Genomic DNA, 115343 nt, shown 5'->3' on the forward strand with positions numbered 1-115343 from the left:
CGACCGGTCGAACCCGACGTGAAGATCACGTAGGCGGCATTGCCCGGCCGCAGCGGCGCACGGCGATCCGCATCCGACAGGGATGTATCCGCGTACCCGGACAGATCGACCTCGTCGACCACCACCACCGGACGGTGCGCCGTGTCGAACGCATCCGCGCTGCTCGTCAGGACACACAGCGGCGCGGCGGTATCGAGCACATAGTCGATCCGCTCGGCCGGATGATCCAGATCCAGCGGCACATACGCCCCACCCGCGGTGACGACCGCGTGGATGGCCACCACCAACTCGGCCGACCGGCGCATGGCGATCGCCACCGGCGTCTCCGGGCGCACCCCGGCTTCGATCAGATGGCGCGCGAGCCGATTGACCCGGCCCGCGAATTCGGCATAGGTGAGCGTCCGGTCCCCGGCGACGACGGCGATCGCGTCGGGCGTACGCGCCACCTGTCCGGCGAGCAGGTCGGGCAGGGTGACGTTCGGCACCGCCCGCGCCGAATTGTTCCACTCCACCAGGGTTCGACTGCGTTCGGCCGAGGTGGGCAGGTCCAGCTCCCACACCGCCGTATCGGTTCCGGCGGCGATGAAGCGGTCGAAGAAGTCCAGGAAACGCGTGTGGTGCCGGTCTGCCTCGGCGGTGGTGTAGAGATTGGGATTGAACTCGAAGTCGAGATTCAATCGGGTGCCGCGCATCGACTGATAGAGGTTGACGCTGAGATCGTTGATGATGCCGGTGGTCAGCACCTGCAGGGTGCCGACCGTCTCGCCCAGGACGATCTGGTCGTCGAACAGCATGATGTTGACCAGCGGGCCGAAGGAGGTCGTGGTCGCGCCCGCGTCGCGGCGGATGTCCTCGCTCCGATAGCGCTGGTGGCGCAGGGCCCCGGCCACTTCCAACTGGACCTGCCGCAGCAGGTCCGCGACCGTCGTGTCGTATCCGACGCGCAACCGCAGCGGCACGATATTCGACATCACGCCGGCCGAGCGGCGCATGGCCGCCGTGACCCGCGCGGTGACGGGCAGACTCAGGATCACTTCCTCGGTGCCGTTGCACTGGGCCAGGTAGGCGGCGAACGCGGCCAGCAGTTCCTGGGCCGAGGTGGAATCACGCCGGGCCAGGGCCGCGTCCAGCGATGCCTGCCGGTCATCGGTGAACGCCGCGCGCCGCACTCCCTTGCGTGCGGCCGGCGGAGCTGTCCGGCCGGTGAGGCCGTTGCCCGCTTCGAGTCCGGCGACGCGTTCGGCCCAGTATTCCCTGTCCGCTTCGAAGCGAGCGCTGCCGCGATAGGCGATTTCCTGCTCGTACAGCGTGCCCAGCGTCGCCGCCTTGGCCGGCGCCGGCTCGGTCCCGTTGCGGTAGGCCGTGTAGAGCTCGGCGACCCGGTTCACTGCGGTCATCGCGCCGAGCCCGTCGATCGCGATGTGATGGACGCGCGAGTACCAGTACCAGTGTTCGTCGCCCAGCTGCAGGGCGTAGAAGACGGCCAGCCGATCCCGGGTCAGGTCCAGGGGTCGGCTGTACTCGGTGTGCATCCACTCCTGGGCGGCGGCGGCCGGATCGTCGGCCCCGCGCAGATCGACATAGCCGACCCGCTCGTGGTCGGCGATCGAATAGTCGACCCACTGCAACGGCTCACCGTCACGTTCGACGATCCGCAGGAAGGAGGAGCGCATCTCGAAGGAGGCGGCGACGACGGCCCGGCTCAGGGTGTCGACATCGAGCTCACCGCGCAACTCGGCGTACTGCGCGATATTGATCGGAACCTGCGGGTCCAGGTACTGCGCATACCAGATGCCCAGCTGCGCGGGCGACAGAGGGAACAGGTTCCCGTCCGTGGCTGCTGCGCCACTGTCCGTACCGTTCCCGCCGTTGTCCAGCCGGTCCAACCGTAACCTCGCTTCCGGAACGCACGCGTGCGCTTCCCGTCAACACCCGGATTGCGACGCGCACCGCCGACAGCGCGGCAACCGCGGTTCCAGGCCCACTTCTCATTTGCTCAGGCAGAAATGTCCATCGGAGTTATCCGTTTGTGAAGTCGGAGCCGTTACATCGGGTGCCCCGTACCACCCGGCACACCCGGTGCCCCATGCCACCGTGCTATCGCACCCGGGCGTCGACTCCTGACCACCGACCCAATCTACCGAAGCACGGCCGTGGCACCAACCGCGTTCGGTGACGGTCCCGCCGGTCGAGGGCCAGTTCCCGGCCGCGTCGGCAGAGTCCGGCAGGCGCGCCGCTATCCGCTCAGGTGGCTGCGGTCGCGCGCCGGGTCGTAGAGGTGCGATTGCGCACAATCGATTTCCGGCTCCAGCGCACGCCCGACCAGGATCACCGCCGCCCGGGACAGTCCCACCGCCTCGACCCGGTCCGCGATATCGGCCAGTGTGCCGCGCAACACGATCTGATCCGGCTGGCTCGCACGATAGACCACAGCGACCGGGCAACCCGGCCCGTAGTCTTCGACGAGTTCTCGCGCGAGCTGCCGGATACGGGTGATCGCCAGATGCAGCACCAGCGTGGCCCGCGTGCGCGCGAACCCCGCCAGGGCCTCGGTCTCCGGCATCGCGGTCGACCGGGCCCGCATACGGGTGAGCACCACCGACTGCGCGACCTCGGGGACGGTCAGCTCTGTTCCCAGCAGCGCCGCCGCGGCGGCGTAGGCGGGCACACCCGGGGTGATATCCCACGGCACGCCGGCGGCATCGAGCCGGCGTGTCTGTTCGGTGAGGGCGGAGTAGAGAGACGGATCACCCGAGCACAACCGCGCCACCTCGTGACCCGCCGCTGTGGCGCGCACCATATGCGCCGTGATCTCGTCCAGGTCGAGCCGCTGGGTATCGATGAGTTCGGTGGCCGGCGCGCAGTGACCGAGCACCTCCGGATCCAGATATGTGCCCGGGAACAGGCATACCGGACACTGCCGCAGCAACTCCACCGCGCGCACCGTCAGCAGGTCCGCGGCGCCGGGCCCGGCTCCGATGAAGTGCACCGTCATGCGTGGAGTGTAGGCACCGGCCGGGGCCCGCACTGCCCGGGCCCGCCCGGCGGATGTGATCGCGTCCCACCTGTGCGCCGGCCACCTCCACCGACTCGTCGCCGCCGATCATCCCCGCGCCGTCCACCGGTTCCGCGCACCGCGGCCCCACCGCGTAACCGTCGGAACCCGGGCGGGCCGCGGCCGGTACGACCGCCGCGATCAGCTCCCTACAGCGTCGAAGAACGCGATGACCTTGGTCGGCTGTACCCGGACGAGCAGTTCGCCGGGGACACCGTTGCGACGCCCGAACTCGTCGGCGCGGGCCGTACCCATATAGCGCCCGCCGATCGCGGTCGCCGACCGCAGCAGCTCGGCCGGATCCTCGGACAGGGTGGCCGTGCCCTGGATCTGTACTGCCGCGTAGGGCGGCTCCTCGAGGTCCACCACCATCGCGATCCGGGGATCGCGCTGCAGTGCCTTCCCCTTGGCGGTCTCCTTGCCGGTGTTGAAAACGATCTCGTCGCCGTCGAGCAGGAACCACACCGGCGTCACCAGCGGACGCCCGTCGCTCGCGGTGAACGCCACTTTGGCGGTTCGGGTTCCGTAACTGAGAAATTCACGCACCTTGGGGTCGGAAAGTGAGGCCATACGGCTAAGCCTAGGGCCGCCGGGGCTGTTTACCTCGCCTACAGCCCCGCGGGTCGGGGCCTGGTGCTCCCGGCCGATGTCACACCCGGCCGGCCTGTGTCGTCGACGCAGTGTTCGCCGGGAGTGCACCGGCCGGAGAGAAGAGGTTCGCCATGGACATCGCCTATTACATCGTCGCCACCCTGACCGCCCTGTGGGTCGGGTTCTCGGGCTACTCGCTGTTCGCGAAGAAGCAGTTCGTCGTCGAATCGCTCGAACAGTACGGTGTGCCGCGCTCGTGGTGGAACTGGCTGGCGCTGGCCAAGAGCGCTGGGGCGCTGGGATTGCTCGCCGGTTTCGTCGTACCCGTGCTCGGCGTGGCCGCGGCCATCGGCCTGATCGCCTACTTCCTCGGCGCGACCGCGACCGCGCTGCGGGCGCGCTCGTACCGGACCGCGGTGTTCCCGCTGCTCTACCTGGCTCCGGTCGTCGCCACGCTCGTTCTGCAACTGGCCCGGTGAGGCGATCCGCCGCGACCGCATCCGCCGCGCGACCGTGGCGGCGGGGCGGGTCCCCCTGGTCGGCGGGAGCGCGCTCCCGCCGACCAGGGGGGCCCGCCGCATCAACCCCGCGAAACCGCTGATACCGCGACCGCCGGCAGGCGATACTCCGTGTGGCCCCTCGCCGGGGGCCGGAGCGTGTGAGGAGTCGGCGATGAGTGTGGTGGACAGGGCCGGGAAAGCCGACGGAACCCCGCCGTCGGATCGGTCCGGGTTGCGCCGCGTGGTCGCCGCCTCCATGGCGGGCACCGTGGTCGAATGGTACGAGTTCTTCCTCTACGGCACCGCCGCTACGCTGGTGTTCGGCAAGATCTTCTTCCCGGAGTCCGACAGCGAACTCGACGCGATCCTCAAGGCCTTCCTCACCTATGCCGTGGGTTTCGCCGCCCGCCCGCTCGGCGGGATCGTTTTCGGCCATTTCGGCGACCGCTACGGTCGCAAACGGCTGCTGCAGTTCAGCCTGATCCTGGTGGGGGCCTCGACCTTCCTGATGGGCTGTCTGCCGACCTACGGCCAGATCGGTTACGCGGCCCCGGTGCTGCTGGTAGTACTGCGGTTCCTGCAGGGTTTCGCAGTCGGCGGGGAGTGGGGCGGTGCGGTGCTGCTGGTGGCCGAGCACAGCCCGAACCGGAGTCGCGGTTTCTGGGCGAGCTGGCCGCAGGCGGGCGTGCCGGGCGGGAACCTGCTGGCCACCTTGGTACTGCTGGCACTCACGGCGACCCTGCCCGACGACGCCTTTCTCTCCTGGGGCTGGCGGATCGCGTTCTGGTTGTCGGCGGTGGTCGTACTGATCGGCTACTACGTGCGCACCAAGGTGAGCGACGCGCCGATCTTCACCGCCGCGCGGCGCGAGGCCGAACAGGTGCGGTCCGCGTCGTTCAGCGCCATAGAGGTACTGAAGCGGTACCCCCGCGGCGTGTTCACCGCGATGGGCCTGCGCTTCGGCGAGAACATCATGTACTACCTGGTCGTCACGTTCACCATCACATATCTGAAGGTGCGTGAGGGTATGGCCACCGACGACATCCTGTGGTGGCTGCTCGCCGCCCACGCGGTGCACTTCGCGGCGATTCCGCTGGTCGGCACCCTGGCCGACCGGATCGGCCGGCGACCGGTCTATCTGGCCGGTACCGTCGCGGCCGGCGCCTGGGGTTTCTTCGCCTTCCCGATGATGGATACCGGCAACGGCTGGATCATCACGGCCGCGATAATGCTCGGCCTGATCGCGCACGCCGGGATGTACGCCCCGCAGCCCGCCGTCATGGCGGAGATGTTCCCGACGCGAATGCGGTACTCCGGGGTATCGCTGGGCTACCAGGTGACCTCGATCGTCGCCGGTTCGCTGGCTCCGGTGATCGCTGTGAAACTACTCGAGGTCTTCGATTCGGCGGTGCCTATCGCGTTGTATCTGGCGGGCGCGGCCGCGGTGACCGCCGTGGCGGTGATGGTCGCCCGGGAGACCAAAGGCTTCGATCTGGCCGATATCGATCGGGCCGACGCCGCCCGCGACGCGGCGGCGCGCATCCGGCGCTGAACACCGCCGCAAGTAGCTGCTCTCGGCCTATCGGCGCAGATCAGGACCTAATCAGCGCCCCGTGGTGGGTCCGTGTGCCCGAGCTCGGTCCAGCCTGTCCAGCCTCGCTGTGTCAGTAGTTCGGTCAGGCGACGGGCCGGCGGCCAGGTCTCGAATGCCAGTGTGTCCAGAAGTTCGATCAGGGATGGTTCGATATCGGAGATGTTGAGATAGTGTTCGCCCCGTGTGGCGGCCATTCGCGTGAGGTACGAGGCCATCTTGTCGGCCAATTCGGCAAGGCTCCGGTCATCGGGCCGATCCAGCGCCTCGCCCAACGTCAGATAGAAATCGATGAGCGCAGGGTCGGCCATCTGTTCCCACTTGCGTGCGATCCACTCCGGAACCCGTTCCGGCGCATGCGCGGCCAGCGGGATCCAGCCGTCACGTTCGACGCCGACGATCCGCTCGTCGACGCCGAGAGCCCGCAGCCGGTCGAGAAACTCGACCAACTGCGGAGGTAGCGCCAGATCTTCCCCGGCAGCGAGACAGGCGATCCGGCCGCGCAGCCGCTGCCGCTGCCGGATCTCCGCCTGCAACTGCTCGTCGATATCTGCGAGCGCCGCGGCGAACTCCGCTGCGCCGGCCTGTAACAGCTCCCGCACGCGCGCCAGCGGAACCCCCGCCTCGGCCAGGATACGGATCCGGATCAGCTCGACGACCACGGCGGCGTCGTATCGCCGATAACCGGAGTGGTCCCGCTCCGGCTCCGGCAGCAGCCCTTTCGCGTGGTAGTGCCGCACTGCCCGTACCGTCACCCCGGCGTGCGAGGCCACCTCGCCGATGGTCAGCATCGGAACAGTCTCCTCGGCCCGAGGACGGTCACGAATTCCGCCGGCCGGTTGTACCCCGGATGAGCTGGGCGATCTCCTGGGCGCGGGTGACGATCAGCCCGTGGCCGGCGTCGAGCCACGATACGGAAATGTGCGGCCGATCGCGAACCAGCCGCTCTATACCTGCCCGCCAGTTCTGATTACGCCACGGCGCGCGCCCTTCGCCGCTGTCGCCGGCCATCGAAGTCGACATGATCATGCTGATCGGAGCGTCGATCTTCCGATATAGGCCAAGGATCTCGGAACGCACGACATCCACCTCCAGGTTGAGGTCGAGCGCCTCCGGGGCGGTCAGCAGTAACTGACGCGGGGTACCTTCCAGGCTCCGGGTCCACGCCGCGAGGCCGTCGAACATCGCACGGAACTCCGGCAGATCGGCCTCGGTGACGAATGGTTCGGGCACCGGGTTCGCGCCGTCGATGAGAACCAGCTCGGCAGCGGCGCCGGGATGCTCGCAGGCATAGTGCACGACCAGATCCGCGCCCAGTGAGTGACCCACGAGAACAGGCTGCGAGGGCAGTCCGCGGCGACCCACCTCGGCCAGGACAGCGCGGAAATCGCTGAGGAACGCCTCGAAGGAGTACCGGCCGGCGGCCGAGGAGAGGCCATGCCCCCGCAAGTCGAAGCTCACCACATCGTGATCGCGCCGTAGCAGGTCGGTCAGCTCGTGCAGATCGGCCTGTGTCGTGAGGAGTCCGGGGCACAGGACCAGCGGTCGCCCCCTGCCACCGCGAGACATCGCGATGGTGACATCGCCGTGACGGACCGTGAAGTGCTCGACTTTCGCAGACATGCCGACCATGGTGAAAGGTTCACCCTACGTCAGGGTCAACTGCCGCTGCACCGATGTAGTGCGGTGCTACCCATAACCAGCGAAGCCCCGGGCAGCGTTCCCGTGCGGCGCGCGGGGTTCAGGCGAACAGTTCGTCGAGGGTGGCGGCGGTCAGCACCCGAGCCGTTCGAAGACCAGCGCGTCGAGCCTCGGTCCGAGCAAACTCGCAGGCCAAAGGCGTGCTTGGGCTACTATGGCACCATGTCGCGGCCGGATGTACAGCGCCCCGAACTTCCGGAGTACATGACCTGGGAGGAGCTCGAGAGCCTACCCGAGGAGATTGCCGAACGCATCGAACTCTGGAATGGGCGAGTGGTGTGGTTGCGACGCGGCCCCCATGAGCACCAGGAGTTCACCAACCTGCTCTGGAGCGGACTGCGGCGATCTGCACGTACGGCGATGTCGGCCGACCCCGAGCAATGCTGGCGGGTGAGCACCGAGACCAATGTGTTCTTCGGCCGAACTGGTATGTCGGACTTCGTCACCCCGGACTTCATGGTCTATCGGTGTATGAGCGAACCGTACCGGTATGTGCGCTCCGATCGGGTCGTACTGGTGGGCGAAGTGCTGTCGCCGTCGAATTCGGACGCCGACATGGAATTGAAGAAGGCCCGCTACGCGAAAGCCGGGATTCCTTGGTACTGGGAGGTGACCCTGGCGACCCAGCGCAGCGAAATCGCTCATATCCACGCCTACACGCTCGTACCCGACGTGCGTCCTCCCGAGCCCGGTATCACCGTGCTGCATCGTGCCAACTACATCCTGGCGGGCGCTTGGTCGCCGACCGATACGGGGTCGATCACGATGAACCACCCGTTCCCGATCACTATCCCCTGGTCCGACCTGACCTTCTGATCGGCCGGCCCTGCCCCTACTTGCGTGCCTCGATCATTTCTGCGGTGGTCACAATCGCCTCCTTCGCTCGCGGGCCGAGCCGTTCGAAGACCGGCGCGAGGTTGCTCTCGACGGTTTCGCCAACGGTCGAGATGTAGGTCAGAGCCGGTACGCAACCCGATTTTCAGCACCGCTCACTCAGTCCGGCGGGGGCCCGGTGAGCGCGGCGAGAGCCATCGAGCGCAGCACGGCGCGGCTGCGGTCCCGGGCCGGGCCTGCGCTGTGCGGGGTGGAGTTGAGCAGGCCGAACACCGCGTGGGCCTGTACCCGGGCGGTCTCCTCGGTGAGGCCGGGCGTCATCTCGCACAGCACCGCCACCCACACCTCCACATAGCGGCGCTGGGTACGCCGGATCTCGCGGCGGGCGGGTGGGGGCACATTGTCGAGGTCACGGTCCTGGATGCGGATGAGTTCGGGTTCGCCGAGCGCGAAGTCGAGGTGGAATTCCACCAGCGCGGCCAGCGCCTGCCGGGGGCCCTCCGCGCCGGCGGCGACGGCGCTGCCGCCGTCCAGTAACCGGCGGCTGATCCCCACCAGCAATTCGACCAGCAGCGCCTCCTTGTTCGGGAAGTGCCGGTATACCGCCGGGCCACTGATCCCGACCGCGGCGCCGAGGTCGTCCAGGCGCATACCGAGGTAGCCGCGTTCGGCGATGAGCCGGGCCCCGGCGACGAGCAACTGGCCGCGCCGCTGCTGTTTCAGCAGTTCGCGGCGGGTCGGGGTGGCAGAATCGGCACTGGTCACCCGTACTCCTTTCACCAGCCCTGGACAACTCGGTTAGTCAAGATTAACCTCAATTCCAGTTATCAGCGATTAACTCAGACGTCAGGATGACGCGATGACCCGCACCGCGAGCCCAGCGCCCGCCACCCGGTCCGGTTCCGCCAACCGGACCGCGAATCTCGCCCTGGCCGACCAGTTGCGTCACCGCCTCACCGAGACCGCCCGGGGCGGTCCGGAGAAGGCCCGGCAACGCCATATCGCCCGCGGCAAACTCCTGCCTCGTGACCGCGTGGACCAGCTACTGGATCCCGGTAGCCCGTTCCTGGAACTGTCTCCGCTGGCCGCCGACGGTATGTACGGCGGCGCCTGCCCCGGCGCCGGCATCATCACCGGGATCGGGCGGGTCTCCGGCCGGGAATGCGTGATCGTGGCCAACGACGCCACGGTCAAGGGCGGCACCTACTACCCGATCACGGTGAAGAAGCATCTGCGCGCCCAGGAAGTGGCGCTGCACAACAACCTGCCGTGTGTGTACCTGGTCGACTCCGGGGGCGCCTACCTGCCCGAACAGGACGAAGTGTTCCCCGACCGCGAACATTTCGGCCGCATCTTCTATAACCAGGCCACCATGAGCGCCCGCGGTATCGCCCAGATCGCCGCGGTCATGGGGTCGTGCACCGCCGGCGGGGCCTACGTTCCGGCCATGAGCGACGAAGCGGTGATCGTGCGCGATCAGGGCACGATCTTCCTGGGCGGCCCACCGCTGGTGAAGGCAGCCACCGGTGAAGTGGTGACCGCGGAGGAACTGGGTGGCGGCGCCCTGCATTCCCGGACCTCCGGGGTCACCGATCATCTCGCCGACGACGACCGCGATGCCCTGCGTACGGTCCGCCGGATCGTGGCGACCCTGGGCCCGCGCCCGCAACCGGCCTGGGAGGTGCGGCCCGCCCGCGAACCCGCCGCCCCGGCCGACGAGCTCTACGACATCGTGCCCGCCGACCTGCGCACCCCTTACGACGTGCGCGAGGTGATCGCCCGCATCGTCGACGCGGACGAGTCCGGTGCCGCCGGGTTCGGTGAGTTCAAGGCCGAGTACGGCACCACACTGGTCACCGGTTTCGCCCATATCCACGGCCATCCGGTGGGCATCGTGGCCAACAACGGCGTGCTGTTCAGCGAATCCGCCATGAAGGGCGCCCACTTCATCGAACTGTGTGACAAACGCGCGATCCCGCTGCTGTTCCTGCAGAACATCACCGGTTTCATGGTCGGCCGCGACTACGAGGCCGGCGGTATCGCCAAACACGGCGCGAAGATGGTGACCGCCGTGGCGTGCGCGCGGGTCCCCAAACTGACCGTTGTGATCGGCGGGTCCTACGGCGCCGGCAACTACTCGATGTGCGGGCGCGCCTATTCGCCACGGTTCCTGTGGATGTGGCCCAATGCCCGGATCTCGGTGATGGGTGGGGAGCAGGCGGCGTCGGTACTGGCCACGGTGCGCGGTGACCAGCTCGACGGCAACGGGCAGCCGTGGAGTGAAGCCGACCAGGAGGCGTTCAAGGAACCGATCCGCCAACAGTACGAAGAGCAGGGCAATCCCTATTATTCGACGGCCCGGCTCTGGGACGACGGCGTCATCGACCCCGCCGATACCCGCACCGTGCTCGGGCTGGCGCTCTCGGTGTGCGCGCAGGCGCCGCTGGAGCCGGTCTCCTACGGCGTCTTCCGGATGTGATCACCATGCTGAACTCCAATCACCCCCTGCCCTTCGACACGGTGCTGGTGGCCAACCGCGGCGAGATCGCGGTGCGGGTCATCCGGACGCTGCGGGCCATGGGCCTGCGCTCGGTCGCGGTCTACAGCGACGCCGACGCGCGGGCCGCGCATGTCCGGGCCGCGGATATCGCGGTGCGGCTGGGTCCGGCCGCCGCCCGGGACAGCTATCTGAACATCGACCGCATCGTCTACGCCGCCCGCCGCACCGGCGCCGGCGCGGTGCATCCCGGCTACGGATTCCTTTCCGAGAATGCCGCTTTCGCCGCCGCGCTGCACGCCGCCGGAATCGTGTTCCTGGGCCCGCCCGCCACGGCGATCGAGATCATGGGCGACAAGATCACCGCGAAGACCACGGTCGCCGCGTCCGGTGTTCCGGTGGTGCCCGGGATCGCCGAACCCGGGCTGACCGACGAGCAGCTCGTCGCGGCGGCCGCCGATATCGGTTTCCCGGTGCTGGTCAAACCGTCCGCGGGCGGTGGCGGCAAGGGGATGCGCCGCGTCGACGAGCCCGCCGCGCTGCCCGCCGCGCTGGTCAGCGCCCGGCGCGAGGCCGCCGCGGCGTTCGGCGACGACGCCCTGTTCCTGGAGCGGTTCGTCACCCGGCCCCGCCATATCGAGGTGCAGATCCTGGCCGACACCCACGGCACTGTGCTGCATCTCGGCGAACGCGAATGCAGCCTGCAACGCCGGCACCAGAAGGTGATCGAGGAAGCGCCCTCACCCCTGCTCGACCCGGCCACCCGTGCCCGGATCGGCGCCGCCGCCTGTGCCACCGCGCGCAGTGTCGACTATGTGGGCGCGGGCACGGTGGAGTTCATCGTCTCGGCCGACCGGCCCGACGAATTCTTCTTCATGGAGATGAACACCCGCCTGCAGGTGGAGCATCCGGTCACCGAGATGATCACCGGTTTCGACCTGGTGGAATGCCAGGTCCAGATCGCGGCGGGGCAGCGGATCCGGCTGGAACAGGACGATATCCGGCTGCACGGCCATGCCGTCGAGGCCCGCGTGTACGCCGAGGATCCGGCCCGCGATTTCCTGCCCACCGGCGGCACCGTGCTGGATCTGGCGGAACCCGGCGGCCCGGGGGTCCGGGTCGATTCCGGGCTCGCCGTCGGCACGGTGGTGGGCAGCGATTACGACCCGATGCTCGCCAAGGTCGTCGCGCACGGTCCCGACCGGGAGTCGGCGCTGGCCACCCTGGACCGGGCACTCGCCGAGACGGTGCTGCTCGGGGTCCGGTCCAATATCGACTTCCTGCGGTTCCTGCTGGCCGACCCGGATGTGGCGGCGGGCCGGCTGGACACCGCGCTGCTGGACCGGCGGGCCGGTGACTTCCACGCGCCGCCGGTGACCGACGATATCTTCGCGGCTGCGGCCGTGTACCGGTGGCTGCGCCGCTGGCCGACGGGTCCGGCGGACCCGTGGGATCGTCCGGACGGCTGGCGGCTCGGAGCACAGGCACCGATCCGGATCCGGCTGGCGGGCGGAGACCGGGTGGTGCACGTCGACCTCACCGGTACCCCGGAGGCCGCCGCGGTGCGGATCGAAGACGGCGAGCCCGCGCAGGCCGCCGCCGCGCTCGGCCGAGACGAGGCCGCCGCCGGACTGCCCGGCGGAACAGTGGTTTACCCGGTGACCCTCACGCTCGACGGGATACGCCGCGACTACCGGGTGGCGGAATCCGGGGACGCGATCTGGGTCGCCGGCGCGTCCGGGCCGGCCCTGCTTCGGGAACTGGCCGAGGAGTCGGTGCGCGCGGGCGACGCCGTCGCGCACGACGCCGAGATCCGCAGTCCCATGCCGGGAACGGTGCTCACCGTGACGGCGGAGACCGGGAAACCGGTGGCCGCCGGCGATCCGGTTCTGGTGGTCGAAGCCATGAAGATGGAGCATTCGCTGACCGCGCCGCTGGCCGGCACCGTCGAGATACTCGTCGCGGCGGGCGCGCCGGTGCGGTTGGACGAAGTGCTCGCGCGGGTGCATCCCGAACCCGCCCCCGCGGCCGGTGAACCGGCCGATACCGAAACCGAACCCGCCGCGAACTGATCCGGCCCGGGAACCGGCGAATCCACACCGAGAACGAGAAGAGGCACAGGTGACCGATTTCCTGTCCACCGGCACGCTGCCCGAGCACTACCGCGACCTGGCACTGACCGTCCGGGATTTCGCGAACCAGGTGGTCGCCCCCGTGGCGGCGAAACACGATGCCGAGCACAGTTTCCCGTACGAAGTCGTCGCCGGGATGGCGAAGATGGGCTTGTTCGGCTTGCCGTTCCCGGAGGAGTACGGCGGGATGGGCGGTGACTATTTCGCCCTCTGCCTGGCCCTCGAGGAACTCGGCAAGATCGACCAGAGCGTCGCCATCACCCTGGAGGCCGGGGTGTCGCTCGGCGCCATGCCGATCTACCGCTTCGGCGACGAGAAACAGAAGCAGGAGTGGCTGCCGCGGCTGGCGAGCGGGCAGAATCTCGGCGCGTTCGGGCTCACCGAGCCGGGCGCGGGCAGCGACGCCGGCGGCACCCGCACCACCGCGGTCGAAGACGGCGACAGCTGGGTGATCAACGGCAGCAAACAGTTCATCACCAACTCCGGTACCGATATCACCGCCCTGGTGACGGTGACGGCGGTGACCGGGCAGACCGGGGGCAAGAAGGAGATCTCCACCATCCTGGTGCCCGCGGACACTCCCGGGTTCACCGCCGAACCCGCCTACAACAAGGTCGGCTGGAACGCCTCGGACACTCATCCGCTCACCTTCGACGAGGTCCGGGTACCCAAGGAGAACCTGCTCGGCGAACGCGGTCGCGGCTACGCCAACTTCCTGCGCATCCTCGACGAGGGCCGGATCGCCATCGCCGCACTGTCGGTCGGAGCGGCCCAGGGTTGTGTGGACGAATGTGTTCGCTACGCCGGGGAGCGCGAAGCGTTCGGGAAGACGATCGGGAGCAACCAGGCGATCGCGTTCAAGATCGCCCGGATGGAGGCGCGCGCCCATTCCGCCCGCACCGCCTATTACGACGCCGCCGCGCTCATGCTGGCCGGGAAACCGTTCAAGAAGCAGGCCTCCATCGCCAAACTGGTGGCCAGTGAAGCGGCCATGGACAACGCGCGCGATGCCACCCAGATCTTCGGCGGCTACGGGTTCATGAACGAATACCCGGTGGCCCGGCACTACCGGGACAGCAAGATCCTCGAAATCGGCGAGGGCACCACGGAAGTACAACTCATGCTGATCGGACGGGAGCTCGGCCTGTGAGCGGCGAAAAGATCACCAAGGACGTCGATCACGACGTATCCGGCCTGAAACGGGTGGTGCAAACCGGTCTGTGGTTCGAGGAGCTGGAGACCGGAGTGCTCTACGAGCACCGTCCCGGCCGCACCATGACCGAAACCGACAACGTCCTGTTCAGCACCCTCACGATGAACACGCAGGGCTTGCACATCGACAAAGCCTTCAGTGATGCCCAGGAGCCGTTCCATGAGCGGCTGGTGAACTCCCTGTTCACCCTGGGCACCATGATCGGGCAGGCGGTGGCGCATCTGACCCAGGGCACCACGGTCGCCAACCTCGGCTTCGAAGAGGTCAAGTTCCCGGCCCCGCTCTTCCACGGTGACACCGTCTACACCGAGACCGTCGTGCTCGACAAGCGGGAATCGAAGAGTCGGCCGGGTCAGGGCGTGGTCACCTTCCGCCACGTCGCCCGCAATCAGCACGGCGCCGTGGTCGGGGTGGCCGTCCGCAACGCGCTGATCCGCTTGCGCCCGTCGGAAGAGCGGCCGTGAGCGCCGGCGCGAACACCTCGAGGAGGTACCGGCAGTGACCGATCCATACAGCGCGGATGCCACCTGGCAATCCGCGGGCCCGGCCTGGCTGTTCTGCCCCGCGGACCGCCCCGAGCGCTACCGTAAGGCCGCCGACGCCGCCGATGTGGTGATCCTGGACCTGGAGGACGGTGTGGCGCCGGCCGACAAACCCGCCGCCCGTACCGCGCTCGTGGAAACCCCTCTCGACCCCGCGACCACCGTGGTGCGGGTGAACCCGGCCGGTACCCCCGACCACGACCTCGATCTGGAGGCCCTGCGGCGCACCGGATACCGGATGGTCATGCTGCCGAAAACCGAATCCGCGCAGCAGGTCACCGGCCTCGGCGAATACCTGGTCTTCGCCCTGATCGAATCCCCTGCGGGCGTCCTGGCGATCCAGGAGATCGCCGCCGCGCCCAATACCCGCGGCGTGATGTGCGGCGTGGAGGACCTGGTAGCCGCCATGGGCGGTACCGGCACCCGCCGCCCCGACGGCAGCTACCGCGATGTGGCACGGCACCTGCGCAGCACCGGTCTACTGGCCGCCAAGGCACATCGGCGCCTGGCGCTGGACATGGTCTACCTGAATATCCGCGACCTCGACGGCCTGCGCGCCGAGGCGGAGGACGCGGTGGCGGTGGGCTTCGATATCAAGGTCGCCATCCATCCCGCCCAGCTCCCGGACATCCGCGCCGCCTATGCCCCGTCGCCCGAGGAACTGGACTGGGCCCGCGGCGTATTGGCCGCGGCCCCGAACCACCGCGGAGTCTTCGCCTACGAAGGCAAAATGGTGGACGCACCCCTACTCCGTCACGCCGAACAACTCCTCCAGCGCAGCCCAGAATGAAATGTGCGGTCGACAGTCCAGAGACCGGCGACCATTGAGCACTTACAGTGAAGTGAACCTCCCCACGCTGGTCGAGGCGCACGACAGCACGCACCTTCCGTCTCCTCCAGATGGTCTACCTCCACGGTCGGGGCCCGCCCCCGATTCTGGACCGACGGAGCGAAGGAGCGCAGCGACTGAGCGTGTGCAGTCGACAGTCCAGAGATCGGCGACCATTGAGCACTTACAGTGAAGTGAACCTCCCCAGGCCGGTCGAGGCGCACGACAGCACGCACCTTCCGTCTCCTCCAGATGGTCTACCTCCACGGTCGGGGCCCGCCCCCGATTCTGGACCGACGGAGCGAGGGAGCGCAGCGACTGAGCGGAGGAGGGAAGAATCGGGGTCACAGGGCCCCGACCCGCGCGCCGAAGGCGCGCAAATATACACAGAAGGGTCCTTTGCCGGTGGAACCTCAGTGGGTACCGACCGAACGCGATATCGCCGACGCCCGGGTCACCGATTTCGCCCGTTTCGTCGCCGCGCGTACCGGTGCGGAACTGCCCGATTACCACGCGCTCTGGCGCTGGTCGGTGGACAATCTGGCCGAATTCTGGCTGGCGGTGTGGGAGTACTTCGAGCTCGGACCCATCGCCGGTGAGGTCCTGCCCTGCCCGGAGATGCCCGGGGCGCGCTGGTTTCCCGGCACGACCCTGAACTACGTGGATCGGGTGGTCGCGCAGGCGCGGACCGACCGGCCGGCGATACTGCAGGTCACCGAGGGCAGCGCGGACGTGGTGGCGACTTCGTGGGCGGAGTTGGCGGCCGCGGTGGCCGCGTTCGCCCGTACCCTGCGCGGGCTCGGTGTCCGGCCCGGCGACCGGGTGGTCGGCTATCTGCCGAATATCACCGAAACGGTGGTGGCGTTCCTGGGTACCGCGGCCGTGGGCGCGGTGTGGAGCGCCTGCGGGCAGGATTATTCGGCCAAGGCCGCGCTGGATCGGCTGGGTCAGTTGGAGCCCGTGGTCCTGGTGACCGCGGACGGGTACCGCTACGGCGGGAAGACCCACGACAAGAGCGTGGATATCGCCGCGTTGCGGGCCGGCCTGGAGACCGTACGCGCCACCGTGGTGGTGTCGCGGCTGGGTGTCGAAATTCCGGACAGCACCCCGTGGTCGGCCGCGGCCGACCCGTCCGGCGGTGAACCACTCCCGGAAACCGAAACCGTCGATTTCGCGCATCCGCTGTGGATCGTGTTCTCCTCCGGCACCACCGGACTGCCCAAAGGCATCGTGCACGGTCACGGCGGGGTGCTGCTCGAACACCTCAAAGCTGTTGCCCTGCAATCGAATATCGGGCCCGAGGATACCTTCTTCTGGTACACCAGCCCGAGCTGGATGATGTGGAACTTCCAGGTCGCCGGGTTGCTGGCCGGGGCGACCATCGTCTGCTACGACGGCAGCCCGGCCCATCCCCGGCCGGATACGCTGTGGGAGATCACCGCCCGCACCCGCGCCACCGTGCTGGGCACCAGTCCCGGTTATGTGCTGGGCTGTATGAAGGCGGGCGCGATACCACGCACCGATCACGATCTGTCCGCCCTGCGGCTGATCGGTATCACCGGTTCGTCCCTGCCGCCGGCGTCGGCGTTGTGGCTGCGCGACAACGCCGGGAATGTTCCGGTGGCCTCGATCAGCGGTGGCACCGATGTGGTCTCGGCGTTCGCCGGAGGGGCGCCCACGGTACCGGTCTGGCCGGGTGAACTCTCCGCGCCCTACCTTGGGGTCGCCCTCGACGCCTACGACGAGGTCGGGCAATCGGTGCGTGGCGAGGTGGGCGAGCTGGTGATCACCGCCCCCATGCCGTCCATGCCGATCTATTTCTGGCGCGATCCCGACGGCGCCCGCTACCACGACGCCTATTTCGACGCCTACCCCGGCGTGTGGCGGCACGGCGACTGGATCACCCTGACCGGCCGCGGCAGTGTGGTCGTGCACGGCCGCTCCGATTCCACCCTCAACCGGCACGGTATCCGGATGGGCAGCGCCGATATCTATCAAGCGGTCGAGCGGCTTCCCGAGGTCGCCGAAGCGCTGGTCATCGGCGCCGAACAACCCGACGGCGGATACTGGATGCCATTGTTCGTGGTCCTGGCTCCCGGCGCCGAACTCACCGACGAACTGCGCGGCCGCATCAACGAGGTGATCCGTACCGAGGTCTCGCCGCGGCACGTCCCCGACGAGATCCTCCGCGCCCCGGCGGTCCCGCACACGCGTACCGGCAAGAAGCTCGAGGTGCCGATCAAACGTCTGTTCCAGGGCGCCGACCCGGCCCGCGTGGTGGAGCGCAGCGCCGTCGACGACCCGGCCCTGCTCGACTGGTACTCGGGTATCCGCCCACCGGCACAGCGCTGACCGGCCGGCGCCGCAGCGTCCGGTACGCCGGATCCGATACCACCGCCACCATGCCGGTCTGCTGCACACCTCCGGGAAGTCGGCTGTTGCCGCGCACGCGCTGGGCCGGCCTTGCCCGGGCCGTGTCGGACGGCAGCCGAGCGGCCCGGGGCGAATGCCGGCCGGGGTCATAGGCCGGTCCGGGAACCGGGATGGGCGATGCTCAGGTCCTCGGCTGGTCGGTGGAGGCCAGGCCGAGGATGCCGGTGAGGTCGTGGAGGCATTCTTCGTAGACCGGTTCGAGGTCGGAGTAGGCGAAGTCGAGCTGGTGCAGGACTTCCATGCACAGCAGGCCGTACAGCCGGATCCAGCAGGACAGGAAGACGTGCGCGGCCGCGGGCGGCAGCTGTTCGCCGATGGTGGCCGAGTAGGCGTTCAGCTGCTCGCGTAGGGACTCGGGCAGGTCGGCCGTATCGGGCACCGGGAACGGGCGCGTCTGCCAGAGCTCGACGGTCAGGTCCAGGAGCACCCGTTCGAACCGCTGTCCGGCCCGATGACGTGCGGATTCCGGTTGCCGGTTCGCCGGGGTTATCGGCGCGGCGAAGATCCAGCCGAACTCGGCCGGGTGGGTGATGGCCCAGGCGCGCATGGCGCGGCAGGCCGCCAGTATGCGCTCGCCCACCGGGGCGTCCGCGCGCGCGTCTCGGGCCTGTTCCATAGCGGCGGCGAGCTCGTCGAAGAAATCCGCTGTTACCGCGCCGACCAGGGCATCGAGGCCGGCGTAGTAGTGATAGAGAGCCGGGCCGCTCATCCCGACCTGCCGGGCCACCGCGTTGACGGTCACCGCGGCGGGGCCCTGTTCGACCAGCAGGGTGCGTACTGCCTCGTGGATCTCCTTCAAAGTGGCGTTGCGTAGCCGCGCGCGCCTGCCGCCCGTCTGTGTCGACATCCTCGCCTTTCTGCCGGTTCGCCACACTCATTGACATATTAGAGCATCTATGTTGTCTTAATGTCTCTAAATATTCTAGAGTATCTAGGAGTTGGCATGAAACGTTGGTGGTGGGCGCTCCCCGCGGTGGCGCTGTTCACAGCGGCGGTGTGGTGGCGGCAGTCCAGATCCGCTCGGATGCGCGCCGGTATCGGCCTGGTCCGCGAGCACGGGGGCCGGCGATGAAGGCGCTCGTGGTGGGCGGCGGTATCGGCGGGCTGGCGGCTGCGGCGGCGTTCCACCGGGTCGGCTGGCAGGTCGAGGTACTCGAACGCGCGCGGGAGATCACCGAAATCGGCGCGGGATTGTCGATCCAACCCAACGGGCTGCGCGCCCTGGACACGCTGGGCCTGGGCGATCTCCTGCGCACCGGCGGTAAGGCGGGTCCGCCGCGGGGTATCCGGCGCGCCGACGGTACCTGGTTGATCCGCAACGACATCGCAGCACTCGAACGACGCTTCGGCCCGTGGGCGATCATTCACCGGGCCGCACTGGTGGACATCCTGCGCGGGGCGCTTCCCACGCAAGCTCTGCGACCGGGAGTCACCGTGCGGCAAGTACTACCCGACGGCACAGTCCACTACGACGGCGGCACCGCCACCGCGGATCTCGTGATCGGCGCCGACGGCGTGCACAGCGTGACCCGATGCGCACTCTGGCCGCATGCCGCCGGCCCACGTTACGTGGGATACACCACCTGGCGCCTGCTCATCGCACCCCACCCTGTCGAGGGCAGCGTCGAAATATGGGGCAGGGGGGAACGAGTCGGCTATGTTCCGATGCCCGACGGCCGTATCTACTGCTATCTGATGGCCAACGCCCCGGCCGGATCCCGTGCCGGACTGGACCGGCTTCGCGAGCGGTTCGCGCGCTGGCACGACCCGGTTCCGGCACTACTCGATGCCGCACACCCGGATGCCGTCCTGCAGCACGACACCTACGAGCTACCGAATCTCCGCACCTACGTCCACGGAAAAGTCGCGATTCTGGGAGACGCCGCGCACGCCATGGCCCCCAACCTCGGGCAGGGCGCCTGCCAGGCACTGGAGGACGCCGTCACGCTCGCCGCGGCCGTGGACACCCACGGCGTCGACAAGGGACTGGCGGAATACGACCGCCTCCGCAGACCCCGCACCCAGATGATCGCCCGGCTCTCCCGCCAGGTCGGCGCCCCCGCGCACTGGGACTCACCACTGGCAACCGCGCTCCGCGACACCGCGCTCCCCCTCCTGCCCAGCGCCCTGTTCGGCCGTTCGATAACCCCCGCCTACTCCTGGGCACTCTGACCTGCCCGACCTACCCGACCCACCTCCGATACAAAGAAAGGCCCGGCTCGATGCCCTTCCCTCGCCTCGTGGTCGCCGCTGTAGCCGTGATCACGATGGTCAGCGCCGTCCTCGCCGACCTGGTCGTCCCCGACCTGGCCGCACAGCACGCCTTCAATCCGAACTGGCCACCGCACGCGAAGTTCCACGACGCGCAGTACATGGTGATGACGGTGCTCCTCGGCATCATCGGTCTGACACTCACCCTGCGGCCGGGTCGCGACACCCGCGGCCGGACGCTGTGCGCGGCAGCGGTCGTGGCCACCCCGTGGCTCGGGATGGCCGGCGCGCTGCTGTTCCCCGATACCGCCACCTATGACCCCGAATTCGCCGATCGCACCCTTTTCGTCCTCGGCCTGCACGGACAGATCGTCCTGGCGCTCATTCTCCTCACCGCCCTGCTCGGCGCGGTGGTGGCGTCGTGGCGGCGCGCGGACTCGACATAGTCGGCGTCACCTGCACGGGACCGGGCCGGGAGCATGAATGCGCCCCGGCCCGGTACGTCGAGGCTAGCCTGGTCCCAGTCGGTGTATCCGCATGTTCGCTGCCGTTCCACCAGTACGCACCCAGTCGCTCGGCTCAGAGAGGACAGGCGCTATGAAGGCACTGCAATACGTGACCGTCGGGGCAGAACCGGAGGTCCGCGAGATCCCCACCCCCGAACCCGGTCCCGGCGAGGTACTGCTCCGGGTGACCGCGGCGGGGGTCTGCCATTCCGACGATTTCGTCATGAACAATCCACCGGAACAGTTCGGTATCCAGCTGCCCCTCACCCTCGGGCACGAGGGCGCCGGGCAGGTCACCGCGCTGGGTGAGGGGGTGCGCGGTATCGACATCGGCACGAATGTGGTGGTATACGGCCCCTGGGGCTGCGGGAACTGCTGGTTCTGCGCCCAGGGTCAGGAAAACTACTGTTCCCGGGCCGCCGAACTCGGCATCATGCCGCCGGGACTCGGCTCACCGGGTGCCATCGCCGAATATCTGATCGTCGATTCGCCCCGCCATCTGGTGCCGATCGGCGATCTCGACCCGGTGGCGACCGTACCGCTCACCGATGCCGGGCTGACCCCCTACCACGCGATCAAGCGTTCGCTGGACAAGATCCGCCCCGGCTCGTGGACGGTCGTGATCGGCAGTGGCGGTCTCGGTCATGTGGCCATCCAGCTGCTGCGGTATCTGTCCTCCACGCGCATCATCGCCCTCGACGTGAACGACGAGAAACTCGAATTCGCCAGGTCGGTGGGTGCGCACGAGGCCGTGCTCTCCGATGACCGGGCCGCCGGCAATGTCCGCAAGATCACCGGCCCGGCCGGGGCGAGCCTGGTCCTGGATTTCGTGGGCTTCCAGCCGACCATCGATACCGCCATGGCGGTGGCCGGGGTGGATTCCGATGTGACGATTGTCGGTATCGGCGACGGGAAGTCGGCCGCACGGATCGGATTCGGGATCAGCCCGTACGAAACGACCGCGACCTCACCGTACTGGGGTGCGCGGGCCGAACTGATCGAGCTGATCGATCTCGCGCACGCCGGAGTCCTCGATATCGCGACCGAGCGGTTCGGCCTCGACGAGGCACCCGAGGCGTATCGCCGGCTCGCCGCCGGGACACTGCGCGGCCGGGCGGTCGTCGTCCCCTGATGTCCGCATCGGGCCACCGGCTGTTCGCGGGTGAGGCGATCGACCATATCGAGCCGGCGGTGCGGTCGCGGCACGCAAACCGGATTCGCAGTACCGCACTGGATCGTCTCGGTTCGGGTTGATGAACCGGCTCGAGAACGAATATGTCGGCTTGGACATCTACGGGGAGCCTGCCCCGATCAATTGTTCCGGCCACCGCGAAGTGGAAGCAGGCCGGCGGATTACGCTGGGAATACGGCGGAGATATCGGTGAGGCGATCGATCGGGTTGGTGGCGAAGCGTTCGGAGAGGGCGACGGTGCGTTCGAGATCGGCGAAAGCACCCCCGGGGTGGGCGTCGGCTTCGTGCAGGAATCGGTGACGCATGCGGGCGGCGAAATCGAGGCGCGGGAACGCGGTGAGGATCTCGGATAGATCCTCAATTTCGATTTCGCCGTGGCCCAGGCCCGCGACATCGACAGCGGCACCGGCCTGGATCAGCCGGTAGACGGGTTCGTGTTCGGCGGGCAGATTCGTGTGCCGGAGAATCGCCTGTTCCACGAGATGTATGCGGTTCAGATCCCACCCTCTGCCCTCCAGGAAGCGACAGGCAAGTTCGGCGCCCACATCGGCGAACTGGGCGGGTCCCCGGTGGCGCTCGGTCAGACCGAGGTCGTGGATCATCGCCGCGACAAACGCGGCCTCATGGTCGATATCGTTCGAGGTGACCAGGCAGCGGCCGAACAGGTAGGTGCGATAACTGTGGTTGAGCAGATCGGCCGGCGCGGCTTCGGCGGCGAGGTCGGCCGCGGCTCGGGCGGTGGGCGAATCAGGAAGTGCGGTGAGCATCGAGAGGTCCTTCGGCGGGTAGGTGGTCGGCTGTCGATCTCAATCCTCAGTGCGATAGGCGAGGGGCAACAAGGACAGGGTTGTCCGGATTTCGGCCATGTCCTGATCTGCGAGGGTCATGTCATTGTGGACACCCACCCTGGACGGGCACGATTGCCGATATGTCCCGGCATCGCGTGGTGATCACCGCTTTCGACGGTGTCGAGTTACTCGACATCGCCGGCCCCGTCGAAGTCTTCGCGACGGCTGATCGCCTCCTCGGCCCATCGTCTCGCGGCTATCGGACCGTGATAGCCGGCGCGCGCCGGGGCCCGATCCGCTGCGCCGGCGGCACGTCTCTGGTCGCCGAGGTGTCCTGGGACGAGTTGGATGGGCAGATCGATACGGTGGTCGTGCCCGGTGGGCTCCTCATGGGCGACACCGGCCCCGTGGCCTTGGTCGATCCCGCGCTGGTCGACTGGATTTCCACCCTCGCCGACCGGCCCTCGCGGATCGCGTCGGTCTGTACCGGCGCCCATTCCCTCGCCGCGGCCGGATTGCTCACCGGCCGGCGCGCTACGACACACTGGGCGACCGCCGCGCAGTTGGCGGGTGCATTTCCCGATCTGCGGGTCGAGCCTGAGGCGATCTTCATCCAGGATGCACATATCTGGACGTCGGCGGGGGTTTCGGCCGGAATAGATCTCGCATTGGCTCTGATCGCCGCGGATCACACCGCGGAACTGGCGCGTCGCACGGCCCGATGGCTGGTCATGTATCTGCGTAGACCGGGCGGCCAGCACCAGTTCAGCGAACTGCTGGCGCGACCCACGAGTACCGACGCGCATATCGCACGCCTCCAGGAATGGATCGCGGCCAATCTATCGGAGAATCTCGTCAACGAGGCGCTCGCGGCCCGGGTTGGATTGAGCCCGCGCCACTTCTCCCGAGTCTTCCGCCGACAGGTAGGGATACCGCCCGCACGATATGTGGAATCGGCGCGGGCCGATGCCGCGGCACGGCTGCTGGTACACACGAACGACGGCCTCGGATCTATCGCCCGCAGTGTCGGTCTCGGCTCGGTATCGACCCTGCACCGCGTGTTCAAACAGCATTTCGGCACCTCTCCCGCCGCCTATCGGGACCGGTTCAGCACGACCTGACAGCCGTCGGAACCGGTTTCCCGAAATCTCGGCCATGCCGTCGCACATCGTGGAACTCTGGTACAGCTGTGGAAGACGGAGTCGAGTTCGTCGGCCACGCCGTCCCATACGCTGTGGTCATCGGGGAATCCGTGCACACACGACACCGTCGGCGCCGCGGGGTTGCCGCGCTCACGAACGGCCAGGCGGACCCCGTCCGAGGCGATCACGCTCCGGTCCATCCTCACACTCCCGTCTCGCGCAGCGTCGCCGCCGCACGCCGGTAGAGGCGGGCCTTGATCGAGCCCAACGTCGCGCCCGCTCTCGGTGCGAGGGCTCGCGCCCGCTCCAGCGCCTGGTCGAACACCTCCTCTTCCGCCACGGCGACATCGGCCAACCCGGCGGCCACCGCGTCGCCGCCGCCGTAACGGCGGGCGGTGGTCATCGACTCGTGCGCTGCCGCCGGAGTCAGTTTCGCGGTGATCAGATCGCACATTCCTTCGGTGAAGGGGATCTGGATATCGACCTCCGGGAAGCAGAAGTATCCCCGGTCGGCGCGCATCACCCGCTGATCGTGGGCCAATGCCAGCATCGCCGCCGCGCCGAACGCATGGCCCTGAACGGCCGCGACGGTCGGTACATCGAGCGTCAGTATCCGTGCCAACAGTGCCTGCACGCGGGCGCTGAACGCCGGGATCTGCTCCTCGTGGGCCATCAGCCATTGCAGGTCCAGCCCGTTCGACCAGAACTTGCCGTCGGCCTTGGTCACCAGCGCGCGGGGCCCGCAGCGAGCGGTGACGGTATCGAGGTGGGCGTCGACGGCATCGAGCCAGTCCGGGTTGATCACATTCTCGCCGGCCCCGAGATCGAGGACATCCACCTCGTCGAGACGAGACAGCGTCGGAGTAGATGCCACCGACGGTTTCACGAAATCCATTTCTAGAAAATATCCTCTAGACGGGCTCTGTGCAACCCAGAGAGTCTGGGATACTCCCCGCATGGCCAGAACGCTGTTTTCCGTCGATGCCCTGCTCGACGCCGCTCGCGAGGTCGTGCTGCAACGCGGGCCACGCGGGGCCACGATCACCACGATCGCCGCGCGGGCCGGTGCACCGGTCGGGTCGATCTACCATCGCTTCGACTCCGTCGATGAGCTGCTGGCCCAGGTGTGGTTGCGCGCGGTTCGCCGCACACACACGGTGTGGCCGCAGACCCTGCCGAGCGACCCGCCCGCGATGGATGTCATCGTCGAATTGGCATTGGCGCTGTTCGACCACTGCGTCGCCGATCCCCACGACGCCTTGCTGCTGGACCGAATGCCCCGCGAAGACGTGATGAACCTGCGCCTGCCCGCGGAGACCCTCGACCAGATCCGAGACGCCGAACAGACAACGAACTATGTAATGGTGGAACTGGCCAAGGCACTACTGGGCCGGACCCGCCGCGACGACCTCGACTTGCTGGTGCTGGCCATCGTCGACATGCCGTTCAGCTTCGCCAAGCGATACCTGCAACAAGGACAACGCCCCCCACGCGCCCGACGCAGTCACCTCCCCGACGCGGTCCGCGCCATCATCGGCTCCAACGCTCTCCCGCAGCCGGCGGTCATCGTGCCACCGCCCCTGAACTCGCCCGAGCGCCGGTCACCCAGCACTGCCGATGCGCAGTGACCCCCGCGGTCACCCCGAAGACCACGCGCTGCTCGCCCACCGATGTTCGGCGTTTGTCCAGCTCGATCAGCAACGACACGATCGGTGCGAACGGCAGCATGGACGGCGATGATCGGCGGTGGGTGAGCGGCACCCCGGCCCACATCCGATAGTGGAGAGCGGATACACCGCGGAACGCCGTTCCCGCCCAGCGGGAGCGGTCTCGGTCACGGCCCGGTGACCGGGAGAAACGCGACCGCGGGGTATCCGGCACACCTAGCGTCGCCCGCATGGATGCGGTATGTGCCGGAGGCGCCCGATGAAGCGCCTGCAGGACCGGGTAGCGGTGGTGACAGGGGCAGCGGGCGGAATGGGCCGCGCCCACTGCCGCCGGCTGGCCGAGGAGGGCGCCGATATCATCGCGCTCGATCTCGCGGAAAGCGCGGGCGATCTGCTCGCGGTGGCCGAGGAGGTGGAGGATCTCGGCCGGCGCTGCGTCACCGGTTTCGCAGATGTCCGTGACCCACTGGCGGTCGAGGAAGCCGTGAACACGGGGGTGACGCAGCTCGGCCGGTTGGATGTGGTGGTCGCCAATGCCGGCGTCTACGCGGATCTGGCGCCGACCTGGGAACTGTCCGACGACGCCTGGCAGCGCGCCCTCGATATCAATCTCACCGGGGTTTGGCACACCGTCCGGGCCGGGGCCGCCCATCTCGGCGCGGGTGCCTCGATCGTGATCGTCGGGTCGACGAACGGCGTCAAGGGCGGCGCCGGCGCCGCGCACTACTCGGCGAGCAAACACGCGGTGGTGGGTCTGGCGCGGACGCTGGCCAACGAGCTCGGCCCGCAGGGCATCCGGGTCAACACCGTGCATCCGGGTTCGGTGGCGACGCCGATGATCCTGAACGACGACGTCTACGCGAAATTACTGCCCGGGCTGGCGGATCCGAGCCGCGACGACGCGGCGCGGGTTCTCGCGGAACGGACGATCCTGCCGGTGCCCTGGGTGGAGCCGGTGGATATCAGCAATGCGGTGTTGTTCCTCGCGTCCGACGAGTCCCGGTACATCACCGGCACCCAGCTCGTCGTGGACGCCGGACTTACTCAGAAGGTGTGAGATGGGACGGGTTTCGGGCAAGGTAGCCCTGGTCACCGGCGCGGCACGGGGTATCGGGCGGGCCCAGGCGGTACGCCTGGCCGAGGAGGGCGCCGATATCGTCGCGCTGGATCTCTGCGGACCGGTGGAGACGGTGATCATCCCACCGGCGACACCGGAAGACCTCGAGCAGACCGTGCGAGCTGTCGAGAAGACCGGGGCGCGGGTCGTGGCCGCCACCGCCGATGTCCGCGACGGCGCGGCGCTGCGGGCGGCGGCAGACCGGGCGGTGGATGAACTCGGCGGTCTGGACGTGGTGTGCGCGACGGCCGGGATCACCTCCAGCGCACCCGGTCTGCAGCTGACCGAGGAGCAGTGGCGGACGATGCTGGACGTCAACCTGACCGGCGTATGGCAGACCTGCAAGGCGACCGCCCCGCACCTCATCGCCCGCGGCGGCGGATCGATGATCCTCACCAGTTCGATCGCCGGACTACGCGGACTGGTCGGGGTGGCGCACTACACGGCGGCCAAACACGGTGTGGTCGGGCTGATGCGCTCGCTGGCGCAGGAGCTGGCGCCGCACGGGATCCGGGTGAACTCGGTACACCCGACCAATGTGGACACCCCGATGATCCAGAACGATATGGTCCGCCGGTCGTTCCGCCCCGACCGGGAGAACCCCACCCGTGAAGAATTCGCGGAGGCCGCGCGGACCATGAACATGCTGCCGATCCCGTGGGTGGAACCGGTCGATATCGCCAACGCGTCGCTGTTCCTGGCATCGGAGGAGGCCCGCTACATCACCGCGGTGACCCTCCCGGTCGACGCGGGCAGCACCCAGCGGTAGGCGTTTTCCGATGTGTGCGTAGCGGCCGTGACCAGGAAGGGCGGCGCGCACCGCGCGTACAGTCCTTTCGTGGTCTCACTCGTCGGGATCGGCTCCCGATGAACAGCACACACGGGCCCGGCCGCCACACAGCGCCGGCCGAACAGCGGATACATTGACATTCGTCGTTCTTCGCGTCGGTCCGACCGGAGCCCGCGGGCCGACTCGAGGGAGATGCTGTGGATCCGTTGGAAGACTGGCTGGAGGGTATGCAGCCTCGGCTGGCAGGACTGGTCGACTTCGAAATGCCGGCCGGCGCCCTGCCGGACTACTCGCCGGAATCGCTGGCTCGCCTGGAGGCGGACCTGGTGGCACGGGGTGAGCCCGGGGCCGACTTCGCAGAGCGGGTCGCCGGCTATCTGGGGGAGGCCCTGCTGTCGGTAGCCGGCGGGTGCTGGGGCTGGGATGACCGGCACGACCTACCGGTCGTATTGCCGGACCCGGAGCTCGACCTGCCAGGAATCCGTGTCTGCCCGGCGGAGCTGGTCGAGCGCGCCCGGCAGCATCGCAGTGGCGAGGAGTTCGTCCGAAGCTATCGGGACCTCGAGCGGGCAGTCATCCAGAGGCAGGCCGCTGTGCCCGGCTGGGCGCCGACCAAACAGCCGACCCCCGGCCTGGACCGAGAGCTGGTCGTGTACGGCTCGGAGTACCTGGACAAGTGGCTGGCCGAACATGCGGCCGGCCTTCCGACCTGGCTTGCCGAGTACGCGGACCGGCCCGAACGCTGGGACTTCTCCCCGGAATCCCTCGACGAGTTGGAGACTGCGGTCCGTCGTGTGGTGCCGGGGCCGGAGGAGTTGTCGGCATACCCGGAGTTCGCCGACGGCGCCGCATGGTATCTCGGCGAGGTATTGCGGCCGGCGATGCGCGCGCATTGGAGTTACCACGCCGGTGACCCCGATGGCGACAACATGTTCATCGGTCGCCCGTTCCTGGACCAGCTGATTCCCGATGGCGCGGTTGCGGTGCCGTTCCTGCTGCTCCAGATCGTGCTCGACAACCGCGAGCCCGGCGTGCTCCGGCAGCTCTTCGAAAGTTATACCTGAGTACGCATCGAGGATGCCCTCGAGACAGCTGCCGCCCTGATACGAAGCAGGCTCCGACGTTCGCCGATGGACAACAGACTTGCCCGATCTACGTGCGCACGGATTCGAAAACCGCTTTGCGCGAGGGCGCTCATTGCGTATACCGGTTCGATGCGCATCGGAATCGTAGGTTTGTCGCGGGGTCTGTACATGGCCGAGTGGGCACATCGGCTCGGAATCGAAGTGGGCGCGGTGTGCGATCGTGACTCCGAACGGCTTGCCGCCGCGCACGCGAGATTTCCGACGGCCCGCGCGACAGGGCACTGGGCGGATCTTCTCGAGGTCGGTATCGATGGAGTCGTGCTCGCCAATGATTTCGACGCACACGCGGCGTTGTCCATCACCTTTCTGGAGCACGGGATCCATGTGCTGTCGGAGACGGCAGCCTGTGTATCCGAGGAGGAAGGGCGCCGGCTCATCGCTGCGGCCGAGCGGTCCACGGCCACCTATTCGTTCGCGGAGAACTACGTGTTCCACCCACACACTCGGTTGCTCCGGGAGTCGGTGGACTCCGGCGAACTGGGCGGCATCACCTTGGTGGAAGCAGACTATCTGCACAGTTTGTCGCCCGAGGACACCGCCGCGCTCATCGGCGATCCAGCCCACTGGCGTGGTCGCATCCCGCCGACGGCCTACTGCACCCACACCGTCTCGCCGCTGCTGGAACTCACCGGAGCGCGGCCGATCGAGGTCAGCGCCTACCCGGTTGGTCCGGGTGACGGCCGTCCCACCGCCGTCGTACTGGCCATCCGGTTCTCCGACGGCGTTCTGGCCCTTGCCCGCCACGGTTTCCTGGCCGGGGAGCCGGGCAGCCACTGGAGCTGGATCTCGGTGCGGGGCGGGCACGGCCTGGCCGAGTCCATCCGCGCCGCAGGCGAAGACGCCTGGTCGGTGCGGGTGCGCGAGGAGGGCTGGGCGCGGGCCGACGGGCAGACTCGCGAGGAGATCCGCGTACCCGGCCCCTACCTTGTGAACGACGAGCCGATCGACCGCATGGCCGAGGGCACCGTCGCGGTACTGGAAGGATTCCGTGCCACGGTGGAAAACGGCACACCCCCACTCATACCGGTGCGCCACGCCGTAGCGGCCTCACTGGTCGGCGTGGCCGGTGCGCAATCGCTTGCGAAGGGATCCGGACCCGTTCTCGTTCCTGATGTGTCCGGCTGGACTCTCAGTCCTTGCGGGTCAGGAAGGCCATGACCGTGGATTCGAAGGCGGCCTTCTGCTCGATCATGGCCCAGTGACCACAATCCGGGAACACATGCAGTTCGGCGCGCGGGATGGTGCGCATCGGCAGCAGGGCCATATCCAGCGGGCTCACCCTGTCGTCGCGTCCCCAGGTCACCAGGGTCGGCGCCTTCACCCTGTGCAGCAGCGCCCACGGCGGCGGGGTGTCCGCGGCGTCCATGGCGCGCACCATCGCGGTGAACGCGGCGCGGCTGTACATGCGGCGGGCGCTGTCGAGGGTGGCCGGATCGGTGGCCTGGGCCCAGCGTTCCTCGATCATCTCCTCCGTGACCAGCGCCGGGTCGTACACCATCGAGTGGAGCCAGGCGATCAGCCGTTCCCGGGTGGGGTTCTCGGTGAAGTCCTGGAGCAGCCGGATGCCCTCTCCGGGGCCGGGACTGAAGAGGTTCTTGCCGATACCGCCGATGGTCACGATCTTGCCGACCCGATCGGGGTGGGCGATCGCGTAGTTCAGCGCGACCCCGCCGCCCATCGAGTTGCCGACGATATCGACCCGGTCGAGGCCGAGCGCGTCGACGAAGCGGACCACCGCGTCGAGGGCGGTGATCATCGGATGCCCGCCGAAATCGTCACTGACGCCGAACCCGGGGAACTCCAGGATGAGAGTGCGGAAACGTTCGGCGAAGAAATCGAGGTTGCCGCGGAAGTTACGCCATCCGGTGACCCCGGGGCCGGAACCGTGCAGCAGCAGCAGCGGCGTACCGGAACCTGCCTCGTAATACCGCAGCACCCCGGCATCGGTACGTATCTCCCGCAGCTCGTGCTCGGTGCTGGAAACCGCTGTCATCGTCAACCCTCCATCTCGGCGTACATCGCTGCGACCACGCTGCCAGCTGCGCGGCGACCACTCACCCGGTGTTCCCGGTGAGCGGTCGCCTGTCGCTTCGTCAGCCGAGGCGGCCCGGCACGGGTTCCCGGCGGCGTTCGTCGGTGGGCAGATCACCGTCGGCGACGGCCCGTTCGATGGAATCGCGCAGCGCCGGACAGGTGGGGATCCATTTGCTGTGCTCACCCAGTGCGGCCCGGCGGGCGAATTCGGGGCAGGCGGACTCGGCGTCGTCCAGCCATTGCACGCTGGTGTGGCTGGGACTGAACTTCTCCACCAGCACTCGGTTACCGCAGTTGGCGCACTGTACGGGCTGCACGATCACTCCTTCGTCGCGGCGTGGCGGGCGGCGATGTAGCCGAACACCATGGCGGGTCCGATGGTGGCGCCGGCGCCCGCGTAATCGGTGCCCATCACCGCGGCGGAGGTGTTACCCGTCGCGTACAGGCCGGTGATCACGGAGCCGTCGGCACGTAGGACCTGCGCGTTCTCGTTGTACACCAACCCACCTTTGGTACCGAGGTCGCCGATGCGAATTCGCAACGCGTAGAACGGCGCCCGGTCGAGTACGTCGAGGGTGGGCTGCGGGAGCGTCGGGTCGCCGTAGTAGTTGTCGTAGGCGCTCTCGCCGCGCCCGTGATCGGTATCGCGGCCGTTGCGCGCGGCGTCGTTGTACCGGCGCACGGTCGTCTCCAGGGCCGCGGCGGGCACGCCGATCGCGTCCGCGAGTTCACCGACGGTGGCCGCGCTGCGGACCAACCCCGAGGACAACCAGTCCGCCGGGAACTTCTGTCCCGGCATGATCCCGCCGATCGGGTAGCGGTTCTTGGCTCTGCCGTCGAACACCAGCCACGCCGGGTCGTGACCGCCGGCCAGCTGCGCGTGCACGAAGGTGACGTAGGGCGCGGCCTCGTTGGTGAACCGGACACCGGAACCGTTCACGATGATCGACCGGGGTATGGACCGTTCCGACACCAGGACCTGGTTGATCCCGTCGGGCCGCTGGAACGACGGCATCCACCAGGCATCGTCCATGAGATCGACGGCGGCGCCGATCCGTTCCCCGGCCACTATCCCGTCGCCGGTGTTGTCGGCGGAGGCGGCGCTGAAATTGTCGCGGCCCCCGGCGGGCAGATGCTGTTTACGCAGCGCCTGGTTGTATTCGAAACCACCGGTCGCGAGCAGCACTCCGTCGCGGGCCCGGATGCGTATTTCCCGGCCGTCGCGTTCGGCCACCACGCCCATCACCGCACCGGTTTCGTCGGTGATCAGCGACCGCATCGCGGTGTTCAGCCACAGAGGGACCCCGGCGTCGCGCAGGGCGAGGCGTAGCCGGGCGATCAGGGCGCGGCCGAGGGTGTCCATATGCCGGCGCAGCACCACGGCTTTCACTGCCCGCAGTCCGGTGAGCAGCGCGGTCCAGCGGGCCTTCCAGGTCCGGGTCACCATGTTCAGCTGGACGAAATCCTTGGAGGTGATGAACAGTCCGGGCGGCGTGGCGAGCGCGGCCGGACGCAGGTGGGGCTCGTCGGCACCGAGTTCGCGCAGGTTCACCGGCAGCGGTTCGATCGACCGGCCGGCCGGACGCCCACCGGGGGCTTCCGGGTGGTAGTCGGAATAGCCGGTGCACCACTGGAAACGCAGGTGCGGGCCGCTGCTCTCCAGGAACTCCAGCATTTCCGGACCCTGGTCGATGAACGCGTCCAGGTTGGCCGAGGGCACCCGGTCACCGACCACCGCGTCCAGGTAGGCGCGCACCTCGGCGCGGGAATCGCGCAGGCCCTCGCGCAGCAGCACCGGGTTGTTCGGTACCCAGATCCCGCCGCCGGACAGCGCCGTACTGCCGCCGTAGTAGCCGGCCTTCTCGATGACCAGGGTGTCCGCGCCCCGGTCCGCGGCGGCCAGCGCGCCGGTGAGGCCGCCGGCGCCGCTGCCCACGACCAGGAAACCCACCTCGTGATCCCAGTGCTGTTCGGTAGGGGACACGGATATCTCTTTTCTCGTAGAGCTCGAACTCAGCCGAAGCTGATGTCCTCGGCCGACCAGAACGCGCGCATACTCGTGATCCGCGCGAACTCGTCGAAGGTCATGACGTCGATGGGTTCGACGGTGATGGTCTGCTCACCGGTCTCGGTGACGACCCGGAAACCGAATGCGGCGCTGTCGCCGCTCACCCGCAGGCTCAGCAGTTCGGTACTGCGACGCGCGGATTCGAGGCTTCCGTAGAACTTCTCGATGGCCGCGCGGCCGGTGTGCGACGGACTGCCCACCGGGTCTTCCAAGGTGGCGTTCTCCTCGTATAGGGCGGCGATATCGGCCGCGGTTCCGGTGGCCACGGCATCGAGGTAGCGGTGTACGGCCGCGCGGATCTGTTCGGGTTCGGGCATGGGTTTTCCTGTTCGGGTTCGGGGCGCCGCGGTTCGGCCGGCCCGTGGGTGCGCGTGTCGCCGGCCGGCGCTAACGGCCGAGCATGTCGAGGACAGCGAGGTGGGCGAACAGCATCGAGGCGCCGATGGGGTTGCCGCCGCCGGGGTAGACGGTGCCGCTGACCGCGGCCATGGTGTTGCCCGCGGCGTACAGGCCGGGTATCGGTGTCGCGTCGCGGTCCAGCACCCGGGCGGCGCTGTCGGTGCGCAGCCCACCCTTGGTGCCCAGATCGGACAAACCGAAGGCGGCGGCGTGGAAGGGCCCCCGCTCGATCGGCACCAGCGGCAGCTCACCCTGGGAAAAGGCCCGGTCGTAGGCCTCGTCCCCGCGACCGAAATCGGTATCGGCGCCCGCGGCGACCATCGCGTTGTACCGCTCGACGGTCTCGACGAGGTTCGCGGCGGGGACGCCGATGGCCGCGGCCAGTCCTTCCAGCGTCTCGGCGGTATGCCACAACCCGGCGGCCTCGTACTTCTCGGTCTCGACCATCGACACATTGGTGGCCTGTACGGGCGGTCTGACCCCGTCCCGGTCGTCGTAGATCATCCAGAACGGCAGGGTCATGCTGCCGGCCCGCAGCCGTTCGATGGCCGCCCGGCCGAGCCGGTCGTAGGGCGCGGATTCGTTGACGAACCGCTTACCGTCCTGGTCGACGAAGATGCCGCCGGTGAACCACAGCGCGAAGGCCGACCGCCCGTCGGGATGGGTGAGCCCGGGCGACCACCACGCCTGGTCCATGAGATCGGTATCGGCTCCGGCGGCGATACCGGCCCGGTGTGCTTTTCCTTGATTGCCGGGCGGGCCCATGGTGTCGCGGGCGGCCCCGGGCACCCCGTAGTGGCGGCGCATCTCTTCGTTGCCCTCGAATCCGCCCGCCGCCAGGACCACACCGCGCCGGGCCCGGATCGCGATCGTGCCGTCGGGCCGTTCGATACGCGCGCCGATCACCGTGCCGTCCTCGACGATCAACTCCGCGAGGGCGGCGTTGCGGTACAGCCGGACGTCCGGATAGGCCGCCAGCGCGCGCAGGAAACGGCCGATCAGCGCCTGCCCGCCGATCAGGAGCTCCGGCGGCTCGGCGCCGAGCCGGTCGGTGTCCAGCGGGCCGCGCAGATGTGCGCGCAGGTCGCCCAGTTCGGCGGCGGGCAGCGGTACGGGGACGATATGGCGTTGCCCGTCCGTTCGCGCTTTCGGCGCCGCGCCGAAATAGTCCGGCCACGGATACATCTGGAATTCGAAACGCTCGTCGCTCTCCAGGTATCCGATGAGGTCGCGGCCGCGGCGCACAAAGGTTTCCTGCAGTTCCGCCGGGGTGCGGTCGCCCACGACCGCGCGGAAATAGGTGAGCGCGTCGTCGAGGGTGTCGTCGGTACCGGCGCGCTCCAGCACGGGATTGCACGGGAACCAGACCCCGCCGCCACCCGAGTACGCGGTGGTACCACCGAATTTGTCGGTCGCCTCCACCACCGCGACCGACAACCCCTCCCGGGCCGCGGTGTAGGCGCCGGCGAGTCCGCCGCCGGACCCCGCCACCAGCACATCCACTTCGTCGTCGAAGTCCACCACTGCTCCACCGCCTCCTCGCGCTGCCGGCTCGTGCCGAGGCCGACGGTAGGTCCGGCGCGCGGCACGGGCGAACGGTTCTCCCGGTGACCGGGAGAACCGGCGTCATCCGCTGAATGTGCCGGTCAGCGGGAGAAGGGTGATCAGGAGGCCGCGGCTGTCCCTACCGTCGCCGCAGAGCACCGGACACCCGAGCAGTTGGAGGCACTGTGAACCCCGGAAATCCCTCGCCATCCGGACGGACCCGAGTCGATGTGGCGGTCGTCGGCGCGGGTATCGCCGGGCTGTACGCGCTGCACCGGTTCCGGAGCAGCGGTCTCACGGTGCGGGTGTTCGAGGCCGCCGACGGCGTGGGCGGAGTCTGGTACTGGAACCGCTACCCCGGCGCCCGCTGCGATGTGGAGAGCGTGGACTACTCGTATTCCTTCGACGAAGACCTCCAGCAGGAATGGGATTGGAGCGAGAAGTACGCGGCGCAACCGGAGATCCTGGCCTATCTCGAACACGTGGCCGACCGGTTCGATCTGCGCCGCGATATCGAATTCGATACCCGGGTCACCGATATCCGCCTCGACGAGTCGTCACTGACCTGGGAAGTGGGCACCGATACCGGTAGCCGCGTCACGGCCCGGTTCGTGGTGCTGGCCACGGGGCCGCTGTCGAACGCCAACACCCCGGCGATCGCGGGCCTCGACACCTTCGCCGGGCGGCTGCTGCACACCTCGGCCTGGCCGCACGAGGGAGTCGACCTGACCGGACAGCGGGTCGGCGTGATCGGCACCGGTTCCTCGGGTATCCAGGCGATCCCGGTGCTCGCCGAACAGGCCGCGCGGCTGCACGTCTTCCAGCGCACCGCCAACTACAGCGTGCCGGCCGGTAACACCGCGCTCGACGATGAACTCCGGCGCGAGCAGAAGGCGAACTACGCTGAGCGGCGCAGGTTGTCCATGGCCAGCGGTGGCGGGTCCCCGCACCGGGCGCATCCGAAATCGGCCCTCGAGGTGAGCGAGGCGGAGCGGCGCGCCGCCTACGAACAGCGCTGGCGGCTGGGCGGTGTGCTGTTCAGCAAAACCTTCCCCGACCAGCTCACCGATCCCGCGGCCAACGAAACCGCCCGGCTGTTCTGGGAGGAGAAGATCCGCGCCGAGCTCGACGACCCCCGGGTGGCCGAGCTGTTGATCCCCCGCGACCATCCCATCGGCACCAAACGCATCTGCACCGATACGAACTACTACCGCACCTTCAACCGGGAGAACGTGCAGTTGGTGGATCTGCGCGCCACACCGATCGAACGGATCGACGCGGGCGGCCTGCACACCACGGATTCGTATTTCCCGCTGGACACCTTGGTGCTGGCCACCGGATTCGACGCGATGACGGGTTCGGTCGCCAAGATCGCGATCACGGGCCGCGGCGGACGGACACTCAACGAGGCGTGGGCGGAGGGCCCGGTGAACTATCTCGGGCTGGGTGTGCCCGGTTTCCCCAATCTGTTCAACCTCACCGGTCCGGGTAGCCCGTCGGTACTGGCCAATATGGTGCTGCACTCGGAACTGCACGTGGACTGGGTGGCCGAGGCGATCGGGTTCGTCGACGGACGCGGGGCCACTGCGCTCGAGGCCCGCGCCGACGCGGCGGCGGCCTGGGTCGCCGAATGCGCCGAGCGAGCGTCCGGGACCTTGATGACCCGGGCGAACTCCTGGTATCTGGGCGCCAACATCCCGGGCAAACCGCGGGTCTTCATGCCGTTCGTGAGCGGTTTCGGGGTGTACGGCGAGATCATCGCCGAAGTCGCGGCCGCCGACTACAAGGGCTTCGATCTGCTGGACCGGTGAGCGACACGATTGGCGCCCGCCGCGATAGTCATATGCCGGACCGGTATATGACCACTGATAGCATTCGGCGAATGACGACGAGCGAACCCGACCTGGCGCAGATCAACCTGCCGCCGACCAGCTGGGCGGTGCTCGCCATGCTCTCCTACGAGGAGGAGATTTCCGGGTACGACCTGAAGAAGTGGGCCGACTGGAGTATCCGCTACTTCTATTGGAGCCCCTCCTACAGCCAGATCTACTCGGAACTGAAGAAGCTCGAACGGCACGGGTTCGCGCATTCGCGGGTCGACGCCGACAATGCCATGCGCGGCCGCCGCCTCTACCGGATCACCCCGGCCGGCCGGGCCGCCGTCACCGCCTGGACCAACAGCGCGCCGGTCGACCCGCCGATGCTGAAACATCATGTGATGTTGCGGATCATGTTCGGGCATCTGAGTTCGCCCGAGCGACTCAAAGAGATCCTGCGCGACCATATGGCCGATGCCGAACGGCTCGAACGCAGTGCCGCCGTGGACGCGGCCGCCGCGAAATCCGAACCCGGCTGGGCCTACTCGCAGATCGTGCTGCAGTGGGCCGAACGCTACTACGCCTCCGAACGTGCCCTGACCCAGCAGCTGATCGACGATATCGATGCGGCCGAGAACGCGCTGGTGGCGGCCGAACGCGACGAGCAGGCCGCCTATCCGCACCCCACCCCGGGACGCTGGCGCGAGGTCGAGCAGCGGGTCAAGAATGAGGAACCCGGGCGGCGCTGAGGCTACGCACGGTCGTAGTGGGACGGGACGGCGACGGGCTCATGGGTGGTCGCTTCGAAATCCTCATTCCCACCCGCGGAGCATTTCGGTCACTTCATCTTTCGACAGGTCGGGCCAGGGCGGTTCGCGATGTCGAGACAATCGGTGGTTGTAGAAGAGGGACCAGTAATCGATTTTGCCGGGATCCTCGGCGATGGTTCGCGGCACTTTCTCAGCGACCATCGCCATTCCTCGCCAGTCTTCCATGGCCTGGTACGTCCGGAGGACTGCTTTGGCATCGACATCTGGATTCGCGAGCGGTACCCGATCGAGCCACATGGCAGTGGCCGGGGCGACGTCATCACTGGCCGATGAGAGAGCACGTTCGATGAAGAACCCCGCGTCGTAGAGTGGATCGCTGGGCCCCGCGCACGCCCAATCGAGAATCCACACCTTTCCTTGTTCATCGAACTGGATATTGCCCGGAAAAAGGTCGTTGTGAGCGAAGAAGGTCGGCTCGCCCGCGCGGCTGGGATCCGGCCGGATATAGTCCGACAACGGCCCGAGGCCGAGTTGATCCAATCTCGCCCGGTGTTCCGGTGCGAGATTGTGATAGGCGCTGTCGGCATGCTGGATCATCTGCTGCTGCCACGTCGGGATGTCCATTTCCAGTCCCTTCGGCAGCGGGTGCGAAGAGAGCGACTTCACCTGGCCCAGGAGATCCGGCAACCAACTCATCAGCTCGGGATCGTCGAAACCACGTGTTTCACCGGGGACGTACTGCATGATCGTGAAATCTTTGCCGGTGGAGGGGTCCGTGCCGGAGTAGAGGAGCCTGGGTGTTCGCACACCGCACTCACGCCCGTAGCTTATAGCCGTGTTTTCCGGCAACCATTTCTTTACGAAAGTCTCGATAGGCCGGCCTGATTCAAATCTGACAACCGCTGGGCCGACGCTGGTCTCGACCCGATTCACCCGGTTACCGGTGCCGGTGAAATCCGGTTCCAGATTCCGGACCCCTTCGTACAGCTCCCGGCCTTCTTCCGGGGAGAGTTCGAATCGGTCGGAACCATCGGGATGTGTTCGATCCTCGCTGATAGTGTTCGTCGATCGGGTTCCGGCGGTCGAGTCCGGCGCGCGGACCGGTTCCCGCACATGCGCGCCGGTTGCCGCATGCGCGGCGGCGCGATCGCTCTGGGCCGAACCTGCTCGGTCGATATCCGCTGCGCCCTGCTCGCCGGCGCGAGTGGTGCGGTCGAGACCCGCTTGAATCACGTGCGAGTATTCACGGTGTCTTTCGCTGACCCGCGGGGTGCCGCCGTCGACGAGCGCGGCGGCGAGGCGTCTGGCTGCCTCCAGCATTCTCGCGTTGAGCTCGCCGCGATCCAGACCGGCCAATGAGTTTTCCTCTCGTTGATCATACTGTCGGGCAGCAAGGCAGGAACCGGAGCCCCGACCTCGGTGAGCGTCGGGTCGAGTCGGCGGGTGAGTTCGTCGGCGCAGCCGGCGCCGGGCCGGCCGGTGCGGTGTCGTAGGCGAGTCGAGAGCACTGCTGGCCGACTCGAGGTGAGGCGCCGGGCCCCCACGACTGATTCACGGATGCCCCGGGTCGGCAGCGCTGGGAGATCGTTCGTTCGGCCGATAGGGTGTCGAACTCGATCGGTCTCTCCTGGCTCCAGGGACGTGGTCGACATACGGCACTATTCGACCGAAGTGAAACCTTCAGACGATCGGCGACAGTGCCGGGCTCTCAGTACCGTGCGTGCGGACGAAAGCAATATAGTGCTGGCGAAACCGTAGCTGATCAGCGGAGTTTCCCAGAATCGGTAAACGCAAACGGCTCGAGCGCAGTGCCGCCGTGGACGCGGCGGCCGCGAAATCCGAACCCGGCTGGGCCTACTCGCAGATCGTGCTGCAGTGGGCCGAACGCTACTACGCCTCCGAACGCGCCCTGACCCAGCAGCTGATCGACGATATCGACGCGGCCGAGAACGCGCTGGTGGCGGCCGAACGCGACGAGCAGGCCGCCTACCCGCACCCCACCCCGGGACGCTGGCGCGAGGTCGAGCAGCGGGTCAAGAATGAGGAACCCGGGCGGCGCTGATCGCGACCGCCCGGCGCCGGTCCGCCGCTGCGGACCGGGCACTCGGCAGCGCAGGCGCGCGCTCGGCAGGGTCGGCTCGGTACGAGCGGAAACAACCCCGAACGCCGGCACCCGCACCGGGCCGCAGGAGTGACCCGTCGGGAACCGGTCAGGTCAGCACCGGTTTCGTCCGGACGCAGTAGCTGTGGCAGACCCGGTCGCGGACGACGGCCTCCGGGCATTCCGGGTCGAACCAGCGGTCCACCAGACCCCAGTGCACCGGATGCGCGAGATAGGCGCCCACCAAGCCGTCGAGGTCGCTGAACTCCTGCTCCCAGATGTGCGTCCACTGCGCGGTGCCGTAGGCCCGATGGGCCCGGCTCAGCCGCCAGGCGCGGATGGTGGGTATATGCCGGGGCATCCGCAGCAGGTCGGCCTCGAATTCGGCCAGCGCCTGCGGCGGCGTGGCCGGGTCCACGCGCAAGAGCAGGGTGCGGTACACGGTGCCCGGACTGCTCGGCCCGGCCACACCGTGCACGCCGGGACCGTGGTCGGTCCCGTCGACGCGCAGCACCTCCGCCCGGTCGCACAGCTCCGCCAGCAGGGCCGCTGCCGCCCGCCCCACCGCCGGTTCCGCGAAGCTCAGGCGCAGCAGGATATCGCCGCCGTTGCGGACTCCGGGCAGAGTCGGTTCGATCAACGCGCGCGGCGCCGCGCCGGCCGCGGCCCGCAGCTCGGCGAGCAGGCTATCGAGCGCGCCCGGGGCAACATCGGGGACCAGATGGATCAGCCGGGTGATCTCATACATCGGCGAGCGCCTCGATATCGCCGGCCGCGGCGGCCGACTCACGGGTCCGCCGGGCGATCAGGTGCTCGACCCCGGCCCACCATCGGGCCGGCTCCGGGTCGGGCCGGCTTCGCCAGGTCATCTGCCACCAGCCGGCGGGACCGTCGAGCTCCCAGGTCACGGTGACCGTATTGGGCCGGTCGTCGAGCCAGAGCGGCGGCGCCACCAGCACCCGGTCGAGGACCATCCCTCGCGCGATCGCCCCGGGGACGTACTCGGCGAGATAGCGGTCCACGAATTCCCGTGCGCGGCCGGGCATCGTCTCGATCCGGTCGACGATATAGACCTTCGCTGCACCCATCGCGCCACGGTATGGCCGTAGCCGGCAGTCCGGCCGGTACCGGCCCACTCTCCGGGAGACGCGACTCCGTCCGCGCTTTCGCCGACCTACGGTGGCCCGGTCAGCTGTAGGGCCGGGCGCTACCGGCCACGAGAATCGAGGAGGCCGCAGATGGAATCAGGAGCCGTACGCGACGCGGAGCCCGGACTGCTTCCCGAGGTGGCCTCGATGCTCGCCGCCCTGGACAGCGGCTTCCCGGACGTCACCGCCCTGACGGCCCCCGAACTGCGGGCGGTCATCAGGTCCCGCCGCGCACCGCTGCAGTGGCTGCCGGCCATGCGCGACGTCTCGAACCTGACCGTCGACGGACCGGGCGGACCGCTGCCCCTCCGGGTCTACCGGCCCCGGCACGACGCCTCGGCGCTTCCGGTGATCGTGTTCGCGCACGGCGGCGGGTTCGTATTCTGCGATCTGGACAGCCACGACGAGTTCTGCCGCGCGATGGCAGAGGGGGTCGGCGCGGTCGTGGTGTCGGTGGATTACCGGCTCGCCCCGGAACATCCCGCGCCCGCCGCACACGAGGACATGTACGCCGCGCTCGTCTGGGCCGCCGAACACGCCCCCGAATACGGTGGCGATCCCGCCGCGCTCGTGGTCGCCGGGGACAGTGCCGGCGGCAATCTCGCCGCCACCGTGGCCCTGGCGGCCCGCGATCGCGGCGGGCCCGCGATCGCCGCGCAACTACTGCTCTACCCGGTGATCGACGACGATTTCGACACCGAGTCCTACCGGCGCTACGGCAGCGGGTACTACAACACCGCCGCGGCGATGCGCTGGTACTGGCAGCAGTACGCACCGCACGGCACCGCGGACGCCCGCCTGGTGCCCACCCGCGCGGATACCCTGGCCGGACTGCCGCCCGCGGTGGTGATCACCGCAGAACTCGACCCACCCTGCTCGTCCGGCGACACCTACGCCCGACTGCTCGCCGAAGCCGGTGTCGCGGTGCGCCACCGGCGTTACGACGGGTTGTTCCACGGGTTCCTGACGATCCCCGCCCTCGCGGTCACCCGGACCGCACGGTCGGAGATCTGGGAGATGGTGCGCACCGCACTCTCACCCCGCTAGCCAGGGCGATCACGAACCCGACGCCGGGCGACAGCGATGACGCCCGGTATCGGGGCCGTCCGGTCCGGCGAAATCACCCGCTCCGCCGGACACGTACTGGCGGTCGGCAGCCCATCCGGCCTAGCGTCCTGCCATGATCACCACAGCAGTTGTGACCGGCGCCGGCCGCGGTATCGGCTTCGCCTTGGCTCGCCATCTCGCCGACGCCGGCCATCTGGTCGTGCTCACCGATATCGACGGTGACGCCGCCCGACGAGCCGCCGCGGAGATCGGCCGGGGCGCGGTCGGGCTGGAGCACGATGTCCGCGATATCGCCGCGCACCGCGAGATCGCGACGCGGGCCGCGGCCCTGGGACAGCTCACGACCTGGGTTAACAATGCCGGGGTGCTCTTCGCGGGCGACGCCTGGACCCATTCGGACGAGGAGATCGCCGCCATCCTGGATGTGAACATTCGCGGTGTCGTGGCGGGGACCGCGGCCGCGATAGCGCAGATGGGGCAGGCGGGCGGAGTCGTGCTGAATATCGCGTCGCTCTCGGCGCTCACTCCGGTACCGGGTCTGGCGCTGTACGCCGCGACCAAGGCGGCCGTCCTGTCCTACACGACCTCGGTGCAGGGCGACCTCCGGCACGCCGGGCTACCCATCCGGGTCCGGGCCCTGTGTCCCGATGTGGTCGGCACCCCGATGGTGACCGCACGAGCGTCGGATCCCGGCGCGGCGCTGCTGTTCGCCGGGCCGAAGCCGATGGACGAGGATGCCGTCGCCCGCGCGGGGATGGCGCTGATGGCCGGCCGGCAGATCTTCCGGGTGATGCCGCGATGGCGCGGTGCGCTGGTTCGCGTCGTCGATCTGGCGCCGGCCGTCGGCCTGAGGATGGTCGCGCTGATGCGCAAGCTCGGTCATCGCCGTCAGGCCCGTATCTGACCGATCGATTTCTCCGATCGATCCGCGAACCGACCGCCCGAGGACCGCGCGGCAATGCCACTCTCGCGACCCCGCTGCCGTGGCGACCTCTCGCGGATCGACGACACAGCTCCCGTCATACGTACTGCACGGCGGCCGGGCGGGGCATCTGCACCGACCCGAGCCGGCGGGACTGCTGCAGCGTGGGATGCACCCGGACCCGGCCGTCCTCGACATTGCGCCAGATCCCCAGCGCGGCCATCCGGACCTGCGCGGCCGTTCGGTGGTCGAAGCTCATCCGGTCCACCGGCCCGCAGATCGATACCGCGGCCACCGCCTGCCCGATCTCCCCGACCGGTGCCGCCACGCACCCGAATCCCGCCACTGATTCCTCGCGCTCGAAGGCGATACCGTGCGCGCGGACCTTGGCCAATTCGGCTCGTAGCTGCGCGGCCGTGGCGATGGAGTACCGCGTTTTCGACCGGACGGGGCCGGCGCCGAACACATTGCCGCGCTCGCCGTCGGCATAGGCGAGGATCGCTTTGCCCACCGCCGTACAGTGCGCGGGCTGGCGGCCGCCGACCCGGGTCGGCACCGCGCCCGCCAGTCGGCCGCCGACCTTGTCCAGATACACCACATCCGTGCCGTCGAGTACGGCCAGATGCACCACGCAGCCCGTGGTGCGGTGCAGATCGTGCAGGAAGGGCACCGCGGCGCGGTGTAGCCGGTCCTGGTGCACGGCCAGCGAGCCGAGTTCCATCAGCCGCAGGCCCAGCTCGTAGTCCCGGCCGTCGCGCCGCAACCAGCGCAGTTGTACGAGCCGTTCCAGGATGCGGTGCGCCGAGGACCGGGGTAGTCCGGTGCGCCGCACGATCTGCGCGAGCGTGAGGCGCCCGGGGCCCTCGAACGCGTCGAGAACCAGCGAGACGCGGTCGAGCACAGCGCTCGGGGTGGCGGCGTCGGCCTGGATAGTCATGAGCCCTCCATTGGGTCTACGAGCTGATGCCCAATCGAATATGCCGAATAGGCATATTCCTATTAGTAGCATCTGCTTGTGGCAGCTGTCACACGAATCGCAAAGGTTGGCCGAAAATCACGAACGGCCCCTCGGGCCGGGCGATACGCCCGGCCCGAGGGGCCGTTCCAACCACTTCCACACAGCGCCGACCGAGCGATCCCGCCCGCCGATCGAATGAGGCGCGCGAAGAGCCGAGGCCCATCCGAGGCCTCGGCTCCGCCGCAGGCGGCGCGCTTACATCGCTGCCAGTGGTTCGCTCCCGGACCAGTCGTGGCCCCAGTAGCTGTCCGCGGTGATCTCCTCCGCGGTGTAGTACTTCTCGTCGACCTTCATCCCCTCGGTGCCGAATTCGATATCCCAGCCGCCGGGAGCGCGCACATAGAACGACACCATCTTGTCGTTGGTGTGCCGCCCCAGCGTCGAGGACACCGAGAACCCGTCCTTCGCCACCCGGTCCAGCGCCTGACCCACCGCGTCGAGCGAATCGACCTCCACCATGATGTGCACCAGCCCGGGCGCGCCGCCGTGCGGTGCGGGGCACAGCGCCAGGCTGTGGTGGCGTTCGTTCACCCCCAGGAAGCGGATCCGCACCGGCCCGAACTCCGGCGGCGCCGGAACCCGGAACGCGCCGCGCGGCAGGAAACCGAGCACCTCGGTGTAGAACTCGAACGCGCCGCCCAGGTCCATGGTGGGCAGCACCACATGCCCCAGGCCCTGGGCGCCCGTGACGAACCGGGCGCCGAACGGGGTCACCACCGGGCTGTGGTCGAGTACGGGGCCGTGGAATACCTCCAGCGTGGCGCCGGCGGGGTCGGTGAAGGTGATCGCCTCCTCCACCCGGCGGGCGTCCGCGTCGGCCTGGGACAGCGATTCCACCGTGATACCCGCCTTCGACACGGTCTCCCGCACCCGCCGCAGCGCCGCGTGGTCACGGACCTCCCAGCCGATCCGCACCACTTCGTCGGTCTCCCCGGCGACCACCACGATCCGCGCGGCCCGTTCGTCCATCCGCAGGTAGAGAGCGTTCTCGTCGGGGCCCGACCCCTCCGCGAAGCCGAGCACATCGAAGGCGAACTGCCGCCAGCGCGCCATATTCGTGGTCTGGATCTGTACGTAGCCGAGGCTCTTGATATCGGTCATTGTCGTTCCTTTCGTCCCCGGGGTCGGTCAGATCATCGAGCGCAGATGCTCGGCCGGATCGAATCCCATCGAGCTCAGTGCCGAGGCGTGATAGACGGTGCTCGGTACATGGATGGCGTGGTTGAGGCCGGCGTGGGCGTCGCGCCAGTACCGCTGCAGGGGTTTGTCCATACGCAGCGCGTTACCGCCCGACCGGGCGAAGATCTGGTCCACGGCCATCACCGCCCGCCAGGCCGCCCGTACCTGGGTGCGGCGTCCGGCCGCGCGGAGCGCGAAGTCCACCTCGCCGCCGGATTCGACGATCCCCCAGATCCGGTCCACATTGGCCAGCAGTTCCTGGCGCGCGGCATTGATATCGGCGGCGGCCTCGCTGATCGCGAACAGCACGTACGGATCGTCCTTGACCGCCGTCCCCTGCGCACCCACTCGGTCGCGCTGGTAGTCCAGGTGCGCGGCCAGCGCGCCCTCCGCGATCCCGATGACCGCCGCACTGATACCCAGCGGGAACATCGTCGACCACGGCATCTTGTACAGCGTCTCGGTGACGCCGTATTCGCGCTGGGCGGTGCCGTCGATGACATGGTCGCCGTTCATCACCCGGTACGACGGCACGAACGCGTCTTTCACGACGATGTCCTTGGAACCGGTGCCCTTGAGCCCCACCACGTTCCACGAGTCCTCGACGATCTCGTAGTCGGCCCGCGGCAGGATCATGTGCAGCATCGTCGGCGGATCCGCGATCCCGCCCTGCGCGTCGCCGAGCATGGCGCCGAGGAAGATCCAGTCGCAGTGGTCGGTACCGGAACTGAACTGCCAGCGGCCGTTGAAGATATAGCCGCCGTCCACCGGGCGGGCGATACCGGTCGGCGCGTACGGTGACGCCATCCAGGTGTCGTTGTCGGCGCCCCACACTTCTTCCTGCACCCGCGGATCGGCGAAGGCCAGCTGCCAGGGATGGACCCCGACGATGCCGCAGATCCAGCCGGTGGCCGGATCCAGCGCCGCCGCGGACATCACCGATTCGGCGAACTCCCGCGGATGCGCCTCGAACCCGCCGTACTTCTTCGGCTGCAACAACCGGATCGGACCGGCGGTCTTCAGCAGCTTGGCGGTCGAATCGGGCAGCCGACCGAGGGATTCCGCCTCCGGGGACTGCTCACGCAGTTGATCGGCGATCGCCGCGAGATTGTCGAGAACTCTGGTCATGATGGGTTCCTTGGTGAACGCGCGCCGGGTGTTCACCCGGCGCGCACGAGGGATATTCGGGTCAGGTGGTGGTGTCGAGTACCGCACCGCGGGCGATGTTGTCCGCGACCTCCGCCTCCCAGCTGGTCACGGCGCGTTCGGTATCGATCTCGAATTCGAACCGTTTGGTCATGTCCTCGGTGATGTCCTCGACATCCACGTAGAACTGCTGGTACCAGCGGCGCAGCTGATACACCGGCCCGTCCTCCTCGGAGAGCAGCGGGTTGTCGATGGGCGCCTTGTTCTTCCAGATCTTCACGTCCTGTTCGAAACCCACCTCGACCCCGCGCGCGAACTGCGCCGCCATCGCCTCGGCGTCGGCGTCCGACATGCCCTGGGGTTTCTTCACCATCGCGCCGTACTGCAGGACGAACGAATTCGACGTGACCGGGTAGTGGCAGTTGATCAGCACCGTCTCGATCGTCATGCCCTGCGCCTCGTTCCACAGCCAGTCGATCATGTAGGAGGGGCCGAAGTACGAGGCGTCCGAGCGCAGCGACGAATGGGGATCGTCGTAGTTGGTGCCGACATTGATATCGCCGCGCGGTGTGGACCGCATGTACTGCGTCGCCACATGCCCTTCGAACACGTTCTTGAAGTAGCGCGGGAAGGAGTAGTGGACGTAGAAGAAATGGGCCATATCGACGACGTTGTCCACGATCTCCCGGCAGTTCGACCCTTCGACCAGCAGGGTGTTCCAGGTCCAGTCGGTCCACTCCGAGGTGCCGTAGCCCTCGATCTCCGGGATCGTCACCTCGTCGGTGGGTTTGCTGCCCTGCGGGTCGTGCCAGACGAACAGCTGACCGTTGCGTTCCAGCGTCGGCCAGGCCCGGGTGCGCGCCAGTGGCGGTACCCGCCGGGCGTACGGGATCCCGGTGCACTTGCCGTTACCGCCCCAGCGCCAGTCGTGGAACGGGCAGGCGATGGAATCGCCTTTGACCGACCCCTGGGCCAGGTTGCCGCCCATATGCCGGCAGTACGCGTCCAGCACGTGCAGCGTGTCGTCGGTCTCGGACCGGAACACCACCAGCGTGGTGCCGAATGCCTTGACCTCATGCGGTTGCCCGTCCCGGAACGATTTCGCCAGGCCCAGGCAGTGCCAGCCGCGCGCGAACCGGGTCGGCGCCGCGGCCGCCTCGATCTGCCTGTATTCGTCTGTACCGTGCTGGCGTCGCCCGTTCGGTGCAAGATCCGGCATCGGAACCTCCATGTTCCAGCGGAGTTGTGTGACTGCGCCGATAGTGACCTGGGGCACCGGGCCGACCCAGCCGCGTTCCCGGTCAGTGGACACGTTTCGGCGGCGCGGTGGCGCCGGGTGCGCCGCCTATCCGGAATGCCCGGTCACTTCGACCGCTCCGGTACCCCGTATCCGGAACTCGGGAACACCGGTTTGTGCCATGGTTGTGTTCTCCCCTCGGGGAGTCCTCGTGCCTCCGGCCCCCGCGGCCACCCGGCGACGAGCCGGAAACCCGGGCCGAGCCGCGAACCGGCCGCCCGGAAACGCCCCTGAGCGGGGTGCGCGGCATTGTCGCTGGTTACCCGACGATAGGATTACGGAATGAGCGTCGACAATCGCCGGGTCCGGTCGTCCGCGCCGCCGGTGCGCGCGAACGGTCGCGACGATCCGGGCAGCGACGCCGCCCCCGGGAAGAAGGACAGTGCCGCGGCGGCTCGTCCCGTGCGGCGCCGGCCGAAGAACCGGCGGGCACAGATCGCGGCGGCCGCGGCCAACGCGTTCGGCTCGCTGGGGTACCACAGCGTGAGCATGGAGGACATCGCCGGCGGGCTCGGTATCAGTTCCGCCGCCCTGTACCGCCACTACCCCAGTAAGTACGCGCTGTTCCAGGAGGAATCGCTGCGGGTCGGCCAGGCCATGGCCGAATCGGTTCGGCTCGACGCCGACGCCGCGGCGGCCCCGCCCGAGCACCGGTTGCGCACGGTGCTGGAAGCGCTCAGCGCGGTCACCGTCGCCAACCGGGCCAGTGTGACGCTGGTGCGCTGGGAAGGCCGCTACCTGGAACCCGCGGACCGCGAGATCCGGGATGTACAGCAGAACGCGGTGCTGGAGGCGCTGGACACCCAACTCGCCGCCTACCGTCCGCAGGTGCGCGGTCAGGATCGTCAGGTGCTGGTGGTGGCCCTGCTGTCGGTGATCACCAGCATCGCCGATCACCATGCGACCCTACCCACCAAAGCCCTTGTCGGACTGCTGGTTTCCACCGCCATGGATCTGGCGGCGGTCTCGCTCCCGGAACCGGGAGACGTCGAACCCGCGCGCCCGGTGGAGATCCCGGAGTCGTTCAAGCACGAACTGCTGCTGCGCAAGGGTGTGGAACTGTTCCACGCGCGCGGATACCCGAATGTGAGCGTGGAGGACATCGCCACCGCGGCGGGCCTGTCCGCGGCGTCCGCGGTGTACCGCTTCTACCGCGGTAAGAGCGATCTGCTGGCCGCCGCCTTCCGGCGCGCCGCCGAACGGGTGTCCAGCGCGATCGGTCCCGCGGTGGCCGGGGCCGCCGGACCGCGTGAGGCGCTGGATTCGCTGATCGACCAGTACGTCGAGGGTTCGTTCGCCGAACGCGAGCTCACCTTCGTCTACTACACCGAATTCCAGCATGTACCCGCCGAGGAACGCGCCGCCCTGCGCAATGTGCAGCGGCTGAGCGTGGAGGAGTGGGCGCGGCTGGTCCGGCAGGTACGTCCCGAACTCTCCGGCCCGCAGGCGCGTTTCCTCGTCCACGCGGCCTTCGCCCTGGTGGTCGACCTTGGCCGCGCGTTCGGCACGGTCGCGACCGCCTCGCAGGAGCGGGTCGCCCTGCTCATGCGGGCAGTGCTGTACGGCCGGCCGGCCCGCTAGCCCCCGCCGAGGGTGAGCACGCGGCCGTACCCGGTCACGATGCCGGGCTCGGCGCGAGCGGAGTGATCATCTGATCGACCAGCCAGTGGCCGTCGATCTTCTGCATCCGCATCACCATGCTCAACTGCCCGGGCGCCGGCTGTCCCCGGGTGCCCAGGCTGGTGATGGTCTGCCCGATCACCACCACGGTCTCGGCCGACTCCGCGTCGGCGGTTTTCACCGCGCACTGGATATCACCGGCGGTGGAGACCACCTGCCCCGCGACGAGCGCCTCCCGCAGTTCGGCGGTGGTCGTCTCGAATTCCTTCTTCCAGTCGCCGGTGGCGCCGGCCGCCACGGCCGAGAAGTACGGGTCCAGATTCTTGGCGTCGTAATTGGCGAGCACCGGCGCGTAGCGGCAGGCCGCCTGCCGTGCTTCCTCGTACGCGGCCAAGGTTTCGGATTTGTCCTGTTCCTGCACGTACAGGTAGCCGGCCACGCCGATCGCGCCCAGCAGCGCGATCGCGGCCGCGACGAGAACAGCGATCACCGGGCGCGCGATCCGGGCAGTGGAGCGCGGCTTCCCCGGGCCGCTATCGGTGCCCTGCCCGTCCGGATCGGTGACCTTCCGCAACCGGTCCGCGCCGTCCCCCGGCACCGGATCCGGGGCACTCGCGGCAGGTGCGGAATCCGCCGTACCGGGCGACGGGGTTTCCGCACTCGCCGTCGCGGGATCCGCCGCGTCCCCGCTTTCCACGGATTTGTCCTCACTCATGCTCGTCTACTCCTCAACGGCCCGGAATCGGGCGGGACAGTTCGTCACCGCTGACACCGGGCGGTGGTCCGGCGGTGTTGTCGGGCACATTCGGCCGGGGCGCGTTGGCCGAACCACGTACCTGCAACGCCGGATCATCGGTCACACAGTAGTTGTACAAACGCACCCGGGTGTCGGCCATGCGCTCGGTCGGGACCAGCGGAATGGTGTTGTACTCGCAGGTGGGGCGCGGCCAGATATCCACCAGCGTATGGAAGATTCCGTCGTGTACCGGCACGTTCAGCGCCGCGGTACCCGCCCGCAGCGCCGGGAACAGCGCGGCGATCGCCGGTTGCCGCAGTTTCGCGGCCCGGGTGATGGCCACGAAGTTGGTGACCAGGTTGGTGATCGGGTCCTGGGTCTCGGTGACGAAACCGCCCAGAGTGGCCAACTGCCCGGGGGCGAGATCCAGCAGCCGCCGCACCTCCTGATCGGCCGCGGTGAGTTGCTGGAACAGCGCCCCCGCGGAACCGGTCAGGGTCCCGAGGTCGGGTTGGGCGTACTGCGTGGTCTCGGCGATCACGGTGAGGTTCTCGATGAGCTGCCGCGTCTGCGGGAGCAGCCCCTCCAGACCCGCCATCGCACGGCTGATGCCGGAGATCATATTGCGCAGCCGGTCCGGTCCACCGGCCAGCGCCTTGTCCAGTTCGTCGACGATCACCGTGAGCCGCTCGGGATTGAGTCCGCTGATCATCGCGCTCATATTCGACAGCAGCGAATGGGTGGTCACCGGGATCCGGGTGCGCTCCACCTCGACCCGGTCACCGTCGCGCAGGTAGGGGCCGGTATCGGCGTCGGGCCGGAAGTCCAGGTACTGCTCGCCCACCGCCGAGAGCCGCCCGACCACCACGGTACCGCCCACCGGAATATCTACTGCGGAATCGATTTCGGCGACGGCCTCGATACCGGTCTCCGAAACCCGGACATCGGCGACCCGCCCCACCCGGGAACCGCGGAAATTGACATCGTTGTCCGCGAGCAGCCCGCCGGACCCGGTCAGTTCCACCGTCACCCGGTAGGTGCTGCCCGGCAGCAGATTGATCCGCAGCACCTCGGCGCCCAGATACCCGCACCCCACGATCAGCACCACCACCAGGCCGATGTTCGCCACGCCGACCCGATGCCGGACCAGCCAGTTCCACAGCGGAATATTCATCGCGGACCCTCCTGCGGGGCCGGGCCGGGCTGCGGCGGACTGGTCAGCCGGCCCTGGATCTTCTGCAGTACCTGCGTGAGGCTGCCGATGAAGGCCGGCACATCCGACCCGTCCGGCAGCCGGCTACGCGACGGATCGGTCAGCGCGCCGACGCTCAGATAGGAGACCCGGGCCGCTACGGCCAGAGCCGGGCCCTCGAAGGACTGTTCCAGGGACGGATACAGCGTGTGCAGACCGTCCAGGGTCTGCCGCAGATTGTCACCCATCGCCGTGAAACCGCCCATGAGCCGCCGGATGCTCTCGAAGAGGCTGATGAATTCCGGGCTGGTGGTATCGCTGAAATCGCCCAGCGCCGCCATGGTCACCGAGATCTTCTGGATCAGCGAGGTGATATCCCGGTTGTTCTCCGCCACCAGCCCCAGCAGGTCGGGGAAGGTGTCCGCGGCCAGCCCCAATTCCTGTTTGCGCGCCGCGAGTTCGCCGGTGAGCACATTGACCCCGTGCAGCACACTGTCGATATCGGCGGTCCGGGCGTTCAGCGCGCTCAGTACCTGGGTCATCTCGGTGATCAGATGGCCCAGCTGCGGGGCGCGGCCGGCGAACATCGAATCCATTTCGGCGGTGATCCGCGCCGCCTGGTTCAGCCCGCCACCGTTGAGCAGCAGCGATACCGACATCATGAGTTCTTCCACCGACGCGCCGGCACCGGTGTGATCGGTATCGATCACATCGCCTTCGCCCAGCATGACCGCGCCGGGTTCCTCCCGGGGCAGGGTCATGGCGACGAAGATATCGCCGAGTGGAGTCCCCTGCCGCAATTCCGCGGTGGTCCCGCGCGGCAACCGGATGTCCTCGCGGATGAGCATGTCCACATCGGCGACGAAATCGGTGGTGGAGATATCGGTGACCACCCCGATATCGGTGCCACCGATCTTCACGTGAGCGCGGTCGGGCAGGTTGAGCGCGTCGGCGAACCGCACGCGCAGGGTGTATCCCGGCCCGCCGATACCCGGTTCCGGCATCGGCACGTTCTGCACCGTCAGCGCACCGCACCCCGGTACCGCCAGCACCGCCGCCGTCAGCAGAACCGCCAGCCTTGCGTGCATCCTCTTCATCGCGTCATCCCCAGCAGCGCGGCGGTGATTCCGAAATCCGGTCCGAAATCCTGGATCCGGCCGGTGCGGCAGCCGTCGGAACGCATCTGCACCCGTTCACAGAAGGTGGACAGCACCTCGTTGTCCAGCAGCGCCTTGTCCAGCAGCGCGTGCACCCGGAACGCCTGATGTTCGTGGCTCACGCCGTTTGCCAGATTCTCGAAGAACAGCGGGCCCACGTCCACCAGTTCGGTCAGGCCACGGGCATTGGCCCGCATCTGCGCGGTGATGGTGACGAATCGCTGCAACGCCCCGGCGAGCTGGTCGCGGTTCTGCCCGACGAGTGTCGAGGTGTTGTTCACGAAATCGTTCAACTGGACGAGAACCGCGTGCAGACCCGGCGACTGATCCCCCATCAGCTGTACCAGTTCGGTGAGCCGGGCGCTGAAATCGCGCACCGTCTGATCGTTCTGGGCGACGACCTGGGTGATCTCGTTCAGCTCGAGGATGGTGTTGGCGATCTGGTCCTTGTTGGCGAAGGTCACCTCGAACGCGGCCGACAGGTCGTCGAGGGTTTCGCGCAACCGGTCGCCGTTACCCTCGAGCAGCGGGAACAGCACCCGGCTGGCCAGCGGCCCGGCCTCGCTGTCGCCTTTGAGCGCGGCGCCGAGCTGGTCGAAATTGTCCAGGATGCGGTCCAGTTCCACCGGGACCCGGGTGCGTTCCAGCGGAATATGCGCCCCGTCGACGAGTTTCGGACCGGTGCCGCTGTAGGCGGGGGCGAGTTCGACGTGCCGATTGGTGATCAGCTGCGGCGAGATCAGCGCGGCCATGGCGTCGGCGGGTACATCGACATCCTTGTCCAATGCCATGGTGACCTCGACGTAGCTGCCGCGCGGTGTCACGGTCTCGACCCGCCCGACCGGCACCCCGAGCACAGCGACCTCGTTCCCGGCGTACAGCCCGGCCACATTCTCGAAATCGGCGCTGATCCGGACGTGTTCACCCAAGTACTGCTCCGGCAGTCCCGCGATACTGTCCGGCAGCACCGAGCAGCCCGCCGCGCACAGTCCGGCGATACCGGCCGCGAGCACCCGCGCGAGTGTGCGCAGATTCATTTACCACACCCCTGTACGACCTGTGCGAAGCACAGCCAGTTGTCCGGCAGGAACCAGGGCGCCCACACATCGGCGTAGGGCCCGTTGCCGATCACATTGTTGAACTGCCGTAGCGAGACCGGCAGGATCTCGTAGAGCCGGTCCAGGTTGTCCCGGTTCTTCTCCAGGCCCTGGGTCATCGTGTTCAGGTTCTGGATGAGCGGGCCGAGCTGCCCGTTGTTCTCCAGACCCATATCGCGCAGCAGGCCCGACAGCGCGGCGACATTGTCCAGCAACCGGCGCAGCAGGTCCTGGCGCAGGGCGACCGCGTTACCGATCGCCTCACCGCGGGTGAGCAGCATCAGCACGCTGTTCTGATTGTCTGCGACCAGCTGGGAGACCTGGTCCATGCTCTGCAGCAGGGTGTCCACCTCGTCGCGCCGGGCGTTGATCACCTCGGCCAGCGCGCCGATCGAATCCAGCGCGGTCACCGCGAGTTCCGGGGAATCGCCCATCTGCTGGGAGAAGACGTCCAGCGCCTGCCGCAATTTGTCCGGATCGATGCGTTCGATCCGCTCGAACGACGAGGTGTACTTCGGGTCCTGGATGACCTTGGCCAGGTTGTAAGGAACCGAGGTGTTGGCCAGCGGGATCCGGCCGTCCGCCGATTCCTCTCCCGAACCGGGCACCAGTTCGATGTGCATGCGGCCGAGAATGGTCGACATCTTGATCGCGGCACGCGCGTCGGTGGCCACCCGGATATCCCGGCTGATCTTCATCACGACCTCGACCCTGTCGCCGGCCAGGCGTACCGAACGCACCTCGCCGACCTCGATCCCGGAGACGTCCACCGTCGCGCCCGGGCGCATTCCGGCCGCCTGCGCGAATTCCGCGGTGACGGTCTTGTCGCCGAGCCGCAGCTGGGAGAGCACACTCGACCCGACGACCAGCGCGGCCACCGCGGCGGCGGCGAGCAACCCCTGCCACAGGAACCGGTTCTTCGCGAAGGCCGGACGACGCCACCGGGCCATCACCGGCACACCTCCGATTGCGAATCGCCACCGATCTGGGAGAACAGGCCCGGTGGCAGCAGCACACCCCACAGCGAGACGTCCAGATTGCAGATATAGGCATTGCCGTAGGCGCCGTAGCCGGTGAAGCGGGCCAGGCCGTTGAGCACATTCGGCAGCTCGACCGCGGCCTGGTCCAGCGCGGCGCCGTTGAACAGCAGCAGTTCCACCGCGGTGGTGGCCTGGTCCTGGGCGGAGGCGATATCGGGTTTGACCGAGCCGATCAGCGCGGTCAGCGAATCGGTGGAGTAGGCCACCTGATCCACCGAACTCTTCAGCGTCTCGCCCTCGGCGTACAGCGCGTCCATCAGGCCTCTCGTCTGGGTGATCAGTGTCTCCAACTCCTGGCTGCGATTGGCCAGACCGGCGATCACACTGCTGAGGTTGGTGATCACCGCGCCGAGGATCTCGTCGCGCTGCCCGAAGGTGTTCGCCAGTTCCGCCGCCTGGGTGATCAGGGCGCTCAACGAGACGCCGTCACCCTGGAGAGCCTGGATCAGGGTGTCCGACAGCGAATTGACCTGGTCGGGCTGGAGCACGCTGAACAGCGGTTCGAATCCGGACAGCAGCGCCGACACATCGAAGGACGGCTCGGTGCGCTCCACCGGGATATGCGAACCCGCCGGTATCTCGGTGCCCTTCTCCTGGCCCGGCAGCAGCGCGATATAACGCTGACCGATCAGATTCTGGTACCGCACCAGCGCTTTCGTGGTATCGGTGAGCCGCTGCCGGGCCTCGATACGCAGGACCAGCCGGGCCTTGTAGTCGTCCTCGAACTCGAGCGAATCGACCCGGCCCACGCGCACCCCGGCCATGCGCACATCGTCGCCGACCCGCACTCCCATCACATCGGTGAAGGTGGCCGAATAGGTCTCGGTCTCCCCCGGCACCGACCGTTGCAGCGTGGACCAGATGGTGAACGTCAGCACGATCGCGACCACGGCGAAGATACTGAAACCGGCAATTGTCCGCGCCAGGCGCATCAGGCCTCCCCGTCGGAGTAGACATCGATCGTGCCGCCCGCGAGTATCGGCGTGAGCAGCAGCAGTTCGGCCGCGGTGGGTTGTCTGCCGAGCAGTGCGGCGACGGCGGCGTGACCGCGCAATTGCGCGATCGGTGCCCCGGCAGGAGCCGGTTGGCCGGGCACTGCCGGTTGGCCGGGCACTGCCGGTTGGCCGGGCACTGCCGGTTGGCCGGGCACTGCCGGCGCCGCCTCGGGCGCCGGCGCGGTCGGGGCAGAGGGGAACAGCGGCGCGGTGATCCCCGGGATGACGGGCAGACCGGGCAGTGCCGGGAGCCCGGGCAGCAGCGGCGCGGCCGGAGCCTGCGCCGGTATCCCCGGAATCCGCGGCGGCGGTTTCGGTCCCGCCCCTTCGACCCAGCCGGGCAGCAGCGTCGGCGGATACTCCTGCGGTGGCGCGACCTGCGGCACCGAGGGACCGCCACAGCGTGGGCCGCTCATCTCGCCGTAGCGCGGGCAATCCTTCGCCGTGTACTGCTGGAACGGCGTGAAGGATACGTCCAGGCTCCAGCGCATCTGCCGCTGCGCGCCCCAGCCGAAGGCACCCGAGAGCTTCCCCAGGGCCGCGTTGAGGTTGGCCACCGCGGTCGGGATCGCCTCCGGGTCCTGCGCCAGCGACCCGAAGAGTCCGTCGAGGCCGGGCACCAGATCCTTGGCCGCGTCGGGATTGCGGGCGAACAGCTCGTTCACCGAATCCACCGCGCCGCCGGCATTGGCGAGCATGGTGATCAGGTTTTCCCGGCGTTCGGTGAGGGTGCGAGCGGTGGTCACCGATTCCGAGAGCACACCGACGAGTTCGGGCGCGGACTGGCTCAGCGCCGTGGTGGCCCGGCCCAGGTCACCGAGCAGCTCACCGACCCCCTCGATATGCCGGACCTCGGTCACCCATTTGTCCAGCCGCTCGATCGTGGATCCGGGCGCCCGGGCACCGGGATCCAGCGCTTCGGAGAAGGTCGCCAGGACCCGGCCGAGCTTCTCCGGCTGAATATTGTCCAGCACGTTCCGCAGTACGGTGAGCGTCGTCTGCAGCTGCACCGTTCCGTCGCTGGTGTCCTCGGGGATCTGCGCGCCCGCGGCCAACCGGCCGGGCGCGGCACCGTTGTCCACGAGTTCGATTCCGGTCACGCCGAACAGGTTGTTCGGGATCACCCGGGCGGTGACGGTATCGGGAATGGTCGGCGCGATCCGGGGGTCGAGATCGATCCGGACCTGCTGTCGTTGCCCGGCGGCCACCACATCCACGTCGGTCACCGCGCCCACCACCATGCCGCGGAACTTCACGTCCGCGCGCTCGGGCAACCCGTCACCGGTGCTGGTGAGCACCGCCTCGACCGGCACCCGGTCCTCGAACCGGCCGGTGTAGCGCAGACCGAGCAGACCCAGTAGCACCGCCACCAGCGTGATCATCGCCAGACCGGCCGCTGTCATATGCCACGGGCGCGGCCCGCGACCGCTGTGATCGACGAACATCGCCACCTACCCAGAAATCCGGAAGCCGGGGTCGATACCCCAGATGGCCAAGGTCAGGAACAGATTCGCGAACACCATCACGACGATCACCATCTTGATCGCCTGCCCGGCCGCCACCCCCACGCCCTCGGGCCCGCCGGTGGCGAAGAATCCGTAGTAACACTGGATATAGGTCGCCAGCAGCACGAACACCACGACCTTGAGCAGGGAGAAGAAAAGGTCCGGGCCCAGGAGGAACTGGAAGAAGTAGTGGTCGTAGGTACCCGCCGAGGTACCGCCCAGCAGCAGCACCGATAGTTTCGTGGCCAGATACGCGACCGCCAGTCCCACGCTGTACAGCGGGATGATGGTGACGGTGGCCGCGATCATCCGGGTGCTCACCAGATACGGCAGCGGCCGGATGGCGATGGATTCCAGCGCGTCGATCTCCTCGGCGATCCGCATGGACCCCAGTTGCGCGGTGAACCGGCAGCCAGCCTGGATCGCGAACGCGAGGGTGGCAAGAATCGGCGCTAACTCCCGGGTGGTCGCGAAGCCGGAGATGGCTCCGGTGAGCGGGCCCATGGTCAGCAGGTTCAGCGCGCTGAAAGCCTCCATGCCCACGGTGATCCCGCCGAAACCGCACAGGATGATCACCACACCGACGGTTCCGCCACCCACGACGAGCGATCCGTTGCCCCAGCCCACATCGGCGGTCAGTCGCAGCACTTCCTTGCGATAGTGCTTCAGCACGAACGGGATCGCGATCAGCGCCTGGACGAAGGTGATGCCCTGGTGACCGAGACGGCGGTTGGCGGCGATGGGCACCGACGCAGCCGAGGCCACCAGCCGGACCGGTTTGAGCGCCGGTGGCGTGTACGGAGTGCCCACCTCAGATCACCTTCGTCGGGAAGACGGTGTTGTACACCTGCGTGATGATGATGTTGGTGGCGAACAGCATCAGCGCAGAGGAGACGACCGCCGAGTTCACCGCGTCGGCCACGCCTCCGGGCCCGCCCTTGGCGTGCAAGCCGATATCACAGGCGATGATCGCGGTCAGCACTCCGAAGATCGCCGATTTCACCAGCGCCACCGCCATATCGTTGGCCACGGCGAACGAGGCGAACGAGCCGATGAACGAGCCCGGTGTCCCCGACTGCGCGTAGACGTTGAACATGTAGGCCGTCGCGAAACCGACGAACACGATGAACCCGCACAGCAGCATGCTCACCACCACGGCCGCCACCAGCCGCGGCGCCACGAGTCTGCGGACGGGGTTGACCCCCATCACCATCATGGCGTCGATCTCCTCCCGGATGGTCCGGGAACCGAGATCGGCGCAGATGGCCGAACCCACCGCGCCCGCGATCATGAGCGAGGTGACCAGCGGCGCGCCCTGACGGATGATGCCCAGGCCGGCCACGGCGCGATGAACGTGGTGGCGCCGACCTGATTCACCAGCGCGCCGATCTGGATCGAAACCACGACCGCGATGGGCATGGCGACGAAGATGGTGGGCGCGGCGGACACATTGGCCATGAACGCGCACTGTTTGGCGAACTCCTCGAACGGGAAGCGTCGCGCCAGCACCGCTTTCACGGTCTCCACCACGGCTTCCCGGCCCAGAGTCACCTGCCGGCCCAGGGTTTCCAGAGAACGCTGTGGATGCCGCTGCCATAGCCCTTTGAGATCGTCTACCGCCTGCTCCAGGTCGGTGCGCTGCGCCGGTTTCTCCGGTCCGGTGGTCACCATGGCAGTTCCAGGCCGGTCGTATCGAGGTCGCCGGTCAGGTACCGCTGCAACAGCACGAACCCGGCGCCCACCACCGCGATTGCGGCGGCGAGGACACACAGCAGGGCGAGCCAGAGACCGAAACGCAGAATCGGGTTCACCTTCGTCCGCCCACCGAGGATCTTGACGACGATCACCAGGATGTCGATGAGCCATACCAGCGCCATCATCAGGTCATCGTCACGTTCGCGAAGGTGAGCACGGGCCAGCACACGATGGAGCCGAGGAACGAGATGATCACGTCCAGACCGTGCATCTCACGCAGATGCGATGTGTGCGTGAGCGTCCAGACGATCCCGATCAACCCGTAGGGAATGCCGAGGATGATGAAGGTCCCGAGAAACTCGGACACCTTCATCTCGTAGCTGAACAATCGATCCAGCCGCTTGAGCATAGTGCGTTCCTTCCTTGACCGGCCGCTTACGCACCCTCCCCGCGGGGGAACGTCTGAGACGGTCGGGTCGGAGCAGTATGTTACGCACCATTCCTGTCTCGACGGAAGGTTTTGGAGAAGATTCCCGGTCCGCAACAACCGCTGAATACCTGTTCCTCAGGCATTTCACATCATGACGAGAGAGGCATAAGTTAGCGACTGTTCATTGATACCATCTGACTGTCGGAAGAATCTGGAGTAACTTAGACCACACCGAACCCCTGTGGAAGGACGCTCATGACCGCCGCCGCACACTCCTGGCAAACCGGCGCTGCCCCCGATTCGCAGCCCGCCGATCGGCCACGGCTGACCACCGAGCAGACACGTATCCGGATAAGCGCCATCCACCGCCCCTTCACCAAGCGCCCCCTGAAACTCACCGACGCCCTGGACTTCTGGCAGTTCGCCGGTGCCGCCGCGAACGTCATCATGCAGATGGCCCGTCCCGGAGTCGGCTACGGCGTCGCCGAGAGCAAGGTGGAATCGGGTTCACTGATGAAGCGGCCGTGGAAACGCGCCCGCACCACCACCCAGTACCTGGCCGTGGCCATCCTCGGCGACGAAGAAGAGAAGAAGGCCTTCCGGGAAGCGGTGAACGGCGCCCACCGCCAGGTACGATCCGAACCCGGCGCTCCGGTCGAGTACAACGCCTTCGACCGTGAACTACAGCTCTGGGTGGCGGCCTGCCTCTACATCGGCTTCGAGGACACCTACCAGCTGCTCGCCGGCCGGATGAGCCCCGAACAGAACGAGGCCTTCTACCGGTCCTCGTCCTCCCTCGGCACCACGCTCCAGGTCACCGAGGATATGTGGCCGGCCACCCGCGCCGAGTTCGACGAATATTGGAACACCGCCTGCGAAGAGGCGGTGCTCGACGATTTCGTCCGTTCCTACCTCGACGATCTACTGAATCTGCGCATGATCCACTGGTATCTGCGCATTCCTTTCCGCGGCCTGCTGAGGTTCCTCACCATCGGTTTCCTGAGCCCGTACTTCCGCGAGCAGATGCGCGTGGAATGGACCGACGCCGACCAGCGCCGGTTCGAGAGCCTTTTTCTTTTCGTCGGTTTCGTGAACCGTTTCATCCCGCGATTCCTGCGCCACGGCGGCAGCCATGCCCTGATGGCCGACGTCCGTCACCGCATCGAGAAGCAGAAGAACCTCATCTGACCCACTTGCGGTTTCTGGCTGCGATTTCGCGAACGCGACTTTCTCGTCGGCATCGGCATCCCTCCCGACTCCTGCCCACCACCAGGCCCGATGGCCAGCCGTCCTTTTGACCAGAGCCCGCTATACGGTGTCCGGGAGCCGAACCGGGCGGAGTCGAATTCGCCCCTGGAACCGGCCGGGCGATAAGCGGGCGAGTCGCTGGAATCGATTCACACGGCGGCGTTGGACAATCGCAGGGGCCGGAACCTCCTCACCCGTCGGAGACGGAACGGACGGCACCCGGCGTTCGATGCACGATTCGCGGATCCGGAGTCGGACGATTTCGCGCGCGAGCGCGGCGCAGGAGGTGATCGCGGTGTGAATGGGCCAGGCATGCCTTTCGGACGGCGGGGATTTCTACGCGCTACCGGTGGCATCGGCGCTTTGCTGGCGGCTCCGGCACTGGCCGGGTGCGGCGACGACGACGACGACGCGCTGACGTTCTTCTTCCAGGCCAACCCCGCCGAAGCCGACGGACGGCAACGCGTGATCGACGAATTCACCCGCAGGTATCCGGATATCCGAGTGCGCGCCCTGCTGTCCGGACCCGATCCGATGCAGCAGATGCTGACCTTCTGCGCGGGCGGCAAATGTCCCGATGTGCTGATGGCGTGGGAACAGACCTATGCCGGTCTCGCCGACCGTGGCGTGCTACTGGATCTGAACACCATGCTCGACCGCGACCCGGCCTTCGCCGCCGACCTGCCGGAAGGCGGTACCGAGGCGCTGTACGACACCTTCACATTCGAAGGCGGGCAGTACGCGCTCCCGGAACAGTGGTCGGGGAATTTCCTGTTCTACAACAGGACATTGTTCGACGAGGCGGGACTGCGACCACCCGGCCGGTGGGAAGATGCGTGGAGCTTCTCCGAATTCCTCGATATAGGCCGCGCGCTCACCGAGCGAGATCGGTCCGGCGAGGTGCGGCAGTGGGGATTCGTCGATACCTGGGTGCCGTACTATTCGGCCGGTCTGTTCGCCGTCAACAACGGCGCCGCGTGGGCGAGCCCGCGGACTCTTCCCGATCGCTGCGACTTCTCCACCGCTGCCTTCATCGAAGGCGTCCAGTTCTACGCGGACCTGGCCAACAGGTATCGGGTGGCGCCGAGCCCGGCGGAGCAGCAGTCGATCTCGGCCATGGATCTGTTCACACAGGGCAAAGCCGCGCTGGCGATGGGCGGGCACTGGCGTTACCAGACCTTCGCCGCGGCCGACGACCTGGATTTCGATGTCACGGCCCTGCCGGCCGGCCGGCCGCTCAGCGGTGCGCGCTCGAATATCGGCACCACGGGCCTCGCCATATCCGCCGGCAGCCGCCGGAAAGAGCAGGCGTGGGAGTTCCTGAAGTTCGCGGCCGGGCCGGTCGGCCAGGCGGTTGTCGCGCAGACCGGTCTTTTCGTGCCTGCCCGCGGTTCCGCGGTACGATCCGCCGGGTTCGCGGCCGCGCACAGCGATATCCATAACCTGGACATCCTCGTCGACGGACCGGCGCATTCCGCTCCGCTGCCGGTCACGGCGCAGTGGCCGCGCATCGAAGCGCTGATGGACCGGTACATCGGCCCCGTGCTCCGCGGCGCCGCCCCCGCGACCTCGCTGGCGGACCATCTCGCTCCGGAAGCCGATGAGGTGCTGCGCAACCGATGACCACCACCGACGATATCGCGCCCGGGAAACCGGCGCCGCCGGTTGCCGCCACCGGAGGGCGACGCTCGGAGCCGGCGAAGCGGCAGGCCCGGGCGGCACGGCTGTTCATCGCCCCGAACCTCCTGGCGGTCGCGGTGTTTCTGGTCTTCCCACTCGGCTTTTCGCTCTATTTGAGCTTTCACGAGTGGGATATGTTCGGGCCGCCGCGATTCACCGGGCTGCGGAATTTCCGCGAATTGCTCACCGCGGATCCGCTCTTCGTCATCGCGTTGCGGAACACGATCGTCTACACCCTCGGGACACTGATCCCCACCGTGTCGATAAGCCTCGTCGTCGCCGGGGCCCTGAACCGGGGGGTCAGGGGAACCGGCTTCTTCCGGACGATCATGTTCCTGCCCCTGGCGATATCGAGCGTGGTGATGGCGGTGATCTGGCGTTTCGTATTCGACACGAACAACGGGCTGCTCAATACGATGCTCGGCCGGATCGGCATCGGCCCCGTCCCCTGGCTGGTCGAACCGCGATGGGCGATGGTCTCGGTATGCCTGGTCAGCGTGTGGAAGAGCATCCCGTTCGCCACCGTCGTGCTGCTCGCCGCGATGCAGGGCGTCCCGCAGGACCTGTACGAGGCGGCGAAGATCGACGGAGCCGGCGCGATCCGGCGATTCGTATCGATCACTGTGCCCCTGATCCGGGGCGCGCTCTCGTTCGTCCTCGTCGTGTCGATCATCGACTCGGTACAGGCCTTCGACCAGATCTATGTGCTCACCGGCGGCAACGGCGGCCCGGAAACGGGAACCTACGTCTTCGGCATCATGATCTTCCAGAACGCCTTCGCGTTCGGTGAAGCCGGCTATGCGTCGGCCATCGCCTGGCTGATCTCCCTGGCCCTGTTGGCGCTGACCGTCGCGCAATTGTGGTTCGCCCGCATGAACTCGGCGGAGCGGTGAGGGCGGCACCGGGTTGGCAGATCCGCGCCTTCGCCCGGGCCGCGGCGCTCTACCTCGCGCTCATCGCCATGGCGTGGTGCGCCCTGCTCCCCATCCTGTGGGCGTTGGCGGGTTCGGTGAAGAGACAGTCCGAGGTCACCACGCCGACCCTGCTCCCCCGCGAGCCGCAGTGGTCCAACTACCGCACCGTTTTCCAGGAGATGCCGTTCGGCCGGATGTTCCTCAACACCGTCCTCTACGCCGGATGTGTCACCGCCGGCCAGGTCTTCTTCTGCTCGTTGGCCGGATACGCGTTCGCCCGGCTGCGCTTCCCCGGCCGCGACGCCCTGTTCACGGCCTATCTGGCCACGCTCATGGTCCCGCTCACCGTGACCGTGGTGCCACAGTTCCTGCTCATCCGAGTTCTGGGCATGACGGATACGCCCTGGGCGCTGATCCTGCCCGGGCTGTTCGGCAGTGCGTTCGGCACCTACCTGATGCGGCAGTTCTTCCGCACCCTCCCCGTCGAACTCGAAGAGGCCGCCGTTCTCGACGGCTGCTCCCCGTGGCAGATCTACTGGCGGGTCCTGCTGCCCAATGCCAAACCGGCGGTGATGGTTCTCGCCGTACTCACCTGGGTCGAGGTCTGGAACGATTTCCTGTGGCCGCTGGTGATGATCCAACGCCGGGAGATCTCCACCGTCACCCTCGGCCTGGTGTGGATGCAGGGGCAATACGTCTCGGACTGGCCGGTGCTGATGGCCGCGTCCATGATGATCCTGCTACCGCTGGTCATCGTCTACGCCGTCGCGCAGAAAGCATTTCTCCGGGGCATCGGTATGTCGGGTTTCGGTGGGCGGTGACGAGACCCCGCGTTACCCGGGTGATCGCCCTCGACATCCGATATAGATTTGTCTCCGTATGAAGGGGCCGCGATGGCCCTACTGGTTCTTACCGCGAGCGTGCTGCTCACACAATCGAACCTGCCTGCAGCCGGTGATGGCAGAGACCAGAAGGGACTGGCGCAGTTGACAGACCATCCACCGACCCCGCCCGAGCCGTTGGACGATGACTACGACGTCGAACTCGAGGAACCCGTCATCGACGACGACGAGCCGTCGACCTGGCAGGATTTCGCCGAGGACGCTCGCACGGGTGGATCCGGCGAGCCTGTTGTCGGCGGCCCGGGATTCGGATTCGAGCTCCCTGGGCCCGCGCGATCCGTCATCGAGGGGCCGGGTCCTCGGTAGCCGGCCTTCGGAAGGGCCGGCCAGCGCATACCCGACCCCGGTCCGCATCAGGAGATGGTTCGGAGGAACCCCTCCCATTCCTCGGGGGTGAAGACGAGCACCGGACCGGTCACGTCCTTCGAATCACGCACTCCCACCCCATCAACGAGATGTGCGACCTCCACACATTCACCGCCGTGCTGGCTGTAACTGCTCTTGAACCAGCCCGCGCTGGATAGGTCAGCGTGCACTTTCATGCTCCCTTGCCATGTTCCTGAGCCACTGCCGACTATCTGTGTCGCCGTGGGCCCGGTCCTCGATCAAATCGTACGTTCGCAGGAAGCTCGCCACGTCCTCGGCGTCCTCGATGTACATGTTGCCCACAACCCCCTCCAGAAAGACCACCGGCGGCTCCAGCGGCTCACCGGGCGCCGATTCCCCGAACTGGAGGACTACGAACGGCGGCATGGACACCCCGCCCGGGAACCCGGCCTCGAACGGAAGCATGCCCAGTCGAATGTTGTCTCGCGTCGACATGTCCGCAAGGTGTCTGAGCTGGGCGGCCATGACACTGCGTCCGCCGACGACTCGCCGGAGCGCGGCTTCCCCCACCACCACCTCCAGAGTCACCGGCTGGGTACGGCGGGTGATGATTTTCTGCCGCTGCATTTTGAGCTGCACGCGCCGGTCTTGTTCTTCGGGAATGTCTTCCGGCCGCCGTTCGCGGGCCAGAGCGCGAGCGTAGTTCGCTGTCTGCAGTAGCCCCGGCACCAGATCCGGCTGATACGAGATCACCTTCGTCGCCGCCGCTTCCAGGCCCACGTAGACATCGAAGTCCTTCGGGATGAGATCCCCGTATTGATGCCACCAGTTCTTGACGTTGGCCTGCTTCGCCAGTCCGGTCAAGGCCGCGGTCAGGTCGTCCGGAACGCCTTAGAGGTCGCAGGCCGCCTGGATATCGCGGGTCTTGATCCTGGAGTTTTCGCCCTTCTCGAGCCGCCCCAGGCTCGTCGCCCCATCTCCAGCAGTTGAGCAGCCTTGGCCTGTGTGTAGCCCGCCCGCGTCCGCCACTCCAGTAGGTGCCTACCGAGTTGCCGCCTGGGCAATGTGGAACCGATACCGCCTGTTGTATCAGGCATTTCATCCTCCGATTCGGGAGCATCCGTTTCACCGATTCGGCGTAATGCTGCTACAAGCAACGGTTCCCACGCTGGATATTCGGGGATCTTCATTCGGAGTATCCGTTTCGGATATGAAGCCGGTGCTACGCGGTGTGTCATAGCTCTGCGCCAGGTTGTCCGCAGCTCGATGCGGCCCGGGCGCAACCCGAACCCCCTTCGATGCGATCGAGGTACCCAACCCATGATGCGAGCCACCGTCACGTGTCACAGCGACCGTCCCCGAGCCATCGGCTACCTTCGACCGGAGGCGATACTGCGCCGCCTGCTCACCGGACTCGCCGAGGCATGACCGCGCCAACCCGGCCGGAGCCACCGCCTGTGTCGGACGTACACCTCACCGTCTATCTACACGGTCTACGCATGGACTTCCGAGCCCATGCCACCACCGCCCAACTCTTTCTACAGGAGTGGACCGCCCACCATGGCCCCCACTCCGCTGCCGTCCTCCCCGGCCCCGCTCGCCACCTCCCCCGCCTCCCGTGTGAACGTCTCTACCGGGAAACATGACTTGGTCCACGGGTGGCTTTCGATCGCGCCGTGATCACCACGGTTGTGTAGTTCATGACGAAGCTGCCGCCGGCGTCGTCGACCGCGGAACCGATTCCGGCGAGCAGTTGTTCGAGCGTGTCCGGCGGGAACTGGCTGTGACCGCCGAAGGTGGGTACCTGCTCGAGCCACTCGTCCCTGGTGAAGCGGCGTGTCCAGGGGAACTCCCACTGTTCGGGCGTCTCGAATGCGCCTGTTCGACGCATCCCGTCGCCGATCGCGGTGAACTGGCCGGCGTACATGGCGGGTCCCCCGAATGGTCCTCGGGCGAACGGCGAGCCGGGCAGGAGCCGCTGGTAGACGGCGCCGAAGGTTTGCGCTAGATCGGCCGGGGGCGCGAACGCGTTCCAGAAGACGGCCAGCCGGCCACCCGGACGCAGGATCTGCGCCGCTTTGGCGGCTCCGAGAACGGGGTCCACCCAGTGCCAGGACTGCCCGGAGACCACCGCGTCGAAGTCCCGGCCCGCGGGATCCCACTCCTCGAACTTCGCCACCTCGACGTCGAACCCCTGCCGGGCCGCGAACTCGGCCATCCGCGGATCGACCTCGACGCCGAGCACGCGACATCCGGCCGCGGTGAAGGGCCGCGCCGAAATCCCGGTGCCGGTTCCGACATCGAGGACATCGCGACCGGGAGCCTCCGCGATCACCCGGGCCACCATCGCGGCGGGGTAACGCGGCCGAGTCCGGTCATACCGTTCCGGGTCGTCGCCGAAGGACTCCGCCAACCGGCGTGCGTGGTGGGATTCGCCCGCAGGGGACGACGACGGCTCGGACGGTAAAGTGGTCATGCGCCCACTATGAGTGGGCGATCGCCCACTTGTCAATCGCGCTGCGAGAAATACGGAAAGGCGGTGTCCGGATGCCGACCGGTGTGGCGTTGCGTGATGCGCGCGAACAACTCTTCGCCGCCGCCCGGCGTGTCCTGCTCCTCGGTGGCCCCCATGGTCTGACCAGCCGTGCGGTGACCACCGAAGCCGGGGTCGCCAAAGGCGTGATCCACCGGCATTTCACGGACTTCGACGCCTTCCTGGCCGAGTTCGTCCTCGATCGGATCGCGGCGCTCGACCGGCAGGCCGCGACGCTCCGCGACACCGCCGGAAGCGGCTCCGTCGCCGAGAATCTCACCACCGCCCTGACCGAGCTGTTCGATCCGGTCGCGGTAGCGATCGTCGCGCTCACCGTTTCCCGCGACGATCTACGAGTCCGCCTGCGCGAGGCCGGCGCCGCCCCCATACCTGTCCTGGGCGAAGGCACCGCGATGATCGCCGACTACCTCACCACAGAACGGGACCTCGGACGCATCTCCGCGGACGCCGATATCACCACCCTCGCCCCCACCCTCACCGGCGCGGCGCACCTGCTGTTCGCCGATCGCGAGAACACACCCACCGCGGCCGCCGTCCACAGGTCGGTAGCGGCCGTACTCACCGGCGTCCTGCCACAACCCCACGCCTGAATACGCTCACGCAGGTCGCCACGGCCTCGAAACAGTCGGCGGAACGCCCGCCTGCGGGTGTCTGATGATCTATGTAGAAATCATCTACGTAGATTCTCTCTACATAATTGTCGACCGAGAGGTGATGCGGGTGCCCGGATTCGTCGGTAGACAGAACGAGCTCGCCACGCTCGATATCCGGTTGCGGCGCGTCACCGAATCGGCCGCCGGATCAGTGGCGGCCATCCGGGGTCGACGCCATCAGGTCCGGAATACACCGATACGAAGCAGACCTTGCCTGGGAGCCGGACACCGTATCGGCCGCTTGGACTAGTTGACCACTGCCGCGGATCCAGAGCGAAAACGAGAGTTGATCAACCGTCAGGACTCTTCCCGGGCTCGAATAACTGTTGCAGTCGCGGGGAGTTCGCTGAGTCTTCCGCACCGGCGCCGTACCTTCCCCGTGTCCGGCGCCGGGTGCGGATTCTCGGGTGTCCGGATCACGTTGCCGCAGCGGGCCACCCGAGGGACCAGAGTACAAGCTCGCGGTCCGATTCCCGGGAGATCGGCCCGGGGTGTCGAAAATGGGGATGCAATATTGCACGGTGCCGCTTGATATTTCACAGTGACGACCCCGGTGAGCTGTATCCCCGACCGATACAGCTCACCTACCACACCGGTTGGCCCGGCGCAGCAGATGGGGTACGCCGATAGCGGTCGGCTATACCTCGGTGGCGGCGCTTCGCTCCTGGGTGCCGGGCAGTGCCCGGATGTCCGCACAGGGGCCGGTCCTGATGACCGACCGGCGAATCGCACCGGTGGAAAGTACCGCACCGGCCACCGCCGCGCCAGTGGGAGATCCGGGCGCTCGCGGGCTGCCGGGCGGCCGGGCCGCGCGAGTTCGCCACCGGTTAGCGCACCATCGACTGCTCCATGGTCCGAAGGGGCTGCGGGAGCGTATAGGCAGGTGATCGGTGGCCGGGGATTCAGCGCAGCTCGGCGGTGGCCCGTTCCGCCAACAGCACCACCGTCGCCTGCGGACCTCGGCTCAGCGGTACCGGCACCACGGACAGGTCCACCACCGACAGCCCGTCCACCCCGTACACCCGGAAACGTTCGTCGACCACCGCCCGCGGGTCGTCCGCGCGTCCCATCCGGCAGGTACCTCCGAGATGCTGTGAGGTGCCGAGGCGGTCGTAGAGCCACCGATCCGAAACCGGGGCGGCGGACCCCAGCGGTTCGGCCGTCATGGACCCGAGGATCTGCCCGGTCAGTTCCACCGCGTCGCGCAGCCGGGCGCGGTCGGTTCCGGTGCGGAGATAGCCGTGTTCGATCCGCGGCGCGGCCCGCGGGTCGGCCGCGGTCAGCGTGATGGTGCCCGAACTGGTGGGCCGCATCAGGGTCACGCCCATCCGGTACACCCCCGGTGTGAAGGCGACCGTGTAGGGGCGGATCTCGATATCGTCGAACTCCAGGACGTATTCCAGGGGGACGGAACGGCCCGCGGGCGCCGGATGCCGATAATCGATCCCGATTTCGGGATGATCGGTGAGCCATCGCCCGACAGGTGCGTCCACGACCACCGGGATATCCAGCGCCGTCGACTCGGCGGCCGGTCCGATACCGGAACGCATAAGCAGCGCCGCCGATTCGATCGCGCCCGCGCACAGCACCACCCGGTCGGCCCGGATCGTCTCCGGTTCGCCGCCGTGGAGGCAGTCGGCGCCGACCACCCGGCCGCCGCGGAAACGCAGACGCGTCACCAGGGTTTCACCCTGCACAGTCAGATTGGGACGCGACAACGCCGGCAGCAGATAGGAATGCGCGGGCCCTATCCGATGACGTCGTCCGGTGGCGTCGGGCGGCCCGACCGTGCACGGCACCGGGCCGACACCCGATTCGGGGCCGCCGGGCAGCGCGTTCCAGTCCGCCACCTCGCCGAATCCGAGTGCCCGGCAGGCCGTGCCGAACTCCTCGATCAGCCGGGTGGGCGAGCGCGTCCGGCGTACCGGAACCGGCCCGGCCCGGCCGTGGCCGGGGCGATCCCCGTAGTCGTGATCGTTTTCCAGCGCACGGAAGTAGGGCAGTACCGACTCGAAGTCCCATGAGCGGGTATCCACCTCCCCGCTCCACGCCGCGAAATCCCGCGCCGGGGCCCGGATGAAATAGGACCCGTTCACCGATCCCGAACCGCCGATTCCGCGGCCGCGCACGATGGTGCCCGGCCGGTCCGGCGTCAGGGCCACGGCGTACCGCCACAGCCAGGCCGCCTGGTCACCGAGCGGCAGATCGGCGCTATCGGCGAGCTCCGGCGGGAAGTCGTCGGCCGTTGCCCAGTGACTACCTGCCTCCACCACCCGCACGGTATGTGCCGGATCCTCACTGAGCCGGGCGGCCAGCACACATCCGGCGGTCCCGGCGCCGACGATCAGTGTGTCCACCATGCGGGGTGACCTGCTCGGACTACTGGGGCGGGGCGGTCGGCTTCAGGGCGGCGGGACTGCCCGCCCGGAGCGCGCCCAGCCACAGCCCGGTGCCGTAGCCGATATCGTCGACCCGCCGGAATGCGATATAGCGCAGCGGATCCAGTCCGCCCGGCTCGCGGTGGGTGTACCAATCGACCGCGCCCTCGGCCACCGCCAGCGACAACGCGATCTGTCTTATCCGGCGGGAGAACAGCATGGCGGCCAGGGTTATCGGCCAGTAGTGCCGGCACATGGCCGAGGCGATCCGCCACAGACCGGCGAAGAACCCGCGGGCCACGTAGATCGCCGCGACGCCGGTCGGGTTGTCGACGCCGGCGAATGCGCGCCGCAACCGGCGCAGCGGCAGCAGCAGCGTGAGTGCCGCACCGAGCACACCCCATCGGGTCCGGGTCGCCAGCAGCAATGCCGCCGCGGCGGTCCATTTCGGTACCTGCAGTGGCGACACCATTCCCGCGTGCCGGTCGCTGAGGGGGGCGGCGCCGGTGCCGTAGAACATTTTGCGGCGGAACCAGTCCCGGAACGACACCCGGTGATCATGGGCCACATGCGCGGCCGGTTCGTAGCGGGCCCGCCAGCCCGAGCGTTCGAGACGCCAGCACAGATCCACATCCTCGGCGACCTGCATGGTTTCGTCGAAACCGCCCTCGGCTTCCAGCACGGAGCGGCGCACCAGCAGCGCCGCGCTGGGCACATAGGACACCACCCCGCGTGACTGCACCGCCGATTCGCGGCGGCCCAGGTCCAGCGAGGAGCGGGCGTGCTCGTAGCGCGCCAGCGTATTGGTCTCCGGGTCCAGCGCCACGATCCGCGGCGCGACCAGGGCGACCTGCGGGTCGCTGAAATGCCCGAGCATCACTTCGAGCCAGCCACTGCGCGGTACCACGTCGGAGTCGAGGAAGGCCACGAACTGGGTCGTCGCCGCCCGCAGGCCGGTGTTGCGGGCCGCGGCCGGACCGCGGCGTCTTTCGTGGCGCAGCACTTTCACCCGGCAGCGGCCGGTGTGCTCGTCGGCGATCCGCACTTCGTCGTCGGAACCGTCGTCGACGACGATCACCGTATGACCGCGCAGTGCGGCCAGCAGCCGATCCAATCCGCGGGGATTGTTGTGCAGCGGGACGATGATCGTCACGTCCTCCGGCGACGGCAACAGCCGCGGCCGGGGATTGGCCACCCCGGAATCCAGTAGCCGTCTGGCAACCACCGCCGACTGCGGGCTGTTCACCTCGAGATAGCCGTCGCCGATCATTTCGGCGGCCTCGGGCGCCAGGCGCAGCAACCGGGCAGGTGAACCTCCGATAAGGATTCGACCCCCCGAGTATGCGCGCACCCGTGGGTCGATCCGCACCCCGAATCCGTCGGGCAGGCGATCATTGCGCATTCCACGGATGGTAACTGCCGATTCGATACGAGACATCAGCAGTCCGGGAAAAAGTGTTTCGAGCCGAAGAAATTCCCGGAACCACCGGTAGTACGGGCATGAAATGGGTCACCACCGCAGTAGGGCGGGTATGAAAAGCCACCAGGAGCAACGGTCTGGCTATCGTCGCTCCGGGTGGCTTTCCCGAAGGTGCTCACACAAGCGGACTCTCGTCGCACGCGCGCGCCGGACGCCGCGCGGGCGGCAGCAGCGTCAGCGGAACCGGGCCCCCGGTACGCGATCGGCGCGAGGTGCTCTTACGCGAATGGTCCACCGCTGGACGCGGGATCACCCGCCCGGCGGCGGCCAGCGCCGCTTCCCCGTAGCCCTGAACGCATTCCGGGTCCGGGCCGTCGGCCGGCAGCCCGGTGAAGAACTTCGCCGCCATACACCCGCCACGGCAGGAGTCGTAGTGCGCGCACGAGGCGCAGGCCCCGCCACCGCTGGGCTCCCGCAACTCCTCGAACAGCGCCGATTCCCGCCACACCGTGGCGAAACCGCCGTCGGTGACCACGTTCCCGGCATGGAATTTCTCGTGGATGGCGAACGGGCAGGCATACACGTCACCGAGCGGATCGACCAGGCACACCACCCGGCCGGCCCCGCACATGTTCAATCCCGGCAACGCCTGACCGTAGGCGGAGAGATGGAAGAACGAATCCCCGGTGAGCACACCCTCGCCGTTGCGTACCAGCCAGTCGTAGAGCGTGCGCTGCTGTTCCGGAAGCGGATGCAGCTCGTCCCAGACGTCCGCGCCGCGACCCGACGGCCGAAGCCGGGTGAGCCGCAACGTGGCGCCGTAGCGGTCCGCGATCTCCTTGAACTGGTCGAGCTGGCCGATATTGTGCCGGGTCGCCACCACGGACAATTTCGCGTCCCGGAATCCGGCGTTCGCGAGATTCTCCAGCGCCCGGATCGCCGTGGCGTAACTGCCCGGCCCGCGGACCGCGTCGTTCACCTCGGCGTCGGCACCGTCCAGCGAGATCTGGACGTCGACATAATCGCTGGCGGCGAGCCGCTGGGCGACCTCCGGGGTGATCCGCACCCCGTTCGTGGAGAACTTCACCCCGACCTGATGCGAGGTCGCGTAATCGACGAGTTCCCAGAAATCCGGACGCACGGTGGGTTCGCCGCCGCCGATGTTCACGTAGAACACCTGCATCCGCTGGAATTCGTCGATCAGCGCCTTGCACTGTTCGGTGCTGAGTTCACCGGGATCGCGCCTGCCCGACGAGGACAGACAGTGCACACACGAGAGATTGCACGCGTAGGTGAGTTCCCAGGTGAGGCAAATCGGGGCCGCCAGGCCGGATTCGAAACGGTCGACCAGCCGGACCGCCGGATCGGCCGGACCCACCCCGGTGAAGGGCGCGGGCTCGCTGAGCACCGCCGTTTCCGGCGCGCGCTGGATCATCTGCGAATCGGCCAGTTCGGTCAGTGCCCGCACATACGGGGCGGCGGCCGAGTCCTCGATCCCGGCGGCCCGAACGGCCGCGCGGGCCGAGGTGTGCCCGGGCAGGGAACGCACGATCTCGACGATCCGCGGATTCTTCAGGAACGACAGTTTGCGGGTTCCGAAGTGGTAGAGCAGCGCACCGAAGGGCTCCGGCCGCAGCGCCACCCGGGGATGCAACTGCCAGCGGTTTTCCAGATCGAGCATGGTTGGCTCCCGCCGGTCAGTAGACGCCGCACATACCGTCGATGGACACCTCTTCGATCAGGGATTCCTCGATCACGGGCGCGCTGTCGGCCGTGTGGGTGTCGACGGTTGCGATCGGGCCGCGGTGATCGGTTTCGGCCGGTCCGAAGGAACGGTTGTCCGCCATGGCTACCTCCACAGATTGGTGCCTGCGCCGGCTCGTTGCCGTGGTGACTCGTCCGTGGCGGCACCGCTGGGGTACCGCCGGTGAGCCCCGGCACAGTGCCGGCGCCGCGGTCGCCGGGTGCGACCGCTGTCACACCATAACGTCATCCACTGACAAAATGGAACAGTTTTCGGGTAATGTCCACGCTCACGCCGAAACGCGACCTTTAGACTGCGGGGGCAGAGCAGCTGAACAGGACGTGACGAGCGGATGCCGCTCGACGTGTAGAGGTGGCAATGGGAGTCGTGCGGATGCAGGCGAACGGGGGTGGCGGCGGTAACGGCAGCACCCTCTCGGAGACCGAGATCGTCGAGGCGGCACTCCGGGTGGTACGTGCCGACGGGGTGGAGAAGTTGTCCATGCGGCGACTCTCCCGCGAGCTCGGCGTCTCGCCGATGGCGCCGTACTACTACGTCGCCGACAAGCGAGAGCTACTGGACCTGGTTGCCACCGCGGCGCTGGCCGGGGTGCGCAAACCGCCACCCGACTCGGGACCTTGGCAGGACCGCCTCGTCGACCTGCTCGCCCAGATCGACGAACGGCTGCGCCGGCACCCCGGGCTGGGCGATGTGCTCATCGAGCAGATGCTCGGGAAACAGCTCGACCTGATCGCCGGGATCATGGAGATCCTCTACGAGGCCGGGTTCGACGATCGCAATGTGCTGGCCGGTTACGCCACCATCCACACCTACCTGTTCGGCCGCCGCCGGGTGAATCCGCGCAACCTCGATACCCCGCCCGATGTGGTGATGCCGGAGCGAGTGGCCCGCGCAATGGAATACCTGCCCGATCTGCGCGGCAAATATTCCTACGATTTCGGCGTGGGCGTGCTGGTCTCCGGCCTGGAGGGCCAGCTCGTCCGCCAACAATCCGCCGGCATAGGCTAAAATTGGAACACGTTCTAGTTTTGCCGTAGGCTCGAAGCCACCGGCTACCAGTGTTTCGAGAGGACGAGATGACCACCGTCGAAGTGCCCCATGGCTCGCGATCCGTCGTATTGCGGGTCGCCCAGGTCATCGCGGAAACCGCCGACGCGAGCTCGCTGGTCTTCGAGGTCCCCGAGCAGGCGCGGGAGAAGTTCGCGTACCGGCCCGGCCAGTTCCTCACCCTGCGTATCCCGAGCGACCGCACCGGATCGGTGGCGCGCTGCTATTCGCTGGCGAGTTCACCCTTCACCGACGACCTGCCCAAGGTCACGGTGAAACGCACCAGCGACGGGTACGGCTCCAACTGGCTCTGCGACAACATCAAACCGGGCGACCAGCTCGAAGTGTTGCCGCCGTCCGGTGTGTTCACCCCGAAAGACCTCGACGAGGACCTGCTGCTGTGCGCGGCGGGCAGCGGTATCACCCCGGTGATGTCCATCCTCAAATCCGCGCTGGATCGGGGCAGCGGCAAGATCGTGCTGTTCTACGCCAACCGCGACGCCGAGTCGGTGATCTTCGCGAGCGAACTGCGCGAACTGGCCGCGAAGAACCCGCAGCGGCTGGTACTGGTGCATTGGCTGGAGACCCTGCAGGGCCTGCCGACCGTGACCGCGCTGTCCGAGCTGCTGCGGCCCTACACCGAGTACGCGGCCTTCATGTGCGGTCCCAAGCCCTTCATGGACGGGGTGCACGACGCGCTCACCCGGCTGGGGGTGCCGCGCAACCGCACCCATGCCGAAATCTTCAACTCACTCGCCGGCGACCCGTTCGCCGAGACCGCCCCGGCCGAGATCTCCGAGGAGGACGCCGCGGACGCGGCGACCGTAGAGGTCGAGCTGGACGGGGAGACGCACAACCTGAGCTGGCCGCGGAAGCAGACCCTGGTCGACATCATGCTGGACAAGGGCCTCGATGTGCCCTACTCCTGCCAGGAGGGCGAATGCGGGTCCTGCGCCTGCACCGTGCTCGAGGGCAAGGTCGAGATGGAGAACGCCGAGATCCTCGATCCCGAGGACATCGAGAACGGCTACATCCTGGGCTGCCAGGCCCGCCCGGTCACCGATCACCTGCGTATCCAGTTCTGACCTCCGACCCGATGGAATTCGTTCATCGAGAAATCGCCGGTTCGGTTGCGCTCTGATCGGATGGCCCGTGCAGCACACGAACCATCCGATCGAGGAGCATGCGGCGGCCGGCCCGTAGTCCGGAGGTTCCCGGATCCGGGGCCGCGGGGTCGCGCCTCCACCTCGATGCGATTCGCCGGGCGGCGGCGGTTCTCACCGGAGCGGTCCGCCGCCTCCGGCCCTTCAGACCGGCACGGGTTCGGGTAGCCGGGCCCCCTGACGCTGGAGTTCCTCGCGCACGCTCGCGGTGGTGACTTCGCCGTTTCGGGCCTGCTGCGCCGCCGCCACCCCGGCCGCGTGCCCGGTGGCGAAGGCGGTGCCCATCACCCGCAGGGACGCGCCGGCCTGCCGGTCACCGTCGAGGGTGCGCCCGGCGGCGTAGAGATTGTCCGTTCCGGCACTGCGCAGGCAGCCGAGCGGGATCGGGTAGAAGCCGGGATCGCCGATGAACTTCCAGGTGGACGGGATACCCGGACCCGGGTGGTACTCCATCGGCCAGGCCCCGATCGCGACCGCGCTCTCCGTGGTGTCCGGATGGACGATATCCGCCTCGCGCAGCCGCTGCCGGGTGACGATATGACGGGATTCGCGGGTACCGAGCTCGGGACCGGTGGTGACGATATAGGCGTGTTCGGCGCCGGGAATCGACCGGACCACCGGCAGATACGCCTGGGCCTGACGGCGGGCGCTGATCTCGGCGCGGGTGGTGTCGGCGGCGGACCGGGCATCGTAGCCCTCGTCCACCAGGTACATGATGACGTCACCGGAGACCGGCATCCGGGCGACCAACCCCGACTCTGCCAGCAGACCGTCCACACCGGCGGCTTTGGCACTGCGCACGGCCGCGCCGACGGTATCCACCGTGACCTCGGCATCGGGTGCGATACCACCGAACCGGACGCCGAGGCTGCCGTTCTGGACCCAGCCGTCGGTGCCGTAACGGACTTCGGCCCCCGCGTGGTGCGCGAGATCGGCGTCCCCGGTGGCATCGACGAACGCGTCGGCGGTGAACCGGTGCACGCCCTCGTGGTCGGCGACCTCGACGGCGGTGATGCTGTCGCCCTCGGCGTGTGCGCCGATCAGCAGGCTGTGCAGGCGGATATCGACGCCGGCCTCCCGGCACAGTTCGTCCAGCACGACCTTCACGTTCTCCGGGTCGAAGACCACCGTGACCGCGTTGAACCGGCGCGGCTCGCCCACCGCGCCGCGCGCCTTCAGCCGTGATATCACCTCGTCGGCGATACCGAAGACGACCTGCCGCAGGTCGTCACGGGTGTAGAGGCCGCAGTAGGTGACGACATTGCGCAGCGTGGCGGCACCACCCAGGCACGGACCGCGTTCGATCAACAGAGTGCGGGCACCGGCCCGGGCGGCGCCCACCGCCGCGGCGATACCGGCCGATCCACCGCCCGCCACGATGACGTCGTAGTGGGTACTGCTCGCGGTCATACGGGGATCAGCCCTTTCCATTGGTGGCGAGGACGAGCGCATTGCCCTCGCCGGGAGCGGTGGCACCGGTCGCGGATTCGCGGTGGTCGGCGTCACGGATGAAGAACATGGGAACGATCGCCAGGCAGGGTCCCGCGGCGAGGACCAGGAAAACCAGCTGGAACGAGCCGCTCGCGGCGAAGACCAGACCGACCACGGCGGGCACGATGGTGCTGCCGAGCTGCCAGAAGGCGTTCACCCCGCCGGTCGCCGTCCCGGCGAGTTCCGCACCGGACAGGGTCGGGATCATGGCCATCATGACCGGGCTGTAGATGTAGGCGGTGATCCCGAGGAACGGCGCGATCCAGAGGAACTGGGTGGCGGTGGTGGCGAAGCTGAAGGCGATCAGACAGGCCACGAAGGCCGCCAGGATCGCGATCGTGAGCCGCCGGCGGCTCAGCCCGAGCGCGTCGCCCACCAGGCCGACCAGCGGTTTGGAGAACACCGCCACCGCGCCGAAGATCACCACCACGGTGCCGGCCCGCACCGGATCGATACCGACGCCCTTGACCATCAGCAGATTCGACCAGGTGATGAATCCGTAGGTGCCCCACAGCGCGCCGAACCCGGCGAGCGCGATCAACAGCAGGCCGCGATTACGCAGCAGGGGGCGCAGGTTCGGGCGGCCGCCGGTCTCGGCCCGCGCCTCGATCAGCGGGCCAGGACGCAGCAGGATCAGGCACGCGACGCCGACGACGATCGATGTGAGCCCGAAGAGGTGATAGGACGTGCGCCAGCTGTGCGATTCGATCAACCGGGGCACGACCGCGTTCGCGATCACCAGCCCGAGCGAGGTCGCGGTCATGAAGACGCCCATCGCGAACCCTCGCCGCTGCGGAGTGAACCAGCTGGTGAGGAGTTTGACGCCGCCGCCCACTTCGGCACCTGCGCACAACCCGATACACGCCTGGAAGAGCAGACCCAGCGCATGGCTGTCGGCCTCGCCGAAGGCGAGCATGAACCCACCGGAGAGCAGGATGCTCACCCCGACGGTCATGCGCGCGCCGAGCCAATCGGCGACGAAACCGCCGATGGCGTTGGAGATCACATAGCCGATGTAGTAGGTGGTGGCGAAGACACCGAGGCCGGCGACCGCCACCCCGAGGTCCTCGCCCACCGAACCCGCCGCCGGACCCCAGGTGGCCCGGTCAACCGAGGTCATCGTGAAGGCGGCCCAGCAGAGGGTCAACACCACCCAGCGATATCGGGTGTCTGGTGTTGCGGGGGATATCGCGGTCACCGGAGGTCCTTTCGAGTGAAGCTGGGGCACCGGCGCCCATGGTGCGCGGCGGTTGTGGTGCCCACCACAATGCAACCGCGCGAGCCGCCCATGATCCAATGCCACTTGGATGGCCCGGGTATGTCCTGAAGTTATGGCATACCGATCGGTATGCGAAATGGGGAGCAACGATGGAGCTACGACAGCTACGGTATTTCGTCGAAGTATTCGATCGCGGCTCGCTGTCCGCGGCGGCCAAGGCGCTGCTGATCTCCCAACCGGCCCTCACCCGCCAGGTCCAGCAACTCGAACGCGAATGCGGGGTACCACTCTTCGATCGGGTACCTGCCGGTATCGTGCCCACTCCCGCCGGGACCGCCCTGTACCAGCACGTGCTCACTCTCCTCCGCTACGCCGACACCGCGAAAGACGCCGCCCGCGATGCCGGCCCGGTACGTGAGATCGTGCAGATCGGCCTGGCCCCCGGCCTACCACCCGCCTGGCTCGGGCAGATCATCGACACCGTACGTACGGCCGTGCCGCAGGCATACCTTTCGCTCACCGACGCGACCAGCACCGTCCAACTCCAGCAGCTGCGCGCCGGACGGCTCGATATAGCGTTTGTGCATGAGCCGCCCTCGGGAGATCTGGTCCGTCACCGGGTTCTCGAGGAACCTTTCGGGCTCGTCGTCGATCCGCGCTCGGAAGGCGAGTTCACCGGTGACATCTGCCCACTGAGCGCTCTCGACGGCATGGACGTGCTCGCGCACGCCCGCGACCAGGTCCCCATAGGCCACGACCGGCTCGTATCGGCGGCCCACGAGGCCGGGATCAGACCGCGGTGGCATTTCGCCAACTACACCGAGAACGCTCGGGCCTGTCTGCACGCCACGGGCGCGAGCGCAGCGATCCTGAGCCGCACCACCGCGGGCCGGTTGCTGCCCGGGTGGGTGTGGCGGCGGCTGGTCGACCCACCGATCACCATGCAGACCTGGATCGTGCGTCAGCCGGTGGCCCGCGGCACCGTCACCGCGGTCGCCGACACCATCGCCGGCTCCTTCGGTATCGACTGATACGCAATCGGAGCCAGTCGCGCCGCCTGCGACCGCACCGCTACGGACGGGGAGTCGGCCGACGCCGACGCTCTCGGCCTCGGCCGGTTCCCCGGCCGGAGAAGCCGATGTGCGCTCGTGGAAGCCGCATCTACCGAGCCCCCAGGATGCGTCCGGACTCGTACGCGGCCGCACCGGGCGGCAGCGCTCCGGGCCGGCCGCTCAGATACACCTGTACGGTCCCGTCGCCGGTCGTCGCGACCCCGAGTGACTCCATCCGCCGCACCGTCTGGGCGGCGACGGCCTGCGCGCTGTCGAAGAGCCGGACGCCGTCGGGCAGCGCGGCGAGGATGCTGTCCACGATCAGCGGGTAGTGGGTGCAGCCCAGCACCACACCCTCGACATCGGCGGGCGTCCGGGCCGCCGCGTCCGCGACCGCCGCACGCACCCCGGCCATATCACCGCGGTCCACCGCCTCGGCGAGTCCGTGGCAGGCGACTCCGGTCACCTTCGCCTCGCCGGCGAACCGCGCGATCAGATCCGCCTGGTAGGAGCTGGCAGTAGTGGCCGCGGTCGCCCATACGGCCACCGACCGGCAGGCCGCCGCGGCCGGTTTGATCGCGGGAACCGTACCCACCACGGGGATCGCGGCACCCAGATCGGCCCGGACGTGTTCGAGCGCGGTCACGCTGGCGGTGTTACAGGGCAGCACGACCACCTCGGCGCCCAGGTCACGCGCGGTGCGACCGGCCGCGACCACCCGGTCGATCATCCAGTCCTGTGGCTTGGGACCCCACGGCGCCCCGTCTGGATCCAGCTGCAGCAGCAGATCCACATCGGGGCGCAGCTTGCGCAGCCACGCCGCGGTGGGCAGCAGCCCGAAACCCGAATCGATGAGCGCGACGATCACCCCAACAGGTTATTGAGTCGCGCCGAGCAATTCCTCCACCGGGGCGGCCGCGGCGATCTTGGCGCGCATCTTCATCACCTGACCGGTCATCCCGGCGCCCACCACCCCGGACAACCGACCCTCACGGAAGTAGTAGGCGAGGAACTTGCGGCCGTCGTCGGCGAGGATGCGGATATCGTCGGTCGCGCGCGGTGTACCGAGCGCCTGCAACTTCAGGTCGTACTGATCACTCCAGAAGTACGGGACCTGCGGGATACCCGGCGCAGCCACCCCCAGCAGCGCGCAGGTCAGCAGCTTGGCCTGTTCTCCGGCATTGGTCCAGTGCTCGATCCGGCGATGCTCACCCGTGGGCGTCCGCCACGCCGCCACATCGCCCACTGCCCAGACGCCGGGAACGCTGGTCCGCCCGGCGTCGTCGGCGAACACTCCACCACCCGCGGTCGGTTCGGCCAGTTCGATCCCGGATCCGGCCAGCCAGTCGGTCACCGGACGCGAGCCGATACCCGACACCACCAGATCCGCGGTCACCTCCGACCCGTCGGCGAGCCGGGCACCCCGCACCCGGCCCGCCGGATCGGCCAGCAGCTCTGCCACGCCGATCCCGCAGCGCAGATCGACACCTTCGGCCCGGTGCAACCGGGCCACCAGCTCGCCCAACTCCGCGCCGAGCACCCCGGCCAGCGGGGCGGGCTGTGGTTCCACCAGCACCACGGGCACCTTCTGCGCGCGCAGGCTCGCGGCCAGTTCACAGCCGATGAAACCGGCACCGATCACCAGCGCCGCGGTGGTGTCGCGCAGCCCCTCCCGGATCGCGACCGCGTCGTCGTGGCTGCGCAGGACGTGGACCCCGGTCACCTCGTCGGCGCCGGGCAGGAGCCGGGGCCGCAGCCCGGTGGCGACGATCAGATGCTCGTAGGCGACCGTGGAACCGTCGGCCAGCCGCACCTGCTTGGCATCGGTGTCCACACCGGTCGCGGCCGTACCCAGGCGCAGGTCGATCTTCTTCTCGTCGTAGAACTCGTCCGGACGCAGCGGGGTCGCGGTGGTTTCGCCGCGGACGAACTGCTTGGACAGCGGCGGACGATCGTAGGGCGCGCGCGGCTCGTCACCCAGCAGTACCAGCTCACCCTCGTACCCCGCGCGGCGCAACTCCTCGGCGGTGCGCAGCCCGGCCAGGCCGGCCCCGGCGATAACGATCGGTGCGGACATACCGACCTCCCTCCCCGCGGCCCGGCGCCGCGCCTGGAACAGGTTACAGAAAATTGTGTAGCCCACCCTAACAAGCGCAGCTGGACAAAGCCCATCCCCGATCCGCGCACAGCCGGAGCGAACGCAGAGGTACACGGGAAGCACATGGCCGGAGCGCAGACGGCGATACGCCCAGGGCCCGGGGCCGCGGCGAATGCGTGTCCGTTGCGCATCATTTCGCCGCGCAATCGTGTCCGTTGCGATATCGACCGGTCGCGCCCGGACAGGCTATACCGAGGTCAGGCCCTGTCTACGGACCTGTTTCCAGTCTCAGGAGGCCACTATGTTCACAGAAAGCCGAACTCAGGATTTCCTGGCCGTGGTGCTCGGTGTCTTCACCGCCCTCTCCCCGATCTGGGTGGCGACCAACGACCGAGCAGTGTGGACGATGATCGTGCTCGGAGCGCTCATCGCACTCACCGGACTCGCCCAGATGTACCGGCCCTCGATGGCAGCGGCCGATTACGGCATGGCACTGTTCGGCGCACTGCTGTTCATCGCACCGTGGGCCATGGACTACACCGGCTACAACGGGGCGTCGTGGACGTCCTGGGTCGTCGGAATCGTCACCGTCGTACTCGCCGTGGCAGCACTGCCGGCGGTGGCCGGCCGGATGCACGGGGCCGCGACGCACCACTGAGCCACAACCACCTCGACGAGCTACCCGCCGGCCGAGCCCGGCGGGCAGACTCATTTGCGCCATCGACATCACCGGGAAAATTTCGAGAGGACCCGACAGACCCGGCACGCAGCGGGCGTCCGGTGAGCCCTTCTCCGCCGGTTTCCGTACATCCCGCCGTCCGGGCACGTCAGAGCCGCGTATCCGGATGTCCCGGGCGCGGATCCGCGCGCCGACCGCTCTCGGCCGGGATGTAATACTGATCACCGCGGGCGGCTCACGCACCATTCATGGGCTTCGCACACTAGAACGAAAACCACCCCGGCGGGTAAGAATGGGCCCATGGATGCCGAAAATGCCAGCCTCGGAGACGAACGTCGCGGCCGCCAGGAGGAGTACGGCCGGGCGCACCCGAACTCCGAGTCGAGGGGCTTCGCCGGCTTCGGATCGAACGAATTCGATTCGGCGAATGGAACGAACGGCGCCACGAACCGATCCGATTCCGTTCCGGATCACGGTTATACGTGGACCCCCGCACCACCGTCCACTCCCACGCAGAACCAGCACAGCACCGGCGGGTCGGCGGCATTGGATCCGTTCGCCGCCTGGAACACCCCCGGAGTCATCGGTGACACCGCCGCGGTCGGCGTCATGACATCCGGCGCCCAGGAACCGGATTCCCGCTTCAGCACCTCACCGACGGACCCGTCCCGGTTCCCGGCACCTCCCGATGACCCCAACGGACCGGATACCGCTGCCCTGTCCACCCGGCACACCGCCGGATCCGCGAGCGATCCCGGGCAGACCGATCCCGGGGCGCTGCCGCGAATACCGCAGCAGAGCCCCGGCCAGGCCGGCGAACACTCGGCCGCCCTCGCCTCCTCGGCACGGATCCCCGCGCCCGGGTCGCCGTACGCGGCCGATTCACCGCCGGCCGCCGAGCCCACGATCCCGGCCTCGGCCGGGCGGCCGGGATCCGACCCGTTCTCCGTCCCGACCACCCAATTGCCCACCTCGGGCTCGATGGAGGCCGCCTACCCGCTGCCGCCCGAGACACCGCAGCGCCCCGATGCCTACGGCGATTCGTCCCCGGACACCGGATCGCTGCCGAGCTGGCTCAGCTCGATCGGGGACGAACCGGCACCGCACCCGCTGGAGACCGGTGGCCGACGCCGCAAACTCGATCTCACCGAACCCGGCCCCTCCGCGGACGCGTTCAACCCTTTCGAGGACCAGCATTCGCCCGGCCACGAGGAGAACTCCGCGGCCACGGTCACCGATCCGCGTGCGCTGTCCGGTGTTCCGGGCGAAGAGCGCGAGCCCGCGCTCGACAATGATTCCGCTGCGCGGCCGGAACTGCCGTCGCGTGGGCTGCCCACCCGCGGCCGCACCGCACCCGGGCCGGGCCCCGAGGAGGAATCCGCCGCACCGCCGTTGCCGGCCCGGCGCCTGCCGCGGTCCGCGGCCCGGCACGCCCCCACTCCGGCCGACGAGCCGAACACGGCGCCGCCGAACGCCCACGAAGCGCTACCGGCGAACTCCGTGGGCCTGCACGAACCGGTACCGGCCGGCGACCCGTCCGGCGCTTCCGACAGCGACCGCGAACTGCCCAGCCCGCGGCAGTTGCCGCGGTCCGCGGCCCGATACAACACCGACGACGAACAGTCCGGCGCCCACGGCGATCAGCAGCCCGCGCTGCGGATCGCGGCACAGCCCGAGGAGGCGGGTCCGGCCGACGAGACCGCCGCGCACACCCCTCCGCCGCGGCTGGCCCCACCGGAGGGCACCCCGATACTCGACCGGCTGCTCGATCCCGAGCCCGCGCACGGTATCGACCCCGACGACGAATCCGGCGCGCCGGTGGCCGAATTGCTCACCCGGATCCTGGAGTCCGAGGATCCCCGGCACGCCGGTTCCGCGGAGCCGGCCGAAGAGGCGCCGGAAACCACCGCTGCGGCGGTATCACCGCTGACCCTCGTTCCCGATACCGCGAGTGAGCCGGCCCCGGAATCGGGTGACGGAGCCGATTCCCGGCCGCCGCTGGAAACGCGGCGCTCCCGGCGGGCGCGGGAGGAGGCCGAGGCCGCCAAGTCGGCGGCGCCGGACCGTTCGGAGGCGACACTGTCGGGCCCCGCCCCGGAACCGGTACCGGCGCTGCCGATGGCCCGGCGCCCGGTGCCGGTGGAGGACACCGCATCCCGGCACAGCCGCAGCGAGGAAGGCGCCGATATAGACATCCACCTCATCATGCGTTTGCTGACCGCGAGCGATGATCTCGAAGTCCTGGCCGGACAGGCGGAGACGGGCGAGGTGTCGGCCGCGGAGGTGGCCCGCGCCGCACGCGAGGCGCGGGCCGCGGTCCTGTCCGCGGTCACCGCCTGGTACGGCGGCCCTGCCCAGATGGTGAAGTTCGCCAACGCCCTGCTCCAGGCCGCCCGCGAATCCTGATCTCGCGCACCCGGTACCCGGCGGCTTCGAGCCCACCCGGACCGCGAGGTGGGGTTCGCGGCGTCGGGCCGGGAACTCGGCCGTGCCGGGCCATGGTCATCGGCTCGAGCGTGCGGACCTCACCCCGGCCGGCTCGCCGCGAGATATCCGGCGAGATCGCGGATGGTGTGGTGGGTGAGTACAGCGATCAGAGGTATCTCCCGGCCCAATTCACCACTGAGCCGCTGCTGGAGGCGGGCCAGCAGGATGGAATGGCCACCCAGGTCGAAGAAGCTGTCGTCGAGGCCCACCCGATCGACGGCGAGCAGCTCCTGCCAGATCGTGGCGAGTCGCCGCTCCAGCTCTTTTTCCGGCTCCGCGGACCGCGGCGCGGACAGGGCCTCGGCTGTCTCTGGTGCGGGTAGTGCGGTCCGGTCCACCTTCCCGTTGGCGGTGACGGGTAACCGTGGCAGGAGGAGGAAGCGCGTCGGTACCAGATAGTCGGGTAGCGATCGGGCCGCAAAGCGGCGAAGTTCCGTGGCGTCCGGTACAGAGCCCATATCAGCAGGTACCAGATAGGCGACCAGTTCGATATCGCGCTGCCCGCCGGGGGAATAGGGCTCCACGTGTACGGCAGCGACGGCCGGATGCCGACTCAGCCGATAGGCTGCTTCGGCGGGTTCGACCCGATTCCCGCGGATTTTGACCTGATTGTCCAGCCGTCCACGGAATTCGATACTGCCGTCGGGTAGCCGACGACCCAGATCCCCGGTGCGATACATCCGCATTCCGGGGCGTGCGGCCCACGGATCCGGGACGAATCGTTCCGCGGTCAGGTCTGGGCGGCCCAGATAGCCACGGGCGACTCCGGCGCCCGCGATGTACAGCTCGCCGATATCGCCACTCGCCACCGGCCGCAAATCACCGTCCAGCAGATGGACCCGCGCACCGGGGATCGGCTCGCCGATCGGCGGCAGGTCGTTGTCCGACTCTCCGGGCGTCACCACGCCGGCGGTGGTGATGATGGTGGTCTCGGTCGGCCCGTAGCAATTGACCAGCCGGAAGGGCAGCTCCGGTGCGGGACGTCGCCGCAGAATCTCACCACCGGTCAACAGCACCCGCAAGGAGCCACGCCGACCGAACCAGTCCAGCCGGAGCAGCGGCTCGGCCAGTGCGGTCGTGAGGAACATATGGGTGACTCGGCGCTCGAGCAACCACTCCCGCAGGCGCGGCGGGTCGAGCGTGACCGCGTGATCCACTACGTCCAGGCATGCGCCGCTGGTGAGAGCCAGCCAGATTTCCAGCAATGCCGCATCGAAACCGGGTGATGCCGCCATGGCGAACCGGTCACCGGCCGCCACGGCGAAGGCGGTGCGCGCCGAGTCGAGGAAAGCGGCCAGCGATCGGTGTTCGACCATCACCCCTTTGGGGGCTCCGGTGGAACCGGAAGTGAAGACGATATAGGCGAGTTCGGTCGGCGCGGCGGGGCCCGCGGAATCCGTGTGGCGCGCGGCCGCCGGGTCCGTCGGCCGCCCGAGCACCTCCTCGACCGTGATTACCGAAGAAACGGTGCCCCCGGCGTCGAGTCCTCGCGTCCTGAGAATCTCCCTACTGGTCACAACGGTATTCACGGAGGCCGCGGTGAGAATTCCGGCAACCCTTTCCGGCGGGTGGGCCGGATCGATCGGCAGAGCGGCCCGCCCGGCTTCGGCGACGGCGACCGCCGCGACCGCCAGGTGTCTGCCCCGCGGCAGCAAGATGGCCACCGGTGAATCATCGGCCCTTGCGTGCTCGCGCAACACCACCGCGAGCCGGCTCACCTGATCGCCGAGTTCACGGTAGGTCACCGTCTCCACACCGTGACACAGGGCGAGCGAATCCGGCCGACGATCGACGCACCACCGAAACAGCTGGAGTGCGGGCTCAGCGGACGACAACTCAGCCGGCATGGCCTGCCGGACTCACCTCTGACAGCCGCGCCCCGATATCGGCGACGAGTTCGTCCAAATGGGTGCGCAGGAAAAGGTGTCCGCCCCCGTCGATTTCGACTGCGGTGCAGGGGCCACCCGTCACCGCCGCCCAGCCGCGCATATCCGCGGGATCAATGGTGTGGTCGCTTCCGCCGCGATAGGTGGTGATCGGTTGGTCCACCAATGGTTCGGGTAGGTACCGGTAGTTCTCGTACAGCGCGAGATCGGCGCGCATACCGGGGAAATACGCCGCCATGAAAGCCGCGTTGGCCAGCACGTCCTCGGGTGCCCCACCGAAGGAGCGGATGTAGTCGACGAGTTCGGCATCGGTACTCGCGGCGGGTGGATGCGTTTCCCGGACGCCCGGTGCCGATTGGGCGCTGACAAACAGGCGGCTCGGTCGGTGACCGGCGACCGATCGCAAATGGCGGGCCAGTTCGAACATCACCAGCGCGCCCAAACTGTGTCCGAACAAGGAAAACGGCTGCTCCGAGTCGATGACCTCGTTCAGTTCGGCGGCGATCTCTCGGACGAGGCCGTCCATATCGGTGATACCGGTTTCGCGGATCCGCCGTTCCCGCCCCGGCAACACAATGGCGGTGATATCGGCGATCCCAGCGAACGCCGCCGGCCAGGCATGGAATTCGCTGGCAAAGGCTCCCGCGCCCGCCAGGCACAACAGTCGGGGCGCGCCCGTGGCGGGCCGCCCGAAATCGGTGAACCAGGGGCTGGGGGCGCTCACAGCGTGGCCTCCGCTACCGTGTCGGCTGCGATTCGGTCGGCCAGCGCGGCAATCGTCGGATGCTGGAAGATATCGACCGGCGCCAGCTCCACACCCCGGTCCTGGTTGATGCGGTCGATGAACCGGGCCACCCGAATGGAATTCAACCCGAGAACGAACAGATCGTCGGCCACGGTCACCTCGGTGGCGCCGATGAGCTCTTCGGCCAGCGCGATCAGGTAACGCTGCAAGTCGGTGGCCGGTTCCGCCGCGGGCGCTTCCGGACGCCGCAGCAGCTCGTCGGGGTCGGGCAGTGCCGTCATATCGACCTTGCCCCACGCGGTGGTCGGAATACGGGGTACGACGACATAGGTGGTGGGCGCCAGCTGCATGGGCAGCTGTTCCTCCATGAAGAGCATGAGATCGTCTCGGTTCAGGGCCGTGGCATCCGGGCCGGTGACGTATGTCACCAGTCGGTCCTTGTGCACTCGCACAGCGGCATCGGCGACGGCCGGATGGCGCAGCATCTGGGCGCGGATCTCGCCCAGCTCGACGCGTAGTCCACCGAGTTTGACCTGATCGTCGTCGCGGCCGAGGAAAACCAATGTGCCGTCGGCACGGCGGACCGCTCGGTCACCGGTCCGGTAGGCGCGCCCCCACTGGGTTTCGACGAAGCCGTGCGCCGAATCCACGTTCAGATACCCCCGCGCGATACCGGCCCCGCTCAACCAGATCTCCCCCGGTTCGTCGACCTCGGTGGCGGTCAGATCGTCGCGCAGTACATCGACCCGCACCCCGGGGATGGGTTCACCGAGGCCGATCTCGGTTTCGGTGCCCGAGATCCGGGCCGCGGTGGCCCAGATGGCGGCTTCGGTCGGCCCGTAGGCGTTGATCAGTACCCGCCCGGGGGCCCACTGTCCGGCCAGTTCGGTATCGAGGGCTTCGCCGGCACTCAGCAGGAGCCGAACCGATCGATGGTCCGCCGGATCGAGACTACGCAGGGTGGTGGGGGTGGCGACCAGAGCGGTGATCTGGTTGGTGCGCAGAAACCGGCGCAGCGGTAGCCCCGGATGACGTTGTGCTTCATCGGCGATATGAACGGTGGCGCCCGCGCAGAGTGCCAGCGTCAGCTCGAACAGAAACGCGTCCACGGTGAAGGGTGCGATGAGAGCAACCCGATCCCCCGGCTCGATATCGAGCAAGGCGTGCTGCGCGGCGATGGTATTGGCCAGCGACCCGTGTTCGACCACCACACCTTTGGGCACCCCGGTGGAACCGGAGGTGAAAACGATATACGCGGCATCGTGAGGCTGCGGTCGCCTGAATTCCGCAGTGTCAGGGCTGCGGGCCGGGTCGAGGGGCGCGTCGACTATGTACGCGCCACCTGCCTCGTCGACGAGTTGGCTGCGCCGGGCCGGAGGCAGATTGGTTTCGAGCATCAGTACAGTCGCGCCGACCGCGAACACCCCGATCGCCGCGGCAACGGCGTCGACCGAACGTGGCAGACAGACCGCGACCACGTCCTGCGGCTGCACCCCCCGATCCGACAGTTCGGCTGCCCACGCTCGACCGGCGGCGGCGAGTTCGGCATAGGTCGCGGTGGCGTCCTTGCCGACCACTGCGGTCGCGGTAGGCGACCGGCGCACATGGGTGTCGAACAGTTCGAGGAAGGTCGGGGCGGTGGTTTCGGTCATGGATGTGGCCTTTCTGGCGAGACAGCGCAGGTGACGGGCAGGGCGGTGGGGCCGGGCAGGGTGATGTTCGCGCCCCATCGGGTGTCGCTCGTCGTGCGGGTCAGGGGTAGATCACGCAACTGGTCGCACACGATTTGCGCTTCCAGCCGGGCGAGTTGGGCACCGGGGCACCGATGCGCCCCCTCGCCGAACGCGATATGACGCGGCGGATGATCGGATCGCGATCGCTGGTATTCGGTATGGCCGACCGCACCCAGCAGCACGAGCACCGATTGGCCCGCCGAAATCGTTCGGGAGCCGATGGTTCGGTCGGCGGTGGCGGTGCGGGCGATGAATCGCGACGGTGAGATCCGTGCCAGTTCGGTCTCGAGTTCGAACTCACCCTGGTCGGCCTTCGACTCTGCCGACCGGTTGGTGAGGTGGTCGAGCATGGCGACCGCGATCAGCCCGCTGGTGGTCTGGTGGCCGGCCGCGATCAGCATCACCAGATTGGCGGCGATGTCCTCATCGTCCAGACCGCCGAGAGCATCGGCCTGCCGGACCAGTTCGCCGGCGCCGTCGTCGGCTGGGTAGCGGCGCTTGTGACGGATCACTTCGAGAGCGAATTGCCGGAACTCCGCCACCGCCGCCGATACTGCCTCGCTCGCCGTCCGCTCGATCCCGGTGATCACCCGTACGTAGGCGTCGGACATGGTGAGCAGGCGCTCGGGGTCGATCTCGGGCAATCCCAGTAGCTGCGATATCACCGCCAGCGGGACGGGCACGGCGATATCGGCGACCAGATCGAACGTTTCGCCCTCGCGCGCTCGCCGGCACGCCCGCTCGGTCGCCGCGGCGATACTGTCGGCCGCTGCCCGGACCCGACGCGGGGACAGGACTCGGCTGATCACCGGGCGTAACCGGGCGTGGGCCGGCCCGTCCAGGAACATCAATTGACGACCGAGAAGATCGGCCAGTGCGCCGCGGTCTGCTTCCGGCAGGTTCGGGTGCAGTAGACGCTCGGGCCGGGAACTGAAACTGCCGTCCCGCAGAACCTGGACAGCGGCCGAACGTTCGGCGATCAGCCAGCTCTGGGTGTACGGGTCCCAATGCACGGGATCGGCTGCGGCCAATCGCTCGAACAGCCGCTGAGCGCTTTCTCGGGACGGGTCGGCGACCAGCTGGAACAGACTGAGCGCTCGCTGATCGACCGGGTCGACTACGCGGGTCACTGCATTACACCTGGCCCGATCGAGCTGTCCGGCGCGCGTCGGCCGCGCCGGGCGGCAGATAGCCGATAGCGGAATCGGGCCTGATTCGCAAAATCTTCCCGTCTTGCGGCATATAAGCCCGCAACGCGAAACACGGCCACGGCGCCCGGCCGACCGAATGGCGCGGGTTGCGGATACTCGTATCCCGGCTGTCGCGATAGAACTCACCGATGGTGATGCCCTGACGCAGCAGCCGGCCCCGTAGATCGGTGCGGATCTCGGTGAGAACGTCCGGGTTCGCGCCGATTCGGGTGAAGACGAGGAGGTGCGCCACCCAGATCCGTTCCCCGGCCGGTGTTCGGCCGAGCTGCTCGGCCAGCCATCCGGCTTCGTCCAGCAGGGTATCGATCATGACCGGCCGGGCAGTGTCGGTGGATTCGACAACTGTGAGGGTGTCCCGGGAAATGGCCGCGGGCACATAGGGGCACAACGCTCCCGCCCGGCCCAGTGCCGGGGACGGACCGCCGATCACGGACCGGGCCCAGCGCGCAGTGTCCACCGCCCACGGCGGATGCTCAGTCGGTGCGGCGAGGATCTGCCCGACAGTGACCCGTGCGGGTGAACAACAGCTGCCCTGAGACATGGCCGGACCCTTCTGTAACGCGTGGTACTTCTTGAACGTACAGACCGTCGAACCGCTCCAGCAGAGCGTGGATCGCGATCACCGCCACCATCCGGGCCAGGCGCGCGCCGACGCAGGAGTGCGGACCGAAGCCGAACGCCAGATGCTCCGCGGTCCGGTTGTCCGGATCGATTTCGCCGGCGGCGGGGAACACTGTCTCGTCCCGCCCCGCGGCCGCCAGGTCGATACGGATATGGGTCCCGGCCACGACCCGCTCGCCGGCGAGGGTCACCGGGGCCAGCGCGGTCCGATGCGTGCTGGTCAGAGGCGGGTGACAACGCAGCACTTCCTCGACCAGCCGCGGCACCACAGCGGCGTCGGCGGACAACTTCCGCCGCATTCCCGGATCAGCGGCCACACTGGTGACGAGCGTGGTGAGCAAGTTGGTCAACGGCGCGTAGGCAGCCACGACCAGCGCATGGCACACCCGGATCACGTCGCTGTCCGGTACCGGCTGCGCACCGGCTTCGACCACCATCGCCGCCAGCGGGCTGTGGTCCGGACAGGTTCGCAATCGGCTGATGCGACCGCCGAGCCAGTTCGTGAAACTCTCCGCGTGGTCGGCGTGGCCGGCCAGGAGATCCGCCGATACGGTGCCGGTACGCGAGATCGCCGTCATCGCCCGGAGCCATTCGCGGAATTCGGCGTGGTACCGGTCCTCGCCGCCGAGCACGGCCGCAAGTACTACGGTCACCAACGGCTCGGTGAACTTCGACCGGAAATCGAGCGGGCGTCCGATCCCGAGCCCGCAAACAAGTTCTTCCGCGGCCCCGGTGATCTCCGGGCGTAGCCGCTCGAGTACTTCCGGCGCCATACCGCGTAGGGCGATACGCCGCAGCCGCCGATGCTCGGGTCCATCCGCGCAGGCCAGGCTCGAGGGCATGACCAGATAACTGAGCTGCCTGCCGGTGAGCGCCGAGGAATGGGCGGCTACCGCGCGGGCGGCGTCGGGGCCGAGAGCGAATCGAGACGAGAAGCCGGCTGTATCGGCGAGCACATCACGGGCATCGGCGTAGCCCACGGTAACGCGCGGATCCGCTCCGATCTTCGAGCCGGGCTGAGTTTGCTGACCCTGCGCGGTGGATTTCGAATCCACCGTACGGTCACCGTCGGCGGCCGGGTGCATGGCCGTGTCCATCCTTCCCGCATTCGAGCGCCCCGGCGTCGTACTCGGAGCCGGATGCTCGGTCAACTGTAGGACGACGCGATAGATTGCGCAGCCCGAGGCGGATTCCGGTTCGGATCGGACCGGGCCGCCACATCCGGGGCCGGTCACGCACCACCGTTCGGGAGTCGGGTCGGCGGTCGTCCGAAACCGTTGTCTCGGGTGGCCCGGCCGGCAGTAGCCGACAATGCGCCGGTCGCTGTGCACCTGTCCCCGCGCCCGAATCGCAGTACGCGGCCGAGTTGCCGCCGACCGCCGATCCGACTGCTTCAGGCCGCCCGCGAAACCTGTTTCGGCGCCGACGCATCCGGCGCCCTGCGGCAGGGCCGGGCTTTCCGGCGTACCGCGATCACGGGTGCGCCGCCGTCGGTCGGTCGTCCCCGGCCACGGCCTGCCACCGTCGCACCAGCCGGCGGCAGGCGGCCACCAACTCCGGGGGCTCCACATCGGCGAGGTCGGTATCGAATGTGGCGAGCAGTCCGGCGACACCGGCCCAGGACCAGGCACCGACGGTGAGTCGGCAGTGATCGGAATCGAGGTGCTCGACAACCGATCCACCCGGCGCCCAGCGCGCGACAGTCTCCGCCGGCAGCTTCAGCCGCGCGCTTCCGGTGCACTCCCACGCGGCGGGAGTGTCCCCACGGTCGTGGGTGCTCATGACCAGGCCGGCGAGATCACCGCCGGGCAGCTCACGGCGTGTGAATCGAATCCCCGTGGGCGAGTGCAGGTGGAGGCGGTCGAGTCGGTGCACCCGCCAGGCGAGGTCGGCGTGGTCGTATCCGACCAGGTACCACCGGCCCGCCCAGACCACCAGGTGATGGGGTTCGAGGCGCCTGGCCGGCGAGAACTCGGCGGTACCGGGGTCGGGGCGGGTACCGCAGGGCCCGAGGATTTCGACGATGAGCACCTCGTGACGTCGCACGGCACTACCCGCCGCCTGCAACGCGGCCGCCTCGATGGGTTGGGCCGGAAACTCCCAATAGTTCTGCAAACTCGTCAGCCGCAACGCCGCCACGGCCGCTCGTAGCCTGACGGGCATGACCTGTTCCAGGGTCTCCAGCGCCCGTTCGGTGTGGTCGGCGAGGCCGGAAACCGTGGTCGGAGCCGTTTGTAGTGCTATCGCGACCGCGAGCGCTTGGTCCTCGTCGAACTGCAGCGGGGGCAGCGTGTGGCCCGTCCCGAGCCGATAGCCGCCCGCCGGTCCACGCAGCGTGACAACCGGATAGTCGAGCGACCGCAGTGTTTCGATATCCCGCCGAACGGTGCGCTCACTGACCTCGAGCCGGGCGGCGAGCGCACCGAGCGACCAGCTCCGTCGAGTGGCGAGCAACGACAGCAGGCGCAGTGCGCGCCGGGAGGTATCGGCCACCATTCCAAGGTAGTGGACATTCGATGGCCACCACCGATGGCAGTGTCGGTCCGGCAATCGTCCGACAACAGCTCGAGGAGCCGGAACACAATGCGCATCATCATCGTCGGCGGCGGAATCGGCGGCTTGGCGCTGGCCGCCGGACTACGCCGGCACGAGTTCGATGTATCGGTCTTCGATCGCGATCTCGACGTCGCGGAGACCGGTGGCTACCACATCACACTCGACGGCCGTGCACAGGCGGCGCTCCGGGAACTCGTCGCACCGGAGATCTTCGAACGACTTCTGCGGTCGGCGTCGGCATTGCGGCTGCGTGACCGGGACGCACTCTGGGATCGGCGCGGGCGCCTGTTGGCATACGGGCCGCGGCTCGAGGACAGCCCCAGCGTGGATATCGACCGCATCACCCTGCGGACCGTGCTGGCCGACGCGGTCGGACCCGACCTGAGTCTGGGCCGGACGGTCACCGAGATCGCCCGCACCGCGGACGGCGAACCGTCGGCGGTCTTCGCGGACGGACCCGCGTGCCGGGGAGATCTCCTGGTAGGCGCGGACGGTGCCCACTCGACGGTCGCCCGGTATCTGGCAGGCGGCCCCACCAGCGAACCCACGGGGATAATCGGCTTCTCCGGGCGGACCGGCGCCGAACACCTCGGCATATCCGAGCGGCAACGACTCGGAACGCGCTCGAGTATGGCGATCGGCCCGCGCACCACGGCGTTGTATATCGGTTTCCTCGACCCGGTGGCCAACGCCGTGCTCGACGCGCCGGAGGGCCGGGAAGCGGTCACCACCGGACCGACCTATATCTGGGGCGCCATGTTTCCCGAGTCCGCCGCGACCGAGGCGATGCGCACGCTCCGCGGCACCGCCCTGCGGTCCGCGCTGCTCACCGCTTTCGACCGTGGCGGCTGGAGCCGGCGCACGCTCGAGGTCGTCGCACGAGCCGAGCCCGGCAGTATCGCCGCCTTCCGCTTCAACGCGGCGTCGACCCGGGCCCGGGACCTGGCGCCGTGGGCCGCCGGCTCTGTCACAGCCCTCGGCGATGCCGTCCACGCCACCCCGCCCACCGCGGGTATGGGTGCCGGAGCCGCCATCCGGGATGCCGCGAGTCTGGTCGCGAACCTGCGCGCGGTCGCTTCCGGTACGATCACGCTGCCCGTCGCCGTGAGCCGGTTCGAGGCGGAGATGCGGGTACGGGGAAGCGAAACCCTCTCCGCGGCCATGCGGACGGTCCGCTGGATGCGAGCCACCGGTACACCGCTCGGCGCGGCGATCACCGCGACAGCGATCCCGATACTGGCCGCCGCCAACATGCTCGGGGGCAGACGCTGAATCGACCGCCCGGCCGTGCCCAGCGAACAGGTCCGGCAACGCGTGACGATGGTGGCGGACCCGCGTCGGTTCACCTTGGCGCGACGTGCCGCCGCAGTACGGACCCTGGCAGGCGATCGATAGCCTGTTCCGGCGCCGGCAACGCGCCGGAGCATGGGTTTTCGTCCTGAAAATGCTGCAGGCCTTCGCCGAGGCCAGTGGTGAAATCGACTGGCAGGCGAGTGTGGATTCCATGATCATGCGCGCCCACCAGCACGCTGCCGGAGCCCGCCGCAACCGGCCCAACTCCGACAACGGCGCGTTACGGTGGAGCACGAAGACCTCCGGTAGGTGACTGCGTTCCTGGACAGCTCGCACTTCACTCGGAGGTCTTCGTTTTGTCAGCCCACCACGCCGTCACCAACGTCCGTGGTCAGTACACCTGGTCAGTTCAGGGAAGAACCTGCGGGACCACGTCGGGGTTCACCGCACCGACCAAGGCGCCGATCAGCCCACCGAGGATCGGCCCACCGGAACCCGTGGCCGAACCGACCGCCGAGCCGATACCGGCGCCCAGAGCAGCGCCGTTCAACACGGGATCGGGGTACTGGGCGCCCGGGTTGGTCTTGACCTCCTGAGGCTCCTCCAGCGGAATACCGGCAATCGGCGTGGCCTGCGCATCGGCCATCGGCCCGGCGTCGGCGGAAGCGCCCCCGGCGACGACCGTGGCGGCGATCAGCGGCAGCGTCGAGGCGACGACGGTTTTGACGACATTGTTCGAGATCATTGCTAGCCCTTCGAACGAGTTGTGAAGTTGCCGAAGGGTATCCGTCAACACGGCAGCTCCCCACCGCTGGAAAGGCTCTGACAGCGAATTCCCGCCGCGGCCACAGTCATAGGGTCTATCGGCACGCCTGCCGAGGAGCGATCGTTCGAGTCGTTCCGGCCGTCAGGCCAGTGGGTCGTCTTCACCGTGCACCCGCCACTCGACTCCAGTTCAGCAAGCAGAAACTACCACCGCACCAGTGCCCACCACCTGTAGCGCTGTCCCCCGCCGGATACGTCCGTAGGATGAATCAGCCGTCCGTGGCGACTGGATCGTCGAACTCGACCCACTCCCGTCCCGGCATCATGGCGTTATGGCTGTGACGCCATCGAGATCACCGAACTTCGCCAACGTATCGAGGGAAACGACGGCACGACCGGTTTCCGCAGCATGCGCTGCGATGATCAGATCGTGTGCGCCGCGTGGTCTACCCGATCGACGCACCTGCGCCAGGAGTTGGGCGTGGCGAGTGGCTGTGGCGTCGGTGTATTCGAGATTATCTGAATCCAACGGGTCGGGCTACGCCTGGGGGTGGTTCATCTCGTGCATCCTGCCGTACGAAACGAAAACGGCGCCGCCCCTTGCGGAGCGGCGCCGTTCCCAGCGATTCAGTGAATCACTTGATGATCTTCGTGACGCGACCGGCGCCGACGGTGCGGCCACCCTCGCGGATCGCGAAGCGCAGACCCTCGTCCATGGCGACCGGCTGGATCAGCTTCACCGACATCTCGGTGTTGTCGCCGGGCATCACCATTTCGGTGCCCTCGGGCAGGGTCACAACGCCCGTCACGTCAGTCGTACGGAAGTAGAACTGCGGACGGTAGTTGTTGAAGAACGGGGTGTGGCGGCCACCCTCGTCCTTGGACAGGATGTAGGCCTGACCCTCGAACTCGGTGTGCGGGGTGGTGGTGCCCGGCTTGATGACGACCTGGCCGCGCTCCACGTCCTCGCGCTTGATGCCACGGATCAGCAGACCCGCGTTGTCACCGGCCTGCGCGGTGTCCAGCATCTTGCGGAACATTTCGATACCGGTGATGGTGGTCTTGGTCTTCTCCGGACGGATGCCGACGATCTCGACTTCCTCGTTGAGGTTGACCACACCGCGCTCCACACGACCGGTGACGACGGTGCCACGACCGGTGATGGTGAAGACGTCCTCGATCGGCATCAGGAACGGCTTGTCGGTCTCACGCACCGGGTCCGGGATGGACTCGTCGACCGCGTTCATCAGCTCGATGATGGATTCGCTCCACTTCTCGTCGCCCTCCAGCGCCTTCAGGCCGGAAACGCGCACCACGGGGGCGTCCTCGTCGAACTCCTGCGAAGCCAGCAGCTCGCGGACCTCCATCTCGACGAGCTCGAGGATTTCCTCGTCGTCGACCATGTCCGACTTGTTCAGCGCGACCAGGATGTAGGGCACGCCGACCTGACGGGCGAGCAGCACGTGCTCACGGGTCTGCGGCATCGGGCCGTCGGTGGCCGCGACCACCAGGATGGCGCCGTCCATCTGCGCCGCACCGGTGATCATGTTCTTGATGTAGTCGGCGTGACCGGGGGCGTCTACGTGGGCGTAGTGGCGCTTCTCGGTCTGGTACTCGACGTGGGAGATGTTGATCGTGATACCACGAGCCTTCTCCTCCGGCGCCTTGTCGATCTGATCGAAGGCAAAGCTCTCGTTCAGATCCGGATACTTCTCCGCCAGCACCTTGGTGATCGCAGCCGTCAGCGTGGTCTTGCCGTGGTCGACGTGACCGATGGTGCCGATGTTGACGTGCGGCTTCGTCCGCTCGAACTTCGCCTTCGCCACTGTGGTGTCCTCCTGGACTTGTTGTTGCTTGCAGTTGCAGCAGTGCGGATTGATTTACAAGGGGGTCGTGCAGACGACCGGGCGATATTACTCGCCGGTCGCCTTGGCGATGATCTCCTTCGACACGTTGGCCGGAACCTCCGCGTACGAATCGAACACCATGGAGTAGTTCGCCCGGCCCTGGGTCTTCGACCGCAGGTCACCGATGTAACCGAACATCTCCGAGAGCGGAACCAGCGCCTTGACGACACGGGCACCACTGCGTTCCTCCATGGCCTGGATCTGGCCACGGCGGGAGTTCAGGTCGCCGATCACATCGCCCATGTAGTCCTCGGGCGTGGTGACCTCGACCGCCATCAGCGGTTCGAGGATCACCGGACCGGCCTTACGGGCCGCTTCCTTCAGGGCCTGCGCGCCGGCGATCTTGAACGCCATCTCCGAGGAGTCGACGTCGTGGTACGCACCGTCGAGCAGCAGCACCTTCAGGTTGACCAGCGGGTAACCGGCGAGCACACCGTACTGCATGGCGTCCTGTGCGCCCGCGTCGACCGAAGGGATGTATTCCTTCGGCACGCGGCCACCGGTGACCTTGTTCTCGAACTCGTAGGTGGCGCCGTCTTCACCGACGAACGGCTCGAGCGCGATGATGACCTTCGCGAACTGACCCGAACCACCCGTCTGCTTCTTGTGGGTGAATTCGAGCTTCTCCACCTTCTTGGTGATCGTCTCGCGGTAGGCCACCTGCGGCTTGCCGACGTTCGCCTCGACCTTGAATTCGCGCTTCATCCGGTCGACCAGGATGTCCAGGTGCAGCTCGCCCATACCGCCGATGACGGTCTGGCCGGTCTCCTGGTCCAGCTTCACCGTGAAGGTCGGGTCCTCTTCGGCGAGCTTCTGGATCGCGGTGCCCAGCTTCTCCTGGTCGGACTTGGTCTTGGGCTCGATGGAGACCTCGATGACCGGGTCCGGGAAGGTCATGGACTCCAGCACGATCTGGTTGTTCGGATCGCACAGGGTGTCGCCGGTGGTGGTGTCCTTCAGGCCGATGACCGCGTAGATGTGGCCGGCGCTGACCTGTGGTACCGGGTTCTCCTTGTTGGAGTGCATCTGGAACAGCTTGCCCAGCCGCTCCTTCTTACCCTTGGTCGCGTTGATGACCTGGGCACCGGAGTCGACCTTGCCCGAGTAGACGCGGACGTAGGTCAGCTTGCCGAAGAACGGGTGCACCGCGATCTTGAACGCCAGGGCCGCGAACGGCTCGTCGGCGCTCGGCTTACGGGTGATGACCTCGTCTTCCTTGCCGGGCACGTGGCCCTGCACGGATTCGACATCCAGCGGCGAGGGCAGGTAGTCCACCACGGCGTCGAGCATGGGCTGCACGCCCTTGTTCTTGAACGCCGAACCACACAGCACCGGGTACAGCTCGGAGTTGACCGTCAGCTTGCGAATAGCGCCCTTGATCTCGTCGATCGAGAGCTCCTCGCCGCCGAAGAACTTCTCCAGCAGGGCCTCGTCCGATTCGGCGACGGTCTCGAGCAGTTCCTGCCGGTACTGCTCGGCCTTCTCCTGCAGATCGGCCGGGATTTCCTGGACCTCGTACTTCTCACCGAGCTTGGTCTCGCCGGTCCAGACCTTCGCGTTCATCTCGACCAGGTCGACGATGCCCTCGAAGGAGTCCTCCGCGCCGATCGGCAGCTGGATGACCAGCGGCTTGGCGCCGAGGCGGTCCTTGATGGTCTGCACGGTGAAGTAGAAGTCGGCACCGAGCTTGTCCATCTTGTTGACGAAACAGATCCGCGGCACGTCGTACTTGTCCGCCTGCCGCCACACCTGCTCGGACTGCGGTTCCACGCCCTCCTTGCCGTCGAAGACGGCAACGGCGCCATCGAGAACCCGCAGGCTGCGCTCCACCTCGACGGTGAAGTCCACGTGCCCCGGGGTGTCGATGATATTGATCTGATTCTGGTTCCAGAAGCAGGTCACCGCCGCGGAGGTGATGGTGATACCGCGCTCCTGCTCCTGCTCCATCCAGTCGGTGGTCGACGCCCCGTCATGGGTTTCGCCGATCTTGTAGTTCACACCGGTGTAGAAGAGGATGCGTTCGGTGGTAGTGGTCTTGCCCGCATCGATGTGGGCCATGATGCCGATGTTGCGGACCTTGTTCAGGTCGGTGAGCACGTCCTGTGCCACGGAAATCTTCCCCGCTCGTAGCTAGTTGGGATTTTCGCCGACGACCGATCGGTCGTCATCTGTCGTCAAAGCGGAAGCAGAGCTTCCGTAAGCCTCCCGACCCCGGAGCGATGGGCCGGGCAGACATCACCAGCGATAGTGCGCGAAGGCCCGGTTGGACTCGGCCATCTTGTGAGTGTCCTCACGACGCTTCACCGAGGCGCCCAGGCCGTTGCTGGCATCGAGCAGTTCGTTGGCCAGGCGCTCGACCATCGTCTTCTCCCGGCGGGCCCGGGAGAAGTTGACCAGCCAGCGCAGGGCCAGGGTGTTGGCGCGGCCGGGACGGACCTCGACCGGCACCTGGTAGGTGGCGCCACCGACGCGGCGGGGCTTGACCTCGAGCGACGGCTTGACATTGTCCAGCGCGCGCTTGAGCGTGACGACCGGATCGGTGCCCGTCTTCTCACGCGCCTGCTCCAACGCACCGTAGACGATGCGTTCGGCGGTGGACTTCTTGCCGTCGAGCAGGATCTTGTTGACCAGCTGCGTCACCAGCGGCGACCCGTAGACCGGGTCGTTGATCAGCGGACGCTTGGGAGCGGGGCCCTTGCGCGGCATATCAGCTCTTCTCCTTCTTGGCGCCGTAACGGCTGCGGGCCTGCTTGCGGTTCTTCACACCCTGGGTATCGAGCGAGCCGCGGATGATCTTGTAACGCACACCGGGGAGGTCCTTCACACGACCGCCGCGCACGAGCACCATCGAGTGCTCCTGCAGGTTGTGGCCTTCACCGGGGATGTAAGCCGTGACCTCGACCGCGCTGGTCAGCTTCACACGCGCGACCTTCCGCAGCGCGGAGTTCGGCTTCTTCGGGGTGGTGGTGTACACGCGGGTGCACACGCCACGACGCTGCGGGCTCCCCTTGAGGGCCGCGGTCTTGGTCTTGGCGACCTTGTCACGGCGACCCTTGCGGACCAGCTGGTTGATGGTTGGCATATACCGGCTTTCCTTTTATCGGTTATGGCGGTGTCAGGGCTGTTCATCGAGCTTTCACCCGCACGTCCAACCACGTTTCTCGCGTCCCGAGGTCGGGCGTGTCGCGCGTAGTTCAGGGCCCGATTTACAGGCACGCTGGAATCGTCAGCCGCTCTCGCTGGCCTACGTCTACGCTCGAACTTGCCCGTATCCTTCCGGGCACAGCGGTCCACTGTACTCGGGCGTAGTGAATAGGGTCAAAACCGGGGTGATGTTGTGATATGGCGGGCCGGCCACGGCCCCTCGAATTCCGGCTCTCGACCTCTCCCGGGCAGTCTCGCGTTTCCTTCTCAACCACCGGGCACCGCCGCTTGTTCCCGGTCCGACCCGGGGTCGCGGGGCGCGTACCGCGCGGAGCACCGGCGCAGTACTAACGAGCGATATTGAGCGTCAGTTCGAGTAGTTTCTTGGCGGCGGCGCACGGGTCGGCCGTCCCGCCCGAGGAGTTCACCCACCAGCCGATCACCCCGGAGTCGGCTGCGCTCGCGGTCATCCCGCACGAATTCGGGTCGTTCGGCCGCCGCACCTCCAGCGCGATGGTCCCCTGCACGGTGGTCTTGGTGCTGGTGTATCCGAGTTTGTCGTTGGTCTCCTGTTCCGTACGCAACGACCCGTTCTCGTACCAGTTCAGCGTGAGCATTCCGGAGCCGCCGCCGATATCCCACATACAGACCGCGCCGAAGAACGAATCGCTGATATAGGTGTTACCGCCGAGCGCATCGATGATCTGCTGCTCGGTCACCACTTCGCATTCGCGCAGCAGTTTGTCGATCTGGGCGGTGTCCACCGATTCGCCGCCGCCGACCGGGAGCGCGGTCCCTTCGACGGTACTGCCGCAGCCGGCGCCCAGCACAGTGACCGCCAGCAGGGCCAGCGCCGCGGCGGCGGTGCGCAGTCGCCGGTGGCGGGTTCGCAGACGTCGCATCCTCTTCACTCCAGCCGCTCGATTGTCAGTTCGGCCAGCGCCCGGCTGCGGTCGCACGGGTTGCCGCGGTCGGTGCTGAACGAACCCAGCGAGGTGGACCATTCGAAGAAGTCGTCGTCGAGCTGGACCGCGAGATCGCAGATGGTGCCGGTGGGATCGAGTGCCGCGAATCCGTTGCGGCCGCCGACGGTGATCGGTTCCGGCGGCCGGCCGTGCGTGGTGACCCAGGCCTTCTCTCTTTCCAGCGGGCTACCGCGATAGGAGGCGAAAGTGATCGAGGCGCCGCCCAGCCCGCCCGACTGCCAGTTGCAACCGACCGCGTTCTTGTACGACTGGACGATCTGCCGCAGACCCCCTACATCGCGTACCTCGTTATCGGTGACATGCCCGCATTCCCCCACGAACGGACCCAGCGCGGCCACTTTCGGCGCCGGACCGCGCGGCCCGTCGGCTTCCTCGGAGCCCTGGCCGGAACCGCAGCCCGTCAGAGCAAACGCCGCGGTTAACCCGAGGACTATCGCCGACCTGATCCGCATGCCGTGCACAATACCGACGAACGGCGTTACCCGAGGGCGGCGCAGGTAACCGGTGGTTTCCCACGCCGCCCGGCGCCGTCAGCGCAGCGTGACGACCACCTTGCCGGTGGCGGAGCGGTTTTCCAGCGACGCGACGGCCTGCGCGGCCTGTTCCAGCGGGAACAGCACCGCCTGCGGCGCGGCGATCTTGCCGGAGGCGAACAGCGGCTCGACCTCGGCCCACTGCTCGGCCAGATAGCCCGGGTGCGAGAGCATCCATTCACCCCAGCCCGCGCCGACGACCTCGACGTTCTTCAGCAGCAGCCGGTTCACCTTCACAGTCGGGATATCACCGCCGGTGAAGCCGACCACCAGCAGCCGGCCGCCGCGGGCCAGCGAGCGGATGCTGTCGGTGAAGCGATCACCACCGACCGGATCGAGCACGATGTCCACACCGCGGTTGTCGGTGAGTTCCTTGACCCGGTCCAGCCAGCCGTCGGTGAGTACGACATCGGTGGCGCCGTGCGCCCGGGCGACCTCGGCCTTCTCCTCGGTGCTCACCACCGCGATCACCCGGCCGGCGCCCAGTGCGCCCGCCAGTCGCAGGGTGGAAGTGCCGATACCACCGGCGGCGCCGTGAACCAGCACGGACTCACCTTCGGCGAGACGGCCGCGGTTGCGCAGGCAGAAGTGCACGGTGAGATCGTTGAACAGGATTCCGGCGCCCGCCTCGAAGGAGATGTTGTCCGGAAGTTTGAAGACCATCTCGGCGGCGGTGGCGGCGACTTCGCCCATGGCGCCACCGAGCATGGTGAGGGCACAAACGCGGTCGCCGGGCTGCACATGCGCGCCCTCGGGAGCTTCGCGCACCACACCGGCGACCTCGCCGCCGACCACGAACGGCAGCTGAGGTTTCATCTGGTAGAGCCCACGGGTCATCAGCACGTCGGGGAAGGCCACCCCGGCGGCGTGCACATCGATCACCACGCCGCCGGGCAACGGCTGCGGTTGCGGGATGTCGACGATCTCGATCGCTTCCGGCCCTTCGAGTTTGCTGACCTGAGCTGCGCGCATATGCCGACCTCTCTGTTCGCCGACCGGCGGCTATAGAGACGCGCCAGTCGATATGTACCAATCCACCCGTCCTCAACAACTTAATCGGCGTCACCGGCTCGAGTCCATCCCCCGATCGAGCCGGGCGGGCACGCACCGGCGCGTACGGCCGATCACCGCTGGTCGAGCGCCCCGCGCAGCGCGGTTTGTTTGTTGGGCTCGGCCGCGAGAGCAACGGGTGGGATTCCTAGCTCACCGGTAGCGCGGTCACCGATACCCGGGCTATGCACTGCAGACCATCGACCCGACCTTCAACTCCTATTCGCTGCCCGGTCACGGCGCTATCTGGAATTCGGTGGACAACATCATCGCCGGTACGCGATACGCCATCGAACGGTACGGATCGCTGAGCAATGTGCCCGGGGTGGTCGGGGTCTCCAACGGCACCGGTTACGTCGGATACCGACCGCCGCCACACGCCGAGCACAGAGAACCGACGGCTCGGCGTGGCGCTGTGACACACGACCCGTAAAGTCGTCTCACAGGAAATACGCAGAAGTACCGCGGCCCAACCCGCCGCGCGAGGAGCACAAGTGTCACTCGATCAGCCACTCGCCCCGCTTCCCCAGGAGGGCATGGGGTTCGTTACGGCGTGGCCGGTGCGAGCCGGCGACGTGGACCCGTACAACCGTGTACGCCTCGACGGTGTCGCCCGCTACCTCCAGGACATCGCCTGGGAACACCTCCAGCAATCGGTCCTGGAACGCAGCGACCCGAACTGGATCATCCGGCGCACGGTGATCGACGTGATCCGGCCGGTACTGTGGCCAGACCACGTCCACCTGCGACGCTGGTGTTCGAGTATGTCCACCCGCTGGGCGAATATGCGGGTCCGCGTCACCAGCGACCGGGGCGGCCTGATCGAAACCGAAGGTTTCTGGATCAATATCAACGAGTCGAACAATATGCCCGCCCGGATCAGCGACGCGGGCCTGGCCTACCTCGCCCAGACCACCGACGAGCAGCGACTCCGCTGGCGCCCCTGGCTCACCGACCCGGCGCCACCCGAATCCGACACCGACCTGCCGTTCCCGCTGCGAGCCACCGATATCGACCAGTACAACCATGTGAACAACACCTGCTATTGGCAGGCCGTGGAGCAGTATCTGGTCGACTACCCCAAACTGGTCGGCGGCCCGCACCGGGCGGTCATCGAATACGTCGCCCCGGTCCTGGCCCGGCAGCACATCAGCGTCCGCAGCAGGTACGAACCAGGCGACCGGACCACGGGCCGCCCCACCCTGCGCCTATGGTTCGTCGTGGACGGAATCACCACCACAATCGTCCGTATAGCGCCGCTGTAGACCGCGCATCGCCCCGAGGCGCAAACCCCACCCACGCACAGCTGTGGGCCCGTGCCCCGGATCGCTCCGGGGCACGGGCCCACTCCATCGCACGGCCAGGCCGTCGGCCGTCGCCGTCAGCTACCGCCCTTGGCCGCCTGGAGCAGGTCGGCGAGGGAGGTGAACTTGACCCGGGGCCGGCCCGACTCCTTGCCGGCACCGCGTTCGGCCTGGTCGATCGCTTTCCAGCCGACCCGGTCGACCAGGTCCGGCTGGCGTTCCTGGACCAGGGCGCGCAGCGCGTCCCGGTCGGCGGTGGGAGGGGCCAGCTTGCCCGCGATGAAGTCGGCGATCAGGCCCTCCACCGTTTCCTCGGAGTCGACCCGGTTGGAACCGATGACCCCGCGCGGGCCGCGTTTGATCCAGCCGCTGACGTACACACCGGTGAGCGGCAGGCCGTCGGCACCGATCACGCGGCCGTGTTCGTTGGGGACCACCGCGCGCTTCTCGTCGAAGGGCAGGTCCGGGATCGGCCGGCCACGGTAGCCGATCGACCGCAGCACCAGCGAAGCCGGGAGACTGCCGACCTCACTGGTGGGGCGGGCGTTGAGAATGCCGTCCTCTTCCACCAGTTCGTTGCGGGCGTACTCCAGCGCTTCGACCTTGTCGGTGCCGGTGAGCGCGGTCGGGGCGGCCAGATACTTGAACACGATCCGTTTGTTGCCCTCGGTCGGCGGTTTCGCCGCGAACTCCTCGGCCAGCGCGTATTTCAGTTTCAGCGAAGGTTCGACCTCCGGGTGGTCGAGCAGGGCCTGCGAGGCCGGGTCGAGTTCGAGTTCGGCGGGGTCGATGACGATATCGACCCCGGACAGGTGCGCGAGCGCCAGGAACTCCGGCGAGGTGTAGGCCGCCTGCAACGGACCGCGCCGGCCCAGCACCACGACCTCGCGAATATTGCTCCCGCGCAGGGCGGCCAGGGCGTGGTCGGCGATATCGGTTTTCGCGAGCTCATCGGGATGCACGGTCAGCACGCGGGCGACATCGAGGGCGACATTGCCGTTGCCGACGATGATCGCCCGCTCGCCGGAGAGGTCGAAGACCCGGTCGGCGTAGTCGGGATGCCCGTTGTACCAGGCCACGAACTCGGTCGCCGAATGGCTGCCGGGCAGATCCTCACCGGGGATGCCCATCCGCCGGTCCGAGGAGGCGCCCACCGCGTAGAGGACCGCGTGGTGATGGGCCAGCAGTTCCTCGTGGGTGATGTGCTTACCGACCTCGACGTTCAGGTAGTACTGCAGGGTGTCGCGCCGGAAGGCCGATTCGAACATGGCCGCGACCGTTTTGGTGCCGGGATGGTCGGGGGCCACCCCCGCGCGGACCAGACCCCACGGCGTGGGCAGCCGGTCGAACATCTCCACCTGGACATCGCAGCGCCGCAGCAGTTCGTCGGCCGCGTAGGCGGCCGCGGGGCCGGCGCCGACGATCGCGACCCGCAACGTACCCAGGTCCTTGGGCGGCCGCACCGGGGTCGCGATCGGATCCAGGTTCGACTCCAGCGGGTGCCGCTCGAACCAGGCCGCGTTGATCTCCCGGAAGCGGGCCAGCGACGCGGACAGATCGTCCTCGGAGAAGATGGCCTCCACCGGGCACGCGTCGACACAGGCGCCGCAGTCGATGCAGGTGTCGGGGTCGATGTAGAGCATTTCGGTCGTGGCGAATTCCGGCTGGTCCGGAGTCGGGCGGATGCAGTCGACCGGGCACTCGGAAACGCAGCTCGCGTCGTTACAGCAACGCTGCGTGATTACGTAGGCCATATTTGTGCAGATCCTCGAGACTTATATGCGGGCTGGTGCCGTCCGGGTCGCGGGTGGCAGGGCGTGACGACTGAGCGTGGACCGGGATCACCGGGCCTACCTCTATTGTGACGCCGCTTTCAGTTTGCCTCGAGTGTGTTGTGGATCTCCGCACGGAGGGTGCCTACGGTGGACCCATGGCTCGGACTCTGATCTTGATGCGGCACGGGAAATCGGCGTACCCGGCCGGAATCGAGGACCACGAGCGCCCGCTGGCGCCGCGCGGTAAACGGGAGGCGGCATTGGCCGGCACCTGGCTGCGGGCGAAGCAGCCACCGATCGACGCGGTGCGTTGTTCCACCGCGACCCGCACCCGGGAAACACTCGCCGCCACCGGGATCACCGCACCGGTCGAGTTCGAGCCCGGGATCTACGAGGCCACGACCGACTATTTGATCGAACTGATCGGGCTCACCGACCCCGCGGTCTCGACCCTGCTGGTGATCGGGCACGCGCCGGGTATGCCGTGGACGGCCTGGGACCTCGCGGCCCAGCACGATACCGAGGACGCGATCGGGTTGAGCCGCAAGTTCCCCACGTCCGCCCTGGCGGTGCTGCGCCTACCCGGCGAATGGGACCAGGTGGGCCCGGGTGCGGGCGACCTGGTGACCTTCCACGTGCCGCGCTGACAGTCAGCGCAGCAGTTTGCCGCCGAACACTGCTCCGGCGCCGAGCACGACGAGTAGCAGGAACGCCGCCCAGCCGCCGATCAGCCACCACACCAGACCGAACACCACGACGATCGGCGCCACCGCGATCGCGGTGATCACCGGGCTCTCTCTGACCGTGGCCCACGCCGAACGTGCCCGGACCCGGTCGATTTCCTTGGCCATCCTCCCAGGTTACGTGCCGGACCCCGGATGCGCTGGTGCGCGCGTGTTCCGGTCGGCGACCCCCCTGGACGGGCACCGGCCACGCCCCGCGCGAGCGCGCCCTCCGGGTCGCGTGCGGCTGAGTACGCTGGCGCTCGGCGGTAGGGCCCCGGTCATGCCGTCGGGAGCAGATGGCCGGACACGGAAAGGAGCTGCGGAGATGACCGAAGCGACCGAGCAGACCAAGGTGGTGCGCAACCCCGGCGAGAACCGATACGAGGTGTGGTACGGCGCCGAACTGGCCGGATTCGCCGAGTACACCGAGCGAGGCGGGGAAACCGTCTTCACCCATACCGAGATCGGATCGGAGTTCGGCGGTAAAGGGCTGGGCAGCCGGCTGGCCGAGTTCGCGATCTCCGACACCGTGGACCGCGGGCGCAAGATCCGGCCCGTATGCGCGTTCATCCGGAGCTACCTGGAAAAGCATCCGCAGTACAACGAGCATGTGGTCGGCGGTGAGTGACCTCGATCCGCACCCCACCGAGACCCTGTGCGAGCCGGGAATCGGGCCGGGGCCGCTAATTCGGCTGTATCCGGCCCGGGAGGTGCCGCTGGGCGGTGTGCGCGGCACCTATGTGGAACGGACCCTGCCGCAGCGGGATCTGCCGACCGTCGGGGCCTGGTGTTTCCTGGACTATTTCGGCGCCCCGACGGTGACCGTCACCGACGCGCCGCCCGATATCGATCCGCATCCGCATATCGGTCTGCAGACCGTCACCTGGCCGTTCGAGGGAATGATCCGGCACCGCGATTCCGTGCGCTCGGATGTGCGCATCGAGCCCGGCCAGCTCAATCTGATGACCTCCGGACGCGGGATCGCCCATTCGGAGTACACGGTGCCCGAGGCCCCCGCCGGGCGCGGGCTGCAACTGTGGGTCGCGCTGCCGGAGGGGCACCGCGATATCGCTCCCCATTTCGAGCAGCACCGGGATCTGCCCGTCCGCACCGCCCCGGGTCTGCGGGCGACCGTGCTGCTGGGTTCGCTGGCCGGGGTGACCTCACCGGCGACGATCTACACCACCTTGGTAGGGGCCGATATCGAGATCGATCCCGCGACCGCGTCCACGCTGCCGCTGGAGCCGGAGTTCGAGTACGCACTGCTGGCGATCGAGGGCACGGTCACCGCCGCCGGATGCGAGCTCACGCCGGGCCCGCTGCTGTATCTGGGCACCGGCCGCGAGAGTCTCGACCTGTCCAGCGACTCCGGCGGCCGGTTCGCCCTGATCGGCGGGGAACCGCTCGCGGAGCAACTGGTGATGTGGTGGAACTTCGTCGCGCGCGAGCACGCGGAGATCGTGGCGGCCCGCGCGGATTGGGAGTCGCACAACACCGAGCGTTTCGGTGATATCGCCGGCCATACCCCGGACCAGCGCATTCCGGCGCCACCCCTGCCCGGTGGGCAGCTGAGACCCCGCGCCCGGCGGCCGCACGGCAGCTGATCCGCCGGGCAGCGCTTGCTTGGAGTCCACTCCAGGTGGCTAACGTTGTCCTCGTTCGACGAGAGAATATCGAGCGCCACATAGAAAGCTTTGTGGCGCAAAGGTTTTCGGCAAGGAGTGTAGTCGGCGTGAGTATCATCGAACCCGGCCCGGACATCACCGACCCGGCTCGGGAACTCCCCCGGCATTCGATCGGGGCGGCGGCCCGGCACTGCGGTCTGAGCCAGGACACGTTGCGCTGGTACGAGCGCATCGGCCTGCTCGCCCATATCGGCCGCGACCACACCGGCAAACGCAGGTTCAGCGACCGCGACCTGGATTGGCTGACGCTGATCACCCGGTTGCGCACCACCGGTATGACCGTGGCGGACATGATCCGGTACGCCGAACTGGTCCGCGCCGGCGCGAGCACGATCCCCGAACGGCTCGCGATGTTCCGCAAGACCCGCGCCGATGTTCTCGACCGTATCGCCGAACTCGAACAGACCGTGGCGGTGCTGGATCACAAGATCTCGCTCTACGAGCAGCACGTCCCCGGCGACGCCACCCGGTCACCCGACAACGCAGCATCGTGAAGGGACATCCGAGAAACATGACCGAAGTACTGCCGACCGCTCCGCTGGGCACCACCGGGATCCGGGTGGGTGTCCAAGGGCTGGGCTGCATGGGTATGAGCGAGTTCTACGGCCCCACCGACCGCGCGGAATCCCGCGCGACCCTAGACCGCGCCCTCGAACTCGGCATCACCCTGTTCGACACCGCCGATATCTACGGTTCCGGCGACAACGAAGAGTTTCTGAGCGATTTCGTCCGCGCCAACCGGGACCGGATCGTACTGGCCACCAAGTTCGCGATCGTCCGCAAGGCCGACGACCCGCACTACCGCGGTATCGACAACTCACCCGATTACATCCGCCGGGCAGTCGACGCCAGCCTGCGCCGCCTCGGTACCGACACCATCGACCTGTACTACATGCACCGGCGCGATCCCCAGGTGCCGATCGAGGACAGCGTGGGGGTGATGGCGGAGTTGGTGCGCGCGGGCAAGGTACGCGCGCTCGGCCTGTCCGAGGTCACCGGAGCGGAATTGCGCGCCGCGCACGCGGTCCATCCGATCGCGGCGGTGCAGTCGGAGTGGTCGCTGTTCTCTCGCGACGTCGAGCGCACCGCGGTGCCGGCCGCCGCCGAACTGGGCGTCACCTTCGTGCCCTATTCACCGTTGGGCCGCGGTTTCCTCACCGGAGCCATGCCCAGCACCGACGACCTGAGCGAGAGCGATTTCCGGCGGCGTATGCCGCGTTTCACCGGCGACAACGCCGAGCACAACGCCACCCTCCTCACACCGTTGCACGCGGTCGCCGAAGCGCGCGGCCTCACGTCGGCCCAGGTCGCGCTGGCCTGGGTGCAGTCGCGGGCACAGGTGCACGGGCTGCCGGTGGTGCCCATTCCCGGCACCCGCCGCCGGACCCGGCTCGCGGAGAACGCCGCCGCGGCCGCGGTGACTCTGACCGCGGCGGAACTGGATCGGCTGGAACCGATCGCCGCTCAGGTGGCCGGACCGCGCTACGCGGATATGTCCTTCACCTCGGCCGGCCGCGAGTAGGACGGCGGCTCCGGCGCCCCCGGTCGCTGAGTGCCGATGACGCGCAGCAGTTCCATCTTCTCCGCGGCATCGGTACCCGGCAACGGCCAGTAGATGAGCAAACGCTGGGTGGCGCTGGGGGTCAGCATCGTTTCGCAGAACATATCGATCACCCCGACCTCGGGGTGTACCGCGCTCTTGGTATCGGAGTGCCGAACCGCCACCTCGTGCTCGTTCCAGAGCCGCTCGAACTCCGGACTGTTCGCCCGCAGCGCGGCGATGAACTCGATGACGTCGGGGTCCTTCGGCCGGCGTGCTGCGGTGGCGCGCAGATCGGCCACGTGCCGACGGGCGAGCCCGTCGGTGTCGCGCACCGGGGCGATCACGCGGGCTTCCGGTTCGGTGAACCACCGCCAGGCGTAGAACCTGCGCCGGCCCTGCTGTTCGGCCTGATCGCCGAACAGCAGGGTGTGCATCCGGTTCTGTACCAGGCATTCGCCCAGGTCGGTGATGACGGCCGCCGGGATATCGTCCAGTTTGGCGAGTACGTGCATCAGTCCCGGACCGACGTGTTTGTCGGTCCGGCTGCCGCCGGGCGGCGCGTGTTCGCACAGGAGATAGATGTGATCGCGTTCGTCGGCGGTACAGCGCAGCGCACGGGCCAGCGCGGCGAGCACCTGTGTGGAGGGCCGGGGTCCGCGCGCCTGCTCCAACCGCGTGTAGTAGTCGGTGGAGATCCCCGCCAGCTGCGCCACTTCGTCACGGCGCAGGCCGGGAGTCCGGCGGCGGGTGCCCGGAGGTAGGCCGACCGACTCGGTGGTCAGCTGTTCCCGGCGGCGACGGAGGAAATCGGCGAGTTCGCTGCGATCCATACCTCTACTGTCGCGCACCGCCGCGCGGTGGACCAGGGATCGCCGCTCCCCCGATAAAGCGTCTCTGCCACGAGCGCGCCCGGTCCACCACCGTGGTCGGTATGACGAATACACAGATCGCAGTCGCACAACTGGGTAGCACCGGGCCGACGGTCGGGCGGATCGGGCTCGGCGCGATGGGGATGTCGGGTTCCTACGGCCCCGCCGATGAAGCCGAATCGAGAGCCACTGTCCACGCCGCGCTCGATTCCGGCGCCCGGCTCGTCGACACCGGCGATTTCTACGCCATGGGCCACAACGAGTTGCTGGTGGGTCGGGCCATTGCCGATCGTCCGCGCGAGGAGACGATCCTCAGCGTGAAGTTCGGCGCGATGATCGGCCCGGACGGCAGCTGGCAGGGTTTCGACAGCCGACCGGCGGCGTTGCGCAATTTCCTGAGCTACAGCCTGCGCCGGCTCGGAGTCGACCATGTCGACATCTACCGCCCGGCACGGCTGGACCCGGCGGTACCGATCGAGGAGACCGTCGGAGCCGTCGCCGAACTCGTCGACGCGGGATATGTGCGGCATATCGGCCTGTCCGAGGTGGGCGCCGAGACCCTGCGCCGGGCGGCGGCGGTACACCCGATCGCCGACCTGCAGATCGAGTACTCGCTGTTCTCCCGTGGAATCGAAACCGAGATCCTGCCCGTCTGCCGTGAACTCGGCATCGGCATCACCGCCTACGGGGTGCTTTCGCGGGGCCTGCTCAGCGACACCGCGCCCGGTCGCACCGCCGGTTTCGGGGCGGCCGACTACCGTGCCCACGCCCCGCGTTTCCAGGGCGACAACCTCGCCGCGAACCTGAAACTGGTCGACGCGCTGGCCACGCTGGCGCGGGGCAAGGGGGTTTCCACCGCTCAGCTGGCCATCGCCTGGGTACTGAGCCGCGGCGGCGATATCGTTCCGGTGATCGGGGCGCGCACCCGTACCCGCTGGTCGGAAGCGCTCGGCGCGCTCGATATCGCCCTCACCGCGGCCGATATCGCGGCGATCGAGGACGCGGTGCCGGCCGCGGCGGTGGCGGGGAGCCGATACGCGGAGGCGCAGATGAGCGCCCTCGACAGCGAGCGCTGAAACCCGCCGACCGTGAAAGAAGTCCGATCAGGAGAGAGCACAGCCCGCGAACGACCGGCCGGCGCCGGAGCGCCGAGCGCCGGCTCCCCCGGAGGAGGCGTCCTAGAACTCATACTGAACCATTGAGTTCAGAATTGGCCGCCGAGCACGCGATGTCAGCAGGCCACGGTGAACATTTCGTAGCTGTGCCCCTCCGGCGAGCGGACGTAGACACCGCGACCACCGCCCAGGTGGTTGATATCTCGATCCCAGCCGTTCCCGGGACCCGACCCGAACTCGACGGCGGGCCATCGCGCCAGCCGGCCCAGCACGGCGTCGAAGGTGGCCTCGTCGACCAGGAATCCGTAGTGCCCCGGCTCGACACGGCCGCGGTCGTCGAAATCCAAGGTCAGGCTCTCGTTCACTCGCACCGGCACGAACGGGCCGGCCGGGTCGCCCACCGTCAGCCCCATGAGCTCGGCGAAGAACGCCGCCCCCGCCGCGCGGTCCGACACCCGAACGATGGCGTGATCCAGCACGATGCGCGCAGCGCTACTCGATCCGGACATGATCCTCCTTCTTTTGCGTGCGATACACACATAATTTACATGCGTGTCGCACAGAAAATTTGGAAGAGGATAGATTGGTCTACATGAGCGGTAGCTCCTCGCCCGCAGACGGCGGGCCCGCCCTGTTCCGCCTGGTCCGATTCTGGTCCCGGCGCTGGATACAGCGCGGCGTCGGCGGGCAGAACGCGGAACTGCGCAACGCTCAGCACGTCCAGGTCGTGGAGGCGGTGGCCGGTGCCACCCAGGCCCCGGACGAGGCAACCATCACCGCGGTCGCCCACCAGCTCGGTCTCGATCATTCCGGAGCCAGCCGGATGGTCCGCGACGCCACCACCGCCGGTTACCTGTCGCGCCGCGAATCCGATCTCGACCGGCGCCGCACGGCACTACACCTCACCCCGGCGGGTGTCCGCCTGCTGGCCGACGCCCACGATTGGCAACGACAGGTATTCGATCGGCTCACCGACGACTGGTCCCCCGCCGACCGCCGCCGGTTCGCCGGCTACCTCCAGCGCCTGGCCGACGAACTACCGCACGATCAGTGAGACCCGCGCGGGCGGCGGGCCCGGCTCACCACCGGTAGTCGAGGAACTTCCCGTCGAAGGTGATGACCACCCGATCCCCGTCGGGGTCGGGACGGCGGGCGAAATCGACCTTGAAGTTGATGGCACTCATGATCCCGTCACCGAATTCCTCGTGGATGAGTTCCTTCAACGCGGGCCCGTACACCGAGAGCGCCTCCACGAAGCGATAGATCGTGGGATCGCTCATCAGCGCCGGATCGGCGCCGCGGGCCGGCTGCAACACGAGGCTTTCGGCCACCGAGTCGTCCAGCCCGAGCAGACCGCAGACCTTGTCCGCCTGCTCAGCAGTCATCGGATGCTGCCCGAGCAATGCCGCGGTCGTCCAGACCAGCGGGGCACCGAGAGCGTCGGCGATATCGGCCCAGGACAATTCCTGACGGATGCGGGCGGCGACAACGAGGTCGGCGGCCGCGCGCTTGCTCATGATCGGTTCCATACGAAACTCCTAGCATCGGGAAACATCGAAAGCGTCCCACTGCCGAATCCGCCGAACCGAATCGGTATCACAATGTTTACTTCCGCGACATCACCGTCGGCGGGACGGTCGCACAAGGTCACGGGGCCCCACATCATCGCGCGGATCCCGTGAGCGCTCGGTAACACGGGTGCGCTCCGCACGATACGGGCGGGAAATCTCGGCATCGCACACTTCGGCACGAGAGACCACAACCGAAGGGCGTGCCATGTCTTATCTCAAACCAGCGGACTTCGTGAAAGAAATGATCGACGCCGGCGAAGCGAAGGCATTCATGTCCACGCGAGACACCGTGATCCGCGCCTATATGGCGGGGGCGATCCTGGCGCTCGCCGCGGCCTTCGCGGTCACCATCACGGTCCAGACCGGCCAGGCACTACTCGGGGCAGTCCTGTTCCCGGTCGGTTTCTGCCTGCTGTACCTACTCGGGTTCGACCTGCTCACCGGCGTGTTCACTCTCGTGCCGCTGGCCTGGCTGGACCGGCGCCCGGGCGTGACCTGGCGGACCCTGCTGCGCAACTGGGGCCTGGTGTTCACCGGCAACTTCCTCGGCGCGTTCACCGTCGCGGTCATGATGGCGATCATCGTGACCATGGGTTTCTCGATGGACCCCAACGAAGTCGGGCAGAAACTCGGTGAAATCGGCGTATCGCGTACTGTCGGCTACGCCGATCACGGTGCCGCGGGAATGCTCACCCTTTTCATCCGCGGGGTGCTGTGCAATTGGATGGTATCCACCGGAGTGGTCGCGGCGATGATGTCGACGTCGGTATCCGGAAAGGTCATCGCCATGTGGATGCCCATCATGTTGTTCTTCTACATGGGATTCGAGCATTCGATCGTCAATATGTTCCTGTTCCCCTCCGGGCTGCTCCTCGGCGGGGATTTCTCGATCGGTGACTATCTGATCTGGAACGAGATCCCCACGGTGATCGGCAATCTGGTGGGCGGTCTGGCTTTCGTCGGCCTGACCCTCTACGCGACCCACGCCCGCACCGCCGCGCCCCGGCCGCGTCCGGCCGGACCCACCGTTTCCGAATCCGCGACCACCGCCGCGGATTCGGAGACTCAGCCCCCGACGGCGAAGGCGGACGCGGGCGCACGGGTCGCTTCGGCGGCCCAGTAGTCGGTATCGACGGCCGCGTTCTGCTCGGCGAAGAAGCGGCGGCGGCTCTCGGGATCGGCGGGGTTCAGGACGAAAGCGGTCATCGCGGTGGAAACCCGTTGCGCGTGTTCGTCTCCGATCCAGCGCAGAATCCGGGAGGCGTCCGCCTCCGAGTAAGCGGCCGTCTCCTCGCCGGTCGCGACCTTCTGGATCTCGTTCAGCTTCGCCCGGGACGGCGCGGCCAAATATTCCTCCCCGGCCCGCCGCGCCGCGCCCTCCAGTTGGAGCCCCTCCCGACCGAGCGAGTAGGCGAGAACAGCGCGCTCCAACTCCGCGTGGGCAGCCGGGGTGTTCATCGCCGAGACATAGTGGGAGGCCGCGACGACTTCGGCCAGGTTCTTGTCGGCCAGCGACACATCGCCCCCGTGTTTGACCACGTAACCCCGCGCTTCCACCGCGCGCTGGATCATGTCCTCATCGGTGAAGCCGGCGCCGCGTAGCGAAGCGGCGACCTGCCCCAGGAATCCACCGCCGCCGACCAGTACGCCGTCGACAGCGGCCGCCGCACCCCGCGCAGTGTCCACCCCGCCGCGACCGGCGTCACGGGCGACGGCCGTCGCATCGCGGGCAGCGTGCGAGAGATGTAGTCGATCCAGGTAGGGGTGCGTGGCCAGCCCATCCGGACCACCCGCCTTCTCACCGTTCCATCGAGCATTCCACACACCCCACTGGTCCAGCATCGCGCTCTGCCGTTTCATCGAATGCGGTTCCAGCGGTGATACCCGGTTGAAAAGCCAGGCCGATGCCGGGTTGTTGTTCAAGGTCGAGAGTGCGGCGGCACCGGCGAGCAACCCGAGTCCCGGTACGCCGGAGTGGGCGAGTCCGCTGGAACCCATACCGAGCGCCGTGCCGCCGCCGGCCCCGCCGGAACCGCTTCCGCCCGGCGCCTGTTGCAGGGCGAGGGAGAAACGGTTGACGATCCACTCGTTGCCCTGGCGCAGCGCCGCGGCGAACCGCCGGAACTGGAGCAGGCCGACGACTTCCACCACCGCGGCCAGGATCAGCACCACTGTCGCCTGGCCGCGGGCCTGGTCGAACAGATTGCCGAGGAACAGCACGTACACACCCAGATAGATGACATAGGCCGCCATCACCACGGCACCGTAGAAACTGTCCACGAGGTTGCGCACCAGGAAGGTCTGCGTGGGACCGTAGACGAAACCACCCGCCGCGAAACCGAAGATCGCCGCGAAACCGTGGAAGACCGAATCGAGCGCGGACCAGATGATCTTGACCGAGAGGTAGGCCCCGAACGCGAGCAGGATGCCGGCGCAGAGCAGCACGACCAGCCCCGAACCGACCTGTCCCATACTCGGGTTCAGCGCGGCCTGCTGCGCCGCCAGATCTCCGCAGTTGCGCAGGCCGGAAGCCAGGGCCGAATCCGAACCCGACCGCACCCCCGCCGACCACACGGCCGCGCAGGCGGGCCGGTCGTCGATCACATGCCCGAAGTTCCACACCTGGACCTGGCGCCGGGCGAAGTTGTCGGCCATGTTCACCTGCATCGTCGCGACCAGCCCGGTGGGATCGCTGTACGCGTGCCCGGTGAGCCCGGCGGCCACCGCGATACCGAGATCGCGCCCCTGTGACATCAACCCGTGCGAGGAGAATACGTCCTCCAGCGGCTGGGCC

The 115343-nt window shown here is 67.9% G+C and carries 110 protein-coding genes and 1 pseudogene (1 of these 111 running past the window's edge); 47 read left to right on the forward strand and 64 right to left on the reverse strand.

Annotated features, from left to right (window positions below; all coding sequences use genetic code 11):
- The 3 genes from NS4_RS22160 to NS4_RS22170 form a co-directional block, all read right to left on the reverse strand.
- A partial coding sequence (locus NS4_RS22160) for a condensation domain-containing protein (protein WP_157106178.1) occupies positions 1-1886 on the reverse strand: 1886 nt, incomplete at its 3' end.
- A gap of 350 nt (positions 1887-2236) precedes the next feature.
- Positions 2237-2995, reverse strand: a complete 759-nt coding sequence (gene cobM, locus NS4_RS22165) for a precorrin-4 C(11)-methyltransferase (RefSeq protein WP_063061445.1) — start codon at positions 2993-2995, stop codon at positions 2237-2239.
- 201 nt (positions 2996-3196) lie between these two features.
- Positions 3197-3625 carry a PPOX class F420-dependent oxidoreductase gene (locus NS4_RS22170; protein ID WP_063061446.1) on the reverse strand — a complete coding sequence of 143 codons (429 nt, stop codon included), beginning with the start codon at positions 3623-3625 and terminating at the stop codon, positions 3197-3199.
- Between the two features lie 152 nt (positions 3626-3777).
- On the opposite strand from NS4_RS22170, the gene NS4_RS22175 reads away from it, so the two are divergent.
- Positions 3778-4125 (forward strand): DoxX family protein, encoded by a 348-nt coding sequence (locus NS4_RS22175; protein ID WP_063061525.1) that lies wholly within the window; start codon positions 3778-3780, stop codon positions 4123-4125.
- A gap of 193 nt (positions 4126-4318) precedes the next feature.
- Positions 4319-5698, forward strand: a complete 1380-nt coding sequence (locus NS4_RS22180) for an MFS transporter (protein ID WP_063061447.1) — start codon at positions 4319-4321, stop codon at positions 5696-5698.
- 47 nt (positions 5699-5745) lie between these two features.
- On the opposite strand, the gene NS4_RS22185 is transcribed toward NS4_RS22180, so the two are convergent.
- Positions 5746-6528, reverse strand: coding sequence for a MerR family transcriptional regulator (locus NS4_RS22185; RefSeq protein WP_063061448.1), 783 nt, complete (start codon positions 6526-6528; stop codon positions 5746-5748).
- A gap of 28 nt (positions 6529-6556) precedes the next feature.
- A complete protein-coding gene (locus NS4_RS22190; protein ID WP_157106179.1) occupies positions 6557-7360 on the reverse strand; it encodes an alpha/beta fold hydrolase in 804 nt (267 codons plus the stop codon).
- 240 nt (positions 7361-7600) lie between these two features.
- Here NS4_RS22190 and NS4_RS22195 point away from each other — a divergent pair, with 240 nt between their 5' ends.
- Complete coding sequence (locus NS4_RS22195; RefSeq protein ID WP_063061526.1) at positions 7601-8254, forward strand: Uma2 family endonuclease; 654 nt, start codon at positions 7601-7603, stop codon at positions 8252-8254.
- Positions 8255-8431: 177 nt separating this feature from the next.
- On the opposite strand, the gene NS4_RS22200 is transcribed toward NS4_RS22195, so the two are convergent.
- A complete protein-coding gene (locus NS4_RS22200; RefSeq protein WP_063061450.1) occupies positions 8432-9037 on the reverse strand; it encodes an SACE_7040 family transcriptional regulator in 606 nt (201 codons plus the stop codon).
- 94 nt (positions 9038-9131) lie between these two features.
- Between NS4_RS22200 and NS4_RS22205 the strand changes: the two genes are divergently transcribed.
- The 6 genes from NS4_RS22205 to NS4_RS22230 all read left to right on the forward strand — a co-directional run bounded on the left by NS4_RS22205 (position 9132) and on the right by NS4_RS22230 (position 17837).
- Positions 9132-10751: a carboxyl transferase domain-containing protein gene (locus tag NS4_RS22205; RefSeq protein ID WP_063061451.1), complete on the forward strand. Its 1620-nt coding sequence runs from the start codon at positions 9132-9134 to the stop codon at positions 10749-10751.
- 5 nt (positions 10752-10756) lie between these two features.
- A complete protein-coding gene (locus tag NS4_RS22210) occupies positions 10757-12841 on the forward strand; it encodes an ATP-binding protein (RefSeq protein WP_063061527.1) in 2085 nt (694 codons plus the stop codon).
- A gap of 49 nt (positions 12842-12890) precedes the next feature.
- On the forward strand, positions 12891-14051 hold the full coding sequence (locus NS4_RS22215; protein WP_063061452.1) for an acyl-CoA dehydrogenase family protein: 1161 nt from the start codon (positions 12891-12893) through the stop codon (positions 14049-14051).
- Positions 14048-14578, forward strand: coding sequence for a MaoC family dehydratase (locus tag NS4_RS22220; protein ID WP_245665620.1), 531 nt, complete (start codon positions 14048-14050; stop codon positions 14576-14578). The genes NS4_RS22215 and NS4_RS22220 overlap by 4 nt, the downstream gene beginning before the upstream one ends.
- A gap of 34 nt (positions 14579-14612) precedes the next feature.
- Positions 14613-15446: an HpcH/HpaI aldolase/citrate lyase family protein gene (locus NS4_RS22225; protein WP_063061453.1), complete on the forward strand. Its 834-nt coding sequence runs from the start codon at positions 14613-14615 to the stop codon at positions 15444-15446.
- A 444-nt stretch (positions 15447-15890) separates the two neighbouring features.
- Positions 15891-17837: an acetoacetate--CoA ligase gene (locus tag NS4_RS22230; RefSeq protein ID WP_063061454.1), complete on the forward strand. Its 1947-nt coding sequence runs from the start codon at positions 15891-15893 to the stop codon at positions 17835-17837.
- 202 nt (positions 17838-18039) lie between these two features.
- Here NS4_RS22230 and NS4_RS22235 read toward each other — a convergent pair whose 3' ends face one another.
- A complete protein-coding gene (locus NS4_RS22235) occupies positions 18040-18765 on the reverse strand; it encodes a TetR/AcrR family transcriptional regulator (RefSeq protein WP_063061455.1) in 726 nt (241 codons plus the stop codon).
- Between the two features lie 96 nt (positions 18766-18861).
- Here NS4_RS22235 and NS4_RS33705 point away from each other — a divergent pair, with 96 nt between their 5' ends.
- The 4 genes from NS4_RS33705 (at position 18862) to NS4_RS22250 (ending at position 21767) form a co-directional block, all read left to right on the forward strand.
- A complete protein-coding gene (locus tag NS4_RS33705; RefSeq protein WP_281219875.1) occupies positions 18862-18990 on the forward strand; it encodes a hypothetical protein in 129 nt (42 codons plus the stop codon).
- On the forward strand, positions 18987-20090 hold the full coding sequence (locus NS4_RS22240; RefSeq protein ID WP_063061456.1) for an FAD-dependent monooxygenase: 1104 nt from the start codon (positions 18987-18989) through the stop codon (positions 20088-20090). The genes NS4_RS33705 and NS4_RS22240 overlap by 4 nt, the downstream gene beginning before the upstream one ends.
- 50 nt (positions 20091-20140) lie before the next feature.
- Positions 20141-20575 carry a DUF6640 family protein gene (locus NS4_RS22245; RefSeq protein WP_063061457.1) on the forward strand — a complete coding sequence of 145 codons (435 nt, stop codon included), beginning with the start codon at positions 20141-20143 and terminating at the stop codon, positions 20573-20575.
- A 151-nt stretch (positions 20576-20726) separates the two neighbouring features.
- Positions 20727-21767: an NAD(P)-dependent alcohol dehydrogenase gene (locus NS4_RS22250; protein WP_063061458.1), complete on the forward strand. Its 1041-nt coding sequence runs from the start codon at positions 20727-20729 to the stop codon at positions 21765-21767.
- Positions 21768-21988: 221 nt separating this feature from the next.
- Here NS4_RS22250 and NS4_RS22255 read toward each other — a convergent pair whose 3' ends face one another.
- Complete coding sequence (locus NS4_RS22255; RefSeq protein ID WP_063061459.1) at positions 21989-22594, reverse strand: HD domain-containing protein; 606 nt, start codon at positions 22592-22594, stop codon at positions 21989-21991.
- Positions 22595-22755: 161 nt separating this feature from the next.
- Between NS4_RS22255 and NS4_RS22260 the strand changes: the two genes are divergently transcribed.
- Positions 22756-23736, forward strand: coding sequence for a GlxA family transcriptional regulator (locus NS4_RS22260; RefSeq protein WP_063061460.1), 981 nt, complete (start codon positions 22756-22758; stop codon positions 23734-23736).
- A 223-nt stretch (positions 23737-23959) separates the two neighbouring features.
- Here NS4_RS22260 and NS4_RS22265 read toward each other — a convergent pair whose 3' ends face one another.
- The gene (locus NS4_RS22265; protein ID WP_063061461.1) at positions 23960-24652 is read right to left on the reverse strand and encodes an enoyl-CoA hydratase/isomerase family protein; all 693 of its coding nucleotides are present in this window, start codon (positions 24650-24652) and stop codon (positions 23960-23962) included.
- 61 nt (positions 24653-24713) lie between these two features.
- Between NS4_RS22265 and NS4_RS22270 the strand changes: the two genes are divergently transcribed.
- The 5 genes from NS4_RS22270 (at position 24714) to NS4_RS22290 (ending at position 29634) form a co-directional block, all read left to right on the forward strand.
- The gene (locus NS4_RS22270; RefSeq protein WP_063061462.1) at positions 24714-25385 is read left to right on the forward strand and encodes a TetR/AcrR family transcriptional regulator; all 672 of its coding nucleotides are present in this window, start codon (positions 24714-24716) and stop codon (positions 25383-25385) included.
- Positions 25386-25683: 298 nt separating this feature from the next.
- Entirely contained in the window at positions 25684-26481 is a 798-nt protein-coding gene (locus NS4_RS22275; protein ID WP_063061463.1) for a mycofactocin-coupled SDR family oxidoreductase, read from the forward strand.
- A gap of 1 nt (position 26482) precedes the next feature.
- Positions 26483-27310, forward strand: coding sequence for a mycofactocin-coupled SDR family oxidoreductase (locus NS4_RS22280; RefSeq protein WP_063061464.1), 828 nt, complete (start codon positions 26483-26485; stop codon positions 27308-27310).
- Between the two features lie 218 nt (positions 27311-27528).
- On the forward strand, positions 27529-28395 hold the full coding sequence (locus tag NS4_RS22285; RefSeq protein WP_063061465.1) for a hypothetical protein: 867 nt from the start codon (positions 27529-27531) through the stop codon (positions 28393-28395).
- A gap of 150 nt (positions 28396-28545) precedes the next feature.
- On the forward strand, positions 28546-29634 hold the full coding sequence (locus tag NS4_RS22290) for a Gfo/Idh/MocA family protein (protein WP_063061466.1): 1089 nt from the start codon (positions 28546-28548) through the stop codon (positions 29632-29634).
- On the opposite strand, the gene NS4_RS22295 is transcribed toward NS4_RS22290, so the two are convergent.
- From NS4_RS22295 to NS4_RS22315, 5 genes are all read right to left on the reverse strand, one after another.
- Positions 29606-30469, reverse strand: coding sequence for an alpha/beta fold hydrolase (locus tag NS4_RS22295; protein WP_063061467.1), 864 nt, complete (start codon positions 30467-30469; stop codon positions 29606-29608). The two genes, NS4_RS22290 and NS4_RS22295, sit on opposite strands and share 29 nt — an antisense overlap.
- A 100-nt stretch (positions 30470-30569) precedes the next feature.
- Positions 30570-30827, reverse strand: coding sequence for a hypothetical protein (locus NS4_RS22300; protein ID WP_030525305.1), 258 nt, complete (start codon positions 30825-30827; stop codon positions 30570-30572).
- A gap of 2 nt (positions 30828-30829) precedes the next feature.
- On the reverse strand, positions 30830-32494 hold the full coding sequence (locus NS4_RS22305; RefSeq protein WP_157106180.1) for an FAD-binding protein: 1665 nt from the start codon (positions 32492-32494) through the stop codon (positions 30830-30832).
- 29 nt (positions 32495-32523) lie between these two features.
- Complete coding sequence (locus tag NS4_RS22310; protein WP_063061469.1) at positions 32524-32895, reverse strand: nuclear transport factor 2 family protein; 372 nt, start codon at positions 32893-32895, stop codon at positions 32524-32526.
- A 70-nt stretch (positions 32896-32965) separates the two neighbouring features.
- The gene (locus NS4_RS22315) at positions 32966-34501 is read right to left on the reverse strand and encodes an FAD-binding protein (protein ID WP_063061470.1); all 1536 of its coding nucleotides are present in this window, start codon (positions 34499-34501) and stop codon (positions 32966-32968) included.
- 206 nt (positions 34502-34707) lie between these two features.
- Between NS4_RS22315 and NS4_RS22320 the strand changes: the two genes are divergently transcribed.
- Positions 34708-36333: a flavin-containing monooxygenase gene (locus tag NS4_RS22320; RefSeq protein ID WP_063061471.1), complete on the forward strand. Its 1626-nt coding sequence runs from the start codon at positions 34708-34710 to the stop codon at positions 36331-36333.
- Between the two features lie 71 nt (positions 36334-36404).
- A complete protein-coding gene (locus NS4_RS22325) occupies positions 36405-37088 on the forward strand; it encodes a PadR family transcriptional regulator (RefSeq protein ID WP_063061472.1) in 684 nt (227 codons plus the stop codon).
- A gap of 63 nt (positions 37089-37151) precedes the next feature.
- On the opposite strand, the gene NS4_RS22330 is transcribed toward NS4_RS22325, so the two are convergent.
- The gene (locus NS4_RS22330) at positions 37152-38465 is read right to left on the reverse strand and encodes an aminoglycoside phosphotransferase family protein (RefSeq protein WP_063061473.1); all 1314 of its coding nucleotides are present in this window, start codon (positions 38463-38465) and stop codon (positions 37152-37154) included.
- Between the two features lie 460 nt (positions 38466-38925).
- Here NS4_RS22330 and NS4_RS22335 point away from each other — a divergent pair, with 460 nt between their 5' ends.
- Positions 38926-39171: a hypothetical protein gene (locus NS4_RS22335; RefSeq protein ID WP_245665621.1), complete on the forward strand. Its 246-nt coding sequence runs from the start codon at positions 38926-38928 to the stop codon at positions 39169-39171.
- A 148-nt stretch (positions 39172-39319) separates the two neighbouring features.
- Here the strand turns inward: NS4_RS22335 and NS4_RS32355 are convergent, their stop codons facing one another.
- Both NS4_RS32355 and NS4_RS32360 read right to left on the reverse strand, forming a co-directional pair.
- Positions 39320-39958 carry a Dabb family protein gene (locus NS4_RS32355; RefSeq protein WP_063061474.1) on the reverse strand — a complete coding sequence of 213 codons (639 nt, stop codon included), beginning with the start codon at positions 39956-39958 and terminating at the stop codon, positions 39320-39322.
- A complete protein-coding gene (locus NS4_RS32360; protein ID WP_063061475.1) occupies positions 39951-40298 on the reverse strand; it encodes a hypothetical protein in 348 nt (115 codons plus the stop codon). Before NS4_RS32360 ends, NS4_RS32355 begins: the two co-directional genes overlap by 8 nt.
- A 150-nt stretch (positions 40299-40448) precedes the next feature.
- Here NS4_RS32360 and NS4_RS22350 point away from each other — a divergent pair, with 150 nt between their 5' ends.
- Together NS4_RS22350 and NS4_RS22355 are read left to right on the forward strand one after the other, a co-directional pair.
- Positions 40449-41405, forward strand: coding sequence for an alpha/beta hydrolase (locus tag NS4_RS22350; RefSeq protein WP_063061476.1), 957 nt, complete (start codon positions 40449-40451; stop codon positions 41403-41405).
- A gap of 133 nt (positions 41406-41538) precedes the next feature.
- Positions 41539-42330: an SDR family NAD(P)-dependent oxidoreductase gene (locus NS4_RS22355; protein ID WP_063061477.1), complete on the forward strand. Its 792-nt coding sequence runs from the start codon at positions 41539-41541 to the stop codon at positions 42328-42330.
- A 115-nt stretch (positions 42331-42445) separates the two neighbouring features.
- Here NS4_RS22355 and NS4_RS22360 read toward each other — a convergent pair whose 3' ends face one another.
- From NS4_RS22360 to NS4_RS22375, 4 genes are all read right to left on the reverse strand, one after another.
- Positions 42446-43285, reverse strand: a complete 840-nt coding sequence (locus NS4_RS22360) for an IclR family transcriptional regulator (RefSeq protein ID WP_063061478.1) — start codon at positions 43283-43285, stop codon at positions 42446-42448.
- A 276-nt stretch (positions 43286-43561) separates the two neighbouring features.
- A complete protein-coding gene (gene bphC / locus NS4_RS22365) occupies positions 43562-44467 on the reverse strand; it encodes a biphenyl-2,3-diol 1,2-dioxygenase (RefSeq protein WP_063061479.1) in 906 nt (301 codons plus the stop codon).
- A gap of 27 nt (positions 44468-44494) precedes the next feature.
- On the reverse strand, positions 44495-45676 hold the full coding sequence (locus NS4_RS22370) for an acyl-CoA dehydrogenase family protein (RefSeq protein WP_174552121.1): 1182 nt from the start codon (positions 45674-45676) through the stop codon (positions 44495-44497).
- Between the two features lie 58 nt (positions 45677-45734).
- Positions 45735-46910: a 3-ketosteroid-9-alpha-monooxygenase, oxygenase component gene (locus tag NS4_RS22375; protein WP_063061530.1), complete on the reverse strand. Its 1176-nt coding sequence runs from the start codon at positions 46908-46910 to the stop codon at positions 45735-45737.
- Between the two features lie 360 nt (positions 46911-47270).
- Here NS4_RS22375 and NS4_RS22380 point away from each other — a divergent pair, with 360 nt between their 5' ends.
- Positions 47271-48569 carry a TetR/AcrR family transcriptional regulator gene (locus NS4_RS22380; protein WP_084487594.1) on the forward strand — a complete coding sequence of 433 codons (1299 nt, stop codon included), beginning with the start codon at positions 47271-47273 and terminating at the stop codon, positions 48567-48569.
- A 34-nt stretch (positions 48570-48603) separates the two neighbouring features.
- Here the strand turns inward: NS4_RS22380 and NS4_RS22385 are convergent, their stop codons facing one another.
- The 11 genes and pseudogenes from NS4_RS22385 to NS4_RS22435 form a co-directional block, all read right to left on the reverse strand.
- Entirely contained in the window at positions 48604-49323 is a 720-nt protein-coding gene (locus tag NS4_RS22385) for a hypothetical protein (RefSeq protein ID WP_063061480.1), read from the reverse strand.
- Positions 49324-49336: 13 nt separating this feature from the next.
- Positions 49337-50518 carry an MCE family protein gene (locus NS4_RS22390; protein ID WP_063061481.1) on the reverse strand — a complete coding sequence of 394 codons (1182 nt, stop codon included), beginning with the start codon at positions 50516-50518 and terminating at the stop codon, positions 49337-49339.
- The gene (locus tag NS4_RS22395) at positions 50515-51633 is read right to left on the reverse strand and encodes an MCE family protein (RefSeq protein ID WP_063061482.1); all 1119 of its coding nucleotides are present in this window, start codon (positions 51631-51633) and stop codon (positions 50515-50517) included. The genes NS4_RS22390 and NS4_RS22395 overlap by 4 nt, the downstream gene beginning before the upstream one ends.
- Positions 51630-52730 carry an MCE family protein gene (locus NS4_RS22400; protein ID WP_063061483.1) on the reverse strand — a complete coding sequence of 367 codons (1101 nt, stop codon included), beginning with the start codon at positions 52728-52730 and terminating at the stop codon, positions 51630-51632. The genes NS4_RS22395 and NS4_RS22400 overlap by 4 nt, the downstream gene beginning before the upstream one ends.
- Complete coding sequence (locus NS4_RS22405) at positions 52727-53740, reverse strand: MCE family protein (RefSeq protein ID WP_063061532.1); 1014 nt, start codon at positions 53738-53740, stop codon at positions 52727-52729. Before NS4_RS22405 ends, NS4_RS22400 begins: the two co-directional genes overlap by 4 nt.
- On the reverse strand, positions 53740-54762 hold the full coding sequence (locus tag NS4_RS22410; RefSeq protein WP_063061484.1) for an MCE family protein: 1023 nt from the start codon (positions 54760-54762) through the stop codon (positions 53740-53742). Before NS4_RS22410 ends, NS4_RS22405 begins: the two co-directional genes overlap by 1 nt.
- Positions 54762-56270, reverse strand: a complete 1509-nt coding sequence (locus NS4_RS22415) for an MlaD family protein (protein ID WP_063061533.1) — start codon at positions 56268-56270, stop codon at positions 54762-54764. The genes NS4_RS22410 and NS4_RS22415 overlap by 1 nt, the downstream gene beginning before the upstream one ends.
- Before the next feature lie 6 nt (positions 56271-56276).
- Positions 56277-57140: an ABC transporter permease gene (locus NS4_RS22420; RefSeq protein WP_063061485.1), complete on the reverse strand. Its 864-nt coding sequence runs from the start codon at positions 57138-57140 to the stop codon at positions 56277-56279.
- Between the two features lies 1 nt (position 57141).
- Positions 57142-58001: pseudogene (locus tag NS4_RS22425) on the reverse strand (MlaE family ABC transporter permease).
- On the reverse strand, positions 57995-58210 hold the full coding sequence (locus NS4_RS22430) for a hypothetical protein (RefSeq protein ID WP_063061486.1): 216 nt from the start codon (positions 58208-58210) through the stop codon (positions 57995-57997). The pseudogene NS4_RS22425 and the gene NS4_RS22430 overlap by 7 nt, the downstream one beginning before the upstream one ends.
- Positions 58210-58434 carry a hypothetical protein gene (locus tag NS4_RS22435; protein WP_063061487.1) on the reverse strand — a complete coding sequence of 75 codons (225 nt, stop codon included), beginning with the start codon at positions 58432-58434 and terminating at the stop codon, positions 58210-58212. The genes NS4_RS22430 and NS4_RS22435 overlap by 1 nt, the downstream gene beginning before the upstream one ends.
- 276 nt (positions 58435-58710) lie before the next feature.
- Between NS4_RS22435 and NS4_RS22440 the strand changes: the two genes are divergently transcribed.
- From NS4_RS22440 to NS4_RS22460, 5 genes are all read left to right on the forward strand, one after another.
- A complete protein-coding gene (locus NS4_RS22440) occupies positions 58711-59643 on the forward strand; it encodes an oxygenase MpaB family protein (protein WP_084487595.1) in 933 nt (310 codons plus the stop codon).
- Between the two features lie 372 nt (positions 59644-60015).
- Positions 60016-61326, forward strand: coding sequence for an ABC transporter substrate-binding protein (locus NS4_RS22445; RefSeq protein ID WP_063061535.1), 1311 nt, complete (start codon positions 60016-60018; stop codon positions 61324-61326).
- The gene (locus NS4_RS22450; protein ID WP_084487596.1) at positions 61323-62276 is read left to right on the forward strand and encodes a carbohydrate ABC transporter permease; all 954 of its coding nucleotides are present in this window, start codon (positions 61323-61325) and stop codon (positions 62274-62276) included. The genes NS4_RS22445 and NS4_RS22450 overlap by 4 nt, the downstream gene beginning before the upstream one ends.
- Positions 62273-63118, forward strand: a complete 846-nt coding sequence (locus NS4_RS22455; RefSeq protein ID WP_063061537.1) for a carbohydrate ABC transporter permease — start codon at positions 62273-62275, stop codon at positions 63116-63118. Before NS4_RS22450 ends, NS4_RS22455 begins: the two co-directional genes overlap by 4 nt.
- A 72-nt stretch (positions 63119-63190) precedes the next feature.
- Positions 63191-63505, forward strand: coding sequence for a hypothetical protein (locus NS4_RS22460; RefSeq protein WP_063061488.1), 315 nt, complete (start codon positions 63191-63193; stop codon positions 63503-63505).
- Between the two features lie 47 nt (positions 63506-63552).
- Here NS4_RS22460 and NS4_RS22465 read toward each other — a convergent pair whose 3' ends face one another.
- The 3 genes from NS4_RS22465 to NS4_RS22475 all read right to left on the reverse strand — a co-directional run bounded on the left by NS4_RS22465 (position 63553) and on the right by NS4_RS22475 (position 66002).
- A complete protein-coding gene (locus NS4_RS22465; RefSeq protein ID WP_063061489.1) occupies positions 63553-63741 on the reverse strand; it encodes a DUF397 domain-containing protein in 189 nt (62 codons plus the stop codon).
- A complete protein-coding gene (locus tag NS4_RS22470) occupies positions 63725-64390 on the reverse strand; it encodes a DUF5753 domain-containing protein (RefSeq protein WP_245665622.1) in 666 nt (221 codons plus the stop codon). The genes NS4_RS22465 and NS4_RS22470 overlap by 17 nt, the downstream gene beginning before the upstream one ends.
- 766 nt (positions 64391-65156) lie before the next feature.
- Complete coding sequence (locus tag NS4_RS22475) at positions 65157-66002, reverse strand: class I SAM-dependent methyltransferase (protein WP_063061490.1); 846 nt, start codon at positions 66000-66002, stop codon at positions 65157-65159.
- A gap of 71 nt (positions 66003-66073) precedes the next feature.
- Between NS4_RS22475 and NS4_RS22480 the strand changes: the two genes are divergently transcribed.
- The gene (locus NS4_RS22480) at positions 66074-66670 is read left to right on the forward strand and encodes a TetR/AcrR family transcriptional regulator (RefSeq protein ID WP_063061491.1); all 597 of its coding nucleotides are present in this window, start codon (positions 66074-66076) and stop codon (positions 66668-66670) included.
- 965 nt (positions 66671-67635) lie between these two features.
- Here the strand turns inward: NS4_RS22480 and mftG are convergent.
- The 4 genes from mftG to mftA all read right to left on the reverse strand — a co-directional run bounded on the left by mftG (position 67636) and on the right by mftA (position 72327).
- The gene (gene mftG / locus NS4_RS22490; protein ID WP_063061493.1) at positions 67636-69093 is read right to left on the reverse strand and encodes a mycofactocin dehydrogenase MftG; all 1458 of its coding nucleotides are present in this window, start codon (positions 69091-69093) and stop codon (positions 67636-67638) included.
- A gap of 19 nt (positions 69094-69112) precedes the next feature.
- Positions 69113-70513 (reverse strand): mycofactocin biosynthesis glycosyltransferase MftF, encoded by a 1401-nt coding sequence (gene mftF / locus NS4_RS22495; protein ID WP_063061494.1) that lies wholly within the window; start codon positions 70511-70513, stop codon positions 69113-69115.
- 193 nt (positions 70514-70706) lie between these two features.
- Positions 70707-72212, reverse strand: a complete 1506-nt coding sequence (gene mftC, locus NS4_RS22500) for a mycofactocin radical SAM maturase (RefSeq protein ID WP_084487597.1) — start codon at positions 72210-72212, stop codon at positions 70707-70709.
- A gap of 16 nt (positions 72213-72228) precedes the next feature.
- Positions 72229-72327: a mycofactocin precursor MftA gene (mftA, locus tag NS4_RS31640; RefSeq protein ID WP_245665625.1), complete on the reverse strand. Its 99-nt coding sequence runs from the start codon at positions 72325-72327 to the stop codon at positions 72229-72231.
- A 326-nt stretch (positions 72328-72653) separates the two neighbouring features.
- Between mftA and mftR2 the strand changes: the two genes are divergently transcribed.
- Positions 72654-73304, forward strand: coding sequence for a mycofactocin system transcriptional regulator MftR2 (mftR2, locus tag NS4_RS22505; protein ID WP_245665623.1), 651 nt, complete (start codon positions 72654-72656; stop codon positions 73302-73304).
- Positions 73305-73372: 68 nt separating this feature from the next.
- Positions 73373-74428, forward strand: a complete 1056-nt coding sequence (locus NS4_RS22510; protein ID WP_063061495.1) for a ferredoxin--NADP reductase — start codon at positions 73373-73375, stop codon at positions 74426-74428.
- Positions 74429-74650: 222 nt separating this feature from the next.
- Here the strand turns inward: NS4_RS22510 and NS4_RS22515 are convergent, their stop codons facing one another.
- Positions 74651-75916, reverse strand: a complete 1266-nt coding sequence (locus NS4_RS22515; RefSeq protein ID WP_063061496.1) for an FAD-dependent oxidoreductase — start codon at positions 75914-75916, stop codon at positions 74651-74653.
- A 7-nt stretch (positions 75917-75923) separates the two neighbouring features.
- Positions 75924-77195 (reverse strand): MFS transporter, encoded by a 1272-nt coding sequence (locus NS4_RS22520; RefSeq protein ID WP_063061497.1) that lies wholly within the window; start codon positions 77193-77195, stop codon positions 75924-75926.
- A gap of 170 nt (positions 77196-77365) precedes the next feature.
- Between NS4_RS22520 and NS4_RS22525 the strand changes: the two genes are divergently transcribed.
- The gene (locus NS4_RS22525) at positions 77366-78247 is read left to right on the forward strand and encodes a LysR family transcriptional regulator (protein ID WP_063061498.1); all 882 of its coding nucleotides are present in this window, start codon (positions 77366-77368) and stop codon (positions 78245-78247) included.
- Between the two features lie 130 nt (positions 78248-78377).
- Here the strand turns inward: NS4_RS22525 and NS4_RS22530 are convergent, their stop codons facing one another.
- Together NS4_RS22530 and NS4_RS22535 are read right to left on the reverse strand one after the other, a co-directional pair.
- Complete coding sequence (locus NS4_RS22530; protein ID WP_063061499.1) at positions 78378-79136, reverse strand: glutamate racemase; 759 nt, start codon at positions 79134-79136, stop codon at positions 78378-78380.
- A 9-nt stretch (positions 79137-79145) separates the two neighbouring features.
- Positions 79146-80345, reverse strand: a complete 1200-nt coding sequence (locus NS4_RS22535) for an NAD(P)/FAD-dependent oxidoreductase (protein WP_063061500.1) — start codon at positions 80343-80345, stop codon at positions 79146-79148.
- 322 nt (positions 80346-80667) lie between these two features.
- Between NS4_RS22535 and NS4_RS22540 the strand changes: the two genes are divergently transcribed.
- Together NS4_RS22540 and NS4_RS22545 are read left to right on the forward strand one after the other, a co-directional pair.
- On the forward strand, positions 80668-81024 hold the full coding sequence (locus NS4_RS22540; protein ID WP_063061501.1) for an SPW repeat domain-containing protein: 357 nt from the start codon (positions 80668-80670) through the stop codon (positions 81022-81024).
- A gap of 321 nt (positions 81025-81345) precedes the next feature.
- The gene (locus tag NS4_RS22545; protein WP_063061502.1) at positions 81346-83451 is read left to right on the forward strand and encodes a hypothetical protein; all 2106 of its coding nucleotides are present in this window, start codon (positions 81346-81348) and stop codon (positions 83449-83451) included.
- Positions 83452-83570: 119 nt separating this feature from the next.
- Here the strand turns inward: NS4_RS22545 and NS4_RS22550 are convergent, their stop codons facing one another.
- The 7 genes from NS4_RS22550 to NS4_RS22580 form a co-directional block, all read right to left on the reverse strand.
- A complete protein-coding gene (locus tag NS4_RS22550) occupies positions 83571-85379 on the reverse strand; it encodes a non-ribosomal peptide synthetase (protein ID WP_084487600.1) in 1809 nt (602 codons plus the stop codon).
- A complete protein-coding gene (locus NS4_RS22555; RefSeq protein WP_063061504.1) occupies positions 85369-86142 on the reverse strand; it encodes a thioesterase II family protein in 774 nt (257 codons plus the stop codon). The genes NS4_RS22550 and NS4_RS22555 overlap by 11 nt, the downstream gene beginning before the upstream one ends.
- The gene (locus tag NS4_RS22560) at positions 86139-87815 is read right to left on the reverse strand and encodes a non-ribosomal peptide synthetase (RefSeq protein ID WP_063061505.1); all 1677 of its coding nucleotides are present in this window, start codon (positions 87813-87815) and stop codon (positions 86139-86141) included. The genes NS4_RS22555 and NS4_RS22560 overlap by 4 nt, the downstream gene beginning before the upstream one ends.
- Positions 87812-89026, reverse strand: coding sequence for a cytochrome P450 (locus NS4_RS22565; protein WP_063061506.1), 1215 nt, complete (start codon positions 89024-89026; stop codon positions 87812-87814). Before NS4_RS22565 ends, NS4_RS22560 begins: the two co-directional genes overlap by 4 nt.
- Before the next feature lie 4 nt (positions 89027-89030).
- Positions 89031-89564 (reverse strand): DUF6875 domain-containing protein, encoded by a 534-nt coding sequence (locus tag NS4_RS22570; protein ID WP_063061507.1) that lies wholly within the window; start codon positions 89562-89564, stop codon positions 89031-89033.
- 16 nt (positions 89565-89580) lie between these two features.
- On the reverse strand, positions 89581-90825 hold the full coding sequence (locus tag NS4_RS22575; protein WP_063061508.1) for a cytochrome P450: 1245 nt from the start codon (positions 90823-90825) through the stop codon (positions 89581-89583).
- A 376-nt stretch (positions 90826-91201) separates the two neighbouring features.
- Positions 91202-92221: a helix-turn-helix transcriptional regulator gene (locus tag NS4_RS22580; protein ID WP_063061540.1), complete on the reverse strand. Its 1020-nt coding sequence runs from the start codon at positions 92219-92221 to the stop codon at positions 91202-91204.
- A 90-nt stretch (positions 92222-92311) separates the two neighbouring features.
- Here NS4_RS22580 and NS4_RS22585 point away from each other — a divergent pair, with 90 nt between their 5' ends.
- The gene (locus NS4_RS22585; RefSeq protein ID WP_063061509.1) at positions 92312-93556 is read left to right on the forward strand and encodes an FAD-dependent oxidoreductase; all 1245 of its coding nucleotides are present in this window, start codon (positions 92312-92314) and stop codon (positions 93554-93556) included.
- Positions 93557-93641: 85 nt separating this feature from the next.
- Complete coding sequence (locus tag NS4_RS22590) at positions 93642-93890, forward strand: hypothetical protein (RefSeq protein ID WP_063061510.1); 249 nt, start codon at positions 93642-93644, stop codon at positions 93888-93890.
- A gap of 96 nt (positions 93891-93986) precedes the next feature.
- Here the strand turns inward: NS4_RS22590 and NS4_RS22595 are convergent, their stop codons facing one another.
- The 8 genes from NS4_RS22595 to NS4_RS22630 all read right to left on the reverse strand — a co-directional run bounded on the left by NS4_RS22595 (position 93987) and on the right by NS4_RS22630 (position 101884).
- Positions 93987-94322: a hypothetical protein gene (locus NS4_RS22595; RefSeq protein WP_063061511.1), complete on the reverse strand. Its 336-nt coding sequence runs from the start codon at positions 94320-94322 to the stop codon at positions 93987-93989.
- A 655-nt stretch (positions 94323-94977) separates the two neighbouring features.
- Positions 94978-96168, reverse strand: a complete 1191-nt coding sequence (tuf, locus tag NS4_RS22600; protein ID WP_039826858.1) for an elongation factor Tu — start codon at positions 96166-96168, stop codon at positions 94978-94980.
- A gap of 87 nt (positions 96169-96255) precedes the next feature.
- Positions 96256-98358: an elongation factor G gene (gene fusA, locus NS4_RS22605; RefSeq protein WP_039826859.1), complete on the reverse strand. Its 2103-nt coding sequence runs from the start codon at positions 98356-98358 to the stop codon at positions 96256-96258.
- A gap of 126 nt (positions 98359-98484) precedes the next feature.
- On the reverse strand, positions 98485-98955 hold the full coding sequence (gene rpsG / locus NS4_RS22610) for a 30S ribosomal protein S7 (protein WP_014353063.1): 471 nt from the start codon (positions 98953-98955) through the stop codon (positions 98485-98487).
- A 1-nt stretch (position 98956) separates the two neighbouring features.
- Entirely contained in the window at positions 98957-99331 is a 375-nt protein-coding gene (gene rpsL / locus NS4_RS22615) for a 30S ribosomal protein S12 (protein ID WP_030525247.1), read from the reverse strand.
- A 409-nt stretch (positions 99332-99740) separates the two neighbouring features.
- The gene (locus tag NS4_RS22620) at positions 99741-100295 is read right to left on the reverse strand and encodes a DUF3558 domain-containing protein (RefSeq protein ID WP_063061512.1); all 555 of its coding nucleotides are present in this window, start codon (positions 100293-100295) and stop codon (positions 99741-99743) included.
- Positions 100296-100300: 5 nt separating this feature from the next.
- Entirely contained in the window at positions 100301-100831 is a 531-nt protein-coding gene (locus tag NS4_RS22625) for a DUF3558 domain-containing protein (RefSeq protein ID WP_063061513.1), read from the reverse strand.
- A gap of 78 nt (positions 100832-100909) precedes the next feature.
- Entirely contained in the window at positions 100910-101884 is a 975-nt protein-coding gene (locus NS4_RS22630; RefSeq protein ID WP_063061514.1) for an NADPH:quinone oxidoreductase family protein, read from the reverse strand.
- A gap of 572 nt (positions 101885-102456) precedes the next feature.
- On the opposite strand from NS4_RS22630, the gene NS4_RS22635 reads away from it, so the two are divergent.
- Positions 102457-103227: an acyl-[acyl-carrier-protein] thioesterase gene (locus tag NS4_RS22635; RefSeq protein WP_063061515.1), complete on the forward strand. Its 771-nt coding sequence runs from the start codon at positions 102457-102459 to the stop codon at positions 103225-103227.
- 116 nt (positions 103228-103343) lie between these two features.
- Here NS4_RS22635 and NS4_RS22640 read toward each other — a convergent pair whose 3' ends face one another.
- On the reverse strand, positions 103344-105020 hold the full coding sequence (locus NS4_RS22640) for a 4Fe-4S binding protein (RefSeq protein WP_063061516.1): 1677 nt from the start codon (positions 105018-105020) through the stop codon (positions 103344-103346).
- 176 nt (positions 105021-105196) lie between these two features.
- Between NS4_RS22640 and NS4_RS22645 the strand changes: the two genes are divergently transcribed.
- Positions 105197-105688, forward strand: coding sequence for a SixA phosphatase family protein (locus tag NS4_RS22645; protein WP_063061541.1), 492 nt, complete (start codon positions 105197-105199; stop codon positions 105686-105688).
- Positions 105689-105691: 3 nt separating this feature from the next.
- Here NS4_RS22645 and NS4_RS22650 read toward each other — a convergent pair whose 3' ends face one another.
- Positions 105692-105892, reverse strand: a complete 201-nt coding sequence (locus tag NS4_RS22650) for a hypothetical protein (protein ID WP_030525238.1) — start codon at positions 105890-105892, stop codon at positions 105692-105694.
- Between the two features lie 199 nt (positions 105893-106091).
- Between NS4_RS22650 and NS4_RS22655 the strand changes: the two genes are divergently transcribed.
- From NS4_RS22655 to NS4_RS22670, 4 genes are all read left to right on the forward strand, one after another.
- Positions 106092-106394, forward strand: a complete 303-nt coding sequence (locus NS4_RS22655) for a GNAT family N-acetyltransferase (protein WP_063061517.1) — start codon at positions 106092-106094, stop codon at positions 106392-106394.
- Positions 106387-107370, forward strand: a complete 984-nt coding sequence (locus NS4_RS22660; RefSeq protein WP_063061542.1) for a pirin family protein — start codon at positions 106387-106389, stop codon at positions 107368-107370. Before NS4_RS22655 ends, NS4_RS22660 begins: the two co-directional genes overlap by 8 nt.
- A gap of 128 nt (positions 107371-107498) precedes the next feature.
- Positions 107499-107945, forward strand: a complete 447-nt coding sequence (locus NS4_RS22665; protein WP_245665624.1) for a MerR family transcriptional regulator — start codon at positions 107499-107501, stop codon at positions 107943-107945.
- Positions 107946-107962: 17 nt separating this feature from the next.
- The gene (locus NS4_RS22670; protein ID WP_063061518.1) at positions 107963-108973 is read left to right on the forward strand and encodes an aldo/keto reductase; all 1011 of its coding nucleotides are present in this window, start codon (positions 107963-107965) and stop codon (positions 108971-108973) included.
- Here the strand turns inward: NS4_RS22670 and NS4_RS22675 are convergent.
- Positions 108934-109824 carry a helix-turn-helix transcriptional regulator gene (locus NS4_RS22675; RefSeq protein WP_084487605.1) on the reverse strand — a complete coding sequence of 297 codons (891 nt, stop codon included), beginning with the start codon at positions 109822-109824 and terminating at the stop codon, positions 108934-108936. The two genes, NS4_RS22670 and NS4_RS22675, sit on opposite strands and share 40 nt — an antisense overlap.
- A 101-nt stretch (positions 109825-109925) precedes the next feature.
- On the opposite strand from NS4_RS22675, the gene NS4_RS22680 reads away from it, so the two are divergent.
- Positions 109926-110939 (forward strand): aldo/keto reductase, encoded by a 1014-nt coding sequence (locus NS4_RS22680; RefSeq protein WP_063061519.1) that lies wholly within the window; start codon positions 109926-109928, stop codon positions 110937-110939.
- A gap of 155 nt (positions 110940-111094) precedes the next feature.
- Here NS4_RS22680 and NS4_RS22685 read toward each other — a convergent pair whose 3' ends face one another.
- The gene (locus tag NS4_RS22685) at positions 111095-111487 is read right to left on the reverse strand and encodes a VOC family protein (protein WP_063061520.1); all 393 of its coding nucleotides are present in this window, start codon (positions 111485-111487) and stop codon (positions 111095-111097) included.
- Between the two features lie 83 nt (positions 111488-111570).
- Here NS4_RS22685 and NS4_RS22690 point away from each other — a divergent pair, with 83 nt between their 5' ends.
- The gene (locus NS4_RS22690) at positions 111571-112032 is read left to right on the forward strand and encodes a MarR family winged helix-turn-helix transcriptional regulator (protein ID WP_063061521.1); all 462 of its coding nucleotides are present in this window, start codon (positions 111571-111573) and stop codon (positions 112030-112032) included.
- Positions 112033-112057: 25 nt separating this feature from the next.
- Here the strand turns inward: NS4_RS22690 and cynS are convergent, their stop codons facing one another.
- Positions 112058-112507 (reverse strand): cyanase, encoded by a 450-nt coding sequence (gene cynS / locus NS4_RS22695; protein ID WP_063061522.1) that lies wholly within the window; start codon positions 112505-112507, stop codon positions 112058-112060.
- A gap of 247 nt (positions 112508-112754) precedes the next feature.
- On the opposite strand from cynS, the gene NS4_RS22700 reads away from it, so the two are divergent.
- Positions 112755-113672 (forward strand): formate/nitrite transporter family protein, encoded by a 918-nt coding sequence (locus NS4_RS22700; RefSeq protein WP_084487606.1) that lies wholly within the window; start codon positions 112755-112757, stop codon positions 113670-113672.
- Here NS4_RS22700 and NS4_RS22705 read toward each other — a convergent pair.
- Positions 113615-115343: the 3' portion of a hypothetical protein gene (locus NS4_RS22705; protein WP_157106182.1), read on the reverse strand. Its footprint extends 611 nt past the window's final position; only the last 1729 of its 2340 coding nucleotides appear in the window; its start codon lies off the right edge, out of view — the gene reads right to left on this strand; its stop codon occupies positions 113615-113617. The two genes, NS4_RS22700 and NS4_RS22705, sit on opposite strands and share 58 nt — an antisense overlap.

It is taken from the genome of Nocardia sienata NBRC 100364 (genome assembly GCF_001613205.1).
GTDB lineage: Bacteria > Actinomycetota > Actinomycetes > Mycobacteriales > Mycobacteriaceae > Nocardia > Nocardia sienata.

Coding starts and splice junctions, on each gene's coding strand:
- NS4_RS22280 (WP_063061464.1), top strand. CDS start 26,483: ATGGGACGGGTTTCGGGCAAGGTAGCCCTGGTCACCGGCGCGGCACGG.
- NS4_RS22685 (WP_063061520.1), bottom strand. CDS start 111,487: ATGTCCGGATCGAGTAGCGCTGCGCGCATCGTGCTGGATCACGCCATC.
- NS4_RS22180 (WP_063061447.1), top strand. CDS start 4,319: ATGAGTGTGGTGGACAGGGCCGGGAAAGCCGACGGAACCCCGCCGTCG.
- NS4_RS22245 (WP_063061457.1), top strand. CDS start 20,141: ATGCCCTTCCCTCGCCTCGTGGTCGCCGCTGTAGCCGTGATCACGATG.
- NS4_RS22450 (WP_084487596.1), top strand. CDS start 61,323: ATGACCACCACCGACGATATCGCGCCCGGGAAACCGGCGCCGCCGGTT.
- NS4_RS22375 (WP_063061530.1), bottom strand. CDS start 46,910: ATGCCGGATCTTGCACCGAACGGGCGACGCCAGCACGGTACAGACGAA.
- NS4_RS22515 (WP_063061496.1), bottom strand. CDS start 75,916: ATGACCGCGAGCAGTACCCACTACGACGTCATCGTGGCGGGCGGTGGA.
- NS4_RS22380 (WP_084487594.1), top strand. CDS start 47,271: ATGAGCGTCGACAATCGCCGGGTCCGGTCGTCCGCGCCGCCGGTGCGC.
- rpsL (WP_030525247.1), bottom strand. CDS start 99,331: ATGCCAACCATCAACCAGCTGGTCCGCAAGGGTCGCCGTGACAAGGTC.
- NS4_RS22290 (WP_063061466.1), top strand. CDS start 28,546: ATGCGCATCGGAATCGTAGGTTTGTCGCGGGGTCTGTACATGGCCGAG.
- NS4_RS22540 (WP_063061501.1), top strand. CDS start 80,668: ATGTTCACAGAAAGCCGAACTCAGGATTTCCTGGCCGTGGTGCTCGGT.
- NS4_RS22265 (WP_063061461.1), bottom strand. CDS start 24,652: ATGGATTTCGTGAAACCGTCGGTGGCATCTACTCCGACGCTGTCTCGT.
- NS4_RS22355 (WP_063061477.1), top strand. CDS start 41,539: ATGATCACCACAGCAGTTGTGACCGGCGCCGGCCGCGGTATCGGCTTC.
- NS4_RS22475 (WP_063061490.1), bottom strand. CDS start 66,002: ATGACCACTTTACCGTCCGAGCCGTCGTCGTCCCCTGCGGGCGAATCC.
- NS4_RS22190 (WP_157106179.1), bottom strand. CDS start 7,360: ATGTCTGCGAAAGTCGAGCACTTCACGGTCCGTCACGGCGATGTCACC.
- NS4_RS22560 (WP_063061505.1), bottom strand. CDS start 87,815: ATGACCGAAACCACCGCCCCGACCTTCCTCGAACTGTTCGACACCCAT.
- NS4_RS22650 (WP_030525238.1), bottom strand. CDS start 105,892: ATGGCCAAGGAAATCGACCGGGTCCGGGCACGTTCGGCGTGGGCCACG.
- NS4_RS22395 (WP_063061482.1), bottom strand. CDS start 51,633: ATGAAGAGGATGCACGCAAGGCTGGCGGTTCTGCTGACGGCGGCGGTG.
- NS4_RS22675 (WP_084487605.1), bottom strand. CDS start 109,824: ATGGATCGCAGCGAACTCGCCGATTTCCTCCGTCGCCGCCGGGAACAG.
- NS4_RS22325 (WP_063061472.1), top strand. CDS start 36,405: ATGACGACGAGCGAACCCGACCTGGCGCAGATCAACCTGCCGCCGACC.
- bphC (WP_063061479.1), bottom strand. CDS start 44,467: ATGACCGATATCAAGAGCCTCGGCTACGTACAGATCCAGACCACGAAT.
- NS4_RS22410 (WP_063061484.1), bottom strand. CDS start 54,762: ATGCGCCTGGCGCGGACAATTGCCGGTTTCAGTATCTTCGCCGTGGTC.
- NS4_RS22445 (WP_063061535.1), top strand. CDS start 60,016: ATGCCTTTCGGACGGCGGGGATTTCTACGCGCTACCGGTGGCATCGGC.
- NS4_RS22235 (WP_063061455.1), bottom strand. CDS start 18,765: ATGTCGACACAGACGGGCGGCAGGCGCGCGCGGCTACGCAACGCCACT.
- NS4_RS32360 (WP_063061475.1), bottom strand. CDS start 40,298: ATGGGTGCAGCGAAGGTCTATATCGTCGACCGGATCGAGACGATGCCC.
- NS4_RS22585 (WP_063061509.1), top strand. CDS start 92,312: ATGCGCATCATCATCGTCGGCGGCGGAATCGGCGGCTTGGCGCTGGCC.
- NS4_RS22645 (WP_063061541.1), top strand. CDS start 105,197: ATGGCTCGGACTCTGATCTTGATGCGGCACGGGAAATCGGCGTACCCG.
- NS4_RS22405 (WP_063061532.1), bottom strand. CDS start 53,740: ATGGCCCGGTGGCGTCGTCCGGCCTTCGCGAAGAACCGGTTCCTGTGG.
- NS4_RS22625 (WP_063061513.1), bottom strand. CDS start 100,831: ATGCGGATCAGGTCGGCGATAGTCCTCGGGTTAACCGCGGCGTTTGCT.
- NS4_RS22295 (WP_063061467.1), bottom strand. CDS start 30,469: ATGACAGCGGTTTCCAGCACCGAGCACGAGCTGCGGGAGATACGTACC.
- NS4_RS22430 (WP_063061486.1), bottom strand. CDS start 58,210: ATGATGGCGCTGGTATGGCTCATCGACATCCTGGTGATCGTCGTCAAG.
- NS4_RS32355 (WP_063061474.1), bottom strand. CDS start 39,958: ATGTATGAGATCACCCGGCTGATCCATCTGGTCCCCGATGTTGCCCCG.
- NS4_RS22210 (WP_063061527.1), top strand. CDS start 10,757: ATGCTGAACTCCAATCACCCCCTGCCCTTCGACACGGTGCTGGTGGCC.
- NS4_RS22535 (WP_063061500.1), bottom strand. CDS start 80,345: ATGTCCGCACCGATCGTTATCGCCGGGGCCGGCCTGGCCGGGCTGCGC.
- NS4_RS22255 (WP_063061459.1), bottom strand. CDS start 22,594: ATGCTCACCGCACTTCCTGATTCGCCCACCGCCCGAGCCGCGGCCGAC.
- NS4_RS22275 (WP_063061463.1), top strand. CDS start 25,684: ATGAAGCGCCTGCAGGACCGGGTAGCGGTGGTGACAGGGGCAGCGGGC.
- NS4_RS22385 (WP_063061480.1), bottom strand. CDS start 49,323: ATGAGTGAGGACAAATCCGTGGAAAGCGGGGACGCGGCGGATCCCGCG.
- mftG (WP_063061493.1), bottom strand. CDS start 69,093: ATGGTGGACACACTGATCGTCGGCGCCGGGACCGCCGGATGTGTGCTG.
- NS4_RS22270 (WP_063061462.1), top strand. CDS start 24,714: ATGGCCAGAACGCTGTTTTCCGTCGATGCCCTGCTCGACGCCGCTCGC.
- cobM (WP_063061445.1), bottom strand. CDS start 2,995: ATGACGGTGCACTTCATCGGAGCCGGGCCCGGCGCCGCGGACCTGCTG.
- NS4_RS22680 (WP_063061519.1), top strand. CDS start 109,926: ATGACGAATACACAGATCGCAGTCGCACAACTGGGTAGCACCGGGCCG.
- rpsG (WP_014353063.1), bottom strand. CDS start 98,955: ATGCCGCGCAAGGGCCCCGCTCCCAAGCGTCCGCTGATCAACGACCCG.
- NS4_RS22510 (WP_063061495.1), top strand. CDS start 73,373: ATGACCACCGTCGAAGTGCCCCATGGCTCGCGATCCGTCGTATTGCGG.
- NS4_RS22360 (WP_063061478.1), bottom strand. CDS start 43,285: ATGACTATCCAGGCCGACGCCGCCACCCCGAGCGCTGTGCTCGACCGC.
- mftC (WP_084487597.1), bottom strand. CDS start 72,212: ATGCTCGATCTGGAAAACCGCTGGCAGTTGCATCCCCGGGTGGCGCTG.
- NS4_RS22400 (WP_063061483.1), bottom strand. CDS start 52,730: ATGAATCTGCGCACACTCGCGCGGGTGCTCGCGGCCGGTATCGCCGGA.
- NS4_RS22185 (WP_063061448.1), bottom strand. CDS start 6,528: ATGCTGACCATCGGCGAGGTGGCCTCGCACGCCGGGGTGACGGTACGG.
- NS4_RS22350 (WP_063061476.1), top strand. CDS start 40,449: ATGGAATCAGGAGCCGTACGCGACGCGGAGCCCGGACTGCTTCCCGAG.
- NS4_RS22440 (WP_084487595.1), top strand. CDS start 58,711: ATGACCGCCGCCGCACACTCCTGGCAAACCGGCGCTGCCCCCGATTCG.
- NS4_RS22550 (WP_084487600.1), bottom strand. CDS start 85,379: ATGCCGGCTGAGTTGTCGTCCGCTGAGCCCGCACTCCAGCTGTTTCGG.
- NS4_RS22525 (WP_063061498.1), top strand. CDS start 77,366: ATGGAGCTACGACAGCTACGGTATTTCGTCGAAGTATTCGATCGCGGC.
- NS4_RS22595 (WP_063061511.1), bottom strand. CDS start 94,322: ATGATCTCGAACAATGTCGTCAAAACCGTCGTCGCCTCGACGCTGCCG.
- NS4_RS22460 (WP_063061488.1), top strand. CDS start 63,191: ATGGCCCTACTGGTTCTTACCGCGAGCGTGCTGCTCACACAATCGAAC.
- NS4_RS22575 (WP_063061508.1), bottom strand. CDS start 90,825: ATGGACACGGCCATGCACCCGGCCGCCGACGGTGACCGTACGGTGGAT.
- mftF (WP_063061494.1), bottom strand. CDS start 70,513: ATGCGCAATGATCGCCTGCCCGACGGATTCGGGGTGCGGATCGACCCA.
- mftR2 (WP_245665623.1), top strand. CDS start 72,654: ATGGGAGTCGTGCGGATGCAGGCGAACGGGGGTGGCGGCGGTAACGGC.
- NS4_RS22195 (WP_063061526.1), top strand. CDS start 7,601: ATGTCGCGGCCGGATGTACAGCGCCCCGAACTTCCGGAGTACATGACC.
- NS4_RS22205 (WP_063061451.1), top strand. CDS start 9,132: ATGACCCGCACCGCGAGCCCAGCGCCCGCCACCCGGTCCGGTTCCGCC.
- NS4_RS22465 (WP_063061489.1), bottom strand. CDS start 63,741: ATGAAAGTGCACGCTGACCTATCCAGCGCGGGCTGGTTCAAGAGCAGT.
- NS4_RS22545 (WP_063061502.1), top strand. CDS start 81,346: ATGGATGCCGAAAATGCCAGCCTCGGAGACGAACGTCGCGGCCGCCAG.
- NS4_RS22690 (WP_063061521.1), top strand. CDS start 111,571: ATGAGCGGTAGCTCCTCGCCCGCAGACGGCGGGCCCGCCCTGTTCCGC.
- NS4_RS22670 (WP_063061518.1), top strand. CDS start 107,963: ATGACCGAAGTACTGCCGACCGCTCCGCTGGGCACCACCGGGATCCGG.
- cynS (WP_063061522.1), bottom strand. CDS start 112,507: ATGGAACCGATCATGAGCAAGCGCGCGGCCGCCGACCTCGTTGTCGCC.
- NS4_RS22260 (WP_063061460.1), top strand. CDS start 22,756: ATGTCCCGGCATCGCGTGGTGATCACCGCTTTCGACGGTGTCGAGTTA.
- NS4_RS22640 (WP_063061516.1), bottom strand. CDS start 105,020: ATGGCCTACGTAATCACGCAGCGTTGCTGTAACGACGCGAGCTGCGTT.
- NS4_RS22480 (WP_063061491.1), top strand. CDS start 66,074: ATGCCGACCGGTGTGGCGTTGCGTGATGCGCGCGAACAACTCTTCGCC.
- NS4_RS22310 (WP_063061469.1), bottom strand. CDS start 32,895: ATGCCCGAACCCGAACAGATCCGCGCGGCCGTACACCGCTACCTCGAT.
- NS4_RS22250 (WP_063061458.1), top strand. CDS start 20,727: ATGAAGGCACTGCAATACGTGACCGTCGGGGCAGAACCGGAGGTCCGC.
- NS4_RS22655 (WP_063061517.1), top strand. CDS start 106,092: ATGACCGAAGCGACCGAGCAGACCAAGGTGGTGCGCAACCCCGGCGAG.
- NS4_RS22620 (WP_063061512.1), bottom strand. CDS start 100,295: ATGCGACGTCTGCGAACCCGCCACCGGCGACTGCGCACCGCCGCCGCG.
- NS4_RS33705 (WP_281219875.1), top strand. CDS start 18,862: ATGAAACGTTGGTGGTGGGCGCTCCCCGCGGTGGCGCTGTTCACAGCG.
- NS4_RS22435 (WP_063061487.1), bottom strand. CDS start 58,434: ATGCTCAAGCGGCTGGATCGATTGTTCAGCTACGAGATGAAGGTGTCC.
- NS4_RS22240 (WP_063061456.1), top strand. CDS start 18,987: ATGAAGGCGCTCGTGGTGGGCGGCGGTATCGGCGGGCTGGCGGCTGCG.
- NS4_RS22175 (WP_063061525.1), top strand. CDS start 3,778: ATGGACATCGCCTATTACATCGTCGCCACCCTGACCGCCCTGTGGGTC.
- NS4_RS22700 (WP_084487606.1), top strand. CDS start 112,755: ATGTCTTATCTCAAACCAGCGGACTTCGTGAAAGAAATGATCGACGCC.
- NS4_RS22390 (WP_063061481.1), bottom strand. CDS start 50,518: ATGAATATTCCGCTGTGGAACTGGCTGGTCCGGCATCGGGTCGGCGTG.
- NS4_RS22630 (WP_063061514.1), bottom strand. CDS start 101,884: ATGCGCGCAGCTCAGGTCAGCAAACTCGAAGGGCCGGAAGCGATCGAG.
- NS4_RS22415 (WP_063061533.1), bottom strand. CDS start 56,270: ATGTTCGTCGATCACAGCGGTCGCGGGCCGCGCCCGTGGCATATGACA.
- NS4_RS22170 (WP_063061446.1), bottom strand. CDS start 3,625: ATGGCCTCACTTTCCGACCCCAAGGTGCGTGAATTTCTCAGTTACGGA.